Source organism: Lysinibacillus sp. FJAT-14222 (assembly GCF_001278875.1).
GTDB classification, from domain to species: domain Bacteria; phylum Bacillota; class Bacilli; order Bacillales_A; family Planococcaceae; genus Lysinibacillus; species Lysinibacillus agricola.
In genome coordinates this window covers 1-115,343 of the sequence record NZ_LIYL01000018.1, presented here as the reverse complement: position 1 = coordinate 115,343, position 115,343 = coordinate 1, and the positions used below count along the sequence as shown (strand labels likewise).

The window sequence follows — 115,343 nt, the reverse complement described above, 5'->3', positions numbered from 1 at the left end:
TTTACTTCTGCGCAAACGTTTTTTTTGTGATTAGCTTATTATGCTATTACTACATAAAAAACACATCTCACGATGGCAAGATTATCCTAAAATGGTTAGTATGGATTAATGTCCTTGCATTCACACCATTTATATTGCTGCATGCATTACCTTTTATACTAAATTTACCTTACTTGGATGACTATGCTGTTGTAATTTCTTTATTTATCATCCCTATTGGCTATTTCTACTTAGCTGTTTCTAAACAATTAATTGATTTAGATTTCATTTCACATCAAATTCCTTATTACTTTTTACTTTCACTTTTACCTGCAAGTACCCTTGCTATAATTATTGTTTATGGCAACTTAAATCTTAATTCTAATATTTTATATTTTTTCTTATTAATTTTTGTAACTGCAAGTATTATTGTTATTTTACTTTTTATCAAAGAGAAAGTGGACTTCATCCTTCGACACCGACTTTGGATGCGGAATGATAGTTTGTCTCAGCAACTTGAATTTTTTATTGAAAAATTATCATCAAGTATGAAAGAAAATGATTTAAAAAATTTGTTTATCAGCCAACTTCAAGAATCATTAGGGCCAAGCATTATTGCTTTTATAACATTTGACTATCTTAAAGACGATTTTCAGTTAGAAGAAATTTCAAGAAACAAACAAGCCATTCACCTTTCTGAAAAATTTAAAGATCTGATGCGTAATCATAAAAATATAGATTTGCTTGAATATCAGGGTTTGTTAGGTATGAGAATTTATACTATCGAATCTACCCATACATATATATGGATTGGCTATAAAAAGAATCAAACCATTTTTAACCTTCATGAAAAAGTATGGTTTATTAATATTGTCAAATATTTAAGGCTCGTATATGAAAACATTTTTGCCGTTGAAAATCTAATTCATTCTATTGAACAAACCAAGCTTCAACAGACACAATCTTCTTCTACGCTATCTCGTTTTTTGTTTCAGCTATCCGAGCAAGAAAGAAAACGTTTAGCAGCTGATCTTCATGATTCTGCTTTACAAGATCAAATTATTTGTTATCGTACACTTGAAAACTTAATAGTTACGAATTTCAATCTTCCGATAGAAACATTGAAGCAATTGAATCAAATAAAGAACGGAATGCAAGATGTCATTCAACAAATTCGAACTACTTGCAATGAGTTACGACCAAATCTAATAGCGGAGGTTGGATTAGCTCTAGCATTAGAAGAATTATGTGCTAAGATGCAGGCGAAAGTTAACTATGAAATAAAATATGATCTTCCTACTAAAATTGAACATTACGATTACAATCTAGAGATTTGCATTTACCGCGTTATTCAAGAGCTTCTCAACAACGCCAATAAACATGCTAAAGCGTCTATCATCTCCCTAAGTTTATGGGAAGATGAAAAAAATATTTATCTTGACTATCGAGACAACGGTAAGGGGTTTACCCCAACTACTACAGCAGCCAATACTACACATACGGGACTAAATGGTATAAAAGAAAGAGTTCATAGTTTTAAAGGAACTATCGTCTTTCTTACAGAAATTGACCATGGTGTAGAAATTCATATAACAATTCCGAGGTGAAAAAATTGATTCACATCCTTTTGGTAGACGATCACCAAATGGTCGGTCTAGGTACTAAAGCTATATTAGAAAATGAACAGGATTTTAAAGTTACCTATCTACACGAATTAGAAGAAGTTTATAACGAATTTGAAACTCGAAATTACGATGTTTACTTATTCGATATTCAAATGCCTAAGTGCTCTGGTATGGATTTAACTAAAAAACTATTAGAAATACAACCTCAAGCTAAAGTCATTTTATATACAGGATTTGATTACTATTCACAATTTAACTCTCTTATGAATTTGAATATTTGTGGGATAGTCAGTAAGACCGTCCCCTATCAAGATTTAATAATGACAATACGTGCAACTTTAAGAGGGTATGTGTTATTACCTTTAGACTTAGTAAAACAATATAAACTATCTTCTCACTCGAACGAGGATTTAAATGCATTACTCACTCAGAAAGAATTATTAATTCTTCAAGATTTGGTAAAGGGATATAGTAATCAAGAAATTGCTGATCAATTGTATATGAGTACACGTGCAATTGAATATAACTTAACTAAAATTTATAAAAAATTAGACGTCACTTCACGTACAGAAGCTGTATCAGAGGTACTACGTTTAAAAATTTTGAAACAGTAAATTTCCAAAATATTTTCTAACCTGATTCATAAAGGTTTACATCCTAATGGGTTGGCTCTGTTTTAAAATCGCTTTTTTTACAGTAATAGACTGTAAAATAGTAAAAAATGATATTAAAAGAAAAGCAATAAAAGCTAAAAAAGGAATTGTTACAAAGCCCAGCCAATTTATATATGTTCCAGTACATTCAGATTCTAAAGAACAAAACGATGTAATAGAAGTTTTTTGTATTAAATAATGATAGAAGGAAAGGCAAGCTCCTGGGATGGAAAACATTAAAATATATTTTTTTGAAATTCTATCTCGCTCATTTAAACTTAAACCTAAAATAATGACTAATGGATACATTAATATTCTTTGATACCAACATAATTCACAGGGGATGAAATTTTTCACTTCACTAAAATACAGACTTGACAGTGTAGCGGTAAGCGATACTAACCAAGTAATTAAAATTAGGCTCTTTTCTTTCATAGGATTCTATACCTCAATATTTAATATTTAGTGGATAATATTTCAATTGTTTTATCTAACTTCTGTAAACCAATATATTTATCAATCTCTTTCCCGTTTTCTGTTATTAAAAGAGTCGGCGTTTCTTTTACATTAAATTTTTTAGCAATATCCCTTATCGTCATTTGATCACAATCTAAATAATAAACTTGAGCATTAGTTTTACCTATTGCTTCGTTTAATATTGGATTAAACTCTCTACAAGCTTGACAGGTAGCTCTTCCAAAGAAAAACGTAGCTGTACCTTGCTTTTGGATTATTTCTTCAAACTGTTCGGCATTCAGTTCTTCGTATAAAACGGTAGCTTTAGTAGTATTAAAGTTTTTAAAAAAGAATACGCATGAGCCAACTAAAATTAACAAAGTAATTATCAATGTTAGTCTACTTTTCAATATTCTATACCTCCATCTTTTTCATTTTATTCAATCCTATAAATTGAATAATTACACTGCAGCATATTAATAAGATAAAAGGATATAATAACTCACTAAGTGAAAGCATTAACAAGTTCTTAGGCTCTAAATATAAAAATGGAAGTTTCTTATATAAATTATTCTCATTAAAGAATGAATTAAAAATCGGAACTAGGATAAATAAAGATACTATACATGTCATTAATGTTTCCACGGTTTTTTTAAAGAAAACACTTAAGCACTGAGAGAAAGAACTGTAAAAAATCAGGATTACTAAATATATGATAAATCTCTCAACTATCCAATTAACATCTATTAACTTTGGAAATGCTATGAAAAATGATACCATTCCAAAAAAAAAGGATACGAAAAATATTCCAATATATTTTACGAATTGAAATACATAGAAACTCTCTCGTGAAATATTGCTTAAAAGAATGGAACGTATAATACCTGATTCAATTAATCTAGGCATTTCTGTAGCTGCTAATACTACAGTCGTCAAAGTAATTATGACTAATAAAATAGCCTCATCAATAATTTCAGCATTTATAGTCCTTGTCACAAATGGAGCAGTAATAACTGCTAAAAAAAAGAGATAGAAAAAAAAACTAACTTTATATCTCCCCCATTCACTGCCAATTAATCTGGATCCGTTCATGCTATTTCCCCTTTTTTAATGAAGAATTGTTTCAATTGTCTTGAAACATTGTTAACCTCATAAAATTCTATTTTTCTGTCTACTAATATTTTTAGAAATTCTGGTAATGCTGATCGTTCGATATCAACTATTATTTTGTCAGGCTCTAACGTAATGTTATATCTCGTTATATCTCCTAACTTATTCTCAATAAATATCTTTTGATTCTCTTTGATTGAAATTTCAAAGGTTGATATACTTTGCACGTTCCAATTAATATCCTTAATAATAGAACCATTTTCTAAAACAATAATTCTATCTGACAGTTCTTCTAACTCTTCCAACAGATGGCTTGATACAAGCAATGTCTTGCCCTGTGAAGAAAGATCTTGAAGAAGTTCTTTTATTTCTTCTTTTGCTACAGGGTCTAATCCATTAAAAGGTTCATCTAAGATTAATAATGAAGCATCTGTTATTAACACACGAGCAATAGCCAGTTTCTGTTTCATCCCTAAAGAGTAATTACGAAACTTTTTCCCCCTGGCATCAAACAATTGAACAAATTTTAAAGCCTCATGAATTTTTTCCTTATTATTAATACCATCTAATTTTGCAAAATAACTTAAATTTCCCTCCCCAGATAAATGCGGAAAAAAGCTCGGAGTTTCAATAATGGCTTTTGTTTCATTTAAAAGTTCAATTCTATTTTTGTTTGTCATTAGTTGTCCTCGCCAAAAAACCTCCCCTTCATAATTAGGTATTAATCCTAAAATAACTTTCATGAAGGTGCTTTTTCCTGCACCATTTGATCCTATTAACCCAATAAATTCTGAAGAATGTAACGTAATATTAATATTCGACAGAGCTGCTTTATTCGAATAGTTTTTGGACACGTTTTTAAGTTCTAACATTAAGACCCCTCCCTATCTTTTAATTAGTTTAATTTTAAAAAGGTCGTCTCCCTGAACTCTTATACTTTTTACTGATTTCTCTATATTTACTTTTGTACCTTCTTCATAAATAATATGATTTTCCATATGCTTCGGTGCTCGTTTTTGAATATCTTTATATAGTTCATCATTGAATGTTTCTTTTGACAATTCTTTACTTTCTCCAGTAAGCTGAGAAACATCTCCATTGCCTGCAATAGCTACTACAGCATATGTCCCATTTAACTTTAGTTCTTCAACAGAATAGGTTCCATTTTGAAGTACTACCTCTTCATCAGTCTCGAATCCAACCCTTACGTTATCTTTATTTATTAAAAACACCCCAACCGTTACAAAAGCAATAATAATAAATACAACTAAAAAAATTTTAGAGAAATTGTTCTTCACTAATTCCAACCCTTTCTAATTTTTGTTCATCCAAATCGATGATCTCATCACAAATATCTAGCAACAGTGGATCATGGGTTGCAATAAGTACTATTTTGTTATTCTTCTTCGCTAACTGTTTAATGCTTTCTATTAAAGAAATAGTAGATTTAATATCTAAACCAGTAGAAGGTTCATCTAATAAATATATATCTCTCTCCACTTTCATAGAGCGTAGTAATAATATCTTATTTTTTTGGCCAAAAGATATATTTTTTCCATCTAACTCAACAACAAAATTATCTGGATAATCCAGCTTAAAATCTACTGTTTCTTCTGAAACAATACTTTGAGATTTTTCACTGAATACATTAAAATCATAATTATTTTTGACTGTATTGTTGTAAATGTAATATTCAGGCGTATATAGCATGACTCTATTAATCATCCAATTACTTTCTACCGTTTCAAACTCATCATGATTATTGATTATTATTTTTCCAGAAGTAGGTTCAACAATTCCCGTAATTATTTTCATCAGAGACGTCTTACCACTTCCGTTATTACCCTTTAATCCAACAATATTGCCAGCTTTTAGATTGACACTAATTCTTTCTAAAACTACCTTTTCTTCATACTTTAAAGAAATGTCTTTTAACTGAAGATCCCTAATTGGTTCATCCAGTAGGTAATTTGCTAATTCAGATTTTTCTTTAGAAACCTCATTTGAATTTACTCTATACTGTAAATATTCAATAGCCACTTTACTTTTTTGATATTCCCAAAACGCATTGAAAATATTTTTTGATTCATTAGCTAGAATAAACACCAAAAATAATCCAAATAAAAATAACGGTGCTGTTACATTTAGATTTAACATAAAGGATAAAATATAAAATGAGAAACCGCCGATTATTATCAAATATACAAATATATCTTGCCAAAGCATTAATTTTGATTCAGCAACTTTTAAGTCATTTTTCACATTAGAATATCTATTTATTCCACTCCCTAAATAATCAATAGCATCTGGTTGCTTTTGGAATATTTTTATATCTAACAAGGAGTTTAGTAATTGTGTCACTGTGTTACTAAATTGATTTACTTCCATTACAAAATGTTTTTGGAACAAGTAATTTTTTTTATAAGCTATTAAAATGGCAATACTAAAACATGTAAATGCTATTAAAGAAAATACTGCCATATATAAATTAATGAATGTTAATGAGACAAAAAAACAGACTAACACAATGAATTGAATTTTAAAGTAAAATTTTTGTATGATTCCTGGAACTGACATTATAATATTCCAAAAGTAACCTAGTAAGTAACTGTTGCTTTTTACTGAGAAATCATTATCTTTTAGTATTCCTTGGAAATAATCTGTTACCATTTTTTCCTGCATACTATGTTCTATTTTATTTCTTATTTTCAGATTTCCGATATTAATGATGAAATATAGTATTAACAATGAGATGGAAATAATCAACATTAGCCCTAAATCAAGATTTGATATTTTCTCTATTTGAAATACCATTATGTATTGGAAACCTAAAATGATTAAGATAGGTATAAATAGCTTTAAAACAGTAAATACAATAACTTTAAGTTTATCAACGATTGGTATTTCCTTGATAATTTCATCAGAAAATTGTTTTAAGTTAGATTTATTTTCTTGAATATTTGGTACTTCTAAGTTTCTTATCTTTTCAATCAGTACAACGTAACCGCTAAAAGTCTCTTTAAATTGCTCTATTTTTATATTTTCTATTCCTGATTTAGCAGGATTAGAAATAATAATATTTTCATTAGATATTTGGTGTACCACTATATAATGTGGTAAGCCGTTGTTTGAAATTGTAGCTATAAAGGGAGTAGAAATTGTCAAGATCTCATCTAGATCGAGTACTTCATAAGCTTCAGTTATGACTGAAAATTTTTCAAATACATTAATTAGATCTAATAATGATAACCCTTGATTAATTTCTTCTGTTATACAGCTCCGAATGTTAGTAGTTGTAACTTTTTTTAGCCCGAGCTGCTGTAATATAGTTCTCATTACCGCTATTCCACAATCATTTTGTTGATTTTGCATAGTATGGTAATACATTTTCACATCACATCCTTTATAATCAATCTCTAAAGAAAAGCTATTGGCCATATTGCAAGAATATAACCAATAGCTTTTGCTCATATTAACCCCAACAAATTAATCCCCAACCTACACATACCCATCCAGCTTTTACTTTTTTAGCTTCTGTTTTTGAAAGTTTGTTCATTTGACACGCCTCCTTTCTACTAGAAAAAATTAATCACTAGCTACTAAATATGTACTATTCATTTGTAGTTAATGACTATATACAAAATATACCATCATCTATCTAACCTGACACCGAAGATTCCTCACAAATAAACCGCATACTAATTTAGTAATTCCCGCAATCCCCACAATATTTACTAGACTAGAAAATACAGAGACATCGTAAACCTCCATAAAATATATCAATTTTCACCTTGGAGTAATTGCTTCCGATCTTCAATTACAATTTTTGAATCATGTATCCCCTCCCTCCCTGCATACAATGAACAAGACCACTATTTGCAAAGGAGATGTCAAATTGTCAAAGATCACTTCTATCAGTACATACCAACCACCGTACACATTACAACAGACAAATGCGGAGGAGCTAACGAAGGAGCTTTTTCATGCAAAAATCCCTAAATTAGAGCGCTACTTAAAAGTTTTTGAGAATGGTGGTATTGAAACACGCCATTTTTGTGTGCCACCAGAATGGCACCGTACGAATCATTCCTTTGAAGAGCGCAACGATTTATATATTGAGCTAGCTACACAATACAGTGTTGAGGTCATCCAAGCCTGTTTACAAAATGAAGCATTTTTACACTCACCGATTTCTCCTAAAGATATTGATGCCATTATTTTTGTGAGTAGCACAGGCATTTCCACACCAAGTATTGATGCACGGGTTATGAATCAACTTCCTTTTTCAGACAGACTTAAGCGGATTCCACTTTGGGGACTTGGCTGCGCTGGTGGTGCAGCTGGTGTTAGTAGAGCCTATGATTTTTGTCGTGCTCATCCGGAAGCAAAAGTTCTTGTTGTTTGTGTCGAGCTTTGTAGTCTAACCTTTCAGCCAAATGACTTTTCAAAAAGTAATTTAATTGGTGCCTCTCTTTTTGCGGATGGCGCAGCATGTATACTCGTCTGTGGAGATGAGGTGAATATCGCAGTCAAAAAATCAACACCTACTATTATAGGAACTGGCTCTAAGTGGATGCCAGATTCTGAAAATGTTATGGGCTGGAATATTAAAAATAATGGCCTACATGTCGTTTTTCAGAAAAGTATTCCTGCCATCATCACCAATTGGCTCGGCCCATTCATTGAACAATTTTTATTGGAACATGAACTGTACAGTGAACAGCTTAACCATTTTATTGCACATCCTGGCGGTAAAAAAGTATTAACAGCCTATGAAGATACGCTTTATTTAGCTTCCCAAAAAACCGACATTTCTCGGGAAATATTAAAATATCATGGAAATATGTCGTCTCCTACGGTGCTATATGTATTGGAGCAATTTATGTTAAACGAAGGACAAGTAGAGGATACTGGTTTGCTCGTCGCTCTCGGCCCTGGCTTCTGTGCTGAAGCTGTATTACTTAAATGGAGGGAGTAGCATGATGATTTACATTATTTTGATCCTCGTCATTCTACAAAGATTGACAGAAGTTTTCATTGCAAAACGCAATGAAAAATGGATGCTCTCACAAGGGGCATATGAAGTTGGTTCTTCTCATTATCCATATATGGTTACTTTGCACGCCGCTTTTTTCTTGTTTTTAATCATTGAAGTAGTCACTAACCATAAAAGTGTATCGCCTTTATTTCCGTTATTATTCTTATTATTTATTGCCGTTCAAGCATTACGCATTTGGTGTATTCGTTCATTAGGGTCTTTTTGGAATACGAAAATACTCATATTGCCTGATGCAGAAGTTGTACGGAAAGGCCCTTATACATTTATGCGTCACCCAAATTACGCAGTTGTTTGCTTAGAAATTATTCTTCTGCCTATAATGTTTCAAGCATATTTTACAGCATTCTGCTTTACACTTTTAAATGTAACAATGCTATCTGTACGCATTCCAATTGAAGAAAAAGCTTTACGAGATGCGACAAATTATAATCATGTATTTCACAAGAAGATTTCGGAATCCTAGCCGAAATCTTCTTTGTTATATTAATGCCATTCCCAATTGAACGGATCTTGTAAACCTTCCCATGAGTTATTAAACTCATCTTCCGTTAATAAACATTTATCCAATTCTTTTATAATCGTCTCTCTATCTAAATCAACACCAATAATAACGAGCTGTGTCATGCGATCTCCAAATTCCTCATCCCAATCCTCTACTACCTCAGGGCTTTGCAAGAAAACATCTTGCTGCTGTTCTTTTAGCAAAGCGGCTACCCAATAAGAAACCGGTTCTATTTTTGCCGATGAACCTGCCTGTGATAGTAATAATGCAACATCCTGATGTTTCGCACTCCAAATAATACCCTTTGCTCGGACAATCGATTCGGGCATATGATCACACCATTCTACAAATCGCATTGGATGGAATGGTCTTCTACGCTTATATACGAAAGAAGAAATGCCGTACTCCTCCGTTTCAGGTGTATGATTTTCATGACCAAGCTCTAATTCCTTTAACCAGCCAGCAGATTCTGATACCCGTTCAAAATCAAAGCGTCCAGTATTTAAAATCTCAGCCGGCTCTATTACACCGTCAACTGTACGAATTAGCTTGGCTTCAGGCTGTAAGGCACGTAAAATGCGCTCTAATCTTTCAAGCTCTTCATCTGATACTAAATCACATTTGTTTAATACAAGGACATCACAAAACTCGATTTGGTCAATGAGTAAGTCAGCAACATCCCGTTCATCTAATTCGCCAACTGCCTCCTTACGCTCTAAAAGGCTTTCACCTGACTGAAAATCATGCCAAAAACGATTCGCATCTACAACAGTCACCATCGTATCAAGCTGACAAAACTTTGTTAAATCAATACCAAGCTCCTCGTCTAAATAGCTAAATGTTTGGGCAACAGGTATTGGCTCGCTAATCCCTGTCGACTCAATTAAAATATAATCAATAGTACCTAGCCTCGCGAGACGCTCCACCTCCTGCAATAAATCCTCGCGTAACGTGCAGCAAATGCAACCATTCGATAACTCCACAAATTTTTCCTCTGTTCGTGAAATGCCGCTTCCATTTGCAATTAGTTCTGCATCGATATTAATTTCACTCATATCATTGACGATTACAGCAACACGCATATCTTTTTCATTTTGTAAAACGTGATTCATCATTGTTGTCTTACCAGAACCTAAATAACCACTTAACACTGTAACGGGAATTTTCTTTGTCATTTTTACAACTCCTTAAATCGTAATAATTACTATTTACAGTTTGTAATTAAAACATAGTATCCTGCAAAATGCAACGTTGAACATTTTGTAGAAATACGATATTGACATATTTCATTAAAAATAATAACATTTAAAGCGTAATTATTACGATTTAAAAGGAGGGCATTTTATGCGTGTACAAGTGACTTTAGCCTGTACAGAAACAGGTGATAAAAACTATATTACGACGAAAAATAAACGAAATAATCCTGAGAGGTTGGAGCTAAAAAAATATTCCCCACGTTTGAAAAGAGTTACATTGCACAGAGAAACGAAGTAACAAATTACATCTAGTTACGGTCTTATATAGAACCCCTAATAACATAAAAATGACTGTTTCAAAAGTGACTTTACTGACTTTTGAAACAGCCTATTTAACACGGGATAAAAAATTGTTATATCTCCTTTCAACAACCTACTTTAGACAGTTTTATTAGTATTTATTTCTATAGTCAGCTCGTTCAATTTGTGCTCCATGTCATCAAGCACACGTAATTTATGATTTAACTGCTCTTCAAAATCCATTGATTGAGTCAAAACCTTATTTACTTGAACATCTAAGTGTGAAAGAACCTCTGGATTCATCATCGTTTTTTCACTTAAAGAAGAGCTTTGTTTTTTTACATCCGCTAATTCTTGCAATAACTTTTCTATCGTACTGCTTTTTTCCTCTATTTCTTTAGCTAAACGCTTATTAAGATTGTCTGAGTTTGCTTGTTCTAAACGAGATCTTTCAAGTGCTTCAATTATAGTCTCCATTTGTTGGTTTATGTCCCTTGTGAAATCACTCAGCTTATTTTCAAGAACATCAATCGTAGTCTTATAATTAGTGTCTGAATTAACGGAAAGTAATTCATCTTTAGTAACTATTAATGTTTCCTTTAATAGCTTATTTTCTGCACGCAGTTCTTCTAATTCTTTTAATAATGCCTCTATCGACGAAATTTGTTTTTTCTTTTGAATTTCCCTTGCTTTTATATCATCATAGTAAATTTGTGTTTTTTTTTCGAAGTCTCTCTTCAGTTTTAAAAGCTCCATCGAAAGCTCTTTTTTTTGATTTGTTAGTTGGACGTTTTCTCGTTCTAGTCTTAGTACTAGTGAATAATAATCACTCTCTCTGAGCCTGTTAACTTCATTTTTATATTTAGCTAATTCGGCTCTTAAAAAAATGATCATCTGCTGAAGCTGAATAGGATCATTGTTTTTAACAATATCATTATCCACACTTGCACCTCCTATCACGAAAATTTTTTAAGTAAACTAATCACTTCTTCAAATTGCTCCTTACTCTCCTCTAGCATCTCATCTAGCTGCTTAATAATATTCAATTCTAATTCTTCATCGCCAATTTCTTCAGCTTTTCTCTTTTCCCCTGATATTAAATAGGCAATAAGTAGATTCAATGTACTTTTTTCGAGATAGGCAAAGCTATTATTTTCCTCAGTACTATAGTCAGGTAGATTCGTGAGCTGTTCCTTCATAAGTTTATGGATAACACTATCTATTTTTTGATTCATTTTTTCATATTCACTCATTTTCATCCTCCTGTGTTTGACTAATTCCATTAAGATCAATAGGGTTTAAGACAACGACGCCCTCTTCTAGCTGATCACAATATGTAAAACCTATGATACTTCCTGAATAAGATAAATTATGTGACCATTTAATCTGAAAGTTAGAAAATGATAGTGTTTCATTAGGCTCTAACGTTGTTATTCCTATAGGCCTAAGCCAAAATTCTTCCTTGCTTGATTGATCATTGATTCGCTCCCAGCTACTGTTTCCTTTTAAATTTGGTGCAAAATGTTCATAGACATACCTTCCAGAGAAGGAGAATGGAGAGTCTTCAGGTAGTTTTATGCACAGATACGGATTTGTTATAGGTTGATTACCTATATTGCGAATATGATAAGAGCCCAAACATAAGCTCTCCTGATCAGGATCATAAGAGATACTGAACGAGGATGTGAAATAACTAATGACGTTAACACTGTCAGGAATAGTGAGTCCCTCAACCACTTTTTTAATTTCATGAACATAAAAATCAGTTTGCTTTTTTAGTTCATTTATCTTTTCTTCCACACGATCGACGTGAGTCATAATTAGTACCCCCTTGCCAATAGTATTTAATTAAAGCGAATTTACACTAGTTTATATTCATAAAAAAAAAGAGAGGATTACCCTCTCTTTACAATATGATTCTCTTCTATGTGTTAGTACCATTAACCGACAGCTGGGAAAATAGCTGGGCACTGCTGTGGCCGTACTACACCCGGACATGCGAACGGTAATTCTGCTCTTGGCTCGCAGAAAGTTGCTAAGAATTCGACAGTAACTGGGAATGTAGATTGAATACTTTGGCAAACAGATACAGTAATTGTTAATGCAGAAAACGTAATTGTACCTGCTCCAGCTGTTAATGTTCCTGTTGTACACACGAAACAATCTAAATCTGTGAATAAAATTTCTACATCTGTCCCTTTCGGTGCACATAATGTAACTTGTTCACAACGGGAAACTGGAATATTACTGCTTGTGAACATAGTACCATTTGGTAAACAAACAACTATCGTAAGAATAAAATTCTTTTGAATAGTTAGATTTTGAAGACATACAGTTGAACCATCAATGGAGAATTGGCGATTCTCACGGTTCAAGATAACAATAGGATTCGTTGTTGCTGGAACTACTTTACATGTAACTACTGCACCCGTTAAATCAGTAGTTGCTGTTACGCCGGGGAAAGCAATTGGTCCAGTAGGAGAAATATCAAATGACATTTCTTTTACAATCCAGTCAAATACCTTATCGACATTTATACAAATCAATTCCTGCGCCTGGGATGGCATATTCTCTTGCATCCTTTTGACACCTCCATAAATATTTTATCTTTCGTTTGTATCATATGTTTTCCAGCTTTAAGTGCATGGGCTAAAAATTAATTCGTCATGATATTTATTAAAATCAATATGTATGATTTTTGCTTACCTTTAGAAAGAAGTAAAATGTTTATAAGGATCGGTATATTTGTAACAGAAAGTAATTATTTTTAATAAAATATTAATGGACTGAAAGGGGTGAAATCCAATGGAAGATTCAAAATTGTACTCTAATCAAGACATTGAAAAATTAAAGCAAAAAATCGAAGCCTATAGGTCAACGTTGACTTCATTAAAAATGGGGACTTCAATGGGAGATTACCTATTTATGAAAAAGGATTTTGATGGGATTAAAACGCAAATCGCACATTTAGAAGGGCTAACCGAAACAATAGATGATAAGCAAAGCTCACAAATTAAAGGCTACGAGGAGCAGATAAAGTTTCTATCGATGCAAATTGAATCTTTGAATCAAACGATTGAGGAAACGAATCAAGAAATATTAATGGTTTTAAATAAATTACTTACGATTGAAGATGCTGAAGCTCCAACTACTACACCTAATACTGAAAACACTTCTAATTTTATGGGTAACAGTGCACAAAGACATCCGAGAATCGAACCGACAACGAACAAATCGGTGACTACATCAAAACAGCCATCTTATAAAATGCTACAAAATCTAGCAGGTAAAGCAACAAATATGCAATTAGATATACACAATGGCATACCTTCTGATCGCAATGAAAATCAGAGAAATAAGCCCGAAGAACGCCACTTTAATCAACAATACTTTCAATCTGTAAATACACATCCAAGCCAAATATATAATGGTTTATACAGAAATACAACCACAGAATCCACCTTCCATTTTAAAAACGCTACGAACGCACAAGAAATTCCAATTAGTGTTTATGAACCTCATACATTACCGCCTGCCGAAATCCATAATTCCACTGTTATCGACCTTAATGCAGAAAATCCAGCTAATTACGGAGAACCCAATAACACTGTCACTATAGATGAAATGAACTCTGTATTAACAAATGAGCCTGCCTATTTTGAAGCATCTGAAACGGTTAATGAGCCCGTCATTCCTGAAGCATCTGAAGTAGTTAATGAACCTGTCATTCCTGAAGCATCTGAAGTAGTTAATGAACCTGTCATTCCTGAAACACCTGAAGTAGTTAATGAACCTGTTTTTCTTGAAGCACCTGAAATGGTTAATGAGCCTGTTATTCCTGAAGCACCTGAAGTGGTTAATGAACCCGTTTTTCTTGAAGCATCTAAAGTAGTTAATGCACAAGTCGACATGAATAAATCCTCAAGTGACGAAATTGAAATCTTTGAAGCTAGGGCCGAGGAAGAACATGAAACCCAAGTACAAATTGAAGAAGTAAACAAGCAACCCGAGCTAAAAGAAGAATCACCTGAAGAAAGCCAGAAAAAAGATAAGGGTTCTTTGTTTTTCAATTTCTTTCGAAAATGGAGTTAGTTTAAAGTTGTGGTGTACAGAGTACAGTTACAATAGAGATTTATACGATAAATCCGTCCAATAAGTATGAAAATACATATTGGACTTTTTTGTGTTCAATTAACAATTTACCTGAAAGTCAAATTCATTAGCGAATACTTGCCATTGACAAAAACTCCTCTAAAGAAACCTCAATATTTTCACATATAGATAATTGCCCTTACCCTATAATCTTAGCCGAATAGAATAATGAAGAAAGGGGGTGTCAAAATGTGTATGAATAATTCAATGTGCGGGAGCGGCTGTGGCTGCGGTAATAAAAATGAGTGTGCTGCACTTGGTCCTTTTGAAGCTATAGACGCTGCATGTATTACTACACCAGCAGCAACAGGCTCTATCATCCCATTCGCATCAGGAACAGTTCCTGTTGTTTTAGTAGCTCTTGGTACTGGTTTAATTGGTACAACAAGTATTGTGGGATTCGGTACATCCATTCCAGGGATAACTCTTACTGGTACTAATATAGACTTAACAGCTGCTGCTGGAACTGAAGCCTTTTCTGTTCCACGTGCAGGTACTATTACATCTATTTCTGCATCCTTGTCTGCAACAGTTGCTGTAACCATTGTAGGATCCGCAACAGTCAGAGCACAAATCTATCGCGCAGTTGCGGGAAGTAATGTTTTCAGCCCTACAACAGCATTTGTTGATTTAGCACCAGCTCTCTCAACAATAGCAGTAGGTACTATTACATTTGGTACTGCAAACGTTACACCAGTGCCAGTAGCTGCTGGTGATCGTTTATTAATGGTGTTCTCCGTTACTACCTCAGGGGTTGCTGCTACTGTTACTGGTAACGCAAGTGCAGGAATCAATATTGTATAAAAAATTTATGTTCGTAAGTTAGATTAAAGCTACCATACAGTATCATTATCCGTGTAACATACGATATTTACTTGAAAACAATTTCAAAAGTAGGCGATTTTCCAAAATCAGAAAATCGCCTACTTTTCACTCTAAAAAAATATTATTTCGCCAAAGCCATTTGAATATGAGCAAGATGATGCTCTCCATGCCAAGCATATAAGGCTACAGCTTTTTCAAGTGTCATCGAACCTGAATCAGGATGATGAAATGCTCGCTGTAATTGGTTTTCTGTTAAGCTTTCCAGCAAATAAACCCAGCGTTCATGCAAGCCTTCAATTATGTTACAGGAGGTTGCGACAGGCATTTCTGAATCCGGAAGCTTTGCCCATTCTACCTCATTGTAAGGTTTAATCGTCGGACTATCCTCTGTCAAAGCTAGCTTAAAACGGATGTAGCTATTCATATGACTATCTGCCATATGGTGGACAAGCTGCATAACCGTCCAGCCATTTTCTCGATAGGATTTTGTTAATGACTGTTCACTCGCACCATTAAGTGCCTCTGCTAGTTGTGTCGGTAATAGACGAATATCTTCTATCCATTCCTTTACTTGCTGCGCTGTCACTACTTCCGGAAATTGAAATTGTCCAATTGGATATCGTAAATCGGTCATGTAGCTATCCTCCATTTCTATTTTCTTACTTTTCATATTACCAATTTTATATTTTTCACGCTATTTGCCTTAATTTTTTTAAGTAAAACCCTCATTTTGTAAGAATTTATTCTTACACAACGAGGGTCATATTATGTGGAATATTAACTTTTTATTTAGTAATATCATAAATTAACGTATCAAAATAGCTTCCATTCGTATAAAGTAATATTGCCCATTCTCCAGGCTTCGGGATTGTCACATTTGAAGGTGCATGAGCATCTGCACCATTAGCAGGTCCACCAAGCCCTATAGTCCAACCACCTACTAAAATAGGATGCACTGTTTTAGAATCTTTATGATACCCGACAATTGTTAACTTGGTATCTTGACCTTCTTCAATTCCCCAAATATGCCACATCCATTTTTGAGTGTTTAAACTCGGCATATCGGCACCGATAACACCCGATTTATTTGCATTACCGATAATACCTCTCTCTCCAAATTTAGCTGCCTTTTGGTCCCAATCAATTGATTTAAAGTCACTTTCTTGCACAAAGTCAGGTAAATCATTTGGCAGAGCAATCGCTTTCTCGCTCATTGTACAGCCTACCAACAATAACAACACTGTTACCATAAGTACCCATCGCCTCATTACTACACTCCCTACAAGTCATAGTTATTTCCTATAAAACGAATGTATCGCACAAATTGTTACAGAGGATCCGAATATTATATTCATTCTATTATTCTATAGATCTCATCACAAATTTAACTAATGACTTTAACGGATGAATAATCGTTACATCTGACTCTATTTCGAATTGCCGTGCAGCCTCAACCATTGAAAGCTGTGCAACTGAAATATGCTGCTGCTCCCCTGCTACATCATGAAGAGTTTGTATAATAGCGTTATTATATGCATCCTTTTTTCCTTGCATAATCAGTTCAAACGTATTGTCGATAACTTTTACTTCAGCATTAATGGATTTTTCATGTGACAAAGCGTATTGCTGAAGTCTGTTCATCGTACCTTCTACGGTTTCAGGATTTGTAAAAAGAATCGTTTGAGGCTTATTTTCTTCACAGATGGTTTCAAAGTAAGGCTCATCTATTTTAATAATGGGAATAGAGAGTTCCAGCTGTTCTTCCTCTAACAATGCAATATAATTAGTGCACGTTATTAAAATGGCATCTATATTACAGCTCTCCATCCATTCAAGTTGCTCTTTCACCTTAAAAGCTAACTCTTCAGCCCCTTTTGAAACTTGTTGTATAAGACCTGGATCCACAAAATGGACTAGCTCTATCTTCTCCATGTTTTGAAATGCCTGTTCTATATACTCAATATTTGAATGATGTGCATGTAAACAACCAAGCTTCTTCCTCAAGACTAGCCCCCCTAATTAGTAAGCTGTTTTTCCATTGTCGCTACAGAAAGAGAGAAGCCGTTACGATTTTCTGCCTTGCCCTCTTTTGTGACAACATAACCCAATGAGCGATACAACTCAATATTTCTTGGTACACTCATACGTACTTTACATCGACTAGTACTCTTTCCATTAGCAAACGCATATTGTTCAAGCTCTTCAATTAATGCTTTAGCCAATCCTTGTCCTTGCTTTTCCGGAATAACAGATAATCTAAAAAAATAAATTCCTTGAGAACTAAGTGTAAACCTTACCATCGCAACTGGTTGCTCATCGATATATCCAATAAAGGCTTGCTCTCCATTTTTCATCGCCTGTTCAATCGATTCAATCGTTTCATTTAGTGCACTTGATGGTGGTGTTGCATGTTCATACTCTATCAATTATGCCTCGGCATAATTGCGTCCGGAATCGGCTTTGTGCTTGCACAAAGAACTCCTTTCCGATTCCGTGACATCCGCCGGAGGCTTTAACTTCTTTCAGCGGGTGTTTGGACACGCACTGAAAGAAGTTAAAGGCCTGTAACATAACGTTATGAATTACTGAAGCATCCTCTGCTTGTGCTAAAATAATGTTCATTTGTCAACACTCCTTTTTGATTAAAAATACGTTATAATGCATTTTTAATCAAAAATAAACCGCATTATCACAAAATAATGCGGTTAGTACTATTAATTTTTATACACAAAGCGAATTGCTTTACTCATTACTGTTGGAACGATTGAAGCATGATTTTCCTCCAACGCTTCATAGAAGGAAATATCCATGATTTTCTGTAATTTACTCGCAATTTGTTGTGCATCATCAACCATAAAGGTTTCCAGTTCCCCCACACCGATGAATAATTTTTCATAAGCAAATGGGCGCTCTTTTATAAATGTTGACGCATAACTGAATAGTTCATGCTCATTCCACCAAATAGAAGGGCTAATCGCTATATAACGTTGGAAGCTTGCTTGATGATGGAATAATTGCCAAAGCGCAAAGTAGCCCGCTAATGAATGCCCGAACAGTGCTTGCTGCTGCATATTTACAGGGAACTGAGCCTGAATACTTGGCTTTAATTCCTGTTCTAAAAATCTACTAAAGTTCTCGGCTCCTCCATGTTTCTCATGACCCTTACCTTTAAATCTTGCAGGATAAATATACGTTTCGGATTGTCCTGTAAAGTCATAAAATCGGCGTTCATGCATATCCGCACCATGCCCAATACCTACAACAATAGTTGGCAATATACCCGTTTTAGGTGCATTGCGACTTTGTAGGCGTACCGCTTCCTTTACAAGATGGAAATATGACGATCCATCTAATACGAATAAGACCGGAAAACCTCCTTCCGGTACTTCTCCATTCGGTACATAGATATTTACCATATAAGTATAATCCGTAAACTTCGATACAATTTGCTGCGTCACATAATCAGGTGCTTTCGCGATCTTCGCTTCTATCATTTGTCGGTCTCCTTCATAACATCATAGCCATAACATACTGGTGTTTTCGTAACCGGATCTTCCATAATACGTGCATTAATATTGAAGACGTTACGCATAACATCTTCACATAAAATTTCCTCAGGCGTGCCAGTTTTCATTACAGCCCCCTGTCGCATGGCGATTAAGTGATCGGAATATCGTGCTGCGTGATTAATATCGTGCAATACCATAACAATCGTACAACGATGCTGCTCGTTTAAATTTTTCACAATTTCTAGTACCTCTAACTGATGTGCCATATCTAGATAAGTCGTCGGTTCGTCTAATAATAAAATATTTGTTTCTTGGGCTAAGGCCATTGCAAGCCATACACGTTGGCGTTGACCTCCAGAAAGCTGAGCAAGCTCCCGGTTACGATACTCATTGGTATTTGTAACCGTTAAGGCCCATTCAATCATTTCCTCATCTTTATTTGTTAAGCGATTAACACTATTTCGATGCGGATAACGACCATAGGCAATAAGTTCCTCAACCTTTAACTGACCTGGTGCAATAGGCGTCTGTGACAAGATAGCTAGCTTTTTCGCGATTTCCTTCGTCGATAAATTTTGCATGTTTTGGTCCTGTAAATAAACCGTTCCCTGCTGCTTCTTTAATATACGGCCAATTGTTTTTAATAATGTTGATTTTCCACATCCATTGGGCCCTATAATGGTCGTAATCTTTCCCTCTTCTATCGTTAAATTCAAGCCTTCAAACACACGAACCTGCTCATAGCCAGAAGATAAATTTTCCATTCTAAATGCAGTTTGCACACTATTTCCTCCTATGCTTTTGATTTCACTAATAAATATAAGAAATAAGGAATCCCAATAATCGAGACAACAATACCAACCGCCAGCTCAGACGGTGCAAATACTGTTTTCCCTATAAAATCAGCTAAAATAAGCAATCCCGCGCCTATCAACGCACTTACTGGCATGACATAACGATGTTGTATGCCGACAAGCTGTTTAGCAATATGTGGCGCCATTAATCCAATAAAACCGATACTACCTGATACTGATACACAGGCACTGACTAAGCCGACACTTGCCAATAGCAGTTTCATTTTCTCTTTTTCTACCGCTATCCCTAAACTAGTAATACTATCCTCTTCCAATTGAAAATAATCGAGCAAATACGATTTCCGATACACATAAAAGCCTAATAATATAAGCCATGGCAACATAGTCACGACAAAAATCCAGTTTGCATTATAAATAGAGCCTGCCATCCAAACTGCGGCAGCTTCATAATCCTGAGCGTTCATTCTCAATGATAAAAACAGTGACAATGCCCCAAAGCCACTATTAATTGCAATCCCTGTTAAAATTAATCGTTGCATATCTAAATGACCATTTTTCAGGGCAAACGAGAAAATCAACACAGCGGCCATCGCACCACCGACAAACCCGAAAATCGGCATCATCAAAATGGATAACCAGCTACTCATATCTGCAGATGTGAGACGTAATTGAAAGAAAAACATAAATATGACAACTGCTGCACCAGCACCAGCATTGATTCCTAAAATACCGGGGTCTGCTAAGCCATTACGTGTAATACCTTGTAGCACAACCCCTGCCATTCCTAGGCCAACACCAACTAATGCTGCAATGACAATACGTGGTAAACGGAATTCAAAAATGACAAGATCAAATTTTGAATTTGGTTCAATGCGTAACAATGTTTTTAAGACATCCATCACCGACATATCAAAGACACCATTTGTAATATGGAGATAACCGGCACCTAAAATAAATAACATGAGTATTGAAACAGTCATAACGAATACACTTGAGGTTTTTTTACGCACGTTTTTCACCTCCGTGTTTACGAACTAAATATAAGAAGAATGGAACACCAACCAAGGCTGTTAATACGCCGATTGGAGTTTCGAATGGGTAATTAACAAAGCGACTGAGTACATCACAAAGTGCTAAGAAAAACGCACCTACTACAGCTGCACATGGAATGATAAAGCGGTAATCGACTCCAACAAGAAAACGCGTAATATGAGGAATGACTAATCCTACAAAGGCAATCTTCCCTACAAGTGCAACTGCTGTACCTGTTAAACATACAACAGCAAGCATACTAATAATTTTCACTGTTTTTGTTTTTTGCCCAAGTCCAATAGCGATATCTTCGCCTAGTGAAGTTATCGTAATAGCCTTAGCCGATATTAAGGCAAGAACTAAACCAATTAATCCAAATGGAATAGCTAGCATGAGCATATCCATATCCACCATATGAACCTTTGTGTTATACCAAACGCTTACCGTTTGTGATACTTGGAAATACATCGCAATGGCTGTAGCAATACTGCTTAAAAACGTACCAATGACCGTTCCAATAATGGCAAGCCTTACTGGTGATAAACCATTTCGAATTAAAGAGCCAAAACCAAATACAATCCCTGCCCCTAATGCTGAACCGAGCATAGAAAGTAGAATCATTTGATAATTAGGAAGCCCTGGGAAGAATACTATCGCTAACGTAATCACAAATGCAGAACCATCATTAACGCCCATTAATGATGGGGACGCTAAATAATTTCGTGTAATACCTTGCATCACTGCCCCAGCTACTGCTAAAAATGCTCCCACCAGTAATACCGCGGCAATTCTAGGAATACGCCCCGTTCGAACAATTTGGTGGTCAACATTTGAAGGATCGAATGCAGTAATTGCCTGCCACACCGTTATTGCGCTAATGTCCTTTGTACCGTACATAACGGAGACTAATGCCACAATCGCAATTAGGAATGGAGAAGCTGCTAATATTGAAAATGCCACAATGTTTGTTTTTTTCAACTTCCGCACCCTTTTTCTATATCAATTTCACCTTGGCGTAATTGTTGCTGTCGCTTCGCTTTCGCACAGATAAACAATGTTGCTGTCGCTTTGCTTTCGCACAGACAAACAATGTTGCTGTCGCTTCGCTTTCGCACAGAAAACAATGTTGCTGTCGCTTCGCTTTCGCGTAGATCAACAATGCGTCCGAAGGCTTTATCTTATAAAAGGCTGGCAATAGCCTGGTGATGCCACCAAATCTACTACCAGCCTATCTAAACTATTTAAGTAATTTTTCAGCTGCAATATCTAAAAACTTCACCTTAGACCATGCTGTACCACCTTGCGCTAAAGGTTCAATTGCATTCACGAAAACCTGATTATTTTGTGATGCCTTTAAGCTTGAGAAAATTGGATTCTTTTGTATCTCTTCTAACGCTTTCGGTGCATCAGCATTTTCTGATTCCTCGAACTGAATGAAAATAGTATCAGGATTAACCTCTGCTAATGTTTCAAGCGATAGTTCAGCCTGTGCCTTTGTAGTTTTTAAAATTTCTGGTATTGGAGCCCCTAAATCTTCATATAGCACAGGATTTAAGTAAACTCCTGCAGGATAGATATACATTATGCCGCCACGTACTCGAATAACTAGAACTTCCTTGTCCGCTAATTGCTCTTTAGATTTCGCTTGAGAATCAACAACCTTTGCATCATAATCTGCAATAATTTTTTTTGCATCGTCTTCTTTACCTGAAAGCTGTGCAAGTAATGTTAAGTTCTCTTTCCAATTTGTAGAGACATGTGAATACGGAATCATCGTTTGAATTTTATTGAGCTTTTCAGCAGTTTCTTCAGGGAATTTTGATGTACCTAAAATGACATCTGGGTCAAGTTTAAGAATGGCTTCTGCATTCGGCTCCATTTTATTTCCTACAAGCTCAGCACCTTCTAGTTCAGAGGTAAGATATGATGGAATTTTCCCACCGATATCAAGCACGCCAACAGGCTTAATGCCAAGCATCGCCGCATCTTCCATAGATTCTAAGCTTGCCGCTACAATATTTTTCACTTCTGCAGGAAGTTCATATTTTTCTCCTAAATATGTAATCGTCTGTGTTTTCGCTTGATCTGTTTGCGATTCTGTTGCACTTGTTTCCGCCGCATTATTTGTGGATGTAGCAGACTCTTCTGCTTTATCCGTTCCACATGCAGCCAAGGATAAAGCTAATAGAGCAGGCGCACACATTTTAAAATATTTATTCATAATTATTCTCTCCCAACAAACCTAATTATACTGATAATGATAATCGTTTTCATTTATAAGTCAATAGAGTTTAGTGATTTAATTGATACTCATTATCATTTACGGATTCTATCCTAACAAAGAGAAAACCAGATGTGAATGGACAATTTCATGAATCACATGGATTTTTGCCGATTTTTAACTTCTTTCATCAGTGTTCAAACACCTGATGAAATAGAGGAACTCAGTCTAAGAGCGCCACGTCCTGTGGCAACGACTGAGTGACCAACATCGTGTTGGCCCAAAGCCTCCGGCGGATGTCACAAAAAAAAGCTGCTTCTTTTTTCAAGAAACAACTTTTTATACGTATTTAGCTTCCTCAAGCATTGTTTTTCGATATGTTGTCGGGGACATTCCAGTACATTTTTTAAATACTCGACTGAAATAAAAGCAATCTACATAACCTACACATTCTGCTATTTCTGCTACTGGAGAATCGTCATATTTCAGTAACTCCTTTGCCCGTCGTATGCGATACTCTGTTAAGTAGGCGCTAGGGTTCATCCCAGTATGCTGTTCAAACAGATAGGCAAACCTACGACGCTCCACGCCAAGTTCTTCAGCAATTTTCGAAACAGAAAGTTGTTTAGCATAATTCTCATGTATATACTGTAAAGCTTGCTCCATCTGGTCACTTGCCGTATCGAGAACCTTCACTTTTGCCGATATAAGAATAGCTTCCAGGAGATTCATAAATAGTGTCTTTGCCTTGAATTTTGACATATTACCTGGCATTGATTGGCTTTCTATTAACTGCTGTACATAGTCAATAATTTTTGTATGATAGCCTGTATTAATTAAAAAGTGCTGAGCTGATAACGGATATAAAGTTGATTCTTCTGGAGAAAGTTGATAATGTACAACCGCATACTCCCATTCCTTATCATCAGAAACTTTAATTTCGATTGGCATTTGTGGCCCTGCATGTACGATCATACCCGGCTCCATTGCATAAGGGATACCATTAAAGCTAAATATAGCACTACCAGCGAGCGGTACAACCAAACCACACTTCCCTGGGGCTGTTGTTCGCCCTTTATCTACTTGACCAGTCTCCATTTTATTTGTAAAAACATCTGTAAATTTTACAGACGCATGTGCATAGTAATCAATTAAATACTTGATATCCACTTTATTGCCTCTTCATTCTTTAAAACTTCTTGGACTTGTGAAAAATGATGCAGATCAAGATCTACTAAACTAGCAAAGTAACTGTGAAGTGTTAATTCAGTAGCACCTATTATAAAAGGCTGTTGCCATTGCTTCTCCACTATTTGATAAAGTGCGTCAATTAGCTGATGTCTCTGATTGATAAAATTGGCTATCGTTTCTTCTTTACTTTGTGCACGACCATTCCTTGCTGCACGAGCATTCATCTCTACTACATCTGGCCCTTTTGGAAAGCTTTCATTTGTAAAAAGAAACGGCAGACGTTGTTTTAACACGAATTCATCCCACGGTGTATGATGTCCAATTACCTCTGCACCGTCCATTTTCCAGGCCCTATAGGCGTACGCCAGTGTTCTTCGTTTATGTTTGCTAAACTTTCCACAAATACAATAGATTTTTCATAATGCGAGATTACTTGATGTTTATCGTGATACAAATTCATTCCTTCGCTTCGTCTTAGTAGAAAATCTGTAATTTCGGCCAAATTGATTCCCATTGTTTGTTTTGAACCCTGCTCTTATAAATTTCATGCATCGGAGAGCCTTTTTGAAAATATGGTGTAGGAGCGACAATTCCAGAAACTAAGTGCTTAATACCATGAGGTGCAGCTATCTCAAGTATTCCATTAGTAAGCCTCACACCAATAGCTGTCGGGATTTCTGGAAAATGTGCCATACCATCAATAGATGATTGATAAGGCTCACTATTATTTACTACATGCATTCTTGCTTGATTTTTCACAGACCAAGGCTCATTTGGTAAATACTTCGTCAATTCTTGTTCATACTGCTTCTCATATTTTTCTGAGGGATTTACTTTATCAAAATATATCACATCAATATCAGCTAATGATGTTCTGTATTCTTTTTTATGTAGAAAATCCCACACCTTCGAGCGAATAAATCCAGCACATACCCATGAATCAGGTAATTGTAGCTTCTCTACAGTTGTTAAAATACCCATCATCCATTCATCTGCAGCAATTAAGCTTTTTAGCTCTTCTTCTGTTTTTATCAGTTTCATTCACCTCTGAATTTGTCATACCAATGCTTGCACTGCTTCCTAATTAATGATCCACAAGCCATGTTCTTATCTTTTTAGCAACATCCTTAGGTGCTTCACGAAAAATATCATGGCCTGCATCAGCGATCGGTTCAATATCCAAGTTTTTAATGCTAGTTTGCAAAATTTGAATACTCTTCTTTCTAGTAGATTCTAATTCGCTTGGTTTTGTTGCCCGTATCAATAGAGTCGGGCAAAGCACCCGTTCTACTATATCTGTGACTGGTTCCGCATAAATACCTTTTATTATGGATTGTCCTGTAAAAGTAGAAATCGTTAGTCTAATTTCTCCATCCTGCTCCTTAACTTGAGCCCTTGATGCTTCTTCAAGCTCTTCCGACCATCGTGAAAGCTCTTCTTTTTCCGATTCAAAAAATACGTCCCAAGATGAGAATCTTACTTCATCGCAAAATTGCTCTATACTTTGTAATTCGTTTTCTAATGTCATCCCTAAATCTTGCGGTGACAAATAACCGCCATCTAACAAAATAATTCCCTTAATTCGTTTAGGGTATTTAGCGGCATAATGCAATGCCAAATCAGCCCCAAAAGAATGACCAATTAAATAATGAGATGTATACCCTAACTGCTGATTTATTGTTTCTTCTATGTCTTCAATCAAATTGGACGGAAAATAAGCCTTTTCTTCTTCCAAGGCTTTTGCATAGCCGTGTCCAGGTAAATCAAAGGATACGGTATGATACTCTGGTAAATGTTTTGCTAGTTCTCCAAATGCTAAGCCCGTACTCCCTAGCCCATGTAAAAAGATGAAAGTTGGATTTTGTGAGTCTCCCCATTGATATATATTTTGTTTCATTGCTACTATCCCCTTTTGTAAATGATCACTTCCATTACTTACAATAATAACTATTTACAGTTCAATTTCAAAGGGGCTAGGCAGATGAAAATAAGCATTTGGCAAATCAGGAGAGGTTGGAGCTTTATGGAGACTTTATTTCAAGTATTTATAGTGGAAGAGAAAAAATCAGCTGATCTTTGTACCGATTATATTTATAAATTTCATTTATACAAAACGAAAAATAATATATTAGATTTATAAATTATTTACCAATACCCTTTAACTAACAACGTTAAAGGAGACGCTTATGAAAAAATCTTTTATTTTGATTATGACTTTTGCCATTATAATGGGACTTTTTTATACAAAGCTTTCACTGACTCTAGTCGGTATCGGAATTATTGCTGCTTTTATCGGTACCCTTGCTGGAGGTGCTGGGCTAATTACGATCCCTGCTATGATGCTTGTGGGCATACCTATTCAAACAAGCATTGCTACGAATAAATTTTCATCGGGTATCGCAGCGTTGTCGAGCATCTTTTATCTTTTTTATCATAAAGAGCTTCGTCTAGCATCTATTATGAAATATGTTGCTGTAGCCATTGCCGGAGGTGTTTGTGGAGCACTTCTAACAGTATCGATTTCAGAGAAAACCATGAATATTATTGCATGTATTCTACTTATTTTCGCTTTGTTTATAACATTTAAAAATAAAGAATGGACTGTTAGCTCTGAAGAAAATGACACTAAACACAACAATAATTTTTGGCAGCCATTTTTATGCAGCTTACGATGGTGGCTTTGGACCTGGCTCTTCAACCTTCAGCATACTACATTTTTTACGCTATCATTACACCTACATAAAGGCTGTACAGCTCACACGCGTACTTATATTCGGGAGCTGTACAGGGGCATTTATAGTATTTTACCAAACTGGCTTTATTCAATGGCAATATGCAATTGCGATGGCAGTAGGCTCTATTATTGGCTCTCAGCTCGGACTTTTAATTCTACCGAAAATTCCGATAAAAGCAGCTAAAATACTACTAACAATTATCATTTCATTACTACTTATTCAAGTAGCAATAAAAATAATCTAACTATTTAAGTGTTCTGAATTAACTTCCATTCATTGTTTAGGACAGTAAAAATATTCGTTGCTCTCCCGCGATGCCACAAGAAATCTTAGTTCATTAGCCAAAAATACCGGAAAACTTTGAACGACGAGCTTACCAGCCACAACCGAGCTACCGACTATAATCATAGCTAAAAGTATTTTTACGATTGGAAGTAATTGATTGTTCAATAATCTTCACTTCTAATTAACATAGATGGATTAATAATGTCTGCTACAGCCAAAAATAGATTCTCAGGATACTCAGCAAGACGATGACATAAATATAGATACCACTCGCTACCATACGGAAGATATACCTTACAACGATATCCCTTCGCTTTTAATTGATGAATCAAATCTGGTCGTATGCCATATAGCATCTCTATCTCAACATTGGGTTGATTAAAATATTGTCTTTGTTCCATTTCTTGAATTAATGCTTCATCATGCGTAGCTATCGAGATTGGATGATTGGCATTAATCAACTGCTCTGCATAATGAAGATAACGTTCATTCAGTTCCGCCGATCTTTTCAGCGCAACGTCGATTGGCTCCTGGAAAGCACCTTTAACAAGCCTTATTTTCCCTGGATATTGAATAAGCTGCTGTATATCCTCCTCTGTACGATAGAGATGAACTTGTAGTGTGATCCCGACATTGGAATATTGGCTAGCTATTTTTTTATAAATGTCGAGAATATCGCTCGTTTTTGATGACTCCTCCATACTAATCATTAAAGTAATTTCATATTGATTTGCTTTTTGAGCAAGCTCTACCAAGTGTTTATACGCAAGTTCTGCGTTGACAGAAAGACCAATATGAGACAAATCAAATGATACAGTCTGTTTCATCGCCAAAGTACCCATGTCCTCTATAAGCTGTAGAAATTCATCTTTAGCCCTTTGACATTCCAACAAATCCGTTGTATTTTCTCCAATAAATTCAATGGATATTTGATAATCCTTGGCGATGAATTCTCGAGCAATTGGAATGGCATCCTGTCTCTTTTCACCTGTAACATACCGTTTCGCTGCCTTCAATAATAACGGATAGAGCTCTGTTGACTGTTGAACGGAGTGCTTCATTCGTTCATTTCTCGCTGCCGATTTTAATGCTTGAATCACTAATTCTTCTGTCTTTTTCATTTTTATTCCTCCTCTTACCTATTTGTCTGTACTTTAACATGGTAAAATTGGTAGCTGTAGAACCACTTTAGAGAATTTTTCAAGGTACCACTTTTAAAAAGGAGGCGAGAAAATTGTTATGGATACCGATCGATCGTTCTTCAGATATTCCTTTAAATCGGCAAGTATATCAGCAAATTCGGGAAAAAATTTTAAACGGACATCTTCAAGCAGGTGAAAAGCTAGCATCAACCCGTGAGCTTTCCGCCGAGCTAAAGGTTTCGAGAAACGTTATATTGGACGCTTACGATCAATTGTTAGCAGAGGGATTTTTATTAGCAAGAAGAGGATCAGGTACATTTGTTTCAGAGGGAGCCTTTTTAACGCAGCATGATGTTCCATTTTCATTACATGAGGTCGATGAAAAAAAGGTTAAAAATCATATTATTAGTTTTCGCTCGGGCATTCCCGCATTGGACTTATTTCCCCGTAAAACATGGGCAAAGCTATCATATCAGCTATGGAATGATATTGAATCAACTAATTTTGGATATGACTTCCCAGAAGGTCGTCTAGAATTAAGACAAGCCTTGGCACACTATTTGTTAAGAACAAGAGGTGTTAACTGTCATCCAAAACAAATTGTCATTACATCAGGCGCTACACAAGCAATGACACTTGTTTCTAGGTTGCTTTTATCACCGAAAGATATAGCCATCATGGAAGACCCTATTACGAATGATATTCAAACAATTTTTAAATCTTCAGGTGCCTCTATTTATCCAATACCTGTTGATGAATATGGGATAAAGACAGCCCTAATACCAGAAAATTTGCATCCTAAGTTTGTCTTCCTGACCCCATCACATCAATTCCCATTAGGTGGCATACTACCAATACAACGCAGAATTCAATTAATCAATTACGCAAGAAGAAAAAATTGTTTTTTAGTTGAGGATGATTATGATAGTGAGTTTCGCTATGAAGGTCCACCCGTCAGCTCTTTACAAGGCTTAGATCCAGAACGTGTACTCTATATAGGCTCTTTTAGCAAGATCCTCTCTCCAGCATTACGTATAGGGTACATCGTTCTTCCCACTCATTTAATCGAGAAATATCGGCAGCTGAAATGGTTTACAGATTTACACACTCCCTCTTTAGATCAGATTATTCTGGCACGTTTTATTAAAGATGGCTACTTGGAACGACATATTGCAAAAATGAAGAAATATTATAAAAGAAATCGAGACTTCCTTATCCAATGTTTGCAAACGACCTTTTCAAATAAGGTGAAGATTTTAGGCTACTCTACCGGCATGCATTTAATTGCTGAGCTGGAGGATATTCATTTTTCGAAAGAGCTATTGTTAAAAATCGAACAATTTGGTGTAAAGGTATACCCTGTAGAGGAGCATTCGATAGAGAAAGGGAAATATAATAATCGCATTATTTTAGGGTATGGGCATTTAAAAAAGAATGAAATAGAAGAAGGCGTGACAAGACTATTTCAAGCAGTTTATGATGAGATAAAGTAAACAAGGAGGGTATCCATGCTCGCTACTATTCAAAAACAACAAAATAGCTATGTCGTAAAATTCAACCGTCCTCTGTCACATTCAGTTGATGCTGTTTGGGCCGTATTAACGGAGAATGAAAAGCTTCAAAAATGGATGAATAATTTAGAAATCATTGATCTTCGAAGGAACGGCAAAATCCATTTTAATATGAATGATGGAACAGATACTTATAAGGAAATAGCAATAACAGACTATGCTGAGAAGGAAGTACTCGAATTTGATTGGGGCACAGATACAGTAAGATTTGAACTCTCCTCTACTAGCAGCGGTTCAATATTAGTATTACTTGAGTCAATTGGTGCGCTAACTGAGCATACGCCTAAAGATTTAGCCGGCTGGCATATATGCTTAGACCTGCTTTCGGATTTATTAAATGGAACTATACATGAAGAATTTCCAATGGAAGAATGGCAAAAATGGTTTGTAGAGTATAAGCAACTTGTGGATAACTTAGAAAAGATTTAGGCATATCACGAATAAACTCCTAGAGCAGAGATACATGCTCTAGGAGTTTTCATAGTCTTTGCGTCAGCAACAAAGCGCCCAGTCGGAACGGAAATCACCCCCTCGTTTTGCTGCATAGCTATACTTTATTTATAATGACACCTTTATTTCATAGACATAATAGTTTATAACTCTTAATTACCATCTCGAGCATTCATACGAGCGAATATTCCTTCTTGCAATGGTACGGAAGCGCCATCCATTTCTGCTACTCCATCGGAATCCTGCAATAAACTCTCTTCCTACAGCAGTTGGGAAGAACCAAAAGCCTGTTCCATTATTCATCCATATATACGTATTTCTAAATAAGCATGATTGAATACCACTTGTACCTAATCCCCATGGTGGAAGTGGTGGCGCAAAGCTAGGTGGTGGACCAAAAGGCATTTGACCTGCTGGTGGTGGGCCAAAATTAGGTGGGCCAAATGATGGTTCGAAACCAGGTTCTGGAAGTATAATAATTTCTTCATATGGATTGTACATGAAAACCCCTCCTTTTACATAATTCAATATATGTAAAAGGGCGAATAACCGTTGAGCAGTTGCCCATTAGCTTAGTGTTAGGCCGGCCTAATGCATTCGTATTTCCACGGCAGTTATTATATAATAAAAGGTATGTTTTCCAAGAAAAGGGGCGCTTATGCGAAAAATATTTTTACTAATTACTACAATCCTATTGTCCTTTGGGATCTGGCTATTTTTTAAATCTACAAATTCTTCTGCAGAATCAACAAGTATTCAAGACAGGTTAGCTGCTGTTAAAGAGTACAAATATTATTTAGATACAGGAAACGATAAGATTGGTAAGGAAATGGCTAAAATGGATTTGGTCATTGTGGAGCCTATCGAAATGCAACAGAAGTATATTGAACACGCTCAAAAAAATGGAACATTAATTTATGGCTATATTAACGCTATGGAAGCAGACAAATGGAATTCAGAGCTCTATAGCCAATTAAATGAAGAGGATTTCTATAAAGATGAGCATGGAGAAAAGATGTATTTCTCTGAGTGGGATTCGTATTTAATGGATATGACATCTAAACACTATCAAGAGCTTTTACTAAAAGAAATTCAAAAGCAAATTGTACAAAAAGGATTAGATGGTGTGTTTTTAGATACTGTTGGCAATATTAATTCTTATTTACCTGAAAATGAGCAGGCAACACAAAATGAAGCGATGCTCTCCTTCATCAAAAAAATAAAACAGCAATATAACGGCTTGTCTGTTGCTCAAAATTGGGGCTTTCAAACATTAGCTGATTATACAGCGCCATATATCGATTTTATTATGTGGGAAAATTTCTCGTATGATGTAGTCGGAGAAGATGAATGGTCGTTGGATAGGATGCAGCAACTAGTTAAGATACGAGAAAAATTCGGTACACAGGTGATGACAATCGGATTTAACGATAAAAAGAAAAGTCGTGCCTTAGCTGAAAAATATCGTTTTAAATTCTTTTATAGCCCTGCAGGATCTTACTACAACACATGGCAGTAATGTCCACTTTCATCTATTAGAAATTGCTTATAATCCTCTCCGTCAAGTAACACTAATCGGAGGGGTTTTTTTTAGTAGTGTAATTATTTGGGTAAATAAGAGTGCATCACTCGCCAATCCTGAAGCTTTTCCTCAAAGGATTTAATATTTTTACCTGGTATTGGGCTAGTCGAAGGCATTTTTTGATAGGCTCGACCATCTAAAACATCTAAGCCAATATGCTTTTTAAAAACCTCGAATGCCTTTGTGCCATTAAAAAGCACTAGCTCAATATTTGGATAGTTTTTAAAAAGGGCTTTAAAATCATTCGGTTTTTCATTACGAATGGTTGCATCTAAGCTTCCTTTACGCTCGCACGATTCAATTGTATCCCAGAGACCTATATGATTGCTCTTTAACAATGTTAATCTTTGCTCATAATCCTGCGGTATTTCTACCTCTAATATTTCCCCAATAATCGGCCAAAAGTGATTGCGTGGGTTACCATAATATTGCTGCTTCTCTAATGATTGCTTTCCTGGCATTGAGCCGACAATTAGCACCTTCGATGACAAACTAATAACTGGTGGTAATACATTTTTCAGTTCATTTGACATAACAATCACTCCTTCCTCATATTGTAGCGGAAAATTTGTGTCAATGTTATTGAAGAGCATTTATCTATTATTCCATGGGGGTGATTTCCGTTCCGACTGCGTGCTTTCCTGGTGGCGCCCAATGAGCCCTCGACTACTATCCACTTAACCAACTTATATACACGGCATACGTTTTAACAAATGTCATCTACATCTTTCGGTGATGGTTCCCGCTATCCTAAAAATAGATCAAGCTTGAAGGCCCTTCTCTATTTGTTGAATATTTATGATAGACTAATCATCAGACAAATGCGCTATTTTCGAGATATTTTTATTTTTCGCAAAGTTAGCAGTCTGTCACCACAATAGAAAAATTGATTACGAGTATCAAACTACATAGAGGTGAAATATGAAAAGTTGGTTCCAATCTCTTACAGCTAGAATGATTTTTTTAATAAGTATCCTGATCCTTTTAATATGTGGAATGTTTATGTATCTTTTACAAGAACATATTCGAGATACGACAGAAAAACAGATGGGAATGGAGGCATTAAATATTGCAAAAACCCTCGCATCTATGGAAGAGATCATTACGGCATTCGATAAAGAAAATCCAAGTGAAATCATCCAACCAATCGTTGAACCTTTAAGAAAAGAAATTGACGCAACATATATTGTCGTTGGAAATTCTGAAGGCATTCGTTATTCACATCCTTTAAAAGATAAAATCGGAGAAAAAATGGTTGGTGGAGATAACGATGCCGCATTGCTAGATAGACAAGCTTATATTTCTAAAACTATGGGGTCATTAGGCGAATCTATTCGAGGTAAAGCTCCCATCATATTAGACAATAAAATTATTGGTGTTGTATCAGTCGGTTTTTTAACAGAAAATATCGACACTACCATCGAAAGTTATATTCACAATTGGATAAAATACTCGATAATTATTCTTTTAATAGGAGTATTAGGGGCAATAGTTATTTCCATCTATATAAAAAGATTATTGTTTAATATGGAACCCATTCAAATTGCTAAATTATATCAACAAAACAAGGTCATTTTAGAAACAACAGAAGAAGGAATACTGGCTGTCAATCACTTTAATCAAATTACTACCATTAACAAAAGTGCTTATGAAATGCTAGATTCTACTCACAATAAACCTCTATCAGAATGGATGGGTACAAAAATTGAACATATTTTTACGCCTAAGATTGTTACAGAGGAAAACATTCATAATTTAGAACTACCACTCGATGAGCATATTATAATTTTAAATAAAGCACCTTTAGTTGAAAAGAAAAGGAAAATTGGTTCATTATATACCTTTAGAAAGAAAGTAGATATTCAAAAAATTATTGATGAATTAAAGCAGATGAAGCAGTATGCAAATGTTCAACGGGCGTATACTCATGAGTTTGCGAATAAACTTCATATCATTTTAGGCTTGCTTGTTCATAAACATTACAACGAAGCAATTGAGTTTATTAAGGAAGAACGAAACATACAACTTAAAAATCAAGCTTTTTTAAATAGTAATTTAACAACCCCTCTTCTACTTGCATTAATTCAGGGGAAAATTGCAGAAGCTGCTGAACTGGGCATCAAACTTGAGTTAAACGAAATTTCTTCATCTATTGAATTATCTAAACAGCAAGAGGATGCTATCCTAACAGCACTTGGTAATGTACTTCAAAACGCTATTGAGACTTTAAAAAGCTGGGAATCCTCAGATAAAGTGATTCAGCTATCGATTAACAATTACAAAAATCATTATTTATTTGAGATTCAAGACAATGGGCCAGGCATTGATAACAATATTTACGATAAAATTTTTACAAAGGGTGTTTCTACTAAAGAAGGTTTAGATCGCGGACATGGACTGGCTATAAGCAAGAAAGCCCTTCAGGAAATAAATGGGGAAATTTTATTAGATTCAGGTGATTTACCAGGAGCATGTTTTTTAATTATAGTTCCTAAAGGAGACATTGAGAATGACAACATTAAAAAGTGTATGGATTATTGAAGATGACTTTAGAGTAGCAAAAATTCATGCAGATTATGTTCATGATATTGATGGATTTATCGTCACTGAAAATTTACGTTCAGGAAAAGAAACGATTGAAAAGTTGAAGATGACTTCTAGCTTACCAGAAATTATATTAACAGATTTGTATATTCCAGATGTTGAAGGTAGCTCATTAGCAAGCCATATACGTCACCTCTATCCTTCTATTAAAATTATCGTAATCTCAGCAGCAACTGAAATAAGTTTAATAAGGGATGTATTGGATTTAGGGATTTTAGATTACTTAATTAAACCCTTTGAACAACAACGACTTCAACGAGCATTTCAGAAATATTTGCAGGAATTTCGTTTATTTAACAACAGCACAAACGTCACTCAAAATGACCTTGATTCCATATTTTATAGTGAATCAAACAATAAATTAGTATATGAGGATACGTTTGTAAAAGGGATTGATTTGCATACATTACAAATTGTTAAAAGCATTTTTGAAGATCTCAAAACCCAGGAGCTTACAGCCTCACAATTAAGCGAACTCATCGGTTCTAGTCGTTCAACAGCTCGCCGTTATTTAGAATACTTAGTTGGTGAGCAGTTTTTACAGACGAAATTAATTTACGGCACCGTTGGAAGACCTGAACGGAAATATGTATATCATGGAACTTATGAACAAAACTAATAGTATGTTCTTTATTTAACATATGACTATATTATTTTCCTCCCTTTAGCACTATGGTATTTTTTAAATAATCTGAATGATTTGTCACAAAGGGAGGAAATATTTTTGAGTCTAAGTATAATCGGATTTTTCACAATTATTATTATTGTTGCCCTACTTATTAGTGGTCGTGTATCACCACTTGTAGCAATGGTTATACCACCTATCGTAGCAGCATTAATAGCTGGTTTTAATTTCGATGAAGTAGGGGAATTCTTTAGTTCTGGATTAAGCTCTGTGATGAACGTAGCTGTTATGTTTATCTTTGCTATTATTTTCTTTGGCATTATGCAGGATGTAGGATTATTCGAACCATTGATCAATAAAATGATTACGCTTTCAAAGGGGAATATTATTGTCGTAGCAGTTATAACAGTCCTTATTGCTGTAGTAGCGCAACTAGATGGTTCTGGAGCTTCAACATTTTTAATTACAATTCCAGCTTTATTGCCTTTATATTTACGGTTACGTATGAATCCATATCTGTTGCTTTTATTAATTGCGGGATCAGCCGCAGTTGTTAATATGGTGCCTTGGGGAGGTCCATTAGGTCGTGTGGCTTCAGTTTTAGAGGTCGATGTAACTGAACTTTGGTATCCTTTAATCACTATTCAAATCATTGGTGTCGTTTTAATGTTAGCTTTAGCAGTGTTCCTTGGTTTTAGAGAAAAGAAGCGTATTCTGAAACAATACGGTACCCTTGACTTCACAAATGATGATCATGCTATTACACAAGGTGTCGTTTCATCAGAAGTAGACACAAGCTTACAACGACCAAAATTATTGTGGATTAATGCAATTATTACTGTTTTGGTTATCGGAATTTTAGTTGCAGGTATTTTACCAGCAGGATTAGCCTTTTTAATTGGAGTGGCCATCGCCTTGCCAATCAACTATCGTACTCCTAAAGATCAAATGGCACGTGTACAAGCACATGCTCCGAATGCCTTAACGATGGCATCCATAATAATTGCTGCTGGATTATTTTTAGGTATACTCAATGGTACAGGAATGTTAACTGCTATTGCCAACAATGCTGTAAATATTTTGCCATCATTCCTATTATCTTATTTACATATCATTATCGGGGTATTGGGAGTACCATTTGATTTGTTACTAAGTACGGATGCATATTACTTCGCTTTATTCCCTGTAGTTGAACAGATTGGCTTATCTTTCGATATTGACTCTCTTTCAACTGGTTATGCGATGATTATTGGTAATATTGTAGGTACATTTGTATCACCACTTGCCCCTGCTGTTTGGTTAGCTTTAGGCTTATCAGGCTTAGAAATGGGGAAACACTTAAGATACTCTTTCTTTTGGATGTGGGGATTAAGCATCACTTTATTATTCATTGCTGTAGCATTAGGGATTATTGCTATCTAACTCATCACCGAATGTTGGAGATGATATTGGTTAAAACGAATGCCATGTGTATAAGTTGATTGGAGTGGAGGCTGGGCGACTCCTTGGGGATTAGCAATAGAGGAACGAAGGCTAAGAGCATCACGTCCTGTGATAACGCCTTCGTGACCAACGTCGTGTTGGCCCAAGCGGCTCATCGGACGCCCCCAGGAAGCTTTGCTCTGTGCGAAAGCGTAGCGTCAGCAACAACAACAAATGTTTTCTGTAGCGAAAGCAAAGCGGCAGCTACAATTGTTTTATCTGTGCGAAAGCGTAGCGTCAGCAACAAATGTTTTTTGTAGCGAAAGCAAAGCGGCAGCTACAATTGTTTTATCTGTGCGAAAGCGTAGCGTCAGCAACAAAGCGCCCAGTCGGAACGGAAATCAACCCCACGTTATGGTGATGAACCATATAAATGAAAATATAGTACCAGTTGTCGAGTAGTGAATCGGCAACTGGTTATTTTTATATAGGTATCGCCTTATAGTGGAAAATCAGAGCCAGCAAGTATTTCCTTCGAGCTTTTTTCATGAAGTTTATTGGATGAATGATTTTTTATATAGGTCCTTACTATTTCATAACCAATGCAATACCCTATCCATTGAGGAAGCTTTCCACCATATAAAAATTCAACATGATTGGTTAATCCTTGAATATTGATTTGAGGCAAAAAATGCTCCTTCCATATTTCTAGCATCTTATCCAATGAGTAATGCCTCAACCATGGCGCCAACCATTTATCTCCGTAAATTTCCTCTACTGCACATTCTGCTAAACCTTCTAAAATTAAAGAATCTAACAGGGTCACTTCGTTTAGAGATTTATTTAAATATTGCAGACGACAAACATGATTGTACTCATGTGCAAATAACGCTTTAAGTTCCTGCTTTTTAAGCTCTCCTATATATAAAAACATAGCATTTGGATAGGCAACACCGTTTTTATTGGTTATTGTCTGCTCCTGCGTTATCGGGAAGATATAGATTGGAATATTTGGACCGCTCCATCTCTCCTCTAAATAAATAAATTCCTTTTGTACTATTTCCCAAACATTTTTTTCTTTTAACCTCTTAATATCTATTTTTTCATGTGACTTAAATAGCCCCTGTTGCTGTAGTTCAAATAGTATTTCGTCTGGATATCCACCATCAAAAATCTCTACTAAATGACTGCAAAGAATAAAGCGTTGTAAGTCTTCAAGATCTTTTCTGTGAGTATGCTTATGATTAGCCATTAATTCATTGAGCCACTCATCTGTTGGCATCACTGACATACATTTCCCCCCTTACTATAGCTTATGTCTAAAGTAGACAATCGGCTAGTGATAATATATAAAACCGCATATATTAGCTTGTAAGGAAGTCGAAAGGAGGGATATTTTGTGAATCCAGCTGATACTTATAATCTTTGCTGTAATTATCATGGTAAACGTGTAAGAATTATGGAAACATGCGGCAGAGTACATTATGGAGAAATAACTAGGGTGGATAGAAGACAGGTATGGATTCTACCTGATAGACGATTTGGCGGTTATGGATTAGGTTATTGGGGTTGGGGAGGATCCGGTTTTGGCGTCGGAATCGCACTTGGAGCAGTTGCCGGAATTGCACTAGCACCACTATTCTTTTGGTAATAATAAAACATCCGCTGCGCTACGACAGATCTACTGTCATGGGAAAAAAAATAAGCCATTTCAATCCATTGCTGAGATGGCTTATTTTCCCTTATTGCACTTGCTCTTGTTGCTGTTTGCTTTTAATCAACTCGGATATTGTGACAAATGTATAGCCTTGTTTTTTAAGTTCTGGTAATATTTCTTCCAGTGCCTTAATGGTCTGCGTGCGATTGCCGCCTCCATCATGGAACAGAATAACATCTCCAGGCTTTGATCCCTTCAGCACCTTTTGTACAATTTTGTTTACACCCGGCTGTTTCCAATCTTGAGTATCCTGATGCCAAGACCACATAACTACTTTGTATCCATCCTTAACAGCGGAATTGATCATTTGATCATTATAGTTACCACCTACAGGACGGAACAAAACTGGAGAAAATCCAGTAATGCCATAAATTATTTCCTTTGTCTTATGCAATTGTGCCTGCAATTCAGCAATGGAAGCTTTAAACGGATGTGAATACGTATGATTGGCCAGCTCATGCCCTTCAGAATAAGATCGTAAAACAAGGTCTGGATACTTTTCTGCATTTTTTCCAATAATAAAAAAGGTAGCCTTTGCATCATACTTTGCCAATAAATCTAAAATAGCTGCCGTATATCTGGGATGAGGGCCGTCGTCAAAGGTTAGAGCAATTATTTTATCTTCTGTGTTAATGTCCCACACAACTTCCCCTGTCTCCTCATAATAAGGTCGACCTTTATCTGCATAGGTTGGCAGCTCTGTAAAAAATACCGATATGATTAAAAAACAAAGGAATAAAACCAATACATATTTACGTGTCATAGCATCACCTCCCAAGTTCAAATTCACATAACTCCGTCAACTTACTATTTACGAATTACAATGAATTATACTTGTGAAGGATTGGCTGTTTTCTCCTCTTAATTATTTCAAAAAACCTTTTAATGTGTTTTATCACCACATTAATTGATTTTGCTTTTATGTATATATTTTCAAACAAATTGCCTGTTAAATTTTGAACAAAATGTGAAATCACTCACATAGTACTTTATTTTTTCATCGATTGATGTAAAATAAAAGCAATAACTGATATATAACAACTAGAAGAAAAATGAATTTTATCGCAATTGTTATAGTACAAAACAACAAAGGGGATTTCATTATGTGGATTATTACAGTTTTTGAACAAAATACTTATCGTATGTTCGAGTACAAAACGAAAAACGAGGCAACGGTTGCATTAAAGAATTTCAAGCAAACTGCTATGCTTTCTTATACAAAATAATTAAAAAGAAGAATCAGCTCATAAACGAGTTGATTCTTTTAGCTTTTTACGTATGTATCAATTTTAACTTTACAATAATTTTTATTGGAAAAGTCGAACACCTTTTTATCTATCGCCATATGTATAGAGAGAAAAGGAGTGATTTTGATGGTGACAATTGAGCCTATTATGATTCAAGGGCATTTTTTCACTGCTGTAATTGTCCAATTACCAAAAACAACGCTACTGACCGTTTCAAATGATACGGGCTATATCATGTGTGGGGCTTTAGATGTTGGTTTATTAAATGATCGCTTAGCAGACCGGAAAATTATTGCTGGGCGAGCAGTCGGCGTGAAAACTATTGATGAGCTTTTGACGGCTCCATTAGAATCTGTTACTTATGAAGCGCAGCTGCTAGGTATTACTGAAGGAATGTCTGGTGTAGAGGCATTATTAAAAATGATCTAACAACTATTTTTTTGCATAAATAAAGCGTCAAGGCATTGAACTAGACGCTTTTTCATTTGATTGTTATTTCATGATATTGAACATTTTCATCTTATCACAAGCATAGTATGAGCCTTTCGAAAGGTGGTATTCTATGTATTATACAAATGTCAGTCAGCAAACTTCTCATGTACCGCGTGTCATAGTTGTAACCGGAAATGGGAAAGTAATAGCTAAAGCAAGCTATGTCCAGCTTCAAATAGAGGTAAGAACACAAGGGAAAAATGTACAAGATGCACAGCAGGAAAATGCGATGATTATGAATCGTGTCATTCAATCCATTTTAGCTCTTCATATCCCAAAAGAACATATTCAAACGTCAGGCTACAATATTTCACCTCTTTATGAATTTCAGAACGGTAAACAAATTTTTAATGGCTATGAAGTGACAAATACCATTACAGTTAAAGTAGCTGATACAAATCAGGTTGGTGCTGTTATTGATACAACTGTTCAAAACGGTGCAAATCGCATTTCCTCCATCCAATTTAACATTGAAAATGCGGATGCATATTACCAACAGGCACTTAGTTTAGCTCTTCATAATGCCCAAATGAAAGCTAAAACAATTGCGGAGACGATGCATTTGTCCATCCAGCCTCAGCCAATCGAAATCATTGAGGAACATGAAAGTGGACCTGCCCTGTATAAATCAATGGCGATGGCCGATTCCACCATTTCTACACCTATTGAACAGGGGCAAATGACCGTAAATGCGACTGTTCGAGTGAAGTTTCAATATTAAACGAGCCTTCTGCCTCATACCATGAAGGCTCTTAAAGTTATTGAAGCTTGTAGAGATTATCTGTAGTTAAATTCAAGTGTATTTTTTCTAGACATATTACTTCATCAGAGGTTTTAAAAATGATAAATATGGAGAACTGATATCATTATTATTAACTACAATGTCTGCATTTTGTTGTGGTTCATGTTCTTTTAAATATAGACTTGATGCAACACGATACCTGTTAATATTATCCGCTAATTTCGAAACAAGTTCTCGTCTTAACATTATTCATTAACCTCACAGATTGTAAGTTTTTATTTTACAGTTATCACACCTCTTTTGCTAATTAATTCCAATTTGTTTGCCGCATCACCAATCTTACCGTTCTTTAATTGATCCGTATGTTTTTCTTTCTGATATCCTTCTAGATTAACGCTTATGTCGGATGATTCACTGTTCGCTATAAGCTCTAATGATTTTGGTGCCTCTTTGTATGCTACTGTAATATCTCCCGAAGCAGTCTCTACAAACAATGCTTTTCCTTCGATGCTTCCTTTTATAAAAACTTCACCGCTAGTCGAAGTAATTTTCGTTTTTGAACTGTTTATTCCAGTTATATAGCTATCGCCTTTTGTAGCACCTATTGTTAATTCATTTAAAGAACTGTCTGCGATACTCAACTCATCATCTTTTGATGTGATTATACCTTTATTAGCCGATAGTCCTTTAATGATTTTAGCCCCAGAATCCGTTGAAATAGACAGTTCATCTGTTTCAATGTTGTTAATTTTGATATCACCATAGCCGTTTTTTAATGCAATCTTATTCACTGCATTTTTAGGGATAGAAATGTGAATAGTATCTTTTTTTCCAAAGCTAAAGTTTTTCATAACTCCTTCTTCAGTGCCTTGTTGATGTACTTTAATTTTATTTCCATCTTTCTTAACTTCAACAGGATTGTTTTGTGGCTTACCTTCAATTTCAATTGTTAATTTTTCAGATTCTGTACTCTCTAATGTTATATCCCAAGATTCAATGTTTATTTCTAGTTCTTCAATTTTCTGAGCATCAAAGGACTGTTGTTCATTAATACCCTTTTCTCCATTTATTTTAAGAGTGAATACAATTCCACCTATTGCAATAACAAATAGAAAAGCAATGATTGCTTTTTTCACTTTACATCCTCATTTCTCGTATCAATCATGTCCCAGTATAATTCAGCGAATATTTGGAGATCCGCTGAAAAATAATTTAAATTCAATTCACCTCACCGCCTATAGAGGGGGAGACTCTGACGCTTCGCTTTCGCTACCAGAACATTTGCTGAAAGTAGTTAAATTAAATCTACTTTGTCGACTTTATAATAAGACAGATAGCCAATAATAAGCCCTAATAGACACATAATTATAGGGACACCGATAAATTGAAATAAACTGGCAGATGTACCCCCATTTGAAACCGTTGTATTAATAACAAATCCAATTAAAACAGCTGATGTAATTGTCGAAGCTGTTGATTTTTTGCGCATACCAAAGTATAGAGGAATTAAGCTTACCCCAGCAATCATAAATGCATGGATAAAAGTAGACGGTATTGTAGCTACCATTTCCTGTATTTCAACAGACGTTTCAAACAAGTTCATCATTGGATTTAAGAAATAAACAGCGATATTGATCATAATGGTTGCAATCATAATGCTAAAGAAACAAAATCCAAAAACTAGAGACAGCTTAGCAAGAATAATTTTTTTCCTTTTTAATGGATACGTAAATAATAATTGGACTGTCTTATTTTTATATTCGTCAATGACTAAACGAGATAAAATCACACTCGCAAAAATGATAAACACAATGCGAATTAAAATATTTGTTAAAGACATAAAATCTGTATAATCCTGAAACATCTTTTCATCTCCGGAACCCACGGCCATAAGTGCAACTGCCGCAAAAATCCCAACAATACAAATAATTAAGCTTTTAAAATAGCTAGCTATTCGATTCTTTTTCCATTCAAGTCTTAATAGTTTAAGCAATTTGATTACCCCCATTAATAAGATTTAAGAAATACTCTTCTAAATGTTGTTGCTGTTTTTCAATTCCATTGACAACAATGTCATTTAAAATAAGTTCTTTATTAATTTGAGATTGAGAAATGTCATGTTCAAAAATTCGAATACAATGCTGATTCACAATTTCATATTTTCGAATACCTAATTTGTTCTCTAGCACATGTGCTGTTTTTTTCAAATCATCTATTTTAATCTCCAAGTACTCCATGTTTTCTTTTCGAATATCCTCCATTCTTACTTCCTTTAATAATTTTCCATGATGGAGGATGCCAATTGTATCTGCTATTGATTCAATTTCTGCCACGATATGACTTGATATTAAAATAGTGATTCCATGCTCTTCTTTTAAAAGCATTAAAAGCTCGCGTATATCTTTAATGCCTATAGGATCAAGACCATTAATCGGCTCATCAAGAATCAGAATCTCTGGTTTCGTGACAATTGCCCGTGCGATGCCTAACCTTTGCTTCATCCCTAGCGAAAACTCATGGATTTTTTTATTTTCCACTCCATTTAACCCCACAATATCTAGTGCCTCTTTTACAGCTCCTTTTTCATAAACACCAATATACTCGCAGTGAAGCTCTAAATTTTCCTTTGCTGTCAATCTTCCATAAAACTCTGGATACTCAATAATGCTACCTATTTTACTCAAGTATTGATAGGAAGTAGTCGAAATGGATTGATTAAATATTTTAATCTCACCTGAGGTTGGTTTTACTAAATTTAAAATCATTTTCATAATCGTCGTTTTTCCAGCCCCATTCGGACCTAAAAACCCATAAATCTCCCCTTTCTTAACGTTCATATTGACATCCGAGACGGTCTCGATTCCTTTAAAGCTCTTACTTAATTGATGTATTTGAATAACGGTTTCCAAGTTATGTGCTCCTTACCAATTTGAATTTGTTACATTAAGCTTAATAAGTGAAAGTAAAATCAAAGTAAACTCGATGGAAAATGACAGTAATTTTTTTCAAGAGAGTAAGGATATAAGGATCAGAAGCTGTTATGATGAGATTGAAATGAGGGATAAAATTGGAAGCTGCAGAAAAAATCCTAATCGTAGATGATGAAATTGGCATCTTAAAGTTATTAGAAATTACGTTGAGGAAAGAAAACTTTATCAATATTGATACTGCATCGACAGGCAAAGGTACACTACAGCTTGTAAAAGAAAATCAGTACGATATTATTTTGCTCGATATCATGCTACCAGATATAAGTGGCTTTGAACTTTGTACAGAAATACGTAAGCAGACAAATACACCTATTATTTTTGTCAGTGCTCGCTCTACAGATTTTGATAAACTAACAGGATTGGGTATTGGTGGAGATGATTATATTACAAAGCCTTTTAATCCTTTAGAGGTCATCGCTCGAATAAAGGTCATCCTTCGACGTCAAAAAATGTATGAGAGTTCTCAGCAACAACAGAGCACAAAATTCGACTTTGGTTATTTTGCTCTTAACCCTGAATCTGCAACATTAATCGTTAACGATCAACTTGTCGAATGTACAGCTAAGGAGCTAGAGCTACTACATTTCTTTTGTAAAAATCCTAATCGCATTTTCACAACTTCACAGCTCTATGAATTCGTGTGGGGAAATGATGTATATGGCGAGGAGAAAACCGTCACGATTCATATTTCAAAGCTAAGGAAAAAGCTTGGGGATGATACGCGTAAACCTAAAATAATTGTGAATTTAAGGGGCATTGGGTATAAATTCATTCCACCAAAAGAGGATTCATTATGCGAATAAAAACTCGATTTACGTTACATCTTGCACTGGGGATTATTCTGTGGATGCTTTTGAGTGGTATTTGTATTGTTATCGGACTCGAAGGTATTCTCCCACTCTTTAAAAAATCTGTTAGTGAAGCTTATCAGAGTCTACTAGTCGCATGGATTTTCGGGTTTAGTACTATTGTTTGCATCGCTGTATTTGGTTGGTATTTCGGGGGTCCTCTTGGTTTTATAATGTCTTGGATCCATCAGCTATCACAGGAAAACTATACACAACCTGTTGGACTAACTAAAATCTACACCCGTAAAGGGAAGCTCCGTATGCGTTACATGTTATATCAAGAAGTACTTCAACACCTACAATCCTTATCAGGAAAATTAAAAGCTGCTGAAACAGAACGTGAAAAGGTTGAACAAGCAAAACAAGAATGGATTGCCGGTATATCACATGATTTAAAAACGCCATTAACGTATATTACAGGCTACTCCACTCTATTATTAAACGATCAATACGATTGGTCTAAGGAGGAAGCTCGTTCCTTTATTCAAGAAATCGCAGATAAAGGCAAGCATATGGAGGAACTTATTCAAGATTTAAGTCTCGTCATTCAGTTTAATAATACAGACGGAAAGTTACCGTTGCATAAAACCAACCAGGATATTGTGGATTTTACAAAAAGAATTGTTGCTAATATAAGCAATAATCCACAGGCAAATGACTATATATTGCATTTTAAAGCGGAAACTTCTGTAATCAACATTGACTTTGATACGAAATTCATGCAACGGATATTGCAAAACATTCTTATGAATTCCATTATCCACAATCCACCTAACACAGATATTTATACACAGATTGTTGATAGTAATAAGCATGTAGAAATCCACATTGTGGATAACGGCGTAGGGATGTCCACACACATGCTAGAAAATATTTTTCAGCAATATTATCGCGGAACAACAACAGATGCCTCCTCTGAGGGTACTGGGCTCGGCATGGCGATTGTTTATAAACTCGTTCAAGCTCATAACGGCACTATCTCTGTACAGAGCGAACCTTCTAATGGAACAACGTTTATTATTACAGTACCTAAAAAATAGAAACCCCACCTCTTAGAAGCTAACATCTAAGAGGTGGGGTTTTTGCCTAGTCACTTTTGAATGCCTTTTTATTTGATAACAAAAGCGCACAAAGAATAATAAATATTCCTATTATATGCTGCAATGCCAATGATTCGTTTAAAATAAAATACCCCATCAGTACACCAACTACAGGAACCATGTAATTACTAAAGGAAGCAAATAATGCTCCCTCTTTTTTAATTAATAGGTTATATAGCATGTAAACAATCCCCGCGTGGAAAATACCTAAAATAACAATCGAGGCCATTTGTAGCCTATCTATATCCAAATGTAATGGTCGTTCAAAGATAAAGGCTCCTGGTAACAATATGATTGTAGCAATCCATAATACATTTCGCATATGAATAACTGACGAACGATTATCTAATTTTTCCATCAAAATTAATGACAGTGCAAAACTAATTGCCGCCAATAAGAGGAGCGCATTTCCAAATACTGTTTCTGAGCCGCTCATTGCTTGTGTCGGCCATGATAGAATAACCATTCCTAAAAATCCTAAAAAAATACTGGAAAATTGAAACTTACTTACTTTCTTTTTAAAGAAAAGTACGAAAAGAATTAAAGTGATAATTGGTACTGTCGCTATAAGCATAGATGCAATGCTGCTCGAAACATACTTTTGTCCTTGGGCAATAAGGATAAAGGGTAACACTACTTCAAAAAAAGCAATGCCAACATACAATTTGAAATCGGTCGAGCCTTTTTCTCTTTTAAAAAATAAGCTAATGAAGGATAAACATAGAGCACCAATGATTGCTTTTAGCAAGGATAGGGTAACTGCTCCAATATCATTCGTTACTAGCGCTACGAAGAAAAATTGAGAACCCCAAATACAGCTTATTAATAGTAAAAGGATATATTTACTCATTGTGCTCCCCTCCTATGCCCAAAATAATTGGTTCCTATTACGCCAATAATAATGACTAGCCCACCAATCAAATGATAGAAATGAAATGTTTCCTGTAAAAAGATCACACCCGATAGTATTGTAATAAGCGTAGCAAAATTACTAAAAACACTCATTTTGGAAGCTTCCAATATCGATAAAGTATAATTTGACAAGTAGGAAGTAACGAGGGAGGATAGAATACCTAAATATAAAATAGCTATAACAAAATCCACATGAACAAATGGTTTGAAAAATTGAAGAAGCGTACCATTTATTAAGTGATTTCCAATTGCTACTCCATTAAAAATTACAAACCCACATAATGTCATCACATATGTTAATGTCAGTAATGAATATTGTTTTGTAAGCTTTCTTGCTAAAACGTTATATAGCGAAGCCGCGCAAGCTGACAGTAATATAAATCCACTACCGATTAAATTTCCTGAGCTAGCACTTCCATTGTTCATAAAGAGCATATAGATAACTCCAAATACTGATAAACTAATGAAAATAAGTTGTTCTCGTGTAGCTTTTTCCTTTAAAAGTAGACTTGCAAGCACTAATGTAAAAATAGGAATTGTCGCTTGAATAATTCCAGCCTCTGTCGAGGAAATTCTTGCGAGTCCAAGCACCTGAAAAGTAAAAAATGCTATCGGATATAATAGTGCCAAAGGTAGAATTTTGGCTATATCTTGTTTATTAATTTTCAACTTATTCTGGGTAATGACTATACAAAAGACAATACCAATAAGTGCGATAGTAAATCGATGTGCAAGTGTATCAATAGGGCTTGCCACTGTCAATGTAACTTTAACAAACATAAATGATAGCCCAATGACAAAAGCATAAATAATTGCTGCCAAATACGCCTTTCTTTTTACTGTCATATAATGTACTCCTTCTTTTCATTCCGGCCGGTAAAGCTATAGTAATAAAAAGTAAAGACTCACACGATATAAAAAATACACATCTGTACCGATACAGATGTGTAGGAGGATGTATATGCTTAAATATGAATTAATCTATTCCAAGCTATTGAACCAAATACAAACAGGTGCCCTACAGTCTGGCGCAAAGCTTCCCTCTATTCGTAATTTATCTCAAGAATTTTCTTGTAGTAAAAGCACCATATTAACCGCCTTAAGGAAACTGGAAAATCAGCATCTTATCTATGCCCTAGCCAAAAGTGGTTACTATGTCGTTGACAATCAACTTCCAGATAAGCCACAAGAATACAACTGTATTGATTTTGCGACATCATCACCTAGTTGGCATGCATTCCCCTACAAGGATTTTCAGCATTGTATTAATAAAGCTATTGAGACATATCAAGCAGACTTATTTCGATATGGCACAGCAAAAGGATTACCTTCGCTAATTATAGAAGCAAAAAAATTGTTAGAATCGTATCAAATATTTACAAAGGAAGATAATATCTTTATCACTTCTGGTGTACAGCAGTCTCTCTTCTTGTTAAGTGTTATGCCATTTCCTAATAATCGGACAACAATTTTAGTAGAACAGCCTAGCTACCATCTATACATGGATTATTTAAAAACATATCAAATACCAGTAATGGGCATTAAAAGAACATTAGAAGGTATAGATTTAGAAGAGTTAGAAATTATTTTTAAGAAGCATGATATTAAGTTTTTTTATACAATGCCACGCCTGCACAATCCTCTAGGTACTTCCTTTAGCAAAAAAGAGAAGGATGATATTCGAAAGCTTGCCTATAAATATAATGTTTATATCGTTGAAGATGACTATTTAGCGGATTTCGATCAAAATACAAAAAATGATCCAATATTTACAGATGATACTGAGGAGCATGTTATATATTTAAAAAGCTTCTCTAAAATTATGTTTCCAGGCTTACGTATTGGACTTGCTATTTTACCAAATGCCTTCATTGATATTTTTCAGAAACAAAAAAACACTACTGATATTGATAGTTCCATGATTTCACAAGCTGCGCTAGAGCTATATTTAAAAAGTGGTATGTTTGAACGCTACCAAAAGAAAGTGAGCGAAGCCTATACAATACGCGCCAATATACTTCAGCAATCCATCAAAACTTATTTGCCAAAATATCAAGCATCTACAGAAATTTGCATGCATAGTCATATCGTATTGCCAAGGGAGGTCAATACAAATATGCTCATACAGCATTTAACACAGCAGGACATTTATTTAGATACAATTGATCGAAATTATTTAAATGAATTTTACCGAGAACGAATTTTAAAACTAAATGTTTCGAATGTAGCTGACCAAAAAATTGAGGTCGGTATAAAGGGAATTGCTCAGGCCCTCAGCAATCCTAATAACTACTTTTAAATGGGAATGGATTCATTCATGAAAATTTGTAGCTAGACATATAGTTAGACATCATCATTTGGTTCAATAAGGAGGATTATATGCATTCGGAAAAAATGAGACTAAGAAAGATTCAACATCTAGCTCATGAAATTACTGATGAAATGAATAAAGGTGAAGAACTTGCCCACTTAGAAACATTAATTCCTGTTATTGATAATTTGTCTCGTGCCATTGGCGATTTAACAGATTCCTATGGACAGTATTCATTAGATTATGTAGAGGAAAAAGTAAAACATGCTCATGCGCTCTTATTTAACAAGGAAAAAGTGGATGTCTATTTATAAAGACATGGGAAAAGGGTAGCCATATATTTGGTTACCCTTAAAAAATTTAATGCGTTTCAGGATTGAATGTTTTGCAATCTGTTTCTTCACTATTAGATGCCTGCTGTCCCTTTTGACTTACAACATAAATTTTTTCTGCAGTACATTTGTTTCCAGAATCCCAAAATGTACAGTTATTGACTTCACAAAGAATTTCTTGTGCCATTGTTTCCACACCTCCTCTTTTTTATCATTAACAAAATCGAGGTATTCAATACTTATTTATAGAAGGTGTAATGATACTGAAATATACATCATCTTATATGGATGTTTACTCGCTATTTGCTTTCTGATTAAGAAACTTCGGTTTCATAATTATGAAAAGAGGCTAGGACAAAATTATCTTTGCAGGGATGAGCGATTTATCGAGACAGTTTTGAGATTTATCGAAACAGTTTTGAGATTTATCGAAACAGTTTTGAGATTTATCGAGAACTTTTCATTGTTTATCGACCAACTTTATCGATTTATCACCCAACTTTCGGAAAATATCGATATCTACCTTCATGCGACACTACCTGACTGCACTGATAATTCGCGTCGCATATTTTTAATGTAAAATTAAACATCAAAAAAGCGAGAAATCAACGTTTCTAAATTGATTTCTCGCAACTTTTTAAGGTTTTGACCAGATTTATCCCAGCCTCATTTTTTTCTGCACATTATTCTATAACTTTTGTCGGTGTTGCCTCTTGAACAATTATCATGCCATTATATGCCTCAGCAGGTGTCATATTAATTGTATAAAGCATCTTCATAAACTTATACCAAACACTAAAGTCATCTCCGATATTACCCATTCTTTGTTTTTTTGCTAAGATGTCAGCTAAATCAGGCGATTCATTAGCCTTTTTAAAGTCTACATAGAATATATTTTCCTTCACTTCGCTGAAAGCATCTATTAATGCATTATGGTGCTTAATTGTATACTCTTTTCTTTCGCCTGACCCATTTTGTGCCTGAAACGTATTATTAACAAAGTCAGTCCCAATAGCAAAGTACGCATCTTTATACACTTCATCTAAGTATTGGCCCATAGATTTGTATCCTGCCATATTCGCTGAAGTTTTCTCTATATGCCCATTATGAGCAGACATCAGTACTTTATCATGTCCTTGAGCCGCCTCAAAATCAACGATCCATTGTAAGTTGTTCGCTAAATACTCATCACGAAGATTCATATAATTACTGTCATTTAAAAATAATTGCGTGCGTTGCTTCATGATTTGTACATATTGAGCAGCAAATAAATAAGCTTCTTTTGATGATTGCTTTACATAAGCATCTTTATTTGTTTCCAAATCCTTTATGATGGCATCAATATTTTCGTCTAGTTCTTTTAGTTGGTCATTCTTTAAATCGCGCATTGTCTTATTTGAAACGTGTTGTAACAGGGCTGCATATTCCTTTGCTTTGTCCTGATCAACCACTTCATAATAATCCAATAACCCTTTTTTACTAAAATCATAACGTTGCATATCGTTACCGTAAAAATAAACTTTATCTTTCTCATCGGCTGTCATGTTATAATCATGCATCCATTGAACAAACTCAATCATTTGCTCCGTTTTATAGATACCATAATCCAGAGTTTTTACCGCTTCCTCAGCTGTGCCAGTACCATTTAAAATAAACTGATTGATTTGCTGAGCGCCACCAAAATCACCTTCTAACACAAAAACACGAACATTTTCATTTTTTATTAGAGCTTGAAATACATCCTTCTTTAAAGTTTGGAATTCAACGTTACCATGTGTTGCTTCTCCAAAACCAATTACTTTCACATCATTCGGAATATCGATATCCTCAACCGCAGATGTATATTTTGAAGCATCTTTAATGGGTTCTCCCTTTCCACATCCAGCTAGAGATAACAAAAGAAATAATGCTGAAATTAATAGAAAGCCCCTTTTAACAAATACCATTTATAAAAATCTCCTTTAATCTATAGAAAAAGTTATCCCGCGTTAACGGGCAGTAATTTATCTGTACTGAAAGCGAAGCATCAGGTACAAGTCTCACACCTCACATTTTAGAGAAAGCAAAGAAGTTAAGTGAGAGATTAACTGCCCGTAATCGCCCGATTGGTGAAGACTAATAATCAGAGGGGATGAAGTAAATCCCCACTGATTAAAGTTTCACTTTATACAGCTTTTCGTTGGAAATATAAATACCCTCCAAGGAAAAACAGTAAGAACCCTCCTCCTACAACTGTTAATAATTGATCCCAAGGCACAAAGAATACATCATCCGTATTGCCGACTATATACATCATTGAGAATGGCTGAGCCCATGGATAGTAAGGTCCAAAACGCTCGGAATTGATGATTAATATGGAAGGTAAAGTAAAAATAACGTTTACTGCAAATGGGGCAGCAAAGCTTTTAAACATAATGGACATCCACAGCTGCAAAGCGACTAATGGCAATGTCGCTACCCATCCTCCGATAATGCTCTTCCAAACAATCTCCATTGGGAAAGGGTCTGTATAGCCCTTTATCATGCCTACAGCAAATATAGAACATAAATACAATAACTGCATCGCCAACACAAGAAGCATAATTAATGCATACTTAGCTACAAATACTCTTCCTCTTGTCACCGGCAATGCTAAAAGCTGTTTCCAGCCTCCAGATTGATGCTCATATCTACAAATAAGACTCGCAAATACCCCTGCAATTAAAGGTAGAAATAATAATGCATACGTTAAATTCATTGAAAATAACGGAGTGTACCAATTATTCACTTCAAAACCTTGCATTTTAGATTCAAAATTTGATGTTAATCCGATAAAAAGTCCGATAATAGGCCCTGCTAAGATTATTGGCACCATTTTTGATTTTCTCAGTTTAAACCATTCAGCGCTCAGTATAGACCACATTTATTTTACATCCCTTCTAGCAAAATCTATCATTCCGATAATATACAGTAAAATACCAATGCCTATCCCAAGCATGACATTAATAACGGGCTCATCCCATTGATTCATTAACGATGGCCATTTCCAAATCATCCAGTCAGGCAATACATATGAGGAATAGGTAAAAATCACGCCGAAAATACCTACTGTAATTGGGATCCCCTGATTATGACAAACACTCGCAATCCAAAGCTGAAGTGCTAATATTGGCAATGCAGCAAAATATGGATAATAAGCAAATTTAGCAAGTTCCGCATATGGTATGCTATCACCTAAATCTAAAAACACTCCATAAGCCATTGACATTAGCATTAAAATCGTAGAAGACATAAATAGTAAAATTGCCAAGACAGTGAATTTTGATAAGTACACTGTTAATTTAGACACCGGTAGTGCAATTAATTGCTTCCAAGCGTTCGTTTCATTTTCAATACTCGCCATAAATGAAGTTAAAATAGCAATCCCTAAAACTATAGCTAGTGGTGTAAATGAATGAACGTTTAATAAATAGAAGCCCCAATCGTCCTCGCTTTGCTCTAACAAATAGTCCTTCCTTAAACCGTAATTCACCATTTGCAGAGCAACAACACCAATTGGTCCTAAAGCTGTTAAAAACCATAATCCTTTGCGTTTAATTTTCAAAAAGTCAGAAGTTAACAGTTTTCCTATCATAGCGCTTGCTCTCCTGTTGTCATTTGAAGGAAAATCTCCTCTAATGATCGCTTCTCTTCCTCTACTCGGTAAACCGAAATGCCTTCTTGTACGAGGATTTGTACAATATGTGCCACTTTTTCATCTGAGCATTCATCTAATAAAATGAGGTCATCCCTATGTTCTGCCTTAATGCCATTTGCTACTAGTGAACGCCAACCCTTGTCACCATTGCTCACCTTAATTAATACCTTTGGCTGAGCAAATCTACGCATTGCTTCAATCGAATCTTGGAAAATCATTTTTCCCTTCGTAACGATGCCCACTTGTGTAGCCATTTGATCAATTTCTGATAGTAGATGACTTGAAATAATAATCGTCATCCCATATTCCGAAGGCAGTCGTTTAATTAAATTACGGATTTCGATAATACCAGATGGATCAAGACCATTTGTTGGTTCATCTAAAATCAGTAATTCAGGATTATGTAACAAAGATGCAGCAATACCTAAACGTTGCTTCATCCCAAGAGAAAAGCCTTTTACTTTTTTATTTGCAGCATCCTTTAAACGAACAATTTCTAGCACTTCATCAATACGTGATTTTGGTACACCTAAAATTTTTCTTAGCGCTTCTAAATTTTCATAAGCCGTTAAATGTGGATAATAGGAAGGGTTCTCTACTAATGAACCGATTTTTTCCAAAATATTAATTCGTTCCTTCGTTATATCTTTTTGGAAAATTTTAATTGTCCCAGAAGATGGCTTCATCAGCCCGAGAAGCATACGAATCGTCGTAGTCTTTCCCGCTCCATTCGGTCCTAAGAATCCGTATATTTCACCTTTTCGTATTTTTAAATTTATATTTGATACAGCTTGCTCTTTACCAAAGCTTTTTGATAAATTTTCTGTTTGTACGATATATTCCATTGTCCTCACCTCTGTAATTATCATAAGTAATGAAGGTTAAAAGCAGGTAAGGTCTAAGTTTAAATTTTGTTTAAAAAAGGCACTTTATCATAACGTGGGTTGATTTTCGTTCCGGCTGAGCGCTTTCCTAGGGGCGTCAGCTGAGCCACTGATCCCAAGGAATTTGCATGGATTATGAATCAAAAAATAGCATGCCATAAACTTTGATGGCATACTATTTGGACAATCACTCTATGTACGAAAAATTGAAGCATGCCTTAACATGCTTCATGGAATATTCTATTTGTAGTGTTTAATTGTAATCTTGGTGCCGGATTCACTTGACTCAATATCCCATTCTAAATCCATGCTCTTCACCATAATATCAACGATAGATAAGCCGATACCAGCACCTTTAGCATTGGATTCATTTTTCATTCCGTTTCCATGATCCTTTATGATAAATGCATCATAGTGCTCCGTCGATTCGGTCTCCACGCCAATATATTTCCCACTATTCGCATGGCGTAATATATTTTGGAATAAATTATCGAGTATACGTCCAAGCCAAATCGGATCAACTTGCCATTCATTTTTCTCAAATGGGTGTATCTCAATATCGATTTCAAAGCCTTCCTTTTCAAACACTGAATACCATGTAGTCATTTGCTCACGTACAAAACGTATAACGTTGATTTCTTTCGCCTCAAATTTATATTTACTAGCCATCAGTAATGTATAGGACATTAAATTTTCTATTAAAGCGTCAACACTAACAATCGATGTTTCCATTGCCTTAATCGCTTGTTTTCCATCCTCTGATAATGCCTCTTTACTAATTGAATATGATTGCGCTCGTATTTTCGTTAATGGTGTTCGTAAATCATGTGATAAATTAGCAATCAATTCACGTCTTAGCTGTTCTTCCTTTTGCTCACGATCCTTACTCTCCCTAAGCTCGCACACCATACGATTAAAGCTTTGTTCAAGCTGACCGATTTCATCCTTTTTCTTGACCTTCGTTTCAATAGGCAAGCCATCTACATCACGAATTTCCATTGCTTCCTGAAGGTGCAATAGCCGTTTTCGAATCCCTCTGAAAAATAAAAAGGAGACTATAATGAAAAATAATATAATCGCAATAACGCCGACAATTAAAAGGTGCCCATATTGTTCATAAACATTTTTAAGAGGTGGATTAAACACTTCCCTAGGAATTTCAAAAACGATAAATCCATTCGATTCGTTCTCACCTAAAAAGGCAATGACGGTAAATGGATCTCCACCATAGCGCTCTTTTATAAATTTTGCAGTATATGCTGGCGTCCATTCTGATGGAAGTTGCTTCGTCACATTCAACGTTGTAAGTAATGTACCATCCTTACCTACCCAAAACATAGACGCTTTAGGGTATTGTTTCTCCCAACTTTCAAAATGCCCGGAAATTGTTCCCTCTTTAACGTCTTTTATACTTTTAGCTTCAGCATGCCACTTTTCCTCTACTTCGCTTTCCATAAGAACTTCACTTGAAAAATCAGTTTTTCCTATTCCAAACATAAAAGCGGCAATTGCAAAGTATGATAATTGAACAATTGATATGGCTAAAAAAATAATCAGCATATACTTTACTAATAATGATCGAAAAAATTTCATTGTTTCACCCTATATCCAATACCACGAATGGTTTCAATAATTGTCGGCTTGGCTGGATTTATTTCTATCTTTTCTCTTAAGTATCGAATATGCACCATTAATGTTTTATCGCCTTCTATATAGCTTTCACCCCAGACACCTTCATACAGCTGTTCCTTCGTTAAAATTTGATTTAAATGGCGAATAAAATACTGCAATAGATAGAACTGCTTACCTGTTAATTGAATTTCTTCATTAGTTTCCTTGCTGATAACCCGCATATCTTTCGTATAAATTTTTAAATGCTGAAGATCTAGTACATCATCATTCTTTTGATATCTTCTTAGTAAAACCTCAACACGAGCTATCAGTTCATCTGGGTGGAATGGCTTCGTTAAATAATCATCTGCGAAGTTAAGGCCCTCTATTTTATCCTCTACAGCAGTTCGTGCTGACAGCATTAAAATTGGGATCTCTTTATTTTCTCGCTTAATTCTTTTGCCAATTGAAAAGCCATCTAAGCCTGGTAACATTACATCTAATATAGCAATATCCTTAAAAGCTATGTGCTGATCGACTTCTTCCCCAGATTCGAGCCATGTAACCTCGTATCCTCTTTCCGTTAAATCCTTTGTCACCCATTGGCCAATCTCTTTTTCGTCTTCTATGTACAATATCCGATACAATGGTAATCCTCCCAATCTGCTCTAGATTTTAGAAATAAATGTTATTCTGTATTATACGATTTCATAGATTTGTACTCAATCATTGTCTGTAAAGTGAGAGAGTCCTTGAATAAATCACATCTAAGGCTAGGGGTATGTCGATAAAATCAAATTATTTCTCGTTAAAACAAGCTAACCATCAAAGAAAACGTATTTGGATTCCCCAAATACGTCTATCTTTTCAGTTATTTGTAATGATCAACATATCATTATCATCGAACTGCCACATATCGCCATAAGCAACTTCCCAATAGTAGCCGTTTGGATCTTGGAAATAGCCACTATAGCCACCCCAGAATACAGTTTCTGGCTCCTTGACGATTTTCGCCCCCGCCTTTTTAGCCAAATCAAACACTTGATCAACTTCCTCTTTCGACTTTCCGTTATAAGCAAGTGTAATCCCGTTAAAGCCATTGTCGATAGCAGGTGGATTTGCTTCGTTAATATCTTTTACTAGACGGTCAATCGGAAACAGTGAGATTTTTGTTCCTCCATTATTAAAGAAAATAACATCTGGATTTGTTTCCTCACCATAAACAATTACTTCAAATCCCAGACCCTCTCGATAAAATCTAAGAGACTCGACCATATCTTTTACACCCAACGTAATTAAATTTAAACGATTCATCTCTCCATCTCCTTTATAAAAGTTTCAATATACTTATTCTATTTCGAGCATTGAATCCCCTTCTATCCACTCATTTTGCTTCAGACCAAATACTTTTTGTATAAGCCATTTTTCAATCCGCAACGTTCCATATTATTTTGACTAATGGATGCGAATTTTGCATGACCTATCATTAAACTACAATTTTGTTTGAGGCCGATCCTCGTAAACTAATAAAAATTTCTTACAGCGAACCATTGATATCTCACAAAAGTAACCTCCACGTTTCTATGAAACCAAAAAGTGCGTACTTTTTTTTGCACTGGCATGAAAGCATAATAAGAAAGCAACAGAGCACTAACAAAAATCGGAGGACAGAAAAATGATCAATCATTTACAAGATACAATCACATTAAATAATGGCTTACAAATGCCAGGAATGGGCTTAGGCGTATTCCAAATCGAAAATGATACTACTGCAGAAATCGTTAAAAATGCGATTGAGGTCGGTTACCGTAGTATCGATACTGCCGCTATTTACGGCAATGAAGCAGGTGTTGGTGATGGCATTAGACAAGCATTAGCATCTACAGGTTTAAAACGTGAGGAATTATTTATTACCTCCAAAGTATGGAACGATAGCTTGAGCTTTGAGGAGACAATCGCAGCATACGAGGAAAGCTTAGAAAAATTAGGGTTAGATTATTTAGATCTCTATCTTATCCATTGGCCAGGTAAAAATAAGTATGAAGAGGCTTGGAAGGCTCTCGAGGATTTATACGAGGAAGGAAAAATCAAAGCGATTGGAGTATGTAACTTCCACGTAGAACACTTACAGAATTTATTAACATTTGCTCGCATTACACCAGTTATTAACCAAGTGGAATTCCATCCACGATTACAACAAGCAGAGCTTCGTTCATTCTGCGAAGAGCACAATATACAACTGGAGGCTTGGGCGCCATTAATGCAAGGTGGGCTTCTTGAAGATGAAACTATTTCAAAAATAGCTAAAAAATACGGGAAATCAAATCCTCAAGTTATATTACGCTGGGATATTCAAAATGGTATCGTCACAATTCCAAAATCTGTGCGTAAAGAACGTATGATTCAAAACGCTGAGATTTTTGATTTCACTCTAACTGATGAAGAGGTGGCGATCATTAACGCTATGAATCTAGAACAACGTGTTGGACCAAACCCAGATGAATTTGATTTTGTCATGTAAACGATAGCTATGTAAACGTGAAAGAGACTGTCCTATTTTTTTCTCTTAGACAGTCTCTTTCCAATCTATTTAAGACGTATGCTTTATCGCGATATCTTCATCACGTTGCATTAACAGTACATCTTCACCTTTATCTTGTAGCATTTCGATATGTTTTTCACCCCAAGTGCAGAGGATGTTCAGCACTGGGTCCATTTCTTGACCATAGGGCGTTAACGAATATTCAACTTTTGGCGGTACTTGATTGAAAACCTTGCGATTAATTAATCCAGACTGCTCTAATTCACGCAATTGGTTTGTTAGCATTTTTTGCGAAATGCCTGGAATCAATCGGCGAAATTCATTCGTACGAATCTTACCATGGTGGGTCAGATGACAAAGAATGACTGGTTTCCATTTACCCCCAATTACTTCAAGAGTGGCTTCAACACCAATATTATAAACTTTTTTCATTGTAAACCCCCTGTAATATTCAAAAGTAACTAAAAGTACTCTACATAACTTTTTAGTATGTATGAATATTACTATACACTATACGAAAAATCAAAGGAGATATTAAGAATGAACGAAACAAAAGTGCCGAATGCTAAACTAACATTACTCGCACTAGCGATCAGTGCTTTTGGTATTGGCTCTACAGAATTTATAAGCGTCGGACTTCTTCCATTAATTACAGAAGATTTTAACATAACGTTAAGTACTGCGGGTTTAACCGTATCCATATATGCACTAGGTGTAACGATTGGTGCACCGCTTTTAACAGCGTTAACATCGCGCCTTAGTCGTAAAAATGTGTTATTGCTCGTTATGGTGCTTTTTATTATCGGTAATTTACTTGCAGCTCTAGCACCCTTATTTTCAATTCTACTAATCGGCCGTGTTATTTCAGCATTAGCACATGGCGTCTTTATGTCTATCGCCTCTGTTATAGCTGCAGATGTTGTGGCACCTAATAGACGAGCAAGTGCAATAGCTATTATGTTCACAGGGTTAACAGTAGCAACTGTGACAGGTGTCCCATTAGGAACTTTTATTGGACAAGTTACTGACTGGCGAATGTCGTTCATTTTCATTGTCGTTATTGGTATTATCGGATTAATTAGTAATGCTCTGCTTGTACCTAGTCAATTATCAAAAGGCAATCCAATATCTATTCGCGATATCTGGAAAGTATTGGGGAACATACGAATGCTATTAATTCTCTTTATTACAGCAATCGGATACGGTGGCGTGTTTGTTGTATACACATACATTTCCCCTATATTAGAACAATATATGGGCTACTCACCTCGGGCAATTGTATTCATCTTAGTTGTATTTGGTATTTGTGTCGCTATCGGCAATACATTAGGTGGTCATTTTGCTAATAGTAATCCTTTACGTTCAATCTTTATTATCTTTATTGGCTTAGCATTAGCATTACTGGGTATCAACTTCTTTTTAGAATCATCGATCATTGGATTAATGATGGTCCTTATGATGGGGCTATTTATGTTTATGAATGTTCCAGGATTACAGCTTTATGCCGTTCAACTTTCAGAAAAATATATACCATCAGCTATCTCAATGGCTTCAGCATTAAATATTTCGGCCTTTAACATTGGCATTTTTCTAGGATCATACATTGGAGGATTCATTATTCGCCACCAATCATTAGCCCACACACCTATATACGGATTCATCTTGGTTATGCTTGCGGCAATGACTACACTTCTATGGTTAATCTTTGATAGAAACAAACAAGGATAAAAGAAAGGAAGCCTTAACCATAACTGAGGCTTCCTTTTTGCTATTTATCATATTTTAAGGAAAGTATCGTCAAAATATGCCTTGAAATTTGGATAAAGATAATCCAATGACGCTTTAATATCAGCACTATCATCAAATAAAATTTCATGTTCAATTTCATATATTGCACAATTTTCTTCATTCGCATTATTTAAATTGATGCAAATAATTTTTCCATACTCTTCATCCCATGAAAAAGGGAGATATCCTAAACTACATAACGATGGATTATACATATCTCTAACGTTATTTAAAGGTTCATCAATACTTTGATTGGGTATTACATCAAAATAATGGTTATAAGTTGAAATAAAAGCTTTATACCACTCAGGAAATTTAAGTCCAAACTCTTTTTCTAAAGCTTGTATATCATCTTCAGTTACTTTAGAAGGGATCAGCTTCCATCTTGACCATTCCCCATCAATATCCGCTAATTTCATCTGGTCTGGAACATCTGGACACATCCATCTGCAAAACCCCTCCTTCGAAACTTGATTATAACGCTCATAGTAAATTTCAAAACCATTCTTAATGTATTCACGAATATTCATCTAAAGAACTCCTTTTTTAAATTGGACAGACTAGCTTTATTGTTTAGAAGCCTAGTCCATGAAGGTACTTATATATAGTCATATTACTTGGGTAACACTTAGTCTGCTTAAGCCATTAACACCGAAAAACATTGTTGTACATAAGATAGGATATCAGCTATAGGATAGGAGGAATTTAGTTGTATTACAATCCTTATCCGTATTTTGTCTATCCAAACTATTATCCAACATGGGCAATGGCACATCAACAAGGCACTAGTCAATTTTCAAGACATCTAGCAATGCCGGCGAACCCGACAAATAGCAATCCATTTCCATCCGTCAATACAAGTAAATTGAAAACTTCTGCAAAACGGATTAAGGTTATTATGCGGCAAGCACAATTACTTACGGATAAAATTGAAGAATCTGAGCAATTTGCACATGATCTTATGGACGCTGCACAGCTGTCAAATAAAACGGAAGTTGAAAAATTAATATCGTCAACGGGTGTCACCATGAAGTTCGAAACTAACTATACACCGGATCGTATTCGTATAATATTTACTGATAGCGACTGTTGTAAACTAACATTAATTTTAAGTTGGTGAAATTCCAACTCTTTTGAATAGGCTCCGAAAGTGTTGAAAATTATTTTTAACCTTGTATCCCTATTGAACTTGTAAACTATAAAAAAATATGCTAAAGTATTTGTAATCATTATTTCTGAAAATTCTTATATTGCTTTTTCTTATCAAGAGAGACGGAGGGATTGGCCCTATGAAGTCTCAGCAACCAGCCTATATAGGTATGGTGCTAATTCCAATTGGCGAAATTTAGCCTTGAAGATGAGAAGACTTACTTTAGTTGCTTTGCACAAGAGTCCTCTTTCTACAAGGAGGGCTCTTTTTTATTGTTGCATCCAAAAATAATTAAAAGAAAGCAGGAAGATATTATGACAAACGAACTTTTACAAGCAATTCAACTATTGAAATCGAAAGAATGGGTAGATTTAACACATACATTTGGTCCTAATTCTCCCCACTTCTTTATGTTTGATGATGCAAAATTTGAAACAGTATTCTCCCATGATGATGGCTTCCTTGCGCAGCAATTTACTTTCCCTGGGCAATATGGAACACATATTGACCCACCTATCCATTTTGTGCGAGATACACGCTATTTAGAGGATTTGGAGCTAAAAGAACTAGTTCTACCACTAATCGTTATCGATAAATCTAAGGAAGCCGAAATTAATAACGACCTCACATTAAGTGTTCAAGATATTCTTGATTTTGAGGCTGAATATGGGGAAATCGAAGCAGGTACCTTCGTTGCGCTGCGTACGGATTGGAGTAAACGTTGGCCAGATAAAGAGGCTTTCAGTAACAAAGATGCGGATGGTAGTAATCATATTCCTGGCTGGGGATTAGAAGCGTTACAATTTTTATTCAACGCACGAAAAGTAAGTGCTATAGGCCACGAAACCTTTGATACGGATTCAGCAGCTGATTTTCGTAAAAATGGTAAGCTAGATGGCGAATATTTTGTGCTTGAGCAAGATACTTACCAAATTGAGCTGATGACAAATTTGGATAAGCTACCTCCAAAAGGCGCTGCTATATTCAATATTGTACCAAAGCCTGAAAAAGCGTCTGGATTCCCTGTTCGTTCATTTGCAATATTGCCTTAAACGATAAAAAGGTCTGGTTCACAACCTGAGTAGGTATTGAATCAGACCTTTTTTTACTTTGGCGAATTCCTTTTTTTGAAAATAAAATAAACGATTAGCATTAGTATTAGGAACAATACTATAAGATAAATACTGTAGCGGGATAAATAGACCCCAACATAACGCCAGTTCTCCCCAAGTACCTTTCCTAAGGTAATAAAAGTAAATGTCCAAATAACTGCTCCCGTATAGGCAAAGAAAGCAAATTTTTTATAAGGATAATTATTGATAGCCGCAATATATGCTGTAAGATGACGCACACCAGGAATAAAATATCCTATTAATAATAATCCCGGCCCTATTTTTGCAAATAATTTTCTAGTAAAGTCAATTTTCTGTTCAGTAATGTGGATTTTTGGACCGTATTTTTGCAATAACGGTAGCCCAAATCTATAGCCTATATAGTAGCTCAGAGTAATTCCCCCTACCGCACCTACCATAGCGCTGATTAAAGCTGGAATATGTGCGAGAGTTTCTTTATATACGCTATATCCTACATATGTTAAAAATATCTCATCGGGAAGTGGCAGCCCAACAATCCCGCCAACTAGGATAAGAATGATGCCAAAATACCCGTAATGTTCTATTAGAGATTGCACGTGATGCGCCATAAATCCTTCCCACCTAAAGCATAATGAATTTCTTTTTACAGATAGCTTTATATTAACTCAAAGTAAACAATATTATGAGTATTATGACTTCAACACAATTTTCTCAGGATTTATTATCACTGCCTTGTAGATTGTATAGATGGAAAAATTATTTCTTTATAAAAACTTTCTCCAATGTTGTATAGTGGTCGATTCATGCTATAAATCTCATTTCTCGGCTACTACTCTATTAAATTATTTGCAGCTCACGTAGAGCATAATCAATCCCGTCCTCAGTTGATTTCTTCGTTACATAATTAGCGACATTTTTTAATGCTTCACTACCGTTACCCATTGCAATACCAAAGCCGACCTGCTCCAGCATATCGATATCATTATCTCCATCGCCAAAAGCAAGTGCTTCTTCAGGACTCAAGTCGAAATAATCTAGTACCGCCTGGACAGCAATAGATTTGGAAACATCCTGTTGCAAAACATTTGTAATATAAGGGTGCCACCTTTTAAATAATAAATGAGGGAATTTTGAAGTATACTTTTTCTCAATATCCTCATCGCCATATAAACACATTAAGTAAACCTCTTGCGTTAAAATATCTTCATTAATATCAGGAAACTCTAGCAAAGATAATGTTTCTTGCATAGCTTTTAATGTCTTTTCTTCTTGGACGTTATTCATCGATAATTGTTCTGTAAAAAATGATAGACTTTGTTTATTGTCTTCAGCAAAAGCCTTAACTGCGTGGACAATTTCCTTTGCAATAGGCATTTTATGTATTACTCGATCTTGATACTTAACATGGGCACCATTAGCTGTAATAAACGTTTCTATGCCTATGTTTCTTAAATCTTGGCACATTGACAAGGGTCTTCCTGTAGCAGCAACAATATGAATTCCTTTGTTTTTTAATTGCTTAATAGCGGTTCTTGTACTTTCTTCAATACGACCATCTTCATAATTAACAAGCGTTCCATCTACGTCAAAAAATACAATTTTATAATCCATCTTTCGCTCCTTATCGTTTTACACAATTTTATTAGGTATATCGATTAGAGGAACCTCACCATAACATGGCCCACTTCGGGTAACACCTGTGACGATGATCTCCAAGAAGTCGCTCAGCCCTACTCCGATCACCCTAATATAAATGTCATTTTCCACTACAGGCGAGTGTTGAGTGACTCCCCTTTGTTTCTTAATAATAATCCTATATTTCCCTAATCAATATACTTGTAATTTTACATTAAGAAACATCTTTATACCAAAATCACGAAATAGGCATTATCGCCTACACATTCAACTTTATAATAAAAACATCAATAATTATTTAAATTTGTACGTTATTTGACAAACTAAAACGAATGTATAACTTGCTTTAACTACACCGATAAATACTATTACGGGTACATATCGAAATTCCAAATAACTAAGAAAATAATGAACATTTTTATTTTAATAATTCTAAAGGAGTATACCAAAGAACATAGAATTGTTAATATAAAGGTAACTAAATTAAACACATTGAACGATACTGTCCATCGTATAAATAGAACAAAAGAAATAATAATCGTTTTTTATGTAAAGGAGTTGATTCTTATGGCATTTAACATTTACTACTATGAAAGTAGTGTGGATTGCAAGTTTTGCAAGAAGCATTTTACCACATATAAAGTACGCCCTAATCGATATAAAATTATCGAAGAACAAACAGACTTCATGCCAGTTTATGAAGGTTTAAACCCGTTATTGTATGAAGTTGCCGTTTGTCCACATTGTGGCTATGCTTACCACAAATCTATGACAAGAACATATGGACCTTTCATGCTTCTTATTGATGAGCTATACATAAAAGAGCTTCAAAAACCAATGGATATGTGCAAGGAACGTACAATCGATGATGCCATTGTAAGCATTAAATTAGCTTATCTTGTATCAAGAGCATCCATGGAAGAGTCACTTCTTATGGCCAATTTCGCTTTAAAAATAGCCTGGCTATATCGCTTAAAAAATGATGAGGAATCGGAAATGCGCTACCTTTTTGCTGCTAGAGATTTTTACAGTAAATCTTTTGCATCCAATCAAGAGGGCGGAGAGAGAATTCAATATTTACATGCAGAATTAAGCCTCCGACTTGGAGATATTGCTGAGGCGAAAAAAGGATTCTCTCGATTAATAGCAGATCGAAATGTTTCCAATAAATATAGAAAACTGGCACGAAATCGATGGGAAAACTATAAATATGATGAGCAACCGAACAACGCAAATAAAACTATAGAAGAAGTCATTAATTGAAGTAAAACGAGGAGAGTAATAATCATGCAACTATTTACCAAAAGGATTGATGTGAGAGAAGAAGATATTTTTTCAGAACTACATCATTTTTTATTGAGAAAAAATAATCGCTACTTAACGAATGATGAGGTAGTTTCATTAACTGGGGTTTCATCTGAGCTACTCTATAAATGGGTAAAAACAGGAAAATTAAAAAAATCGATTTTCCCTAATTTAGGCGCACCCTGTGAGCGTTGCGGACAAGTTACTCAGGCAAAAATCTGTGTTAGTTGCTCATCAACCATCGTTAACACTTTAAAACAAGAGGAAAAGGATCGTGCATGGTTCAATCAAATACAGCAGAATAATCCGAGAGCTAGCACGTATCACTATAAATAAAATAGTTAACATCTCTACAGTGTACATACGCTATAGAGATGTTTTTTTATCTGCCTCCGCTCAAATAATCCAAAATAATGACATCCAACCAAATTTAAACAAAATTTAAACAAACTCCCCTTTTACTTTAAACTTCACTATCTATAATTGACATTAACATATAGCGAAGGACTGATAGAAAGTGACAAAAGGTAAGAATCGTAAGGTTTTATTATCATTAAGTATTGCGTTAGCAACCTTTACAGCGTTCAGCGGAGTATCAAATGCATCGGCAGCAGTTCCAGCGATAGAAGAACGTGTAGCTTTGGAGAACTATTTAGAAGTAAAGCAAGCCCGCACATCCAATGAAACACTTCAAGATTGGAAAAAGTGGACAAACGATCATGCTTACAGCTTAACATCTATTCAACCTGAAGCAATTAGTCAACAAAACATTCCATCTACTAAATTTGAAGATTTAGAGATGCTAAAGCCTTTATTGCATGATAAGCGCATCGTTTTTTTAGGGGAAAGTTCACATGGCGCAGCAGAATTTAGCCTAGCGAAAACACGTTTAATTCAATTTTTACACCAAGAAATGGGCTACAATGTCCTAGCCTTCGAAAGCGGTATGGGAAATGCCATGAATGCGCAAGGACAAATTGATAAACAAACAGCGCAACAAACGATGAAGGATGCTATTTTTGGTGTATGGTGGTCAAAAGAAACACTGCCGTTATTTGAGTATGCTAAAAAAACACAGAAAACTGATAAACCATTAAAATTGGCAGGCTTTGATATTCAACAGCAAGGTGCGTTCACGAATGGTGAGTGGCTGCAAAATAGTCAGCTTGCTAAACAGTTCAGTGAAGTAGAAGAGCAACTTGTAGACTGGAGCTTCGGTACGGATCTAAAAGGCTACCAAAAGGCGAAACCAAGCATTATCGAAGTGTATAAACAAGTAAAATCTCAAGTTCAGCTAAAAGAAAAAGAGTTAAAAGCAGCTTATCCGAGCGAGCCTCATATTGTAAAGCTTATGGAACGTACTTTAGCTGACCGTATCCGTTTAGCAGACGAATATGTAGAACTATCAATTCAATCAAATATAGAACCATATAACCCTGAGCTTTTTTTTAAGACAATGGAATGGCGTGACCAAGCAATGATGGAAAACCTACTATGGTTAGCAGAGGAGATTTATCCAACTGAAAAATTTATCGTCTGGGCACATAATGACCATATTCGCAAAGCACAATCCGAAGTAATGGTTTCTTATCCGGTAAAATTGATGGGTGAACTTCTACCGGATATTTACAAGAAATATAGCTATGTGCTTGGTCTTTATATGGCTAGTGGCGAAACTGCAAACAATTCTAAAGAACCTATAGCCGTTTTACCGCCAGTAAAAGGATCAATCGAGGATATTCTTTCATCAACAAATAAACCATACACATTTATTGACTTACGAAACCGTCAAAATGAACGAGGAAACTCATGGATGTTTGAGCCACGTTTATCGTATAGTTGGGGAGTCAGACAGGAAAGTCTTGTTCCACGAGATCAATATGATGGCCTTCTGCTGATTGATAAAGTAAGTAAACCACATTATATAAAATAAGAATATAAAAATGCAAACTAGTTTTTCTTCTAGTTTGCTATTTTTCTTTTATGTTCAAGTATCCATCGAAATTGTATCCCATTCTTCATTGCGATGCCCTATCATCCAGAACAAGCCCCTCCGTCTTTCCATAATGATACTTTCATTCATCCCCGCAGGAGCTGGTGGTTCTTGTATACGACTATCTACACAAGCCCAATGGTATCTGTAAATCTTGTCGGCTTCATCCAATATCTCTTCTTGACTACGCAGAGTAGTTTGAAGATAAAATTGTTCAAACGTTTCGCAGTTAGAAACAACTTGAATGGCATACTCGCAATCGCATACTTCATCAGGAAAATCGAGCTTCTCAACAAAGCCGAGTGCCCAAATAAGCGTCCAATAAGCCTCGTATTGCCAAGAAATATTAATGGCTTCTTGCCCATTTGGTTCTGACGTATGTAAAAAGTCTCTTTCATTGCTAGTTAGATAGTCTTCCACTTTATATGTGCGTAACATATTGATGAAAAAGTCTCGCGATTCTTCTACATTGCCACCTTGCGCCACATCACAGGCAAATTGAATGACAATTAACAGGGCTACAGCTCTTCTAGCAATGTCTTCTTTGGTTTTAAACTGACAAACCTCTATTGTTGGGAGTTGAGGAAGGGAAGCTGTATAAGGAATAGCTTTCTCTTTTAAATATGCTATCGTTTTATTTTTTCTTTGTTCACCTTCTTCTGATGACACCTCTTGTCCCCTTACCTTTCGTGTACAAGCTTGGGGTCTAAAGTCAGATGGTCCTGATTGCCCGTCAGGATAAACAATTACTATCCCTTCATCGTCTAATAAAGTACCCTCCGGTAAAAAACCAATGCCACCTATACTTGATAACAACCTCGTAAATAACTGTATCTGTTCTTCATTTATCTCTTTTTCCGCTTCGATTGCAATCACTGTATTTAATACAGATATTTGAGTCAAAACTAATTCTTTTAAATTGTCATCTTCAAAAGGAATATTGTCGTAATATCCCATCATCCCAGGAATATTATTAGCGAAGTAATCTGGGTTTGTATCTTCAGACATGACTCTAATTATTAAATTGTATTTTTTAAACAGCGCCTTGGATTTTATGACATACTCATTATCATTTTTATCGATAGCAAAGCCTTTTGCAAAAACATCTGAAATTTTCACTTCAATATCATCAATGTTGTTCTTAGATGCAAATATAGTGAAATAGTTCATTCTTCTCTCCCCCTTTTATTCACCAACTATCTAAGCCTGCAAGAGCTTGGCTAAACAGCTGTTTATTTTTCCGTAGTATTTCGTTTTCCTTCCAAAAAGCAAGCAATTGTCTCCAATTGTCTTTATCTACACATGTTGTTGGCGCAATTTCTTGCTGCATCATTTGCCATACCGCCCGTATCGCTGTAAGCCTTTCCACTTCACTGCCACTCAACCATTCAAACAACATCTCTGCACTTGGCTGTGATTCTGCGAAAAGTGTAGACCATCCATCTATCGGAAATGAAACATAAGACTTCATCCAAGCTATAGTTTTCGGATTATGGAAATGACGTAGTCGGTGTAAAGCTGTATAGGAATCAACTGTCTTTTTGTCGATATCTTGAAGAACAAGCGATAAACCTTCTTCTGCAGGTAGACAATTTGCTGTTAAATAATCTCGAATTCGGCTAGGAATATTATTTTTGTCACTCCAGAGCGTCCTTACCCAATCACTTGCCTCTACCGCACAAACCTTTACTAGCACTTCACTCCATGCTTCTTTATTTGCTGGTGGCAGTGATTGTTCAATTTTATTTCGAAGTGCATAATACACCGTACTAGGATCAAACTGTGCAAATGCTTCCGGAACGCTATCTTCCACTCCATGCATCGATACATATATTAATAAGGATTCTAAGTTAGACATTGCTTGCCTCAGAGTTAGTGTGAAATATTGTTCGAGCCACTCCAGCCATATTTCAGAGCTAGTCAGGCTCAAATCCAGACCATCCTCACTACAAAACTGTCGATGCTGGCCACAATCTGCACCTATACAACCTAAAGCTGTGGCTCGTTCAGTATAGATTTTAAAACTCCCAGCAAGTAGGTCGAACTCATCTTCCTCATGACTCCAATACCAAACGGAACCATCCTCAATTCTAATAAGAAGTGCATCACCGTTGCCAGCCGTGTGAAACTGTAAATATAGTTGTTCATCTAGATTTTCACCTTCACCGCCGAAATCAGGGAATTCAAGCTCTTCCAAGCTCCAACCAAAATCACCTGATGGCGTCTCCTCTAGTTCAATAGGGAGTAAGGCCTCATCTGGCAAAGACCAATACATCCCCACTTGTCGCGAACAATGTAGTAATAAATTACGGAACTCAGAAGGAATACGAATACTAAGTCGCTCCTCTACTATTGATAGCTCTTGTTCTGTAGCTACAGGTGCTATCTTAAGCGGATGCACCCAAGCCCCTTGCTGCTCAAGCTGTTTTAATAATTGCGTCCATCGTTCAACCCATATTTGCATGACTATGCCTCCATGTTAAGAAAAGTACTCTAATAAATATACCGTCTGCTCTTTCGGTTTTAGCAGTATAAATACTGTTCCACCACCAATTATTGACATAAAGCGGTAACGCTCAGTTGCCCCACGAATCAGGCTCTCATCAATACCATAGTCATGCGTGACATTCCATTTTAGATTCATGAAAAATTCCTCGCTCATCTCTTGCGCTTCTTCTCTACCAATTAGCACCTCAGTATCATCGTGGCCCCAGCCTTCTGTTAACTCTGTAATATGCCTAAATTCTCCGGTACATTTATAATGATATTTAGTAAATTCATAGCTATAAAATGCATCAGCATAATAATCCACATCGAAATTTTTAGCTAATTGATTCAAACCATCTTGGATCCCCATTTTGTATGTATTGACAGTTATTTTATTTTCCATGTAGTAATTTTTATTTTTTGCAAAATCAGCTTGCAGAAAAGCATATATGTCCTGCACATTCCCGTCCCCAAACGTACGAAGATCTCCAAGAAAATCGTATTTTCCGTCTATGTAACGAAATCCCCAAAAGTTATTCTCTGCATTTAAATACTCTTCCTCGCAAAATAATCCATCAGTTCCTAAAACGTGAAGGATATATTCAGTTCCTTCAACTACATCAGTAAAAGATAGCAATGGTCTAAAATAACAAGCCAAACGTACATCTACAAATACATCACTTGCTTTCGGATAAAGCGTTATCTTTTTTGGATTCATTTTTTCACCTCTCCATTTTACTGAAACGATTGATTCCTTCATTTTTTCTTCACTATTGTATCGTCAGGAAATCATTTACTTATTAGAACTAGACTTTAATTCGCTTTAAAACACTAGAATTTTACTTCCATTAAAGCTCAACATACATGCAAAATTACTCACCTTTACTAGTTCTTTTCTAATTGCTTTGAATTAAATAGTATGTTGTTGACAATTAAGATGGCTAACTCTATCATTATAAATACATTCGAATGTATCTATAAGGAGATATTTTATGGCCAGAAATAAATATCCAGAAGTTACGAGAAAAAAAATTATTGAATCAGCTGTTAAATTATTCACTGTAAATGGTTGGGACAATGTAACGATTCAAGAGATTGTAGATGATGTGGGAGATATTACTCGAGGAGCTTTCTATCATCATTTTAAAACACGTGCTGATGTTATTGATGCCATTACAAAAGAAATGCTGATGGCAAATAATTATTTTAATGAAATATCCGATTTAGAAAACTTAAATGCTTTAGAACGTTTAAGAAAAGGTATTTCTTTTTCAATTTCTCAAAGTGTCAAAGAAGAAGACCTATCCACAATCCCTTTGAGTATGAATTCTGCTGAATTTGTTTATAGTCGCATCACTGAAGGAATACAGGTTGTTGCGCCGGGCATTCAAAAAATTATTGAAGATGGCAATCAAGACGGCTCGCTACAAATTACTTTTCCAAAGCAAGCAGCTGAAACCTTTACAATGCTTTTTGATATTTGGATGAATCCAGAGATATTTCGCGTAAGCCGAGTTGAATTTACTCAAAAAATAGAGCATATACGTTTAATGTTCGAAGGGATTGGAATGCCACTTGTAAATGATGAATTGAAGGACGTATTTTTAGCTTTATTTGACAAAGTTCAGGAATAGTAGACTACTTTATGTAGTTTATTATTTTAATCCTTTACATACATTTGTATGTATGTATTAATTACTTATAATTCCGCATCACCGAACAATTACATACATTCGTATGTATGTTAAAGGAGATATACTATGAAAACCTTAGAAGTTATATTTACAATTGTTTTAATACTATCGAGCATTTCACTGACATTTAGACAACGTGGGATAACTAAAATTAATATATTTATGTTAGTCGTCAATTATATATTATTATTAGCTACAATTATTTCAATTGGCGCTAACTGGCGTATGATCCCCGCTTATATTGTTTCACTACTATTGACCCTGCAGGTTTTTGTAAAGCCTAAAAGCACAATTGTTTCAAAAAAATTAAGTATAAAAATTTTAAAACTTGTAGGGATTGCTGTAGCAGCATTTGGAATGTTCACCTTGCCAAAGCTTTTTCCAATCATATCTTTTCCAGCACCTACAGGAGAATATTCAGTAGGAACCCAGGCATTTCACCTCCTCGATAAGAGTCGTAAAGAATTTGTCGTACCTAATCACCAGGTGAATCGTGAATTAATGATACAGGTTTATTACCCTGCTGAAAAAGGGACTGGGCAGCCCTCTCCTTACTTTGAACAGATAGAGGCATTAACACAACAATTAGCAGCGACACAGGGTTTCCCGTATATCGCTACAACACATTTAGGATTGACAGAAAACCATTCTTATCAAGATGCGAAGCCGATAAAGTCAAACGAAAAATTCCCACTTCTATTATTTGCCCATGGGATGAGTTTATATAGTCGCCAAAATACCTTTCAACTAGAGGAGTTAGCGAGCCACGGCTATGTAGTTGTCGCTCTTAACTTTACTGGTGATGCAGCAACAACTGTATTCCCAGATGGAGATCGTGTGGATTTCACACCGATTGAAAATACAATTACCTTCCTGAATGATCGTATCAAGCTTTGGGAACAGGATGCATCATTTGTTTTAGATGAGGTCATTAAAGGAGATTTTGATAAGAATTTTAAAACAATTGCCGCATTAATTGATTATGACAGTATTGGTATGCTAGGTCACTCTTTTGGTGGTGCGACTTCTACACAAATGCTTGTAAAGGATGGACGTATTAAAGCGGCAATTGATATGGATGGTGGGTTGTATGGTGATCCAATGCCTGCAAATGGTCCTGAAAAGCCATTTATGCTGTTGAATGCGGAGGCATCCATTAACTTTATGAAGGAAGCATATAGCCAACAGCCAGGTAATCGAGATGAATTGTTTGCAGAATCCTATTTAAGAAACAAAACGATTGAAAAACCCGGTGTTTACACAGCTATTATTCCGAAAACAAATCATGGTAGTTATACAGATTTAGCAGCAGTTTCACCAATTATTAATGAATCTGGCGCAGATGTGAATGCTATTTTTAAGCTGATTAATGAATTGTCATTAGGCTTTTTTAATAAAAATTTAAAAGGAATCAATGACAATAAGTTAGAAGAAATTCAAAAGGAGCATCCTGAAATAAACTTAACTTTGCACTAAAGCATAGTGGGAAGCTCATCAATATTTAGGTTGTTGATAAGCAAACTTATCAACAACCTTTTTTAATTTCTATCATAATTTTCGTCACATAATCCTCTTCACGATTTTTAATTACTGCGTCATAAATATATTCCTCATATACGTACTGTCCTAGTTCGTAGCCCTTTTCCCGCATGACTTTAAATAATCGCTCGTATGTTTCGCCAAGTGCAGTGGACGGTCCTACATGATACCCAACAATAAAATCTCCTTCAATCGCCTTGAAATAAGGATGACCTTCTCGTGGATGTGGCTGCTCTATATATAAGTAACTATAATTATCATAATTTCCTGCTAATACTTGCTCTCTTCTTGTAATCCCTCCAATGGGATAACCCGTGTCTAATTGAGAACGGTCTAATTCATCTATAAAATCAGAGACAGCTTTCACAAACTGTTCTTCCGTCGAATCCTCGATGTTTTTACTTAAATACAATGTTTCCTCTGGCAGGTGCTCCATCGTCATGCTATCAAAATCAAGGTGTAAGGCTTCCTCTGTTAGATCGATTTTTACATCGATAATACTTTCAATCATCTCAAGCTCTCGACGTTTTTTCGCTACAATTTCCTTTTGCTGATGCATCAAGTCTAAGAAATTTTCAGGTGATTTTTCTGCCATATATTTTTGAATATCCTTTAAAGACATGCCCACCGCCTTTAATAGCTCAATCACACTAAAAAATTCATATTGCACGATGGAATAATAACGGTAGTCCTTATTATCCTTCATGATTGGTGATAATAAACCGATTTGATCGTAGTAAATTAGCGTTTGTTTATTAACCTTACAAATTTTAGCGAATTCACCAGTTGTAAAATATTTTACATTTTTATTAAACATTTTTAAGTTTCCCTCCTTGACTATATAGTTACTATATACATTAAATTGTAGCTATTCACAATCAATTATGCCACTCATAATTGCGTCCGGAATCGGCTTTGTGCTTAGGCCTGCATGAGGGCGACACGATGTCGGTCATTTCGGTAATGCCACAGGACGTGGCGTTTTTACCGATGCAGGTCAGTTAGCCGTTATCGCATGGATGCGATGATTTTAGGCTAACATCCTATATTAGCCCCTTTCCGACTTCCGTGACATCCGCTGAAAGAAATTAAAAATAGAAAGGTTTTGACATTATGTTCACGGAAATTCGTGACATTACAGCTTTAAACAAAGAGGAAGTTTTAGCATTACGCATTGCAGATAGTCAGCAAGACTTTATCGAGAGTACCATGCAATGCTTAGCGGAGGCAGAAGATGATGAACGCTTTATACCTGTTGGATTGTATAGAGAGGACATTGCAGTCGGCTTCGCTATGTATGGTGTGTTCCTACATGAGGACAATACACAACGTGTTTGGTTAGATCGCTACTTCATTGATGAGCGTTATCAGCACAAAGGATTAGGAAAATATTATTTACAGCAGCTTATAAATTATTTAGTAGCTAAATACAGCTGTCAAAATATATACTTGAGCGTTTATGACAACAATATAGTAGCCATTCAGCTCTATAAGAAATTTGGGTTCGTCTTTAACGGTGAACTAGATGACAAAGGTGAAAAGGTGATGGTAAAGGAGGTACATGCTCATGACAACCATTAATCCAATTGAAACAAGGCCACTAAAGCCATTGTTTTTCTCATACTTATTCCCGGCAATGATCGGTATGTTGCTGATGTCGGTCAATATTTTAGTAGATGGTATTTTCGTTAGTCACGGAGTTGGACCGACCGCTCTAGCAGGAGTAAATATCGCCGTACCAATTTTCTCTATTTTACTATCCATTTCCCTTTGGATTGGTATGGGTGGAGCTACACTATTTTCGATTTCTCTCGGTGAGGGCAATAAAAAACGAGCGCATCAGCTCTTTACATTAGCATTTACAACAATGATCGTTGTCGTTCTGACACTGGTTCTAATACTTTTATTAAATTTAAAGGAAGTCTCCTATATATTTGGGGCAAGTGATGCTACTTATCCTTATGTCCAAGAGTACCTACATGTTATTTTGATTTTCGGTGTGTTTTATACAATTGAAAATTTACTAAGTATTTTTATTCGAAATGATGGTAATCCAAAGCTTGCGATGATGGGCTTAATCACTACATCTGTTTTAAATATCATCTTAAACTACATCTTTATTTTCGTGCTCGATTACGGCGTAACTGGCTGTGCCTTAGCTACAGCACTCTCCACAATTATCGGTATGTCGGTGCTATGCCTACATTTCTTCCGAAAGCAATCCGAATTAAAATTTGTGCGTAAATTTTTCAGCATAGCTGATTTAAAGAAAATATTTGCTATTGGGTTACCAAGCTTTATTGTTGAAGCCTCAGTGGCTGTAATGGTCATTTTATATAATGTAACATTTTTACACTATTTAGGCTCAAACGGGGTTACCGCCTACGCGATGGTTAACTATATTCATACCGTACTATTAACAGTGTTCCTTGGGATTGGCATGGCTCTACAGCCACTAGTTAGTTATCACCACGGTGCAAGATTAATAGAGAGATTAACAGCGTTATTGAAAATCGGTATTGCCACCGCACTTATTATGGGTTTATCTACTGCAATAATTGCTACGTTATTCCCTTCACAGCTAATAGCGTTGTTCGGTGACAGTACGTTTGAAATTCGTAACATAGCTACACAAGGCTTTGTACACTTTGCAATTGGCTATGTATTCCTTGGCATAAACATGGTATTTGCGGAATTCTTCCAATCGATTGAAAAAATACGCCTTGCAACAACCATTATGTTACTACGTAGTATTATATTATTTATTCCTGCCCTCGTAGTATTACCTAAATTACTTGGCCCACAAGCTATTTGGTGGACATTTCCTGTCGCAGAAGGCATTACCGCATTGCTAATTCTTATATTTATGAAGAGAAAACCACATACAATTTTCTCAGAAGCAAGTTCTTTAAAGGCGCTATAAATAAAACTAACCCCCTTTCAATACTAATCGAAAGGGGGTTAGCTGTTTAATTTCTATCTTTCATAAGCCAACCAAAAGGGAGATTGAATTGGACCCTTTTGGATATTATTCATTTAAATATTTGATGACAGCCATCTCTTTACCAAAGCGATTACCATGATCTTCAAATCCCATACTTCTGTATAAATTATGAGCACCTTTATTTTCTGGATGGTAACCTACTATAATTTTTTGCGCATTTGGCAATTTAGCTATTTCTGAAATCATTAGCTTAGTAGCTGCTTTTCCTATCCCTTTACCTTGAAAATGCTTATCTATCATAATTCGATAAATCCAATAGCCATCAAGCTCTTCTTTGACAGAATTAAACATTAAAAAACCTACTACTTTCTCTTCAAAATAAATAACGTATGGTCTTAATGTTGGCTCGAACTTTGATTGTGCGGACGCCCCAGGAAAGCGCCCAGTCGGAACGGAAATCAACCCCAAGTTATGGTGATGAGCAAAACAAAAAGGAATCATACACACTTGATTCCTTTTTGAACGAAAACTTTATTCAATTTATTGATCCTCTTGCATTTCCATCGCCTGTTGCAGTTCATCCTCTTTGGACGTAACTCCCAGAATATCGAGTAGGAACATGAATAATGGAATACCAATAATTAATCCCCATACACCAAGGAAATGCTCTGAGAAGAGGATGACGATGAATGTATAGAAAATTGGCAGATCTGTCTTAGCAGACATCAGCTTTGGATTTAAGAAGTACGCCTCCATAGCATGTAGTACCATAACAATAATCAAGATATAGACAATATACATTAGGCCACCGATACTGTATGCAATTATACTTAGAGGAATCAAAGAGATGATGACCCCAGCGACTGGCACCAATCCCAGGATAAAGAGCATAATCCCTAGTGCAATTAAATGCGGGAAGCCCATAATGTATAAAGCAATAACAGATACAATACAGTTGACAGCGGCAATAATAAACTGTGCCTCAATAACTTTACCGAAAGAACGAATAAATATCTTTGAGAAATATTGTAGTTCATCGTAAAGATGGCTCATTTTACTATCTTTGAATTTTGCTGTAAATTCGGTAATACGTTTTTTCTCAAGCAAAATAAACAAGCTCAAAATTAGTGAGATAAATATATGCAAGATGATTTTACCAATATTCGTAATATTTTTAAGAGTTATGTCCACACCCTGCTCTAAATATTTACCAAGTTCAATTTTCTCAAAGGTTGGCGCTAAATACCTTGTAATCTCGTTATCATCTGGATCGAGATTAAAGCTAGCAATAAGATCAAAAAGCTGTGTAATCTGTTGGGTTACGATAGGCAAATACTTGTAGATAACAGCAATAATACCCGCAACAAGTAAAAGATAGAGGGTAACTGTCACAGCTTTCTCGTTCATCGGTACGTACTTTCTAACCCCTTTTGTTGTCCTTGTGGTAAGTTGATTCATCAAGTAAGTAATAATAAACGTGAGAAGAATAAGATTAATCATACTACGCATCAAATATAGTGCAATAGCGATCCCGACTAGGATTATAAAACGTTTAAATCCATTACTTCGAAAGAAATTACTCATGCATTCACTCCTTCTACAAAACGGCTTTCCTGCCTTTACTGTCTGGACTTCGCTATCAGAACATAAGCAAGTAATAAATTGATGTAAAACATTACGTATCATTCTTATGTAATTTCCTCCTTCATTGGATTATTATTTCCATCAACACTTAAAATAAGACTTAAATGCATGCGCTTTATGAGTCTCATAAGAAATAAATTAATCCAAGGAGCGAAAAGAATTGTATGCCTTATCAAATTAGACATTTATGATACTACTTTTGTACTTTAATGAAAGCTGTGTCAGCGTTATAAGCCTTAATTCTATTATTCTATTATAACCTTTTAAACATCATCATATCCAATGTAAGTACTCTTATGATGGTATTAAAATTTGAATTTTCATCTTTAGTATCAATATGATATTCTTATTAAAATTTTAAACTAAAAATAATATATAGGATTAGTATGTGAAAATTGCAAGAAACCCGAAGGTCATTCATCTGCCAGTGGCTCCTGTGTACACCAAATTGAAGTGACAGGACCACCGAGATGGTTAACATTATCTAGACATATAGGAATCGAGAAAGACGAGATTGTACCTGAAGAGCCATTAGCTCGAATGAAGTTAGCACAAGGAAATATCCGGAAGAATCTTGAAGGTGCAAAGGTTGTCATTCAAGATTTAACGAAGATGTCTTTTATTTGGTTGAGGAAAGTAAATAATAACGACTTTCTTGACGATCACCTTCCATATGCGGCATTAAATTACGTAGCCCCTGCTCTAAAGGTCAGGATTTATGCCTGGCATGTAAGGAGATATCAATTATGCCTCTGCATAATTGCGTCCGGAGGCTTTAACTTCTTTCAGCAGATGTCTTTTGTGCCGAAAGCGTAGCGACAGGTACAGGTGTTTGGACACCCGCTGAAAGTAGTTAAATTTATAATATGTTGATATTAATAAGAATGTGCATCTAGATTTGTATTTATTTAGTTATAAAAACCCCACTTAGGGCTATCTAAAGGGGGGTTAGCCAAACAACTATATCACATTTATCTTCATTCAGCAGATGTTTTTGGTAGCGAAAGCAAAGCGTCAGCTACAGATGTTTTTGGTAGCGAAAGCAAAGCGTCAGCTACAGATGTTTTTGGTAGCGAAAGCAAAGCGTCAGCTACAGATGTTTTTGGTAGCGAAAGCAAAGCGTCAGCTACAGATGTTTTTGGTAGCGAAAGCAAAGCGTCAGCTACAGATGTTTTTGGTAGCGAAAGCAAAGCGTCAGCTACAGATGTTTTTGGTAGCGAAAGCAAAGCGTCAGCTACAGATGTTTTTGGTAGCGAAAGCAAAGCGTCAGCTACAGATGTTTTTGGTAGCGAAAGCAAAGCGTCAGCTACAGATGTTTTTGGTAGCGAAAGCAAAGCGTCAGCTACAGATGTTTTTGGTAGCGAAAGCAAAGCGTCAGCTACAGATGTTTTTGGTAGCGAAAGCAAAGCGTCAGCTACAGATGTTTTTGGTAGCGAAAGCAAAGCGTCAGCTACAGATGTTTTTGGTAGCGAAAGCAAAGCGTCAGCTACAGATGTTTTTGGTAGCGAAAGCAAAGCGTCAGCTACAGATGTTTTTGGTAGCGAAAGCAAAGCGTCAGCTACAGATGTTTTTGGTAGCGAAAGCAAAGCGTCAGCTACAGATGTTTTTGGTAGCGAAAGCAAAGCGTCAGCTACAGATGTTTTTGGTAGCGAAAGCAAAGCGTCAGCTACAGATGTTTTTGGTAGCGAAAGCGAAGCGTCAGCTACAGATGTTTTTTGTAACATATGTACAGAAAACTCCCGCCTCTGAAGATGGTGAGATGAATGCGGATGCAATTACACCAAACTGAAATTGATAGATTTTCAAAGAAAGAAACAATGATACTAGGATCTGCATGTAGAACAGCAGCAGTTCCTTTCAACCAAGGATTCTCATAGATTTTTTCTAAAAGATATAAAAAATAGATTAAACTCACTTTACTGGAATCGTGACAATAGCAGATGATTCAACTTCCATATCTGGCATTTTCAAAGTATGAATAATTGGTTTTCCTGCATTTGTCTGATATGATACTTGATATTTATTTGGTCCGATTGCATGAACAAAATCTGTGATTAGGCTTTCGCCTGATTCTGACTTAACATCAAAAGGTATTAGATTTTCATTATAAGGGAAATGACTATCGACATAGAAAGACAGAGTAGCTTCGTGTCCCTTATTTGTCACATCAGTGATGACAATATCACCCATCTCACCTTGTGATATTCGTTGCGGTAATGTATCAGCAAGTGGGACAATTAAATCTTTACGTTCATGAACTAATGGGAAGAAATAGTAAGCTATCTTTATTTCAGTAATATCTTTATTTAAGGGCTCTATTAAGTACAGATATGTTGTACTTTTGTCATCGCCACTTCCTGATTGATCCAATACTGTCAGTGGAGTTCCGTTTTGGTCCATTATTGTAGCATTTAAAACCCCAGCCTCTTCGGAGAACAATTTCTCCATAGTAGCAGCAAATTCCACATTTATCTTTGTCGATGTTGTTGAAGCCTCCACACTTTCTACACCAAACGAGATGCCAGTAACTTTCCCTGATTGACCAGCTACTAATTTATGACTGTCATTTTTTACTTTTTTGATAGGTGTAGAGAATACCCATTCTCCTTCTGTTGATCCTACTTGTAAAAATTTTAATGTTACATCAAATTCATCGGGTAATTCTTCATTGATAGGAAATTCCCATAAACCACGAAATCCATCTTGATCTTCTAAGACCCGTAAACTTTCACCCGTATTGAGTTCTCTCCCATTAACATACAAAAAGCCTGGTGCGATATCCATATATTCTGGCATTGAAAAAATGACATTCAAACGTGCGCCATCATATACAACCTCTTCTACTGTAATAGCTATGCCGTTACTAGTTACCGTTTTATTTAATTTCACCTTATTGTCATCAGAAAGCGCCGTTTGTAGTCCTTTATCATGTTCTACGATATTATACATAAAGCCAATAAGTGGCACATCCGCAAGTACACTTGCCATTTTAGGAGAGATAAAACCAGAACCCAATATCAAAGCTACACTTGCGACACTAGAAACAATTGCAGTCTTCCATACTTTTTTGCTTTTTTTCTTTTCTGAGTGCATTCCTTTTTCAATTGCTTGATCAAGCTTTTCTAATGGTACGTCGATGTTATTTATTACTTCTTTAATATCGTTCTCCATAAAGCTCACCCTCCTTATTAAGACATTTTTTTAGCTGCTGGATACCTCTATGCACATTCGTTTTGACTGTCCCCTCTGGACATCCTAATAAATCTGCAATTTCTTTAATTTGCAAATCTCGATAATACTTCAATAAAATAACGGTTTTATATTTTTCATCTAACTGTTCAATGGCTTGCAATAAATCTAGCTTTTCATCGTTAGTTGAAATTTGCCCTTGCTCTGGCTGTTGTTCAAGAGGAACAATCTTTTGATTTTTACGTAGCATTTCTAATGCCGTATTAATCAAAATTCTCATCAGCCAAGTGGCAAAATACTGCTCCTCTTTCACTGTATGGATATTGGCATACGCCCTTGCTATCGTCTCCTGTACAACATCTAATGCATCATTTTCATTTTTCGTATAAATATAGGCCATCTTATATAGCTTTACTTTTTCATCCTGTAAGAGCTCTATAAAGGCTTGGTTATTCCCTTTTTTCGCCTTTGACAATAATGACTTCGCTTGCAATTTTTTCACCATCCTTTCTTGTTCCTATATGTTAGATGTTGTAGATATGTAAATCGTTTCAATAAAATGAAAAAACATAGACATAAAAAAACCCTCCATTAGAAAGCTTATCTAAAGGAGGATAATTTGTGCCATAATCAGCATTACTTTCCCTGATAAATCCTTTCTCCCGACCTCTCCTAATGCAATAGTTGTTATTGATCCCTGCAATTTATGTCATTCAACCTTTTAAGGATTAATCTAATTTCACGTTTATCGTAAAATAAGAGAAGTAAATTCTTTCAATACTAGCATAATGACTTTTGTTTATTTATCATTGTTAGATATAAGTGATCCAAACAGGAGGTGTAACCATTTGGAAGAAAAAAAATATTCAATAGGTGAAACAGCTAAAATGATAGGATCCACGATAAAGACAGTCCGTTACTATGACGAAATCGGATTGCTGAAACCTACAAGTTATACTGAAGGTGGCCATCGATTGTACACGGTTGAAGATATATGGCGCCTTGAAATGATTACAAACCTGCGTTATCTGGATTTCGGAATTGATGAAATAGGCAAAATAATATCTGAAGAAATATCAGTTGATAAAGCACTTGACTGGCAAATTGAATCTATGGAAACACAGGTTAATACGCTTATGGATATGATTTCGATTCTGCGTCAAGCAAAGGAACATGACGGGGATTCATTGCAGTATATTCATGACTTAGTAAGCGCACGAACAATAAATGCCGCACAGAAAAAACAATTTATCGATAAAAAATTGAAGGAATCCCAATTATTAATTGGCATTCCTAAAGAGTGGAGAGATTCGTTTTTTTATTATTTCGACAAATATATTATTAACCAAGTGAAAGGCTCCGCCAAACAAACAGCTGCTTGGCATGAATTACAGGAGCTCATAAATGATCCTCAGTTTATAAAAGACTTGAAAAATACTGAATTTCTGTACTTTAATATTGTTCATCAGTCAAAATATAATGCTACAACATTGGTCAGAAAGCTGGAGAACATCCAGGATCGATTGAATAAGGCGTTGAAGCAAAAATTGCCTGCCAACAGTCCGATTGTACAGACCATTATCGATGACACTGCTAGGCTGTATGCGAATTCACAGCAATTGGACAATAAAGAAGATCACTTCCGCTACTTTGCAGAATATATTCAAAAAACCAAAACTAAACGACTCGAACGATGCGAAACGTTATGTGCTATTCTAAGCCCACAATACTACCAACTCTCAAAAGCCAATCAATTACTATTTCAAGGAATAGAATGGCGGCTTGAACATATGGAAGAATCATAAAACGAATAATCGAGGGCTAAACACCCTCAACTATTCGTTTTGGTAGTCAACCTTTCAGTAATGTAAACTCTGGATGTTCGCCTATATTTTGCTCCAATAGTTTGAATGGCTGTTGCTTCAAATAATGATCGAAGAAATCCAATGAATAATCGTTAATTAGTCGGTATGCCTTTTGGATGTCGACCCCTTCCATCCGTTCATAAAGCGGTGAAAACAGGTATAAATCGGAGAAGCCCATATGCTTCATATCTTTAATTTTCATCCAATAGTTCCCTCCCACAGATACATACTCGTACCGTGGCAAAGTTTCCTTTACAAACTCGATGAGCTCCTTACCATCCGTTTCCTTCGCCTCTCTGATTGTGTCATCGGCACTCATCATCATAAACGGCTTCTTCAGCCCCTCCACAGGAACTCGGAGTTTTCCATATAAAACACCGTCCATATTAAGAGCTGCTTTTATTCTTGAATCTGTCATTAGCATTTGGGTACTTGTTGCTCCACCAAAGGAATGACCAAACATACCTACATTCTCCATATCCATTCGACCTGTAAAACGGTTTTCAGGATCATTCTGGGCCAACTGCTCTACTTGATCCAGCACAAATTTAGCATCTTCTACCCAACCTTCATTTGCTTTATCCAAATATGCAATTGATTCAGTTTTTTGCGGCACATAATTTGCTACACGACCATCAGCAAAGACTGAAGTCGTGCTACTGTAAGTGTGATCTATACCTACCACGATATAGCCTTGACTGACTAATTGCTCAATTTGAAAAGTGTTCTGATTTTTATGTCCACTAAAACCATGAGAGAACAGGAGCACCGGATAGGTTGTTTCCTGATTAGAAATCTCAGCGTTCTCAATAGCATGTGTTTTGACATAACCAAAATTTGTGAATAAAAACTTCGGTAAATTCAGGATTTTACTATATCCCTCTGCAAAAACATCAGAATCGGAAATATAAGGAGCCGTATTACCTTTAGTAGTCGTATCAGCAGGATACCAGATTTGTACCATTATTTCGCGTTTGTCACCAGGCTCCGGTGTGAAAGTCTCTTCCCTTTGTGTATCCACCCAATCGTAGGTGACTGTTCCAATTTTGTACGGACCCACTGGCTTTTCAAAAGTAAGTACCGGAAGCACGATAGGCAGACTAACTGCTACAGCAGAATAAAGTACAGCTAATGTTGAATTTAGAACAACGCGTGATCGGCGCATATGTGATTGTTGTTTTTTTTGATCATTTGGGTTAAAAAAGTACCTTATCACAACAACGACGATAAAAAATAATGTCATCAAATAGGTCGGTATCATTTGCCACCGCATACCTTCTATGACCCCATGGACAAGCAGAAATAGAATAGACATACCACCACCTATCAGCACCCCCTGCTGCGACTTGTTTCTACCGAAAACTAACCAACCTAGTAAAACAATATTGAAGATGATATAAAACAATTCAATAGACCTCATAATAAAAACCTCCTTGTTTTTTTGTTCTTGCCGATTCAAGTCAAAGTGTATTACCTCCTGTAAGAGGAGAATCAACACTTAATACAAAAAAACACTGACATTTTTTATAATTGTCCCCTACTTTACAAATTTGAGATCGTTTATGTTTAATGATTGAGAAGTTATAAAGGATTACCGTTATAATAGTAAGAATGGTTACTATGTATTTCACGGCTTTGTATAGGCTATAATAAGTTATTTTAGAAGTTAGGAGAGGGCAACATGGATTCCTATGAAGTATCGACATTAAAAAAGGGCCTTTTGATTTTAGATGTATTACGTCAAAAGCATTCTCTTACATTAACTGAGATTATGGAAGAATTATCTATGAATAAGACATCCGTTTTCCGCATGCTTTATACACTAGAAAAAATGAATTATGTTATTAAATATAATAAGTATTATCAATTAAATCCGCATATTTTTAGGGATGAGCACTTATATTGGCATAAAGATATCCAATGGACGTCTCTCGTAGCGCCCTATCAATTAGCCCGGCAAGAAGAAATAACTACTTATATTGGTATTTTGGAAGATTGTGAGATGGTGATAAAAAATGTGATTAGGGAGCCTTTTGAACAACCTGATTTTCACGCCATCGATACCCGAACACCCATGCATTCAAGCGCACTTGGAAAAGTAGTATTAGCTCATCTGTCACCTAAAAAACAACGTGAAATATTAAATAGTATTGAACTTAATACATTTACAACAAAAACCTTCTATGACTATGGTCTATTGATTCCGCACTTACAGGTCATTAAAGCACAAGGATATGCTGTTGATAATGAAGAAACGAATCTAGGCAAATGGTGTATTGCCGTCCCGATTTATGTGAATGAAGAAGTCATTGGTGCAATTGCTTTGCATGGTTCTACGGAAAAAATTAAGAAAACTGCCATTCGCTCGTTCGTAAAAAAATTAGTAAATGCAAGCCAGCAATTGACGGAAGAAATTCATTATCTTTTAGCATAATGTTAATTTCGCAATTAAAGTGCTTTTGTTTCTATATATGAAACTACAACTATGCATGTTGGTAAAATAATTTTTTTACTCTATGCTGATTACAGAAAAGCGAGGAGGTAGAAATATGAAATTTCATACATTAAAAAAAACGAATATCACTATTTCAGAAATTGGTCTTGGGACGAATGCTGTAGGTGGACATAACTTATTTGAAAACTTAAATGAACAAGATGGGAAAGAGCTAGTCTCAGCTGCACTTGACTTAGGGATAACTTTTATTGATACAGCAGACATTTATGGAAAAGGGCGTTCAGAAGAACTTGTTGGCGAAGTATTAAAAAAATACTCAAGGGAAGATTTCGTTTTAGCAACAAAGGGCGGTAGACATTGGTTTGAGGATGGTTCAGTAAAAACAGATAATCATCCGCACTATCTACGTGGTGCATTCGAAAATAGCTTGAAACGACTACAAATGGATTATGTAGATCTTTACTATCTACACTTCCCGGATAACGAAACTCCTCTTGCGGAGTCGATTGGTGAATTATCACGCTTAAAAGAAGAAGGAAAGATCCGAGCAATAGGCATTTCAAACGTAACCTTAGATCAACTTATAGAGGCTAATGTGCATAATGATATTTCTGTCTTACAATCTCCTTACAATATGTTAAATCGTTCAGCAGAACAAGATTTATTGCCTTATTGTATAAAAAATGATATTTCATTTATTCCATATGGTCCACTTGCATATGGCCTACTTGGTGGTAAGTATACAAAAGACTTTAAATTAGGTACAGGAGACTGGCGAATTTCAGATCCTTTATTCCAAGACGAATTATTTGAACAAACATTAGTAAAAGTAGATGCACTAAAGGAAATTGCGAAAGAAAAGCAAACAACATTACCAAATCTAGCGCTTGCATGGTTATTAGCTCAAGATGGCGTCGATGCAGTAATTCCAGGTGGGAAACATAAAAAACAAGTGGCTGCCAATGTCGAAGCAACCGATGTGCTATTAACAAAAGAAGATTTAGTAAATATAGAAGGAATTTTATTATAGTTTTAGAATCAAGTAAAAATGCGAAAATGCTGTTAAATCAACATTTTCGCATTTTATATTTTATTCAGGACGTTCTAATGCAAAAATATCTCCAATTTTTGCGTAATTTGAGCCAGCTAGTCTGCTAACTGCTTTTAGTTTTCTTGGATCAATGCGCCCTTCATTATAAATGGTCTCATCTATATGATATTGTACGACTTCACCAATAAACAAATCACCTGTCTGTTCGTCACCATTCATTAAAGGAATCGTCTGTACTAAACGGCATTCCATTCGAACCTTTGCCTCTTGAATACCTGGTACAGATATCAGTTGGCTATCGATTAATGTAAATTGTGCTCGATCAATTTCACTTTCAGTTACAGGTAAGGAAGCTGCCGTTTCATTCACCTGCTTAACATTATCCTCATCTACAATATGCACAACAAATTGTTGCTGATGATGAATATGGCGAGCGGTATCTTTAAAGCGTCCATTTGGTCTTTGAACGGCTAGAGAAATCATCGGTGGATTAGAAGACACGATATTAAAAAAACTAAAAGGTGCACCATTGATGATCCCTTGCTCTGACTTCGTCGTAACAAAGGCAATAGGTCTCGGAATAATACTGCCAATCAATAACTTATAATTTTCGCGCTCTGTATTTTTCTTAGGATCAATTGAAATCAAACGTCCCATCTCCTTTAATCTAGTGCACGCACTTCGATTGGAATTAATGTTCTTTCCAATTGTTCACGATGCTGTTCGTATTGAGATGGTAACATTAATTGGCTACCCATTGTCTCAGGTGTCTCATCATGAGCGAATCCAGGTGGATCTGTCGCAATTTCAAATAAAATCTCACCGGGTTCGCGGAAATAAATCGCATTAAAATAATTACGATCTTTCACTTCGGTTACATGTTGTCCATGATTCATTACATACTCTTGCCATTCTAGGTGATCCACATTATCCTGTGCTCTCCAGGCAATATGATGAACTGTTCCAACGCCCATTTGACCGCGCATACCAGGAACAACTTTTAAATCTACCGTATTGCCAATATCTGCGCTGGATTTGTAACGAGTATACTCGCCTTCTGTTGCTACTTTTTCAAGACCCATAACTTCAGTTAATACCTTTGCTGTCTCTTCTGGGTGACTTGAATACAGTGTTGCACCGCCAAACCCTTTAATGGCAACCTCAGGAGTTACTTCACCAAATGTCCATTCATTCAATTCGCCTTCTGCACGTGCAACTAATTCAATATGAAGTCCGTGTGGATCATCAAATTGTAATACTTGTTCACCAAAGCGTTCAGCTTTTTGGAATGGAATAGTGAATTTTGCAAGACGATTAATCCAAAATGGTAGTGTTCCTTCTGGTACAACATAAGTAGTTACGCCAACTTGGCCATCACCAATACGTCCTTGATAAGCATTTGCCCATGGAAAGAATGTAATAATTGTACCAGGTTTACCACCTTTGTTACCGAAGTAAAGATGATATGTGCCAGGATCATCGAAGTTTACTGTTTGTTTAACTAAACGCAAGCCTAATACACCAGCATAAAAATCAATATTTTCTTGTGGATGCCCTACAATGGCTGTGATATGGTGAATACCCGCAGTATGTTTTTTCATGTTAACAAGCCCCTTCATGACTAAATGTATTTTCTCACCTATACTTTACCCAATACCGTTCTAGCTAAATCTTTGAATACGATTACCGAATTGTATATAAAGCTTTTGACCAAGGAATTACTTGATCTAACATTTGGTTAACAGAATCTGTTTGCACTGCTTTTGGTTTAAAATCAGTACCATTTTCAAAGTCTGTGAATAGTGACAATGCTGGATGTACACGGACATCTGCAATTAAAAGCTCACCCATAATACCACGTAAATGCTCAGCTGCACGTGCACCACCTACAGACCCATAAGAAACAATCCCCGCAGCTTTGTTATTCCATTCTTCACGTAAATAATCTAGTGCATTTTTTAGAGCACCTGTAATAGAATGATTGTACTCTTGTACGATAAATACAAACCCATCTTGTTTTGCAATAATTTCTGACCAAGCTTGAGCGCCTGAAGCATCTTGCCCTGGTTCACCTAGTAAAGGTAATTTGTAATCTGCGATATCAATAATTGTATAATTAGCATCGCCTCGTTGATCTGCGATTTCTTTTACCCATTGTGCTACTTGTGGACTTACTCGACCTTCACGTGTTGATCCGATAATAATTCCGATATTTAATTCTGCCATTGTTTTTTCCTCCTCTTTTTTTGAAGCAAATAATTTATTTAAAAAACCCATTATGATTACCTCCCTGTGATGTAAAAAAACTTTCTACATGGATTAAAAGGTTCGAATTCATTTATCTTGAATTTAGTTATCTTGAATTCGAGATAATAATAACACGATGGTTTAATTAACGTCAACATGTTTGTTTAATGTTTTTTAAAAAAGTAGAGATGTTATAGTATCAACATCTCTGCTTCAGCTTGTAGATAAAAAAATAACTATAAAATAATGCGTATCAATAAACAAAGGTTGATTTTCACTCCGAGTTGGCGCTTTCCGCGGGCTTGGCTTCAATCTCCTCGTCACTACGTTCCTGCGGGGCTTTCTGCGCAAGCTCATCCCGCAGGAGTCGCCACTCTCCGTGAAAAATCAACAGCTCCTCATGAATAGACAAACTGACCTAAAATAGTAATATAGCTATAATTAACATGATAAGAATATCCATCCTAAATAGGTTTGTTTATTTTTCATCCAAGGTAAGTCTCTTCTTGAAGAGAAAAACTAGACGTTTCGATACTTCACATAAAATGCTGGATGTCAGGGTCTTGCTTACCATATAGCTATTTGCAATCCGGGTAGCGTTTGTCTAAAGACTTAGCAGAAATTGTTTTGATATCAACATTTCATAGCTTTTTCTTAAATTCTCATAAACCTGTGATTTTAGATACCTGTATTGACTATCATTCGTATCTTGAAAAGCTTCTTCCCTGTTTGAACGAACATCCTGATATTCAGGGTTGTATGTAAATTGTTCTTGTGTAAGATCCTTTCTTTCCCCATCTAGGATATTGTAGAAATGCCAGCCTTCATCAAGCCACGTTTTATAAATTTCGCCTCCAAGAATATCATTTACAACTAATGTAGTGACTCCGCATTGTCCTTTTCTACCTTTCCTTTATTTTAAAAAGGTACATCATCCATCTTAATAGGAGTTATTCTGCCTAAAGTCCAATCGTCTTTAATTGCACTATATAGGATGCTATCAGTTATAGTACCATCTGCATTTTCCCAGGCATTTCTTAAATAGCCCTCTTTCACAAAGCCAGCTTTCGTAAAGCATTTTCTCATACCAATATTATCAACTCTTGTATAGCCTTCGATACGAATCTTACCTTTTTCTCCAAACAAGTAATCTTGTAACCAAAGGAGTGTCTTTACTCCGTATCCTTTTCCTCTATAACGTGCATCTAAACGCATATCAAATAATGGGATTGTATCGCTTATGTCATGAATGATGATAATCCCTACCTTTTCATCATTATCAATTATCCAATATGTTTCGCGATCGCTGTGATAGTATCCTTCTGCATACCCTTTTCGAACGGACTCCTCTTTCACATTTTGATCAGTATGATAAATCCACTTGTTTTGAGTTAATAATTCCACTAAATCTTCAATTTCATCTACTAAAAGTTTATATTCCATACATACCATCCTCCAATGAATAATATCGGGCTCATCTCCATAACGTAGAGTTGATTTCCGTTCCGGCTGGGCGCTTTGTTGCTGCCGCTACGCTTTCGCACAGATAAAACATTTGTTGCTGCCGCTACGCTTTCGCACAGATAAAACATTTGCCGCTGACGCTTCGCTTTCGCGCAGAGCAAAGCTTCCTGGAGGCGTCGGGGCAACAAATGTTTTCTGTGCGAAAGCGCAGTGCAACGTAGCGGCAGCAACAGGATGTTGGTCACGAAGGCGTTATCACAGGAGGTGATGGTTTTAGCCTTCGTTCCTCTATTGCTGATCCCCAAGGAGTCGCCAGCCGGAACGAAAATCAACTTATATACAGGACATACGTTTTAATAAATGCTATCCCAAAGCAAAAGGGACTAGAAAGAGTAAAAGGGGCTATAAACTGAATAGCCCCTTTCCATATACTTAAAATTACTTCGGAACAGAACTACAATGGCCTGACACGATAATTAGACGCTCACCATTCTGTTTCCAAACACGTGAATAACACATTTCATCTTCAATTGGTTCTGTGCCGAATGTTCCTTTTAGGGTAGCCCTTGTCACTGTCACGGCCGAATTCTCTAATAGAATTATTTTTTGATCTAAAAAATTGATTGTTGTAAAACTCAGTATCCCAGAACGATACGCTTCAATATCCGCTTCCTTCGTTAAGATTTGTCCGAAGTGATTTACAAAAATAAGGTTATCATCAATAAGTTCTTCCAGAGCTTTGACATCTCCATTTAGCATCGCTTGTCGCAGGCGTTCTTCATATTCGATAATGAATTCTCTTTTCATGTTAAAACCACCCTTTCACACTATTAGTTATATTTCCATTATTATAGCCCTTTATTTCATAACTCCCTATACAAAACCATTTAAGAGAATTTATTTTATATTTAAATCATCCTATTAAGAGCCGCATCTTCCATCCTATGATTAAGGATATCCAATTTAATTCGTTAGGCTATGTTGATTGCCGACCGCTTTGGATTAAGTAGTGAAAGAGTAAATCATTATGTGTTAAGTATTGTATGTTACTTTTAAAGTCTATGTTCTCTCGAATAGTTTTCACAACAAATATCATATTCTTTATAGAAGTGTATATTTTTGTTAAATTCACTTCATGGATTAACAGTTATGGCTATGAAATTATGGAGGAAAATTTTTTTGGAGGAAATAGGTGAAAACAACAATGAAAACAACTCCAATATATAAAACTATATTAGTATGTTTATTATTAATTCCGTTCTATCTATTTCAACCAGTCTCACAAATCTCCGTAGAATCCGCAGAACAAGACGTTAAGAGTACTATAGATAAGTATGTTGAAAACTTTTTAAAAGAGCAGCGAATTCCTGGGGCATCTATTGCTATTGTTCATAAAAATGTTATCTTTTATTCCAAATCATGGGGCGTAACGGGAGAATCTGAAGAAAAGGTAACTGCTGAAACTCCATTTGTACTCGGCTCTATTAGTAAATCACTAACGGGCTTAGCCATCATGCGATTGGTTGATGCAGGTATTATTCAATTAGATGATCCAGTTCAAAAGCATATGCCGTGGTTTACCCTGAAAGATAAACAAGCCGCTTCTCAAATAACGATTAAACATTTACTTACCCAAACAAGTGGGATAAGTACTTATTCTGGCTTACCTATATCGGACAAGGAATCTAATGATTTGAGTGCTATAAAGGAAAATGTAGAAAGTTTATCGAACGTTAAGTTGACGGCTGCACCTGGAGAAAAGCATCAGTATAGTAATGCTAACTTTTCTATTCTTGGCGCTCTCATCGAAGAGGTGACCAATCAAACATTTTCTGAATATATGGAGGAACAGGTTTTTTCTTCATTAGGAATGAAAAATGCAGCCGCTAATAGTAGCATGGCCTATGAAAAAGGATACTTATCTGGCTATCAATCATGGCTTGGTCATCCTGTAAAAAGCGCAGTCACCTATGATAATGGAGGGGCACCATATGGATATATAACGGCAAGTGCAACAGATATAGTGCAGTACATTAAACTTCTTAGTCAACATGAGCATAATAATTTTTTAAGTAAAAATGCGATGAACCTTTATATATCGCCTTTTGTTCAAACTAGTAAATATCGATATTACGGCCTTGGTGTACGCATCTCATATACAGATTCTAAAGAAGAAATGATTTGGCATTCTGGTTCAAATCCTGACGCACGCTCAGAAGTATTTTATATACCAGAAACCGATTGGGGCGGTGTGATTCTCACTAACAAAAGTCATATATTTGAGGAAAAGTCACTTCTTTACTTGAAACAAGGGATTATAGATATTTTAAATGGAAAAGAGCCCGTTGACGCACCTAAATATAAGCCAACATTTCAAATCACAATAATTGCTATAATATGTTTACTCTTCGTGATGATTATTTATATTTTAATAAAGGTTAAAGTTAAAAAAGTGAATAAAAGAGGCGTGTCGCGTATATTCGGTTTTATACTTTTAGTTTTGGCCATTATCTCAATTCCATTATTAAGCTATAGTATAGAAACACCTTGGCGCACCATTAGATATTTTGCTCCTGATATTGCATTTTTGACTATAATAGTAGTTACCCTTTTAACATTGAATGGCTTATTATCTATATATATTTCATTTAAACGGCGACAAAAAAGACAACTTCTCTAAGTAAGAGTTGTCTTTTTTTATTATGCTTGTATTATCGGGAAAAAAGCTAAATTGATTATTCCTTGCCCTGTCCGTATCCTGCTTCCGAGGCCTCAGCGTCTGCTTTAGTAGCATGTACAGTACCAAATGGATGATTAGGAGGAGCGTAGATCGAATACAGTTTTAGTGGCATATTCCCTGTATTTGTGACGTTATGCCATGTTCCAGCAGGCACCATTATAGCAAAGTTATCATAGACCTTTCTTTCAAAATTTAAATTGTCTTTACTAGGACCCATTTGAGCAAGTCCCTCGCCCTGTTCAATATATAGAAATTGATCAACATCTGGGTGTATCTCCAAACCAATATCTTCGCCAACATTAATACTCATTAAAGTGACCTGCAATTTCTTTCCTGTCCACAGAGCAGTGCGATACGTATCGTTTTGCTTAGCTGCATTTTCAAGGTTGATGACAAGTGGCTGGGCTCCATAATCTTTTAATACATTGCTTCCTCCATTGGAAGAACGAGAAGGGTCAGCTCTATTCGCATACCCTATCTGGTTAGGATGAGTCCAATAAACAGGCTGATCTCCATAGTTATACATCGGCATATTTCCATAATAAGGAACGTAGTACATTTTCTCAATCCTCTCACAGATGATAAGATTATCCTATGCAACTTGTTGAGGGAATGTACTTAAATTCAATCTAATTAGCAGTAAGAAATCTAAACTAGATCAAGCGCTAGCTCCTCTATTTCTTTTATCGATTTCATAAAATGCACCCTTTAATGAATTAATGAAGCTCTTAAGTTGGTTACTCCGTTTTCTAAATAACCCTTTAAGCAGGTTAATGTATACACCCAACCTTCTTTTTGCCCCATCATTTTTGCTACTACTTCTGGATCATCTTCCTTTAGTCCTGATTCAACTACTTCAATAATTGTATTTGAATCATCCTCTATAAATGTAATTGTAACCACCGTTCCCTCTCCATGTTCTTCTCCCCAAGTGAACACAATAGTCCTATTAACCTCGATATCAAGCACAGTAATAACACCCTTTGCATTGTACTCATCATATCTTAAAGCAATCTTTTTTCCTTTTTCCCATTTATCTGAACTACTTGAGAACCAAAAATTCCCGATTTTTTCTGGAGATACTATAGCTTCAAATACCTCATTGGCAGGCTTATGAATTTTTAATTTGGTCCTTACATGAGTATCCATCATTTATCATCCTCCTTTTTTAATTAAACTTCCTCTAAATTTCCCCATTCAACACTTTTTAATTCGTTATTAGTAAGGTTACATTTTGAATATGTAGTGTAAAATAAGGTACGATTCTCCAAAAACTAAAAGAGCTCTAGCAGCTTTAAGTTCTTAGATCGTACTTCCACATAGCTGTTTAATAGCAGCTTCATCAACAATTTCTTCCATTCGGCCTTTTCCGTGATAAAAGGGCATACTAACAATTATAGATTTATCACAAACGAACATTAACAAAAAGTATATAAAATGAATGGAACTTGATATAGTATGTACTTAGGGAAAATTCAAATTGTTATGGTGGTGTGTATATGAAGAAGTACATTATAGATATTTTAATGATTATGATTGGGGCGCTGCTTTTTGCGCTTGCTGTAAACTTATTTGTTATTCCTAATGATTTAGGTGAAGGTGGCGTAACAGGTATAACAATTATCGCGTATTATCTGTTTGGATGGTCGCCAAGTATTGTGAGCTTTGGTCTAAACGCAGCTTTATTAGTAGTTGGCTATAAATTTTTAAGTAGGCAAACGACTATTTATACGATTATTGCAGTAACCCTCCATTCACTCTTTTTACATTTAACAGAATCGTGGTCGATTTCTTCAAATGAAATTATTGTGAATGCTATTTTTGGCGGGGTGTTTGCTGGAGTTGGTATAGGCTTAATTATAAGAGTTGGTGGAACAACAGCAGGTTCAACAATCTTAGCTAGAATGACGAACAAATATTTAGGCTGGAGTATTAGTTACGGTTTATTGTTTTTTGATTTAATTGTTGCTTTTTCATCTTACTTTATTATCGGAGCAGAAGCATTAATGCTTACTGTCATTATGCTTTATGTCGGAACGAAGGTGATGGAGTTTGTTATTGAAGGTGTAAATCCCAAAAAGGCAGTTACGATTATTTCGAAAAAACCAGAAGAGATTGCCAGTCATGTGAATGGTTTTATGAATCGAGGCGTGACGGTCCTATCAGGCCATGGCTATTATACGAAGGAACAAAAAGAAATTCTGTATATTGTCATTAGTAAACAGGAAGTTGTAAAACTAAAGAAAATCGTCAAAGAAATAGACGCGGATGCCTTTATTGCTATTCACGATGTAAGAGATGTATTCGGCCATGGATTTATTGAATTATCTAAGGCTTAATTAAACAATTGAGAAAACACCTTTTGTTGGAAATGGGTTTAATCCCATATCAACATTAAAGGTGTTTTTTTATTGAACTTTTAGCTACTCATACTTCAATGATCCCCATTTCACCTAACCTATAAGGAAGTTTCAATAATCTTATCTAAAAGTTGTGTATAAGACATTCCTGCCGAGGATGCGCTTTTTGGGAGTAAGCTGTTTTTTGTCATCCCTGGCAACGTGTTAACCTCCATGACATATGGGATTCCATCCTTGAGCATCATATCGATTCGGGCATAAACACTACACTTTAATGCTTTATAGCAACCTTTTGCTGCTTCGGCAACTCGTTCATGTACAGCAGGTGGAAGTTCTATAATCTCCTCTATCGTAGCAGCATCCTCATATTTTGCCTTATAGTCAAAGAACTGCGCTGTATGGCGAATCGAAATAATCGGTAATAGCTCCCCGTTCAAAATGGAGCATGTTATTTCTTCACCTTTTATATATTTCTCAATAATGATTTCAGAATCCCATTTGAATACTTCCGCAACCGATGTTAGTAAGGCATCTTTATCATAAACTATTTTTACTCCAACACTTGAGCCACCCGAATTTGGTTTTACTACTAACGGGTATCCCATTTTGTCTAAATCCTCTAATTGAAGCTCCTCGCCATTCGAAAAATGTAGCCAATCTGGTGTTTCGATGTCCTCATAACGTAGAATTTTTTTCGAAACATTTTTATCCATACAAATACTGCTTGAAAGTATACCACTACCTGTATATGGAACACCCATAGTCTCTAGTACACCTTGAATCGTGCCATCCTCTCCAAACTTGCCATGTAGTGCTAATAACGCAATATCGATATCTTTTACCTTTTCAAAAAGCTCTGCCGTATTATTTTCATTTAGTTTAATAGCTACCGCTTCGTATTTACCCTTATCTAAATGAGCAATCATTTCTTCCCCTGTCATAATAGAGACCTGCTTTTCCGAAGAAACGCCCCCCATAATAACGCCAACTTTCATAATTTCAACTCCCCATTTCATTTTTCAAGGTATCACCAATAATCTTAATACCGCGCACAATATCCTCTTCTTTTAGTCGAGAAAATCCTAATCGAAATGTGTTACTGCCTTCGCCATTGCTGTAAAAAACATCCCCAGGATAAAAAACAACTCCTCTTTGATAACACTTTTCCAAAAGCGTACGAGCATTAATTCCTTCTTCTAGCTCAATAAAGAGATGGAGTCCCCCATCACCGGTCATTCTTTTAAAAGGAATGTATTGCTTGCAAGCTTGACGAGCTAGTTCATATTTTTTCTTATAGACGGATCTAGCCTTTTTCAAATATTTTTCAAAATACCCGTCCTGCAAATATTGATAAAGCACAGCCTGATCTAGTGTTGATGTATGAATAGTACGTGCTCTTTTCAAACTTTCCAAACAGTCGATGAGCTCCTTATCTGCTAATATCCACCCAACGCGTAAGCCAGGAAAAAGAATTTTTGAAAAGCTACTAATATAAATAACATTGTTACCCGCACCGATAAAAGTCATTAACGGCGCTAAATGGGAGCCTGAATAACGTAATTCCTCATTAAAGCCATCTTCCACAATCGGAATTTGATATTTTGAAAAAAGCTTAATAATGTCAGCTCTTTTTTCAGAGGATGTAACAATGCCAGTTGGATTATGATAAGACGGGATTAAATAGGCAAAATCAAATTCCTTTTCCGATAAACTTTTCTCAACTTGTTCAATATCGATACCGTCATCTTTCATGTCGATTCCGTGGATATCAAATCCATGTAAGCGAAAAAGCTTTAATGCAGCATGATGAGTAGGATTTTCGCAAATAACACGTCCGGATTTTTTAGCTAAGGAAGATAATAAAATATCCAATCCTTCGGTAAAGCCATTCGTGATCAAAATATCCTTATTGGAAATATCTATACCTTTCCTTTCCATATAGTGAAGAAGGTAATCGATTAAAGGTTTATAGCCCTTTGCGTATCCGTAATTCAAAACGATATCTCCTTCAAGGGACATACGGGTCAGAAAGGCTCTTTTAAAATTTTCCACATCAAAAAGCTTTTCTTCGGGGGCTACACTATTGAAGGAAATCATGCCTTTTTCCCAGTGAATGTCTTGCTTCATTAAATCTAATTCATCAGCTAACAAGGTAACGTTATTAAGCCTTTCCTTCCAATTAAATTCGATGGATGCAGCTTTCAACGTTTCGACTTTCCCGACAAAATTCCCCTTTCCTTTCACTGCATAGATGATGCCCTCTTGCTCTAAATCTGCATATGCATTCAGTATCGTATTTCTACTGACCGATAATAATTTACTAAGTTCACGGGTAGATGGAAGCTTCTGATGCTCCAGCAAGTGTCCCTTCATAATCATTTCTTGCAAATAATCTTTTATTTGAATATAAACTGGACGATTATTTAAAAGCTTAAAATCATTAAACACTTCCTTGACCCCCTTACTTTATTTTTGCATAACTTCACTAACCTCAAAAGGTCCACAGTATATGTATTTTCCCTTCATAGTGGTATGGTTTCTAGCTACCCAAAAATGCAACCCTTCAAAATGAAGAATTGCACCTATTATATGCTAATGACTATTTTAATTCTTGATCATGAATCGTTGTATATTTAATAAATTCTGATTGAATTCTTTCTAAATATTCATCATCTTCATATAGTCCTATGAGTTGAAAGGCTTTCTCCAAGAAAATTGTTGAGTCATTGTAACCAAGATGGAAATGACAAATAGCTTTTCTTGAAAAATGTAGAGCTAGTATATGGTAATTCATTTTTCTTTTATACTGACTTAATGAATCATTAATAATAGAAAGGGCTGTAGAATAGTCTTCGCTCATTATTACTAACAGTGACAAATTAATATTAAACGCAGATTTTAATAAATCTGTATCTCTAAAACTATTATATTTGTTTAATCTTTTTAAGACATTTTGTGTAAATTCTATTGCTATATCTGTTGGAAATAGAAATAAAACCGTGTTGATCAAACGAATATCACTTAAATACCACTGATCATATTTTGAAATACGCTCCCAAATGGGCTTAATAATCTCTTTTGCTTCATTAAAATTTTCCTGATTTAATTGTATGAGCGCTTCACAAATAAGTCGAATCTCTTTAATCTCTAAATCATTTTCAATTTGTAAATATTCAGCTGTTTTAACTTTTAAAAGGGTTAGTTTTTCTATATCATTATGATTTAGAAAAAAAAATTGTTGTACAATATCTTTTTTCTTTCGGTAAATACGCTCATTATGAATATATTCAAATTCTTCTAGGGAAATATTTAATTTATTTAATAATTTTATATATTTTTCAACGTCTATATCAATTCTACCTGCCTCATATTTTGAATATGTACTTTGAGATATAATCCCTTTTGACAGGATTAGTTGACTAAACCCTTTATTTTTTCGAATCTCTTTTAAAGTTCTTCCTCTATTCATAATATTCACCTCGCATAATATTGTATATGTAGAATACTTCGGAGCATTTTAGTATTTATCCTTTATATCTAACGAAAAAACATTAATTTATTATCATTTATCTGGATTATTGTAGCAATATGATGACTTAAGAAAATCAATATTAGCCTCCCATTCATACAACGTAAAGTTATTCAATCTTCAACTCAATTTCAAGTTTGAAATCGAGTTTTTTCTTATATGGTTTTGAAATATAAATGCTTAGCGATTGTTTAGATTTTGTACTTGTTAGTGAGCTTGTATTATATTTTTATTCAGAATTTGAAAATATACTTTGAGATACAATTTTAAATAGTTTTCTCGCTACCCAATCCATTCACCCCCTAAATATTCTTTTCAGAATATTTCGTTAAATTATAACATTTTTCGTTTATATTTAAGAAAAAGGGAGGTGAAACAAATATGAATTTATTATCAATTCTATCTTTCATCTGGATAATTGTAGGGGTGTGATTACATGAGAAAAACAATATTAACTCTCACTATCGCAGTAGTATTTTTAATATCCCTTGTAATTTATTATTCAAAATCAGATGCTGATGGAAGTTCAAATAATGATTCCATCGATGAAGAATTTGATTTTTCTAGTTTTAATAAAATCAATGAGAAAATTACTGATGAATTTACTTTTCCAGGTTATGAGGAAATATTAGGTGAAAAAGGGGATATTGTCGTTGTACCAGTTAGTATTACAGGTAAAGATGAAAGCTTAGGTAAACAAGGCCTCTATCAAAGAAATAAAAAGTATGTTTATAAAAATCCAGAAAAAGGTGTAGTTATAATTTTAAGTATTAGCGCGGCTGCAAGTAAATCCAACAATACATGGGAACACAGTATTTATTATACAGAGGATTTATTTAATCCTCAAAGTGGTGATTTATCTAAAACTTATCATGATAATTATCCTTCATCAGAGGTAGCACAGTACAGTTTTTTGGGTAATGGTTATGCAATATCCGTACTTGGTATCTCTAATAACTTAACAAATCAAGAAGTTTTTACATTGAGTGAAACAGCTAAATTTGTAGATGCCTTAAGTCCTATTACGGATACACCATATTCTAAATAATTTACTGTAAATTATTAATTTGGAAGGAGAGAGATTTATGAAACTTAATAAGGTATTATCTTTAATGATTGTAGGAGCAATATTAGGTATTGGTGGAGTTAGTGTTTATGCAAATGCTGATACTGATGCTGTACAGGGCGATGCTATTGAATCAAATGCAGATGCTATTGAACCAGATGCTGTACAGAGCGATGCTATTGAAAACATTCAAGTAAGATCACAAAATTTGGTTATTTCTGACGTGAATATCAGTCAAAGTAATGGTACTTATGAAAGAACTTGGTCACAACCAAAAGGTTGGAAGTATTATAGATTTTATGTTAAAAATGCTACAGGGACAAAGGTGAAAGTTCAAATTCAACAGAATGGTTACACTCAAGATTATAATTTATCTGCTAATGCATCTAACGTATGGACTCAATCAGCAGCTGTTGCTGGTGATCATAAAATAATAGTATCAACATCTGATGGTAGAAAATTTAAAGGTGATGTTTCTGTCAGATTAGCTGATGCTCCTTTTTAGCTTCACAACCTTTAACAGTATGATATAAAAACTGCGTCATAACTCATATTCTTAAGTTACGAGCAGTTTTTAATTTTCAATACAAACTATTTCACTTGTGTTACCATCCCTTCTTTTTACCCGGTGAGTACTAGAGGAATGGTGATACATGTACCTAACCTCAAAGCCTTTTATTCACAACATCTTAGCTTTTTGAATAATCATTTGGATAAAAGGCTCTTTTTCCTTTGTATATGTCGATCGATCGAATCGATATTTAGACGCTAATTGATTTTTTAATACCGCATATTCATTTGCTGCTTGGGGATATGATCTAAGGTAATCACGGAAAAGTAATTTTTCAGTCCATTCATTACTGTTGTATTCACAAATATGTAAATGGATTGTTCCCTGCCCCCACAATCCCTTTCTAAAAAATTTTCTATCCTTAAACTTTATTTTCGGAACATATTCATAGTCAATTTCCCTTAAAGCATCTATGAAGCTCGGCACTTCATCTAAACTCTGTACACCAACAAGAATATCAATAATTGGTTTCGCTTTTAGTCTCTTTATCGATGTACTTCCGATATGCTCAATACGAATAGCACTATCACCTAAAGCTTTTTCAATTCCTTTTTGTTCAACTTCATATTGTTGTTCCCAATTTGGATTATATTCGGAAAGTTGAACCTTAATCTTCCTCATTAGCTTCTCTCCTCATAAATTCTTTTTAAATAAACCTACTAAAAATCCTTCTAAACCGAAAAACTGCTCTTCATCAGACATGGCTATCATTTTCCGTATTTCAATTTCTTCAAATGATTGAAACACTTCTTTTAGTTGATTTTTTGTATACCCTAGTCCGCCTTCTAAGCTACGTTTTATATAAACTTCTTCATCTGAAATGGCAGAACCACCATATACACCATGTTCCTCAAATGTGCATAAAGCGAAGTAACCATTAGGCTTTAATAATTTATGAATCATTTCAATATACGTCACAAGACGATGAGGGGCTATGTAGTGAAAACAGCCTGAATCATATACAAAATCAAAGCTCTCTTCTTGTAAATTCAACTCAAAAATATTGGCACAAATTAATTCTACACTTACGTTTGCTTCATCAACCCTTTTTTGCGCCCATTGCAATGCTTTATCCGATAAATCGACACCAACAACTGAACAACCTTGTTTTGCTAAGTAAATGGCATTTCGCCCTGCACCACAACCTAGCTCCAAAACCTTATTTGGACGGATCGTCTTTTTTTCAAAATAGCTTACTAAATTTCCATCAGGCTTATTAACAAAAAAGGTACCTTTTTGAATGTTTGATCATAAAATTCATTCCAAAATTTCTGTGGTTCACATAATAAATTATCTAATACAACTAGCAATTGTTCATTTGAATTGACTAACATTTTACGCCCCCCCATTTACACTTATCGCATTTTCAAGAGACGAAATATTCTTTCTCTTTATTATAAAGCAAAGATGCGCGGTACTGGGAATGAATCGACTCCATTTCTAAAAAGGGATATTTCTGCATTTTTAAATGAAATATTATAATTATGGATATTTTCTCTAATTCAATTACACTAAACATAAGATAAAGTGAAACTTTAATCGACGGGGGGCTTCTTCACCCTCCACCAATTGTTACTGCCTGTTACTACAGGAAAACAGAAAGGAGTTGCAAAATGGAAGAAATCTTGACGATTACGAATTTGACGAAGAGTTATGGTAGCAAAGAAATATTAAAAGGAATCGACTTGCACGTATCAAGAGGAGAAATAATTGGCTATATCGGTCCGAACGGCGCGGGTAAAAGTACAACTGTTAAAATTATTTTAGGGCTTGAGGGCGATTACGGTGGAGAAATTAAGCTTTTCGGAGAGAATATCGGACAGGATCAAATTGAATATAAACGAAAAATTGGCTATGTACCTGAAATAGCAGATGTTTATGATAATTTAACTGGTTATGAGTATTTAACCTTTATCGGCCAGCTGTATGGACTTGAATTAGAAGTCGCTGCTGATAAATCAAAATCCTTAATGGAATTATTCGGTGTTGGAGAAGCGTATCATGCAAGAATATCTTCTTATTCAAAAGGAATGCGGCAAAAACTGCTGATTATCGCCAGCCTTATACATAATCCAGATCTTCTGTTCTTGGATGAACCAATTAATGGGCTGGATGCGAATAGTGTAATGATCTTCAAGGAGATTTTGACTCAATTGGCTGCCCAAGGAAAAACGATATTTTATTCCTCTCATATCATGGATGTTGTCGAAAAAATCAGTAGTCGCATCATCCTGTTGAATGATGGAAAAATCGCTGCCGACGGGACATTTGCTCAACTACAGGCAGACAATACTGAAGGAACTCTGGAAAGAATTTTCAACCAATTGACAGGCTTCCATGATCATCAGGAAATTGGTGAGAAATTCGTTTCTATTGTACAAGAGGTATGATCATGAAAGATTTCAAAATCCTACAAGTGCTTGATAAAATTCAATTTATCTTTGTGAAAATGGGTGTCGATTACGAAATCATGCGAAAGATCCTCCATATTAAACTAACAATGGATGAACGCAAAGTACCAACAATATTTAACCAAGCATCCAATAAAAACAAGGAAGAGCAAAAATACGGCTACATCAAATCTTTATGGATTTATGTTTTATTTGGGCTTATGTTAATTCCTTTTATGGGATTTGGTCAAAACTATCTTTTCCAGATGAGTATTGCTTATGCCATGATTATTTTTATCATCATGACAACATTGATTTCTGATTTTTCTTCCGTACTTTTGGATGTACGGGACAGAAGCATTCTCTCGACCAAGCCTATCTCTGCTAGAACGATCAATGCGGCCAAGTTTATGCATATTTTCATCTACTTAACGTATTTAACGATTGCTTTTACAGCCATCTCCCTAGTCGTTGGCCTATTCAGACAAGGAATTGTATTCTTTATTTTAACGTTGCTCTTACTAGTTTTAATTAATATTTTTATTGTTGTTTTAACGGCTGTTTTATATATTGCTATTTTAAGATTCTTTGATGGAGAAAAGCTGAAAGATATCATCAATTATGTACAAATTGGCTTATCCTTAATGCTGATGATTGGCTATCAAGTTCTTATTAGATCCTTTGAATTCGTCAATTTTGATATGGTTGTAACATTTCATTGGTGGAGTGTTTTTCTCATTCCTATGTGGTTTGCCGCTCCTTATGAGTTACTGCTAAACGGTGACGTCTCTTTATTTACAGTGATATTCAGTATTTTGGCTGTCGTCATGCCAATCATCTCGATATGGCTTTACCTAAAGCTAATTCCAACCTTTGAACGTAATCTGCAAAAACTATTAAACACAAGCAAATCGAAAAAAGAAAAGAACAATCGACTTAAAACGCTTTTGTTAAAAACCATTTGTAGAACGAATGAAGAAAGAGCTTTCTACCGCTTCGCCTCCCTTATGATGAAACAGGAGCGAGAGTTTAAACTAAAAGTATATCCATCTTTAGGATTTTCTTTTGTCATTCCATTTATTTTTATGTTTTCTTTTTCAAGGTCCGAAGCTATTGATTATACCGTTAGCATGAGTTATTTAAATATTTATTTCAGCATGCTAATTATTCCGTCAGCTGTGCTTTTGCTCGGATATTCGGGAAAATATAAAGCCGCTTGGATCTATAAAGTCTTTCCAATCAAAGATTATACAGACTTGAAAAAAGGTAGCTTAAAAGCATTTTTGATTAAGTTGTATAGTCCGTTATATATTGTTCTAAGTATCATTTTCTGCTTCATTTATGGTACGAGAATTATCCCAGATTTACTGAGTGTTTTAGTGGCAAGCTGCATGTACACCGTCATTTGTTACATCGGCATGGGAAGCAAGATTCCTTTCACAAAGCCCTATAATGAAGTTGGCGATGCCCAGAGCTGGAAAACTGTTATATTGCTTATCCCATTAGGTGTTCTGGCTGGACTGCATTACTTCCTGACAGCTCATGTTTCTTATGGGGCAATCATTTACTTACTCGTGCTTGTCATCACGAATTTCGTTCTATGGAAGCTTGCGTTTAAGCGTACAAAAACGGTTTGAGCCTGAGCTCAAGCCGTTTTATTTTAAAAAGCTTTTCTCTCATATATAAAAATAGACAATAACCACGACCCAATATATAAAATAATAACCGTAATGCTAGCTATAAAATACATTTGCGTTTCTTGTAAAGTCAAGAATCTCTGCATTAATTCTCCTAATTTACTATTGAAATTAGGAATAAAAAATTTAATTGTTAACAAATAGATACCAAATAAAGCACCTGAAGCAATCAGTAAATATTGCGTTTTAAATTTATAGGAAAATGGAAACATGAATGACATAGCGATCATAACAAGACCAATAATAAGCAGCATTTCTTTCCATATAAACAAGGTCTCTTTTCCATTTAAGAAGAAATTGCCAATATAAATGATGAATATAAATATTGTTGTAAATATCAGTGCACCTATATATTTTGAGCTAACAATTTCCTTTCGCGTATACGGTAGCGAAAGGAGCAGAATATTAACGTTGTCTTTTTCATCGTAAGCGAAAGCATTTAGTATAAATATTACACTATACAGAAATCCCAAAAATATTTGGGGGGATGTACCTGCCAATAAGTAGATTATTATAGTAGCAATGTAAAATAAAATTAATTTCTTCTGTATTAAAACATCCTTAAGTATTAGGTTAATCATACAATTACCACCCTTTTTTCGTATAATGCATCTATCTTCGAGCGTAGGCTTTTTTACCAACCGTATCTCAAAAATATGTTTGCTGCTCGATTTCAGTAGCTGTCTTTATCACTCATCCTCTGAATATAATAGTGTGAGCATTTCCTTGAGTTCTGCTAAGCTAATATTCATTTCTTTCGCGTTTTGGATAGCGATCAACAAATTTTCTTCGACTACCTTTATTTTTCTTTCTCTCATCATTTCCTTATTTTGTTCTGAGATGAACGAACCTTTTCCCACAATAGAATAAATAAACCCGTTTTTCTCTAGCTCTTCATAAGCACGTTTTGTTGTAATAACGCTAATTTCTAAATCCTCTGCAAGTTGGCGCATAGACGGCAATGACTGCCCCTCTTGTAAGTCACCTGTTAGAATAAGCTTTTTGATTTGAGCATGAATCTGCTCATAAATCGGCTCCTTTGAACTGTTTGAAATAATAATTTGCATGCAAATACCTCTTCTTTATTTTTATGTGATCAGCACAGATGACGTTGATTATTCCGTTAGCATTTAGATGTATATTTCACCATGCTAATTATTCGTCAGCTGTACTTACGCTTGGACATTCAGGGAAATATAAAGCAATTCAGATTTATAATGTCTTTCCACATAAAGATTACATTGTCTATTGTTTTGAGTATAATTTTCTGCCTCACGAAAATTATCTTAGGTTTATTGAATAAGTTAAAAGCTTGTATACTGTTATTTGTTACATCACCGATACTCAGATTTTATTATATGGGACCTTGTATTTAAGCGCACTTTAACAGCTTGAGCCTACATCACTGGGCTCAAGCTGTTTTATTTTAAAAAACCTTTCTCGTATATATACGAATAGATACTAGCCACGATCCAACATATAAAATAATGATCGTAAGGATAGCTACAAAATACATTTGCGTTTCTTGTAAAGTCATGAACTTTTGTATCGGTTTTTTTAATGTCTCCTTAAGACTAGGGGGTAAAAATTTAATGGCTACCATATATATACCAAATAAAGTACCTACACCAATCATTAAAGATTGTGTTTTAAATTTATAACAGATTGGCAGTATAAATGACAAAGCGACCGTAACAAGACCGATAATTAGCAATATATCTTTCCATAAAAACAATACCTCTTTTCCGTTTAAGAAGAAATTACCTATATAAGTAATGGATATAATTAGTAATGTATGCACCAACGAGCCTATATATTTCGAACTAACAATTTCCTTTCTCGTATATGGCAATGAATTAAGCAAAATATTAGCGTTATCTTTTTCATCGTAAGAAAAGGACATAGTAATAAACGCCATACTATATAAGAATCCTATCATTACTAGAGACACATCTATAAATAAATAAAGTATAATGGTAGCAATGTAAAATAAAATTAATTTCTTTTGTATTAAAACATCCTTAAGTATTAGATTAACCATCCCATTACCACCCCTTTTTCGTATAGAACATAATATCTTCAAGCGTTGGCTTTTCCACAATGACAGAATCCCCAAATATGTTTACCACACGATTTTTATCAGCCGTTAATGCCTCAAAGCCTGTATTCGTTTTTCGGATTGCAACAAACTCTCGTTCCGTTTCCTGATCCAATAGATTCAATGTCCCTTTAACAATGGCATACTCCTCTTCAATCTTATAAAATTCCTTCGTGAATATATGCTCGCCATTATGAACAAAGGTAATATAATCCGCAATTCGATCTAAATCTGTTGTTATGTGTGTCGAGAAGAAAATCGTTTTATCTTCATCTTGCATTAATTCATGTAGAATATTTAGTAGCTCTCTACGAAATATCGGATCGAGCCCCGCAGTTGGCTCATCCATAATAATTAATTCTGCATGATGAGCTAGAGCTATGGCTAACGAAGCTTTCATCTTCATTCCCTTCGAAAAGGTCTTCATATTTTTGTTTAGTGGTAGTTCGAACTGATCGACATAACGTTGAAAAGCGTCATCATCCCAGTTTTTATAGGCTGGTTTAATAATCCTTTTCATATCCTTTAACGTTACATATTCATAAAAGACATTTTCATCATAGACAAAACCAATACGTTCCTTTATTTCTTTTTCATGCTTCTTATAATCCATCCCAAACACTGAAACAGTACCACTATCCTGCCTTAGTAAGTTCATAATCAATTTTATTGTTGTAGATTTCCCTGCACCATTTCCCCCGATAAATCCAGTTACAAAGCCCTTTTTTACGTTAATAGAAAAATCCTTTATTTGAAATCCTTTAAAAGATTTATGAACATGCTGTAATTCAATAACATTTTCCATCATCCATCCTCCTATACAATAATGTAAGCATTTCCTTGAGCTCTTTAAGGCAAATGCTCCTTTTTGAAATAATGTATATATACTTTATATACAATATATACACAATGGACATATTTTGCAAGTCATAAATTATTATTTGAAAACAAAAAAGCGAAAACATGAGATTGCTAAATTCCAATCCCATGTTTTCTGTTTTAAAATATTTAGTTGATTGGAGCTTTATTAATTGTTGATAATGCCTCATTCACTTCGAATATCTTCCCACGAATATCGGTAATACCGAAACTTGTTAATCGTTCTGAATGCATAGTTAAATATTTCTCAGCATCTGTTTTGGTTTCAAATAAATATATCCCACCAGCTTCTTTAGTCGCCGCATTCTCGGTCCAAATCTTCCAAATCATACCTGACTCTTCGTTAATACTTTTCGCTAAATCAACGAATGCCTCGGACATTTCTTCACCGAATGGCCCGTCCATTGTAAAATCAACTTGCAATAAATATTTCATGATTAAAACTCCCTTTTTGATTAATTACAATTAGTTTTATACAAAAGTGACTCTTTTATTTATTTACAAAATAAGTTTCACCAAGTATTTCTTTCGCATCATAAGCTGTTGATGAAAGCTCTTTATCAACAAATTTGTTGATATCTTTTTGTTCAATATCATACATCACTTCAACTTCTTTCGAAAAAAGAAGCTTTTCTTTCTCTAGCAAACTCAAAAGTGCCGGTTGTTGTTTTGGCTGTAGTTCATCTAAACTAAGAACCTGCTTTAGTCCAGCAATATAAGAATCTAACGTTCGGCTACCAACAATTTTCACACCTTTATTTTCTTCGTTCAACATGATAATGGTTGGAAATCCTCTAACGCCTAGTTGTGAAGCTAGCGCAAAATCTTCAGTTAATAATTGCTGTCCAATCGGTAGTTCAGCCTTTTTTAAAACCTTTTCTCCATCAAGTCCAAGATGATTAACGATTTCAAATAAAACAGACTTCTCTGCAATATTTTGATTAAATACGAAAACGGCTTCTCTTGTACGACGCAAAAATATATTTGCTAAATCCTCATTTTGCTGTTGAATCACTTTAAAGACTCTAGAGGGAGGATAAGATGATTGAATAGGATTTTCAAACCAAAGCGTTCCATCAATCGGCATACGACTATGCTCGCCAACCTCTCTCCAATGTCCAGCAACATCTGATGGACTTGATATACCATTAGATACATCAGCAAAACCAGTCCATTTTTCTAGCAAACCTCCCATTGTAGTATGGAAATTGACATAATGGCCGTACTGCTCTACAAAGCGCCGCAGAACTGGCTCTAATGCCCAACAGTGCGAGCAGATTGGATCTGTCACATAATATAAATCAATCGATTTACTTTTCTGATTGAAATCAATTACCTGCATTTCATCATCTTCTGAAACACCACACATTCCTGTTTCTAGATCACAGATTAAATTATTATTGTTCGTCATCATATTCACCACTTTCATTTTCATGTCTTTATTAATATCAATACTTTGCTGTATCATTTTTTTAAAAAGCATATTTGCTTTATACTCGTATTTTAGTAAATAATGAAGATCATCAGTACCAATAATTCTTTCAATTTGTCGTATATACAACACATCGAAGAAATTGTTTAAAAAGTAGGAGTGATACAACAAAATGACTCAATCAAAGACTGACCTTCGTGTTCTTCGTACTCGCAAATTAATTATGGATTCTTTCATTGAACTTTCAAGTAAAAAAGAATTTAAGGATATTACTGTTAAAGATATTACGACAGAGGCTATGATTAATCGCGCAACGTTCTATTATCACTTTCAAGATATATATGACTTATTGGAAAAGGTATTATCAGAAGTATTATTAGTTAATTTAAATTGGAGTATCTTCGAAAAAAGTGAACTCAATGAAGAATCGATTATTCAAATTTTCACAGCCATAACGGACTTTCAAAAATCTTTATCTTATCGTTGTCATAGAGGATACGAAGATACCATTTCCCGTATTATTAGGGAACATCTCGAAATCGTTTTTTACAAGTTGTTATTAAAACAAAATAATGTGAACGAGGATGCGGCCCTAAAAACTACCGCTGTCATACTAAGCTGGGGAATTTACGGTGCTTCTGTAGAATGGAGAAAAAATAGTATGGATATATCCCCAGAGGAATATATTAAATTGTCAATTCCTTACATTATATCTGGGATCACTTTGAGTTTTAAAAAATAGTGTGATTGGAGTTTTATTTAACTGCAAGTATGTACAAAATTTTTGTTCCCATAAAAGCAGAGCATGTTCTTTTCAAAACACGCTCTGCAGATTCTACATAAATTAACGATTTAAACTCTCTATATATTTTTCTGACTCATCGGCTATTCGCTTAAATTCAATATCATGAATATAGTGTGAGCAATCTAATTTTATTAATGTGCCTTCTTTATGCTTACTCATGAACTCCTTTTGAAATCCATTCCACTCATCTTCATTCCAACCTGTCCCTTGACCATTTGAAGAGAACAAGAGCATTGGAACATTTGGGATTCCAACCGCTCCTACCTTTTCAGCATTTGCCTTAATATGATTAATTTCATTCACCATATTTTTAGTTACCGTTCTACGATAAAAAATCACTTTATACAATTCTTTTTCCTCGTCTGTCAAAGTCCCATATTTTATAGCATCACTTTCAGAAAGGCTTGGAATCCATCTAGTAAAACCAATATTAGCAGCAAAGGCACTTAAATGAACTAGAGGCATATTTATATCATAATCTTTATATGCAGCAGGAACAGCCATATCCAATCCTATAATTGCCTTAACTTCATTCGGATAGACTTGAGCCCAATACAATGCCTCAATTCCAGACATCGAATGAGGAAATAGAATATATGGTCCTTCAACACCTGATTTTAAAAGAGATTCTCTTGTTTCTTGTAAAATAGCATCAATATCACGGTTAGAATCTGTAATGTCACTAAAGCCATAGCCTGCCTTTTCAACGACAACGATTCTATATTTATCGCTTAACAAGGAATATAATGATTTAAAATCTAAAGCAGGTGAACTCGTGCCTCCCCCAGACATAAAGACAAGCGTTTCTTTTCCGTTTCCTTCTATGTACACATGCATTTGATGACCATTCACTTCTACCATCTTCCCTGTTGGCTTAAATAATTTATCTTCCTTTGATAATTGTATTTGATGAATAATATAGCTTGCCGTAATGATCAACAAAAGTATCGCTGCAATAATTGAAAAAAGTATCATGATTCGTTCAAACACTGTCTTTCAACCACCCCTCTTAGGATTTTTATTATCCATCAAGACCAACAGAAGACACCATGGCTTTTAGAGTTTCAAAAGGTACTCGATAAACTGTAGCTTTTGGCCATTCATTTCGAACTCATCATCATCTATACACACTTGTTTAAAACCATTCTTTTCAAGAACCCTTTGAGAGGCAATATTATTTGTTGTTGTTTTTGCTTTAATTTTTTTCACACTAATTTCTGTTTCTAAAAGTAGTTTTAAGGCTTTTGCCCCTATCCCTTTTCCACCATATTCTTTACCTACTCTATAACCAACTTCTGCTATATCATTCGGTGTATCTATATCTACTAAATTTATTCTTCCAATAATATTGCCTGAGTTATCTCTTATTAAGTAGAATTTTGATTTATTTTCTTGTTGTTCTGCTAAAAGCTCTTTATGTCTTATTTTAAACGTTTCAAAATTATAATAATCTTCTCCACGACTAGGTACCATTTGTTCAAAGAATAGTCTATTATTCATTTCAAACTGAAATAATTCTTCTGCGTCACTTTCTCGTAAGCTATTAATTGATATTCCCAAGCTAACTCATCCCCTCATAAGCTTATTTAATACTTTCCCATTCATCTTTGTAGAGAATATAATGATAATGCTGCTCTCCTTCCATCTCCTAGTTCTTGTTGATATTTAACTGAAATAAGGATCAAATCCCTTCATTCTTTTTTGAAAACTCGGTATGCAACAAACTATAGATCAACATATCTTTACATTCACCCGTAACACTATGGCATTCAAACTGTCTTAAGCAGCCTTCTTCCTTAAAGTTGAATTTCGACAATAACTTCTTTGAAGCTATGTTTTCTTCCGTGACAATTGCCTGTATTCTTACTAGACCTAACTGATTAAATCCTATTGATAATACTTCTTTAACAGCTTCCGACATAATACCACGATGCCAATACTCTTCAGATAATTCATAGCCAATTTCAGCTCGTTTGCCTGCAAATTCACTCAAGAAAATGGTACCAATAACTTCATCCGTTTCTTTGTTAGCAATAGCAAAACGAATAATCCAACCTTTATCATAGCCTTTGTTCCAAAAATGAATTACTTCATAACTTTTTTCTAAAGTTTCAGGTCCATCCCAATCAAGATAACGATATACATTTTCATTTGAATAATAATTGAATAACGCAGGAGCATCCTCCAACTTCAACTTTCTTAATATAATGCGTTCAGTTTGTACTGTTGGAAAAGAGGTTCCTAATAATTCGGTAAAGTTCATTTTTCTCTCTCCTTTTTTGAATGAATATCAAAATAATCTAAAGATGAAAATTCAAAAGAAGCTGATTAAATTATACCTAGCCTAGATTGCCTGAAAAAACCTCATACATATTTCATAAAAGAAAATAAGCCAATGCGGTAAAACCACACTGGCCTATTTTCTTCTTTTCTCTTTTAGAACAATTCTTTGGATACTCTTTGATGACAAATAATATTTTTCAACCAAAGTAGCCGTATTCATTCCCGATAGATAATCGTTATAAATATTAGCGTTTCTTACATCCATTTCTTTTCTTGTCGCAGTACTGGATCCCCAGCTTTTTTTATATTCTGCTTTTCGCGGTATATAAATATACTCACCATCAACATATTCTTGTATTAACTCTAGCAACTCATCTGGTAGAATATGCTTTGCTTTTTTATAGCTCATTTCGCACTCCTAAATGTTAATATTTTTTAGGAAGAGCAAAGGCTATTTTTGCTTTATCTTATATTGCAGTAGCCTTTGCTATGCAAAAACCGTATACCTTTTCATCAAACAATCCCCCTTATAACCCTGTAATTTTAATCCATATTATACCATATAATTAGAAATATAAAGGAGATATTATAAATTCCTGCACGCTTTATTACCGATAAATACAAGAAAAAGCACATTTGCGATATATTTTTCATAGCCCTTACTATTTAAACTTAATTGTTTTTCTTATTCCAAACACTATATTGATATACTAAATTAACAACGGTTTTCCTCTATCGGATTTATATTGGTTCCTCTTGCATAAAAAGTTTCTCTATTATCATAAATTATCAGCTTACTATTTAATCTCCCAAAACAGGTATTTACAATCTGTTTAAAGCTTCATAATTCAAAAAAAAGAAGGGACTATTATACCTCATTTTGTCAAGAATTGAGTAACAAGTTTCGCAATTTATTATTGACATTTCGTTATTTTTGCATAATACTTTAAGAAATTAAAGAGTTTTTATGGGTATAAAGAGCCATAAAACTCAAAAGGGGAAACTATATGAAAAACAAAAGTATTAAGCGACGATTATTGTTTTTTACATTAGGTTTGCTGTTATTGTCGTCTGTACTCAATTCCGTATTAGGTGTGTGGATTGTTGGGAAAAATAGTAAAGAAGTTTTAATTGAGAAAGCCAATGAACAGGTCTATGAAGTTGCAAAACAAGCAGAAGCCATATTAAATTCTGAGAGTGACCCCATTCCATCATTACAAGATTTTGTGGAGTCAAAAGCACAGCAAGAAAATGTGACTTATGCTATTGTCATTGATAAAAATGCTCAAGCGGTGGCGCATAGTGATAAAGGAAAATTAGGAAAAGTGTATGAGGATGAATACACAATCGATGGTGCTAAAAACGGAAAAAAGCAATTCACAAGATGGTATGCTGAAGTTCAAGATATATGGACATATGACATAATGGAGCCTGTCTATAAAGATGGCGAACTTTATGGAGTTATTGACATCGGGGTACCCGAAACCGGTATTCAATCTATTACAAACTCTGTGCTAGGCTATCAGATTATTACAGGGATAGTAAGTTTTTTAATTATAGGAGCGTTAATGTGGTGGATTATTGGTCGTATTGTTTCTGCCATTAAGAATCTTGAAAATGTCATTCATCAAACTGCAAGCTTAGACTTTACTGAAAATCCAGAATTAGAGAAGCTATTAAATCATCAAGACGAGATTGGTCTCATGGCAAAAGGTGTCTCTAGCATGCGATCGGCATTAAAGAATGTTACCGTCAACATACATAATACTAGCTCTGAGTTATCAGATTCCTCCAAGATTCTCATGCAAATAGCAGATGATACGGTACGTACGACTGACGAAATTAGCTTAGCCATTAATGAAATAGCAAAAGCTACAGAAGAACAAGCTCACGATACAGAAAAAAGCGCTGAACAATTAGATCAACTTTCTGGAAACATTGATCGTGTTATTGAGCGCACTGAGATGATCGCTTCCATGACAGAGGATATTGATCATTTAAGTAATCAAGGTGTAGAAACCGTCAACCAACTCTCTATTTGGTCAGAGAAGAATCGTGAGTCTTCACAACAGGTAAGTGACATCGTTCAAGAAGTAGATAAAACTTCATCTGATATATCAAGTATTGTCAATACAATTACAGATATCGCAACTCAAACGAATTTATTGGCTTTAAATGCATCCATTGAGTCAGCTCGCGTGGGCGAAGCAGGGAAAGGTTTCGCAGTTGTTGCTGATGAAATTCGAAAATTATCGGAACAAACATCTATAGCTACTGAAGATATAAAAAACAAAATCTCCGCAATTCAAGATATTTCTAAAAGTGCTGTACAGGAAATTGGTACGAGCCTTAGCATTGTTGAACAAAATGCAAAAGCTACAGAGGATACTAGTGAGATCTTTAATACAATAAAGGCAGCTCTTGATCAAACGAGTGAAGTGGCACAAGAGGTGAAACATTTATCTCATGAGATGGATGAACGCAAGGAGCAAATCATTAGTGCCGTACAAAACATATCTGCTTCTGCAGTAGAAACCTCTGCTGGTACAGAGCAAGTTTCCGCTTCCGCAAATGAACAGTTTAAAAGCATCGAGACTGTCTCCGAGAAAGCTAAAGACCTAAATGCTGTTGCTGATGCACTAAGAGCAGAGATGGATAAATTCACCATTTAATAGCAGCACAAAAGCATACTAGAATAAGTTAATTATATAGAGTTTATAGTAAAAGCTGATTCATAACTTTAAAGTGTACCCTTTGTAAAGGACATTTTGAAAAAAAGCTAGGCAACCTTCTGAAGCTGCTGTCTGTATTTTGCAGGCGGCAGCTTTTTCAAGTTCCATTGCCCTCGATAATGGTTGTAATACATCATATAACTTTTCACTTCTCGTTTTACTTCTTCTAATGTTTCGCACTCTTTCAGATTGGTTTCATCTTTAAAATGACCGAAGAAGGATTCTTGAGGGGCGTTATCCCAACAGTTTCCTCGGCGTGACATCGATTGCCCTAGTCCCATTTACAAGTTTCTGGNTTTCTGGAATTTTGGATTCGTATAATGGAATCCTTGATCTGAATGAATAAATGCATCTTTCGTTAAATGGTGGTGATTTCGCTTCAATTTACGAAGTGTATTGAGCGCGATATCCATACTTAATGAAGCAGATACTTCATACGCTAAAATTTCGTTTGTCTCAGCGTCCTTAATCGTTGATAAATAAGCACGTTTGCCGTTTCCGTACGTCAAATACGTGATATCTGTTAATAATACTTTTCCTGCTACACCTTGTTTAAAGTTACGTTGTAATTCATTTGGACATGTACGATGTTCTTTTGTCGCTTTGGCCATTCTACGTGCCGGATTCGCTTTTCGAATTGGGCATACAATCTCGAATTTCTTCATAATGCGGCGAATACGTTTTAAGTTATATGTAATCCCATATTGATTCTCTAACGTCATTTTAATTTGACGTGCACCTTTCTTACGTCCTCGGAAATGATACGCTTTTA

The 115,343-nt window shown here is 35.3% G+C and carries 126 protein-coding genes, 5 pseudogenes and 1 riboswitch (1 of these 132 running past the window's edge); of the genes and pseudogenes, 46 read left to right on the top strand and 85 right to left on the bottom strand.

The annotated features are described in order from the left end of the window. Nucleotides 1-1,586: the 3' portion of an ATP-binding protein gene (locus AN161_RS08365; RefSeq protein ID WP_053593899.1), read on the top strand. The gene continues 694 nt to the left of window position 1, outside the view; the window shows 1,586 of its 2,280 coding nt (coding positions 695-2,280); its start codon lies beyond the left edge, outside the window; its stop codon occupies nucleotides 1,584-1,586. 5 nt (nucleotides 1,587-1,591) lie between these two features. Further along, entirely contained in the window at nucleotides 1,592-2,218 is a 627-nt protein-coding gene (locus AN161_RS08360; RefSeq protein WP_053593898.1) for a response regulator transcription factor, read from the top strand. Between the two features lie 36 nt (nucleotides 2,219-2,254). Here the strand turns inward: AN161_RS08360 and AN161_RS27465 are convergent, their stop codons facing one another. Genes AN161_RS27465 through AN161_RS08330 form a run of 6 tightly spaced genes read right to left on the bottom strand, consistent with a single transcriptional unit; the run spans nucleotide 2,255 to nucleotide 7,294 of the window. Continuing rightward, complete coding sequence (locus tag AN161_RS27465; RefSeq protein WP_075807209.1) at nucleotides 2,255-2,692, bottom strand: disulfide oxidoreductase; 438 nt, start codon at nucleotides 2,690-2,692, stop codon at nucleotides 2,255-2,257. A 20-nt stretch (nucleotides 2,693-2,712) separates the two neighbouring features. Beyond that, nucleotides 2,713-3,123 (bottom strand): thioredoxin family protein, encoded by a 411-nt coding sequence (locus AN161_RS08350; protein ID WP_053593896.1) that lies wholly within the window; start codon nucleotides 3,121-3,123, stop codon nucleotides 2,713-2,715. A gap of 4 nt (nucleotides 3,124-3,127) precedes the next feature. After that, entirely contained in the window at nucleotides 3,128-3,805 is a 678-nt protein-coding gene (locus AN161_RS08345; protein WP_053593895.1) for a hypothetical protein, read from the bottom strand. Next, nucleotides 3,802-4,695, bottom strand: coding sequence for an ABC transporter ATP-binding protein (locus tag AN161_RS08340; RefSeq protein WP_053593894.1), 894 nt, complete (start codon nucleotides 4,693-4,695; stop codon nucleotides 3,802-3,804). Before AN161_RS08340 ends, AN161_RS08345 begins: the two co-directional genes overlap by 4 nt. Nucleotides 4,696-4,707: 12 nt before the next feature. After that, on the bottom strand, nucleotides 4,708-5,121 hold the full coding sequence (locus AN161_RS08335) for a hypothetical protein (RefSeq protein ID WP_053593893.1): 414 nt from the start codon (nucleotides 5,119-5,121) through the stop codon (nucleotides 4,708-4,710). Next, complete coding sequence (locus AN161_RS08330; RefSeq protein WP_053593892.1) at nucleotides 5,102-7,294, bottom strand: cysteine peptidase family C39 domain-containing protein; 2,193 nt, start codon at nucleotides 7,292-7,294, stop codon at nucleotides 5,102-5,104. The genes AN161_RS08335 and AN161_RS08330 overlap by 20 nt, the downstream gene beginning before the upstream one ends. A 424-nt stretch (nucleotides 7,295-7,718) precedes the next feature. Between AN161_RS08330 and AN161_RS08325 the strand changes: the two genes are divergently transcribed. Beyond that, entirely contained in the window at nucleotides 7,719-8,801 is a 1,083-nt protein-coding gene (locus AN161_RS08325; protein WP_053593891.1) for a chalcone synthase, read from the top strand. A 1-nt stretch (nucleotide 8,802) separates the two neighbouring features. Beyond that, nucleotides 8,803-9,345, top strand: a complete 543-nt coding sequence (locus AN161_RS08320) for an isoprenylcysteine carboxyl methyltransferase family protein (RefSeq protein ID WP_053593890.1) — start codon at nucleotides 8,803-8,805, stop codon at nucleotides 9,343-9,345. A gap of 20 nt (nucleotides 9,346-9,365) precedes the next feature. Here AN161_RS08320 and AN161_RS08315 read toward each other — a convergent pair whose 3' ends face one another. Further along, nucleotides 9,366-10,559, bottom strand: coding sequence for a GTP-binding protein (locus AN161_RS08315; RefSeq protein ID WP_053593889.1), 1,194 nt, complete (start codon nucleotides 10,557-10,559; stop codon nucleotides 9,366-9,368). 169 nt (nucleotides 10,560-10,728) lie between these two features. On the opposite strand from AN161_RS08315, the gene rpmG reads away from it, so the two are divergent. Next, entirely contained in the window at nucleotides 10,729-10,878 is a 150-nt protein-coding gene (gene rpmG / locus AN161_RS08310) for a 50S ribosomal protein L33 (protein ID WP_004231780.1), read from the top strand. A 140-nt stretch (nucleotides 10,879-11,018) separates the two neighbouring features. Here rpmG and AN161_RS08305 read toward each other — a convergent pair whose 3' ends face one another. The 4 genes from AN161_RS08305 to AN161_RS08290 form a co-directional block, all read right to left on the bottom strand. After that, nucleotides 11,019-11,822 carry a hypothetical protein gene (locus AN161_RS08305; RefSeq protein WP_053593888.1) on the bottom strand — a complete coding sequence of 268 codons (804 nt, stop codon included), beginning with the start codon at nucleotides 11,820-11,822 and terminating at the stop codon, nucleotides 11,019-11,021. A gap of 14 nt (nucleotides 11,823-11,836) precedes the next feature. Then, nucleotides 11,837-12,133 (bottom strand): hypothetical protein, encoded by a 297-nt coding sequence (locus tag AN161_RS08300; protein ID WP_053593887.1) that lies wholly within the window; start codon nucleotides 12,131-12,133, stop codon nucleotides 11,837-11,839. Next, complete coding sequence (locus AN161_RS08295; RefSeq protein ID WP_053593886.1) at nucleotides 12,126-12,698, bottom strand: hypothetical protein; 573 nt, start codon at nucleotides 12,696-12,698, stop codon at nucleotides 12,126-12,128. Before AN161_RS08295 ends, AN161_RS08300 begins: the two co-directional genes overlap by 8 nt. Nucleotides 12,699-12,820: 122 nt before the next feature. Next, nucleotides 12,821-13,459, bottom strand: coding sequence for a hypothetical protein (locus AN161_RS08290; protein WP_053593885.1), 639 nt, complete (start codon nucleotides 13,457-13,459; stop codon nucleotides 12,821-12,823). 226 nt (nucleotides 13,460-13,685) lie between these two features. Here AN161_RS08290 and AN161_RS08285 point away from each other — a divergent pair, with 226 nt between their 5' ends. Beyond that, nucleotides 13,686-14,972 carry a hypothetical protein gene (locus AN161_RS08285; protein ID WP_053593884.1) on the top strand — a complete coding sequence of 429 codons (1,287 nt, stop codon included), beginning with the start codon at nucleotides 13,686-13,688 and terminating at the stop codon, nucleotides 14,970-14,972. Between the two features lie 249 nt (nucleotides 14,973-15,221). After that, the gene (locus AN161_RS08280) at nucleotides 15,222-15,836 is read left to right on the top strand and encodes an exosporium glycoprotein BclB-related protein (protein ID WP_053593883.1); all 615 of its coding nucleotides are present in this window, start codon (nucleotides 15,222-15,224) and stop codon (nucleotides 15,834-15,836) included. Between the two features lie 142 nt (nucleotides 15,837-15,978). On the opposite strand, the gene AN161_RS08275 is transcribed toward AN161_RS08280, so the two are convergent. From AN161_RS08275 to AN161_RS08215, 15 genes are all read right to left on the bottom strand, one after another. Then, a complete protein-coding gene (locus tag AN161_RS08275) occupies nucleotides 15,979-16,491 on the bottom strand; it encodes a YfiT family bacillithiol transferase (RefSeq protein WP_053593882.1) in 513 nt (170 codons plus the stop codon). Between the two features lie 151 nt (nucleotides 16,492-16,642). After that, nucleotides 16,643-17,125: a hypothetical protein gene (locus tag AN161_RS08270; protein WP_053593881.1), complete on the bottom strand. Its 483-nt coding sequence runs from the start codon at nucleotides 17,123-17,125 to the stop codon at nucleotides 16,643-16,645. Between the two features lie 91 nt (nucleotides 17,126-17,216). Beyond that, nucleotides 17,217-17,861: an aspartate/glutamate racemase family protein gene (locus AN161_RS08265; protein ID WP_053593880.1), complete on the bottom strand. Its 645-nt coding sequence runs from the start codon at nucleotides 17,859-17,861 to the stop codon at nucleotides 17,217-17,219. Between the two features lie 11 nt (nucleotides 17,862-17,872). Then, on the bottom strand, nucleotides 17,873-18,283 hold the full coding sequence (locus tag AN161_RS08260; protein WP_241774528.1) for a GNAT family N-acetyltransferase: 411 nt from the start codon (nucleotides 18,281-18,283) through the stop codon (nucleotides 17,873-17,875). After that, nucleotides 18,270-18,479, bottom strand: a complete 210-nt coding sequence (locus AN161_RS28180; protein WP_082339995.1) for a hypothetical protein — start codon at nucleotides 18,477-18,479, stop codon at nucleotides 18,270-18,272. The genes AN161_RS08260 and AN161_RS28180 overlap by 14 nt, the downstream gene beginning before the upstream one ends. Before the next feature lie 92 nt (nucleotides 18,480-18,571). Beyond that, complete coding sequence (locus AN161_RS08255) at nucleotides 18,572-19,351, bottom strand: alpha/beta hydrolase-fold protein (RefSeq protein ID WP_053593879.1); 780 nt, start codon at nucleotides 19,349-19,351, stop codon at nucleotides 18,572-18,574. Beyond that, nucleotides 19,348-20,130, bottom strand: a complete 783-nt coding sequence (locus AN161_RS08250) for an ABC transporter ATP-binding protein (RefSeq protein WP_053594035.1) — start codon at nucleotides 20,128-20,130, stop codon at nucleotides 19,348-19,350. The genes AN161_RS08255 and AN161_RS08250 overlap by 4 nt, the downstream gene beginning before the upstream one ends. Before the next feature lie 29 nt (nucleotides 20,131-20,159). Beyond that, the gene (locus AN161_RS08245; protein ID WP_277815928.1) at nucleotides 20,160-21,191 is read right to left on the bottom strand and encodes an iron ABC transporter permease; all 1,032 of its coding nucleotides are present in this window, start codon (nucleotides 21,189-21,191) and stop codon (nucleotides 20,160-20,162) included. Continuing rightward, nucleotides 21,184-22,191, bottom strand: coding sequence for an iron ABC transporter permease (locus AN161_RS08240; RefSeq protein ID WP_053593878.1), 1,008 nt, complete (start codon nucleotides 22,189-22,191; stop codon nucleotides 21,184-21,186). Before AN161_RS08240 ends, AN161_RS08245 begins: the two co-directional genes overlap by 8 nt. 16 nt (nucleotides 22,192-22,207) lie before the next feature. Next, the gene (locus AN161_RS29530; protein ID WP_158002993.1) at nucleotides 22,208-22,369 is read right to left on the bottom strand and encodes a hypothetical protein; all 162 of its coding nucleotides are present in this window, start codon (nucleotides 22,367-22,369) and stop codon (nucleotides 22,208-22,210) included. A gap of 81 nt (nucleotides 22,370-22,450) precedes the next feature. After that, entirely contained in the window at nucleotides 22,451-23,434 is a 984-nt protein-coding gene (locus AN161_RS08235) for an ABC transporter substrate-binding protein (RefSeq protein ID WP_053593877.1), read from the bottom strand. 339 nt (nucleotides 23,435-23,773) lie between these two features. Then, complete coding sequence (locus AN161_RS08230) at nucleotides 23,774-24,604, bottom strand: AraC family transcriptional regulator (RefSeq protein ID WP_053593876.1); 831 nt, start codon at nucleotides 24,602-24,604, stop codon at nucleotides 23,774-23,776. Next, nucleotides 24,586-24,966 (bottom strand): DinB family protein, encoded by a 381-nt coding sequence (locus AN161_RS08225; protein ID WP_241774527.1) that lies wholly within the window; start codon nucleotides 24,964-24,966, stop codon nucleotides 24,586-24,588. The genes AN161_RS08230 and AN161_RS08225 overlap by 19 nt, the downstream gene beginning before the upstream one ends. Before the next feature lie 133 nt (nucleotides 24,967-25,099). Then, on the bottom strand, nucleotides 25,100-25,666 hold the full coding sequence (locus tag AN161_RS08220) for a nucleotidyltransferase family protein (RefSeq protein ID WP_053593875.1): 567 nt from the start codon (nucleotides 25,664-25,666) through the stop codon (nucleotides 25,100-25,102). 43 nt (nucleotides 25,667-25,709) lie between these two features. Next, nucleotides 25,710-26,522: an alpha/beta hydrolase gene (locus tag AN161_RS08215; RefSeq protein WP_053593874.1), complete on the bottom strand. Its 813-nt coding sequence runs from the start codon at nucleotides 26,520-26,522 to the stop codon at nucleotides 25,710-25,712. Nucleotides 26,523-26,811: 289 nt separating this feature from the next. On the opposite strand from AN161_RS08215, the pseudogene AN161_RS08210 reads away from it, so the two are divergent. Then, nucleotides 26,812-27,604 (top strand): annotated as a pseudogene (locus tag AN161_RS08210) (sulfite exporter TauE/SafE family protein). Nucleotides 27,605-27,806: 202 nt separating this feature from the next. Here the strand turns inward: AN161_RS08210 and AN161_RS08205 are convergent. Beyond that, complete coding sequence (locus AN161_RS08205; protein ID WP_053593873.1) at nucleotides 27,807-28,766, bottom strand: proline dehydrogenase family protein; 960 nt, start codon at nucleotides 28,764-28,766, stop codon at nucleotides 27,807-27,809. Between the two features lie 113 nt (nucleotides 28,767-28,879). Here AN161_RS08205 and AN161_RS08200 point away from each other — a divergent pair, with 113 nt between their 5' ends. Then, nucleotides 28,880-30,280, top strand: coding sequence for a PLP-dependent aminotransferase family protein (locus tag AN161_RS08200; protein WP_053593872.1), 1,401 nt, complete (start codon nucleotides 28,880-28,882; stop codon nucleotides 30,278-30,280). Between the two features lie 15 nt (nucleotides 30,281-30,295). After that, nucleotides 30,296-30,787, top strand: a complete 492-nt coding sequence (locus AN161_RS08195; protein WP_053593871.1) for an SRPBCC family protein — start codon at nucleotides 30,296-30,298, stop codon at nucleotides 30,785-30,787. A 177-nt stretch (nucleotides 30,788-30,964) separates the two neighbouring features. Here the strand turns inward: AN161_RS08195 and AN161_RS08190 are convergent, their stop codons facing one another. Continuing rightward, the gene (locus AN161_RS08190) at nucleotides 30,965-31,309 is read right to left on the bottom strand and encodes a hypothetical protein (protein ID WP_053593870.1); all 345 of its coding nucleotides are present in this window, start codon (nucleotides 31,307-31,309) and stop codon (nucleotides 30,965-30,967) included. Between the two features lie 157 nt (nucleotides 31,310-31,466). Between AN161_RS08190 and AN161_RS08185 the strand changes: the two genes are divergently transcribed. Next, nucleotides 31,467-32,327 carry an endo alpha-1,4 polygalactosaminidase gene (locus tag AN161_RS08185; RefSeq protein WP_053593869.1) on the top strand — a complete coding sequence of 287 codons (861 nt, stop codon included), beginning with the start codon at nucleotides 31,467-31,469 and terminating at the stop codon, nucleotides 32,325-32,327. Between the two features lie 83 nt (nucleotides 32,328-32,410). Here the strand turns inward: AN161_RS08185 and AN161_RS08180 are convergent, their stop codons facing one another. After that, nucleotides 32,411-32,923, bottom strand: coding sequence for a DNA-deoxyinosine glycosylase (locus AN161_RS08180; RefSeq protein WP_053593868.1), 513 nt, complete (start codon nucleotides 32,921-32,923; stop codon nucleotides 32,411-32,413). Nucleotides 32,924-33,311: 388 nt separating this feature from the next. Between AN161_RS08180 and AN161_RS08175 the strand changes: the two genes are divergently transcribed. From AN161_RS08175 to AN161_RS28680, 4 genes are all read left to right on the top strand, one after another. After that, complete coding sequence (locus tag AN161_RS08175; protein ID WP_075807208.1) at nucleotides 33,312-34,931, top strand: sensor histidine kinase; 1,620 nt, start codon at nucleotides 33,312-33,314, stop codon at nucleotides 34,929-34,931. Further along, nucleotides 34,900-35,613, top strand: a complete 714-nt coding sequence (locus AN161_RS08170) for a response regulator (protein WP_053593866.1) — start codon at nucleotides 34,900-34,902, stop codon at nucleotides 35,611-35,613. The genes AN161_RS08175 and AN161_RS08170 overlap by 32 nt, the downstream gene beginning before the upstream one ends. A 105-nt stretch (nucleotides 35,614-35,718) precedes the next feature. Next, nucleotides 35,719-37,041 (top strand): citrate:proton symporter, encoded by a 1,323-nt coding sequence (locus tag AN161_RS08165; RefSeq protein ID WP_053593865.1) that lies wholly within the window; start codon nucleotides 35,719-35,721, stop codon nucleotides 37,039-37,041. Between the two features lie 83 nt (nucleotides 37,042-37,124). Beyond that, complete coding sequence (locus AN161_RS28680) at nucleotides 37,125-37,361, top strand: hypothetical protein (protein WP_143114671.1); 237 nt, start codon at nucleotides 37,125-37,127, stop codon at nucleotides 37,359-37,361. A 179-nt stretch (nucleotides 37,362-37,540) separates the two neighbouring features. Here the strand turns inward: AN161_RS28680 and AN161_RS08155 are convergent, their stop codons facing one another. Next, nucleotides 37,541-38,332, bottom strand: a complete 792-nt coding sequence (locus tag AN161_RS08155; RefSeq protein WP_053593863.1) for a DUF2268 domain-containing putative Zn-dependent protease — start codon at nucleotides 38,330-38,332, stop codon at nucleotides 37,541-37,543. 108 nt (nucleotides 38,333-38,440) lie between these two features. Between AN161_RS08155 and AN161_RS08150 the strand changes: the two genes are divergently transcribed. Then, nucleotides 38,441-38,692 carry a hypothetical protein gene (locus AN161_RS08150; protein ID WP_053593862.1) on the top strand — a complete coding sequence of 84 codons (252 nt, stop codon included), beginning with the start codon at nucleotides 38,441-38,443 and terminating at the stop codon, nucleotides 38,690-38,692. A gap of 91 nt (nucleotides 38,693-38,783) precedes the next feature. Here AN161_RS08150 and AN161_RS08145 read toward each other — a convergent pair whose 3' ends face one another. Next, complete coding sequence (locus AN161_RS08145) at nucleotides 38,784-39,521, bottom strand: polysaccharide deacetylase family protein (RefSeq protein WP_053593861.1); 738 nt, start codon at nucleotides 39,519-39,521, stop codon at nucleotides 38,784-38,786. Between the two features lie 340 nt (nucleotides 39,522-39,861). On the opposite strand from AN161_RS08145, the gene AN161_RS30970 reads away from it, so the two are divergent. The 3 genes from AN161_RS30970 to AN161_RS08135 all read left to right on the top strand — a co-directional run bounded on the left by AN161_RS30970 (nucleotide 39,862) and on the right by AN161_RS08135 (nucleotide 41,218). Continuing rightward, nucleotides 39,862-39,984 (top strand): hypothetical protein, encoded by a 123-nt coding sequence (locus AN161_RS30970; RefSeq protein WP_256469487.1) that lies wholly within the window; start codon nucleotides 39,862-39,864, stop codon nucleotides 39,982-39,984. Between the two features lie 147 nt (nucleotides 39,985-40,131). Beyond that, nucleotides 40,132-40,434 carry a DUF1805 domain-containing protein gene (locus AN161_RS08140; RefSeq protein WP_053593860.1) on the top strand — a complete coding sequence of 101 codons (303 nt, stop codon included), beginning with the start codon at nucleotides 40,132-40,134 and terminating at the stop codon, nucleotides 40,432-40,434. Between the two features lie 133 nt (nucleotides 40,435-40,567). Then, nucleotides 40,568-41,218, top strand: coding sequence for an SIMPL domain-containing protein (locus AN161_RS08135; protein ID WP_053593859.1), 651 nt, complete (start codon nucleotides 40,568-40,570; stop codon nucleotides 41,216-41,218). Between the two features lie 296 nt (nucleotides 41,219-41,514). On the opposite strand, the gene AN161_RS08130 is transcribed toward AN161_RS08135, so the two are convergent. The 3 genes from AN161_RS08130 to AN161_RS08120 all read right to left on the bottom strand — a co-directional run bounded on the left by AN161_RS08130 (nucleotide 41,515) and on the right by AN161_RS08120 (nucleotide 44,148). Next, nucleotides 41,515-42,375 carry a DUF4097 family beta strand repeat-containing protein gene (locus tag AN161_RS08130; protein ID WP_053593858.1) on the bottom strand — a complete coding sequence of 287 codons (861 nt, stop codon included), beginning with the start codon at nucleotides 42,373-42,375 and terminating at the stop codon, nucleotides 41,515-41,517. A 158-nt stretch (nucleotides 42,376-42,533) separates the two neighbouring features. Then, nucleotides 42,534-43,232 carry an ABC transporter permease gene (locus tag AN161_RS08125; protein ID WP_053593857.1) on the bottom strand — a complete coding sequence of 233 codons (699 nt, stop codon included), beginning with the start codon at nucleotides 43,230-43,232 and terminating at the stop codon, nucleotides 42,534-42,536. After that, the gene (locus AN161_RS08120) at nucleotides 43,225-44,148 is read right to left on the bottom strand and encodes an ABC transporter ATP-binding protein (protein WP_053593856.1); all 924 of its coding nucleotides are present in this window, start codon (nucleotides 44,146-44,148) and stop codon (nucleotides 43,225-43,227) included. Before AN161_RS08120 ends, AN161_RS08125 begins: the two co-directional genes overlap by 8 nt. A 158-nt stretch (nucleotides 44,149-44,306) precedes the next feature. On the opposite strand from AN161_RS08120, the gene AN161_RS08115 reads away from it, so the two are divergent. Together AN161_RS08115 and AN161_RS08110 are read left to right on the top strand one after the other, a co-directional pair. Continuing rightward, on the top strand, nucleotides 44,307-45,032 hold the full coding sequence (locus tag AN161_RS08115) for a response regulator transcription factor (protein ID WP_053593855.1): 726 nt from the start codon (nucleotides 44,307-44,309) through the stop codon (nucleotides 45,030-45,032). Continuing rightward, entirely contained in the window at nucleotides 45,023-46,117 is a 1,095-nt protein-coding gene (locus AN161_RS08110; protein ID WP_053593854.1) for a HAMP domain-containing sensor histidine kinase, read from the top strand. Before AN161_RS08115 ends, AN161_RS08110 begins: the two co-directional genes overlap by 10 nt. 46 nt (nucleotides 46,118-46,163) lie before the next feature. On the opposite strand, the gene AN161_RS08105 is transcribed toward AN161_RS08110, so the two are convergent. Both AN161_RS08105 and AN161_RS08100 read right to left on the bottom strand, forming a co-directional pair. Further along, the gene (locus AN161_RS08105; protein ID WP_053593853.1) at nucleotides 46,164-47,027 is read right to left on the bottom strand and encodes an EamA family transporter; all 864 of its coding nucleotides are present in this window, start codon (nucleotides 47,025-47,027) and stop codon (nucleotides 46,164-46,166) included. Beyond that, on the bottom strand, nucleotides 47,024-47,935 hold the full coding sequence (locus AN161_RS08100) for a DMT family transporter (RefSeq protein ID WP_053593852.1): 912 nt from the start codon (nucleotides 47,933-47,935) through the stop codon (nucleotides 47,024-47,026). Before AN161_RS08100 ends, AN161_RS08105 begins: the two co-directional genes overlap by 4 nt. A 115-nt stretch (nucleotides 47,936-48,050) precedes the next feature. Between AN161_RS08100 and AN161_RS08095 the strand changes: the two genes are divergently transcribed. Further along, complete coding sequence (locus tag AN161_RS08095; RefSeq protein ID WP_053593851.1) at nucleotides 48,051-49,388, top strand: PLP-dependent aminotransferase family protein; 1,338 nt, start codon at nucleotides 48,051-48,053, stop codon at nucleotides 49,386-49,388. 80 nt (nucleotides 49,389-49,468) lie between these two features. Continuing rightward, entirely contained in the window at nucleotides 49,469-49,714 is a 246-nt protein-coding gene (locus tag AN161_RS08090; protein WP_053593850.1) for a hypothetical protein, read from the top strand. Nucleotides 49,715-49,760: 46 nt separating this feature from the next. Here the strand turns inward: AN161_RS08090 and AN161_RS27460 are convergent, their stop codons facing one another. The 9 genes and pseudogenes from AN161_RS27460 to AN161_RS30555 all read right to left on the bottom strand — a co-directional run. Then, entirely contained in the window at nucleotides 49,761-49,919 is a 159-nt protein-coding gene (locus AN161_RS27460) for a DUF1540 domain-containing protein (protein WP_075807207.1), read from the bottom strand. Between the two features lie 496 nt (nucleotides 49,920-50,415). Further along, the gene (locus AN161_RS08085; RefSeq protein ID WP_053593849.1) at nucleotides 50,416-51,678 is read right to left on the bottom strand and encodes an erythromycin esterase family protein; all 1,263 of its coding nucleotides are present in this window, start codon (nucleotides 51,676-51,678) and stop codon (nucleotides 50,416-50,418) included. A gap of 218 nt (nucleotides 51,679-51,896) precedes the next feature. Continuing rightward, nucleotides 51,897-52,634 (bottom strand): ABC transporter permease, encoded by a 738-nt coding sequence (locus tag AN161_RS08080; RefSeq protein WP_053593848.1) that lies wholly within the window; start codon nucleotides 52,632-52,634, stop codon nucleotides 51,897-51,899. Continuing rightward, nucleotides 52,635-53,345, bottom strand: coding sequence for an ABC transporter permease (locus AN161_RS08075; RefSeq protein WP_053593847.1), 711 nt, complete (start codon nucleotides 53,343-53,345; stop codon nucleotides 52,635-52,637). It abuts the gene before it with no gap. After that, the gene (locus tag AN161_RS08070; RefSeq protein WP_053593846.1) at nucleotides 53,342-54,253 is read right to left on the bottom strand and encodes an ABC transporter ATP-binding protein; all 912 of its coding nucleotides are present in this window, start codon (nucleotides 54,251-54,253) and stop codon (nucleotides 53,342-53,344) included. The genes AN161_RS08075 and AN161_RS08070 overlap by 4 nt, the downstream gene beginning before the upstream one ends. A 279-nt stretch (nucleotides 54,254-54,532) precedes the next feature. Continuing rightward, a complete protein-coding gene (locus tag AN161_RS08065; protein ID WP_053593845.1) occupies nucleotides 54,533-55,885 on the bottom strand; it encodes a HAMP domain-containing sensor histidine kinase in 1,353 nt (450 codons plus the stop codon). Continuing rightward, nucleotides 55,882-56,550, bottom strand: coding sequence for a response regulator transcription factor (locus tag AN161_RS08060; protein ID WP_053593844.1), 669 nt, complete (start codon nucleotides 56,548-56,550; stop codon nucleotides 55,882-55,884). The genes AN161_RS08065 and AN161_RS08060 overlap by 4 nt, the downstream gene beginning before the upstream one ends. 220 nt (nucleotides 56,551-56,770) lie before the next feature. Further along, nucleotides 56,771-57,217 carry a VOC family protein gene (locus tag AN161_RS08055; RefSeq protein ID WP_053593843.1) on the bottom strand — a complete coding sequence of 149 codons (447 nt, stop codon included), beginning with the start codon at nucleotides 57,215-57,217 and terminating at the stop codon, nucleotides 56,771-56,773. Nucleotides 57,218-57,287: 70 nt separating this feature from the next. Beyond that, nucleotides 57,288-57,411: pseudogene (locus AN161_RS30555) on the bottom strand (GNAT family N-acetyltransferase); the annotation flags it as partial. A 167-nt stretch (nucleotides 57,412-57,578) separates the two neighbouring features. Here AN161_RS30555 and AN161_RS08050 point away from each other — a divergent pair. Further along, nucleotides 57,579-58,424 carry an aldo/keto reductase gene (locus AN161_RS08050; RefSeq protein ID WP_053593842.1) on the top strand — a complete coding sequence of 282 codons (846 nt, stop codon included), beginning with the start codon at nucleotides 57,579-57,581 and terminating at the stop codon, nucleotides 58,422-58,424. Nucleotides 58,425-58,493: 69 nt separating this feature from the next. Here AN161_RS08050 and AN161_RS08045 read toward each other — a convergent pair whose 3' ends face one another. Beyond that, complete coding sequence (locus tag AN161_RS08045) at nucleotides 58,494-58,877, bottom strand: helix-turn-helix domain-containing protein (RefSeq protein ID WP_053593841.1); 384 nt, start codon at nucleotides 58,875-58,877, stop codon at nucleotides 58,494-58,496. Nucleotides 58,878-58,985: 108 nt separating this feature from the next. Between AN161_RS08045 and AN161_RS08040 the strand changes: the two genes are divergently transcribed. Continuing rightward, a complete protein-coding gene (locus tag AN161_RS08040) occupies nucleotides 58,986-60,173 on the top strand; it encodes an MFS transporter (RefSeq protein WP_053593840.1) in 1,188 nt (395 codons plus the stop codon). Nucleotides 60,174-60,220: 47 nt separating this feature from the next. Here AN161_RS08040 and AN161_RS08035 read toward each other — a convergent pair whose 3' ends face one another. Further along, nucleotides 60,221-60,763, bottom strand: a complete 543-nt coding sequence (locus AN161_RS08035) for an SMI1/KNR4 family protein (RefSeq protein ID WP_053593839.1) — start codon at nucleotides 60,761-60,763, stop codon at nucleotides 60,221-60,223. 179 nt (nucleotides 60,764-60,942) lie between these two features. Between AN161_RS08035 and AN161_RS08030 the strand changes: the two genes are divergently transcribed. Next, a complete protein-coding gene (locus AN161_RS08030; protein WP_053593838.1) occupies nucleotides 60,943-61,353 on the top strand; it encodes a hypothetical protein in 411 nt (136 codons plus the stop codon). 137 nt (nucleotides 61,354-61,490) lie between these two features. Then, a riboswitch (SAM riboswitch) is annotated at nucleotides 61,491-61,597 on the top strand. Between the two features lie 100 nt (nucleotides 61,598-61,697). Next, a complete protein-coding gene (locus AN161_RS08025) occupies nucleotides 61,698-62,435 on the top strand; it encodes a cyclase family protein (protein WP_053594033.1) in 738 nt (245 codons plus the stop codon). A 53-nt stretch (nucleotides 62,436-62,488) separates the two neighbouring features. Here the strand turns inward: AN161_RS08025 and AN161_RS08020 are convergent, their stop codons facing one another. Next, entirely contained in the window at nucleotides 62,489-63,085 is a 597-nt protein-coding gene (locus tag AN161_RS08020) for a DedA family protein (protein ID WP_053593837.1), read from the bottom strand. A gap of 229 nt (nucleotides 63,086-63,314) precedes the next feature. Then, nucleotides 63,315-64,088, bottom strand: coding sequence for a Cof-type HAD-IIB family hydrolase (locus AN161_RS08015; RefSeq protein ID WP_053593836.1), 774 nt, complete (start codon nucleotides 64,086-64,088; stop codon nucleotides 63,315-63,317). A 591-nt stretch (nucleotides 64,089-64,679) separates the two neighbouring features. On the opposite strand from AN161_RS08015, the gene AN161_RS08010 reads away from it, so the two are divergent. The 3 genes from AN161_RS08010 to AN161_RS08000 all read left to right on the top strand — a co-directional run bounded on the left by AN161_RS08010 (nucleotide 64,680) and on the right by AN161_RS08000 (nucleotide 67,350). After that, complete coding sequence (locus AN161_RS08010; RefSeq protein ID WP_053593835.1) at nucleotides 64,680-65,375, top strand: DUF2225 domain-containing protein; 696 nt, start codon at nucleotides 64,680-64,682, stop codon at nucleotides 65,373-65,375. 24 nt (nucleotides 65,376-65,399) lie between these two features. After that, entirely contained in the window at nucleotides 65,400-65,753 is a 354-nt protein-coding gene (locus AN161_RS08005; protein ID WP_053593834.1) for a hypothetical protein, read from the top strand. A gap of 181 nt (nucleotides 65,754-65,934) precedes the next feature. Next, complete coding sequence (locus tag AN161_RS08000; protein WP_053593833.1) at nucleotides 65,935-67,350, top strand: erythromycin esterase family protein; 1,416 nt, start codon at nucleotides 65,935-65,937, stop codon at nucleotides 67,348-67,350. 54 nt (nucleotides 67,351-67,404) lie between these two features. Here the strand turns inward: AN161_RS08000 and AN161_RS07995 are convergent, their stop codons facing one another. From AN161_RS07995 to AN161_RS07985, 3 genes are read right to left on the bottom strand one after another with little or no spacing between them, the layout of a single operon-like run. Continuing rightward, nucleotides 67,405-68,580: a DUF4272 domain-containing protein gene (locus tag AN161_RS07995; protein ID WP_053593832.1), complete on the bottom strand. Its 1,176-nt coding sequence runs from the start codon at nucleotides 68,578-68,580 to the stop codon at nucleotides 67,405-67,407. 19 nt (nucleotides 68,581-68,599) lie between these two features. Beyond that, entirely contained in the window at nucleotides 68,600-69,874 is a 1,275-nt protein-coding gene (locus AN161_RS07990) for an SMI1/KNR4 family protein (RefSeq protein WP_198926859.1), read from the bottom strand. A 15-nt stretch (nucleotides 69,875-69,889) separates the two neighbouring features. Next, on the bottom strand, nucleotides 69,890-70,615 hold the full coding sequence (locus AN161_RS07985) for a hypothetical protein (RefSeq protein ID WP_143114669.1): 726 nt from the start codon (nucleotides 70,613-70,615) through the stop codon (nucleotides 69,890-69,892). A gap of 274 nt (nucleotides 70,616-70,889) precedes the next feature. On the opposite strand from AN161_RS07985, the gene AN161_RS07980 reads away from it, so the two are divergent. Together AN161_RS07980 and AN161_RS07975 are read left to right on the top strand one after the other, a co-directional pair. Beyond that, nucleotides 70,890-71,531 carry a TetR/AcrR family transcriptional regulator gene (locus tag AN161_RS07980; RefSeq protein ID WP_053593830.1) on the top strand — a complete coding sequence of 214 codons (642 nt, stop codon included), beginning with the start codon at nucleotides 70,890-70,892 and terminating at the stop codon, nucleotides 71,529-71,531. 126 nt (nucleotides 71,532-71,657) lie between these two features. After that, the gene (locus AN161_RS07975; RefSeq protein ID WP_053593829.1) at nucleotides 71,658-73,067 is read left to right on the top strand and encodes an alpha/beta fold hydrolase; all 1,410 of its coding nucleotides are present in this window, start codon (nucleotides 71,658-71,660) and stop codon (nucleotides 73,065-73,067) included. 49 nt (nucleotides 73,068-73,116) lie between these two features. Here AN161_RS07975 and AN161_RS07970 read toward each other — a convergent pair whose 3' ends face one another. Next, nucleotides 73,117-73,947 carry a MerR family transcriptional regulator gene (locus AN161_RS07970; RefSeq protein WP_053593828.1) on the bottom strand — a complete coding sequence of 277 codons (831 nt, stop codon included), beginning with the start codon at nucleotides 73,945-73,947 and terminating at the stop codon, nucleotides 73,117-73,119. Nucleotides 73,948-74,243: 296 nt separating this feature from the next. Between AN161_RS07970 and AN161_RS07965 the strand changes: the two genes are divergently transcribed. Together AN161_RS07965 and AN161_RS07960 are read left to right on the top strand one after the other, a co-directional pair. Continuing rightward, entirely contained in the window at nucleotides 74,244-74,711 is a 468-nt protein-coding gene (locus AN161_RS07965; protein ID WP_053593827.1) for a GNAT family N-acetyltransferase, read from the top strand. After that, nucleotides 74,698-76,053, top strand: a complete 1,356-nt coding sequence (locus tag AN161_RS07960) for an MATE family efflux transporter (protein ID WP_053593826.1) — start codon at nucleotides 74,698-74,700, stop codon at nucleotides 76,051-76,053. The genes AN161_RS07965 and AN161_RS07960 overlap by 14 nt, the downstream gene beginning before the upstream one ends. Nucleotides 76,054-76,158: 105 nt before the next feature. On the opposite strand, the pseudogene AN161_RS07955 reads toward AN161_RS07960, so the two are convergent. Together AN161_RS07955 and AN161_RS07950 are read right to left on the bottom strand one after the other, a co-directional pair. Further along, nucleotides 76,159-76,497: pseudogene (locus AN161_RS07955) on the bottom strand (GNAT family N-acetyltransferase); the annotation flags it as partial. 117 nt (nucleotides 76,498-76,614) lie between these two features. Beyond that, nucleotides 76,615-77,658 (bottom strand): AI-2E family transporter, encoded by a 1,044-nt coding sequence (locus tag AN161_RS07950; protein WP_053593825.1) that lies wholly within the window; start codon nucleotides 77,656-77,658, stop codon nucleotides 76,615-76,617. 1,054 nt (nucleotides 77,659-78,712) lie between these two features. On the opposite strand from AN161_RS07950, the gene AN161_RS07940 reads away from it, so the two are divergent. Beyond that, complete coding sequence (locus AN161_RS07940; RefSeq protein WP_053593824.1) at nucleotides 78,713-79,507, top strand: hypothetical protein; 795 nt, start codon at nucleotides 78,713-78,715, stop codon at nucleotides 79,505-79,507. 122 nt (nucleotides 79,508-79,629) lie between these two features. On the opposite strand, the gene AN161_RS07935 is transcribed toward AN161_RS07940, so the two are convergent. Further along, nucleotides 79,630-80,889, bottom strand: a complete 1,260-nt coding sequence (locus AN161_RS07935; RefSeq protein ID WP_053593823.1) for a DUF4179 domain-containing protein — start codon at nucleotides 80,887-80,889, stop codon at nucleotides 79,630-79,632. Further along, nucleotides 80,873-81,412, bottom strand: a complete 540-nt coding sequence (locus AN161_RS07930) for a sigma-70 family RNA polymerase sigma factor (protein ID WP_053593822.1) — start codon at nucleotides 81,410-81,412, stop codon at nucleotides 80,873-80,875. Before AN161_RS07930 ends, AN161_RS07935 begins: the two co-directional genes overlap by 17 nt. Nucleotides 81,413-81,755: 343 nt before the next feature. Here AN161_RS07930 and AN161_RS07925 point away from each other — a divergent pair, with 343 nt between their 5' ends. After that, on the top strand, nucleotides 81,756-82,712 hold the full coding sequence (locus AN161_RS07925) for a MerR family transcriptional regulator (protein WP_241774526.1): 957 nt from the start codon (nucleotides 81,756-81,758) through the stop codon (nucleotides 82,710-82,712). A 46-nt stretch (nucleotides 82,713-82,758) separates the two neighbouring features. Here the strand turns inward: AN161_RS07925 and AN161_RS07920 are convergent, their stop codons facing one another. Then, nucleotides 82,759-84,192, bottom strand: coding sequence for an acetylhydrolase (locus AN161_RS07920; protein WP_053593821.1), 1,434 nt, complete (start codon nucleotides 84,190-84,192; stop codon nucleotides 82,759-82,761). 261 nt (nucleotides 84,193-84,453) lie between these two features. Here AN161_RS07920 and AN161_RS07915 point away from each other — a divergent pair, with 261 nt between their 5' ends. Both AN161_RS07915 and AN161_RS07910 read left to right on the top strand, forming a co-directional pair. Beyond that, the gene (locus AN161_RS07915) at nucleotides 84,454-85,206 is read left to right on the top strand and encodes an IclR family transcriptional regulator (RefSeq protein WP_053593820.1); all 753 of its coding nucleotides are present in this window, start codon (nucleotides 84,454-84,456) and stop codon (nucleotides 85,204-85,206) included. A 115-nt stretch (nucleotides 85,207-85,321) separates the two neighbouring features. Continuing rightward, nucleotides 85,322-86,257, top strand: coding sequence for an aldo/keto reductase (locus AN161_RS07910; RefSeq protein WP_053593819.1), 936 nt, complete (start codon nucleotides 85,322-85,324; stop codon nucleotides 86,255-86,257). A gap of 60 nt (nucleotides 86,258-86,317) precedes the next feature. Here the strand turns inward: AN161_RS07910 and AN161_RS07905 are convergent, their stop codons facing one another. The 7 genes and pseudogenes from AN161_RS07905 to AN161_RS07885 form a co-directional block, all read right to left on the bottom strand. Further along, entirely contained in the window at nucleotides 86,318-86,926 is a 609-nt protein-coding gene (locus AN161_RS07905) for a flavin reductase family protein (protein ID WP_053593818.1), read from the bottom strand. Between the two features lie 14 nt (nucleotides 86,927-86,940). Then, nucleotides 86,941-87,879: a ring-cleaving dioxygenase gene (locus tag AN161_RS07900; protein ID WP_198926856.1), complete on the bottom strand. Its 939-nt coding sequence runs from the start codon at nucleotides 87,877-87,879 to the stop codon at nucleotides 86,941-86,943. Between the two features lie 82 nt (nucleotides 87,880-87,961). Then, nucleotides 87,962-88,555 (bottom strand): NADPH-dependent FMN reductase, encoded by a 594-nt coding sequence (locus AN161_RS07895; protein ID WP_053593816.1) that lies wholly within the window; start codon nucleotides 88,553-88,555, stop codon nucleotides 87,962-87,964. A 574-nt stretch (nucleotides 88,556-89,129) separates the two neighbouring features. After that, nucleotides 89,130-89,426: pseudogene (locus AN161_RS30550) on the bottom strand (hypothetical protein); the annotation flags it as partial. A 17-nt stretch (nucleotides 89,427-89,443) separates the two neighbouring features. Further along, nucleotides 89,444-89,968: a GNAT family protein gene (locus AN161_RS07890; protein WP_053593815.1), complete on the bottom strand. Its 525-nt coding sequence runs from the start codon at nucleotides 89,966-89,968 to the stop codon at nucleotides 89,444-89,446. After that, nucleotides 89,950-90,174, bottom strand: coding sequence for a hypothetical protein (locus tag AN161_RS28670; protein WP_143114667.1), 225 nt, complete (start codon nucleotides 90,172-90,174; stop codon nucleotides 89,950-89,952). Before AN161_RS28670 ends, AN161_RS07890 begins: the two co-directional genes overlap by 19 nt. Before the next feature lie 253 nt (nucleotides 90,175-90,427). After that, a complete protein-coding gene (locus tag AN161_RS07885; protein ID WP_053593814.1) occupies nucleotides 90,428-90,796 on the bottom strand; it encodes a nuclear transport factor 2 family protein in 369 nt (122 codons plus the stop codon). A 397-nt stretch (nucleotides 90,797-91,193) separates the two neighbouring features. On the opposite strand from AN161_RS07885, the gene AN161_RS07880 reads away from it, so the two are divergent. Further along, nucleotides 91,194-92,669 carry a serine hydrolase domain-containing protein gene (locus tag AN161_RS07880; protein WP_053594030.1) on the top strand — a complete coding sequence of 492 codons (1,476 nt, stop codon included), beginning with the start codon at nucleotides 91,194-91,196 and terminating at the stop codon, nucleotides 92,667-92,669. Between the two features lie 55 nt (nucleotides 92,670-92,724). Here AN161_RS07880 and AN161_RS07875 read toward each other — a convergent pair whose 3' ends face one another. Next, nucleotides 92,725-93,288 carry a cupin domain-containing protein gene (locus AN161_RS07875; RefSeq protein WP_053593813.1) on the bottom strand — a complete coding sequence of 188 codons (564 nt, stop codon included), beginning with the start codon at nucleotides 93,286-93,288 and terminating at the stop codon, nucleotides 92,725-92,727. 149 nt (nucleotides 93,289-93,437) lie between these two features. Next, a complete protein-coding gene (locus tag AN161_RS07870; RefSeq protein WP_082339985.1) occupies nucleotides 93,438-93,881 on the bottom strand; it encodes an SRPBCC family protein in 444 nt (147 codons plus the stop codon). A gap of 347 nt (nucleotides 93,882-94,228) precedes the next feature. Here AN161_RS07870 and AN161_RS07865 point away from each other — a divergent pair, with 347 nt between their 5' ends. Next, nucleotides 94,229-95,068 (top strand): YitT family protein, encoded by an 840-nt coding sequence (locus AN161_RS07865; protein ID WP_053593812.1) that lies wholly within the window; start codon nucleotides 94,229-94,231, stop codon nucleotides 95,066-95,068. 119 nt (nucleotides 95,069-95,187) lie between these two features. Here the strand turns inward: AN161_RS07865 and AN161_RS07860 are convergent, their stop codons facing one another. The 3 genes from AN161_RS07860 to AN161_RS07850 all read right to left on the bottom strand — a co-directional run bounded on the left by AN161_RS07860 (nucleotide 95,188) and on the right by AN161_RS07850 (nucleotide 98,558). After that, complete coding sequence (locus tag AN161_RS07860; protein WP_053594028.1) at nucleotides 95,188-96,084, bottom strand: D-alanine--D-alanine ligase; 897 nt, start codon at nucleotides 96,082-96,084, stop codon at nucleotides 95,188-95,190. A gap of 4 nt (nucleotides 96,085-96,088) precedes the next feature. Further along, nucleotides 96,089-97,537 carry a PLP-dependent aminotransferase family protein gene (locus AN161_RS07855; RefSeq protein ID WP_053593811.1) on the bottom strand — a complete coding sequence of 483 codons (1,449 nt, stop codon included), beginning with the start codon at nucleotides 97,535-97,537 and terminating at the stop codon, nucleotides 96,089-96,091. A 151-nt stretch (nucleotides 97,538-97,688) separates the two neighbouring features. After that, nucleotides 97,689-98,558, bottom strand: a complete 870-nt coding sequence (locus tag AN161_RS07850) for a helix-turn-helix transcriptional regulator (RefSeq protein ID WP_053593810.1) — start codon at nucleotides 98,556-98,558, stop codon at nucleotides 97,689-97,691. A gap of 496 nt (nucleotides 98,559-99,054) precedes the next feature. On the opposite strand from AN161_RS07850, the gene AN161_RS07845 reads away from it, so the two are divergent. After that, the gene (locus AN161_RS07845; protein WP_053593809.1) at nucleotides 99,055-99,666 is read left to right on the top strand and encodes a hypothetical protein; all 612 of its coding nucleotides are present in this window, start codon (nucleotides 99,055-99,057) and stop codon (nucleotides 99,664-99,666) included. Between the two features lie 37 nt (nucleotides 99,667-99,703). Further along, the gene (locus AN161_RS07840; RefSeq protein WP_053593808.1) at nucleotides 99,704-100,189 is read left to right on the top strand and encodes a hypothetical protein; all 486 of its coding nucleotides are present in this window, start codon (nucleotides 99,704-99,706) and stop codon (nucleotides 100,187-100,189) included. Between the two features lie 174 nt (nucleotides 100,190-100,363). Here the strand turns inward: AN161_RS07840 and AN161_RS07835 are convergent, their stop codons facing one another. Genes AN161_RS07835 through AN161_RS31245 form a run of 3 tightly spaced genes read right to left on the bottom strand, consistent with a single transcriptional unit; the run spans nucleotide 100,364 to nucleotide 101,589 of the window. Next, nucleotides 100,364-100,876 carry a GrpB family protein gene (locus AN161_RS07835; protein ID WP_053593807.1) on the bottom strand — a complete coding sequence of 171 codons (513 nt, stop codon included), beginning with the start codon at nucleotides 100,874-100,876 and terminating at the stop codon, nucleotides 100,364-100,366. A 12-nt stretch (nucleotides 100,877-100,888) separates the two neighbouring features. Then, nucleotides 100,889-101,410, bottom strand: coding sequence for a class I SAM-dependent methyltransferase (locus AN161_RS07830; RefSeq protein ID WP_343069229.1), 522 nt, complete (start codon nucleotides 101,408-101,410; stop codon nucleotides 100,889-100,891). A gap of 41 nt (nucleotides 101,411-101,451) precedes the next feature. Beyond that, entirely contained in the window at nucleotides 101,452-101,589 is a 138-nt protein-coding gene (locus AN161_RS31245) for a hypothetical protein (protein ID WP_343069230.1), read from the bottom strand. A gap of 279 nt (nucleotides 101,590-101,868) precedes the next feature. On the opposite strand from AN161_RS31245, the gene AN161_RS07825 reads away from it, so the two are divergent. Then, on the top strand, nucleotides 101,869-102,645 hold the full coding sequence (locus AN161_RS07825) for an ABC transporter ATP-binding protein (RefSeq protein WP_053593806.1): 777 nt from the start codon (nucleotides 101,869-101,871) through the stop codon (nucleotides 102,643-102,645). A 2-nt stretch (nucleotides 102,646-102,647) separates the two neighbouring features. Further along, nucleotides 102,648-104,282, top strand: coding sequence for a hypothetical protein (locus AN161_RS07820; protein ID WP_053593805.1), 1,635 nt, complete (start codon nucleotides 102,648-102,650; stop codon nucleotides 104,280-104,282). A 23-nt stretch (nucleotides 104,283-104,305) separates the two neighbouring features. Here AN161_RS07820 and AN161_RS07815 read toward each other — a convergent pair whose 3' ends face one another. The 6 genes from AN161_RS07815 to AN161_RS07790 all read right to left on the bottom strand — a co-directional run bounded on the left by AN161_RS07815 (nucleotide 104,306) and on the right by AN161_RS07790 (nucleotide 108,730). Next, on the bottom strand, nucleotides 104,306-104,923 hold the full coding sequence (locus tag AN161_RS07815; RefSeq protein WP_053593804.1) for an ABC-2 transporter permease: 618 nt from the start codon (nucleotides 104,921-104,923) through the stop codon (nucleotides 104,306-104,308). A gap of 108 nt (nucleotides 104,924-105,031) precedes the next feature. Then, on the bottom strand, nucleotides 105,032-105,409 hold the full coding sequence (locus AN161_RS07810; RefSeq protein WP_053593803.1) for a GntR family transcriptional regulator: 378 nt from the start codon (nucleotides 105,407-105,409) through the stop codon (nucleotides 105,032-105,034). A 359-nt stretch (nucleotides 105,410-105,768) separates the two neighbouring features. Beyond that, nucleotides 105,769-106,383: an ABC-2 transporter permease gene (locus AN161_RS07805; RefSeq protein WP_053593802.1), complete on the bottom strand. Its 615-nt coding sequence runs from the start codon at nucleotides 106,381-106,383 to the stop codon at nucleotides 105,769-105,771. A 4-nt stretch (nucleotides 106,384-106,387) separates the two neighbouring features. Continuing rightward, complete coding sequence (locus tag AN161_RS07800; protein ID WP_053593801.1) at nucleotides 106,388-107,245, bottom strand: ABC transporter ATP-binding protein; 858 nt, start codon at nucleotides 107,243-107,245, stop codon at nucleotides 106,388-106,390. Between the two features lie 203 nt (nucleotides 107,246-107,448). Further along, a complete protein-coding gene (locus tag AN161_RS07795; protein ID WP_053593800.1) occupies nucleotides 107,449-107,754 on the bottom strand; it encodes a monooxygenase in 306 nt (101 codons plus the stop codon). Between the two features lie 55 nt (nucleotides 107,755-107,809). Beyond that, entirely contained in the window at nucleotides 107,810-108,730 is a 921-nt protein-coding gene (locus AN161_RS07790) for a DsbA family protein (protein ID WP_053594027.1), read from the bottom strand. 193 nt (nucleotides 108,731-108,923) lie between these two features. Between AN161_RS07790 and AN161_RS07785 the strand changes: the two genes are divergently transcribed. After that, nucleotides 108,924-109,493 (top strand): TetR/AcrR family transcriptional regulator, encoded by a 570-nt coding sequence (locus tag AN161_RS07785; protein WP_053593799.1) that lies wholly within the window; start codon nucleotides 108,924-108,926, stop codon nucleotides 109,491-109,493. Nucleotides 109,494-109,595: 102 nt separating this feature from the next. Here the strand turns inward: AN161_RS07785 and AN161_RS07780 are convergent, their stop codons facing one another. The 4 genes from AN161_RS07780 to AN161_RS07765 form a co-directional block, all read right to left on the bottom strand. Then, complete coding sequence (locus AN161_RS07780; protein WP_241774525.1) at nucleotides 109,596-110,546, bottom strand: alpha/beta hydrolase; 951 nt, start codon at nucleotides 110,544-110,546, stop codon at nucleotides 109,596-109,598. A gap of 66 nt (nucleotides 110,547-110,612) precedes the next feature. Beyond that, nucleotides 110,613-111,116 carry a GNAT family N-acetyltransferase gene (locus tag AN161_RS07775; protein WP_053593798.1) on the bottom strand — a complete coding sequence of 168 codons (504 nt, stop codon included), beginning with the start codon at nucleotides 111,114-111,116 and terminating at the stop codon, nucleotides 110,613-110,615. 121 nt (nucleotides 111,117-111,237) lie between these two features. After that, nucleotides 111,238-111,819, bottom strand: a complete 582-nt coding sequence (locus AN161_RS07770) for a GNAT family protein (protein ID WP_053593797.1) — start codon at nucleotides 111,817-111,819, stop codon at nucleotides 111,238-111,240. A gap of 153 nt (nucleotides 111,820-111,972) precedes the next feature. Continuing rightward, nucleotides 111,973-112,248, bottom strand: a complete 276-nt coding sequence (locus AN161_RS07765) for a CD3324 family protein (RefSeq protein ID WP_053593796.1) — start codon at nucleotides 112,246-112,248, stop codon at nucleotides 111,973-111,975. Between the two features lie 598 nt (nucleotides 112,249-112,846). Between AN161_RS07765 and AN161_RS07760 the strand changes: the two genes are divergently transcribed. Next, the gene (locus tag AN161_RS07760) at nucleotides 112,847-114,511 is read left to right on the top strand and encodes a methyl-accepting chemotaxis protein (RefSeq protein ID WP_053593795.1); all 1,665 of its coding nucleotides are present in this window, start codon (nucleotides 112,847-112,849) and stop codon (nucleotides 114,509-114,511) included. A 107-nt stretch (nucleotides 114,512-114,618) separates the two neighbouring features. Here AN161_RS07760 and AN161_RS30545 read toward each other — a convergent pair. Together AN161_RS30545 and AN161_RS07755 are read right to left on the bottom strand one after the other, a co-directional pair. Then, nucleotides 114,619-114,866, bottom strand: a pseudogene (locus AN161_RS30545) (IS3 family transposase); the annotation flags it as partial. Between the two features lies 1 nt (nucleotide 114,867). After that, nucleotides 114,868-115,343, bottom strand: a 476-nt coding sequence (locus AN161_RS07755) for an IS3 family transposase (RefSeq protein ID WP_241774524.1), incomplete at both ends; no start/stop codon positions are given.

What these genes read in the sequence shown, in the direction of transcription:
- AN161_RS27460 (WP_075807207.1), bottom strand. Translation starts at nt 49,919, where the DNA reads ATGGCACAAGAAATTCTTTGTGAAGTCAATAACTGTACATTTTGGGAT.
- AN161_RS07810 (WP_053593803.1), bottom strand. Translation starts at nt 105,409, where the DNA reads ATGCAAATTATTATTTCAAACAGTTCAAAGGAGCCGATTTATGAGCAG.
- AN161_RS08100 (WP_053593852.1), bottom strand. Translation starts at nt 47,935, where the DNA reads ATGACAGTAAAAAGAAAGGCGTATTTGGCAGCAATTATTTATGCTTTT.
- AN161_RS07795 (WP_053593800.1), bottom strand. Translation starts at nt 107,754, where the DNA reads ATGAAATATTTATTGCAAGTTGATTTTACAATGGACGGGCCATTCGGT.
- AN161_RS08300 (WP_053593887.1), bottom strand. Translation starts at nt 12,133, where the DNA reads ATGAGTGAATATGAAAAAATGAATCAAAAAATAGATAGTGTTATCCAT.
- AN161_RS08255 (WP_053593879.1), bottom strand. Translation starts at nt 19,351, where the DNA reads ATGATAGAAGCGAAGATCGCGAAAGCACCTGATTATGTGACGCAGCAA.
- AN161_RS07995 (WP_053593832.1), bottom strand. Translation starts at nt 68,580, where the DNA reads ATGAACTATTTCACTATATTTGCATCTAAGAACAACATTGATGATATT.
- AN161_RS08195 (WP_053593871.1), top strand. Translation starts at nt 30,296, where the DNA reads ATGCTCGCTACTATTCAAAAACAACAAAATAGCTATGTCGTAAAATTC.
- AN161_RS07910 (WP_053593819.1), top strand. Translation starts at nt 85,322, where the DNA reads ATGAAATTTCATACATTAAAAAAAACGAATATCACTATTTCAGAAATT.
- AN161_RS08280 (WP_053593883.1), top strand. Translation starts at nt 15,222, where the DNA reads ATGTGTATGAATAATTCAATGTGCGGGAGCGGCTGTGGCTGCGGTAAT.
- AN161_RS07860 (WP_053594028.1), bottom strand. Translation starts at nt 96,084, where the DNA reads ATGAAAGTTGGCGTTATTATGGGGGGCGTTTCTTCGGAAAAGCAGGTC.
- AN161_RS07825 (WP_053593806.1), top strand. Translation starts at nt 101,869, where the DNA reads ATGGAAGAAATCTTGACGATTACGAATTTGACGAAGAGTTATGGTAGC.
- AN161_RS07765 (WP_053593796.1), bottom strand. Translation starts at nt 112,248, where the DNA reads ATGAGCTATAAAAAAGCAAAGCATATTCTACCAGATGAGTTGCTAGAG.
- AN161_RS08225 (WP_241774527.1), bottom strand. Translation starts at nt 24,966, where the DNA reads ATGGACGGTGCAGAGGTAATTGGACATCATACACCGTGGGATGAATTC.
- AN161_RS08085 (WP_053593849.1), bottom strand. Translation starts at nt 51,678, where the DNA reads ATGGTATTTGTTAAAAGGGGCTTTCTATTAATTTCAGCATTATTTCTT.
- AN161_RS08015 (WP_053593836.1), bottom strand. Translation starts at nt 64,088, where the DNA reads ATGGATTATAAAATTGTATTTTTTGACGTAGATGGAACGCTTGTTAAT.
- AN161_RS08215 (WP_053593874.1), bottom strand. Translation starts at nt 26,522, where the DNA reads ATGAAACAAAATATATATCAATGGGGAGACTCACAAAATCCAACTTTC.
- AN161_RS07790 (WP_053594027.1), bottom strand. Translation starts at nt 108,730, where the DNA reads ATGACGAACAATAATAATTTAATCTGTGATCTAGAAACAGGAATGTGT.
- AN161_RS07770 (WP_053593797.1), bottom strand. Translation starts at nt 111,819, where the DNA reads ATGAACTTTACCGAATTATTAGGAACCTCTTTTCCAACAGTACAAACT.
- AN161_RS07870 (WP_082339985.1), bottom strand. Translation starts at nt 93,881, where the DNA reads ATGATGGATACTCATGTAAGGACCAAATTAAAAATTCATAAGCCTGCC.
- AN161_RS07820 (WP_053593805.1), top strand. Translation starts at nt 102,648, where the DNA reads ATGAAAGATTTCAAAATCCTACAAGTGCTTGATAAAATTCAATTTATC.
- AN161_RS07935 (WP_053593823.1), bottom strand. Translation starts at nt 80,889, where the DNA reads ATGGAGAACGATATTAAAGAAGTAATAAATAACATCGACGTACCATTA.
- AN161_RS08270 (WP_053593881.1), bottom strand. Translation starts at nt 17,125, where the DNA reads ATGAGGCGATGGGTACTTATGGTAACAGTGTTGTTATTGTTGGTAGGC.
- AN161_RS08155 (WP_053593863.1), bottom strand. Translation starts at nt 38,332, where the DNA reads ATGTCAGTGATGCCAACAGATGAGTGGCTCAATGAATTAATGGCTAAT.
- AN161_RS08145 (WP_053593861.1), bottom strand. Translation starts at nt 39,521, where the DNA reads ATGACACGTAAATATGTATTGGTTTTATTCCTTTGTTTTTTAATCATA.
- AN161_RS07875 (WP_053593813.1), bottom strand. Translation starts at nt 93,288, where the DNA reads ATGTACTACGTTCCTTATTATGGAAATATGCCGATGTATAACTATGGA.
- AN161_RS07920 (WP_053593821.1), bottom strand. Translation starts at nt 84,192, where the DNA reads ATGAGGTCTATTGAATTGTTTTATATCATCTTCAATATTGTTTTACTA.
- AN161_RS08105 (WP_053593853.1), bottom strand. Translation starts at nt 47,027, where the DNA reads ATGAGTAAATATATCCTTTTACTATTAATAAGCTGTATTTGGGGTTCT.
- AN161_RS08140 (WP_053593860.1), top strand. Translation starts at nt 40,132, where the DNA reads ATGGTGACAATTGAGCCTATTATGATTCAAGGGCATTTTTTCACTGCT.
- AN161_RS08205 (WP_053593873.1), bottom strand. Translation starts at nt 28,766, where the DNA reads ATGAAAAAGACAGAAGAATTAGTGATTCAAGCATTAAAATCGGCAGCG.
- AN161_RS28180 (WP_082339995.1), bottom strand. Translation starts at nt 18,479, where the DNA reads ATGAACATTATTTTAGCACAAGCAGAGGATGCTTCAGTAATTCATAAC.
- AN161_RS08065 (WP_053593845.1), bottom strand. Translation starts at nt 55,885, where the DNA reads ATGAAATTTTTTCGATCATTATTAGTAAAGTATATGCTGATTATTTTT.
- AN161_RS08040 (WP_053593840.1), top strand. Translation starts at nt 58,986, where the DNA reads ATGAACGAAACAAAAGTGCCGAATGCTAAACTAACATTACTCGCACTA.
- AN161_RS07950 (WP_053593825.1), bottom strand. Translation starts at nt 77,658, where the DNA reads ATGAGTAATTTCTTTCGAAGTAATGGATTTAAACGTTTTATAATCCTA.
- AN161_RS08275 (WP_053593882.1), bottom strand. Translation starts at nt 16,491, where the DNA reads ATGACCGATTTACGATATCCAATTGGACAATTTCAATTTCCGGAAGTA.
- AN161_RS08045 (WP_053593841.1), bottom strand. Translation starts at nt 58,877, where the DNA reads ATGAAAAAAGTTTATAATATTGGTGTTGAAGCCACTCTTGAAGTAATT.
- AN161_RS08340 (WP_053593894.1), bottom strand. Translation starts at nt 4,695, where the DNA reads ATGTTAGAACTTAAAAACGTGTCCAAAAACTATTCGAATAAAGCAGCT.
- AN161_RS08315 (WP_053593889.1), bottom strand. Translation starts at nt 10,559, where the DNA reads ATGACAAAGAAAATTCCCGTTACAGTGTTAAGTGGTTATTTAGGTTCT.
- AN161_RS08035 (WP_053593839.1), bottom strand. Translation starts at nt 60,763, where the DNA reads ATGAATATTCGTGAATACATTAAGAATGGTTTTGAAATTTACTATGAG.
- AN161_RS08055 (WP_053593843.1), bottom strand. Translation starts at nt 57,217, where the DNA reads ATGAATCGTTTAAATTTAATTACGTTGGGTGTAAAAGATATGGTCGAG.
- AN161_RS08025 (WP_053594033.1), top strand. Translation starts at nt 61,698, where the DNA reads ATGACAAACGAACTTTTACAAGCAATTCAACTATTGAAATCGAAAGAA.
- AN161_RS31245 (WP_343069230.1), bottom strand. Translation starts at nt 101,589, where the DNA reads ATGTTAGTCAATTCAAATGAACAATTGCTAGTTGTATTAGATAATTTA.
- AN161_RS08180 (WP_053593868.1), bottom strand. Translation starts at nt 32,923, where the DNA reads ATGTCAAATGAACTGAAAAATGTATTACCACCAGTTATTAGTTTGTCA.
- AN161_RS07840 (WP_053593808.1), top strand. Translation starts at nt 99,704, where the DNA reads ATGAAACTTAATAAGGTATTATCTTTAATGATTGTAGGAGCAATATTA.
- AN161_RS08295 (WP_053593886.1), bottom strand. Translation starts at nt 12,698, where the DNA reads ATGACTCACGTCGATCGTGTGGAAGAAAAGATAAATGAACTAAAAAAG.
- AN161_RS07850 (WP_053593810.1), bottom strand. Translation starts at nt 98,558, where the DNA reads ATGAATAGAGGAAGAACTTTAAAAGAGATTCGAAAAAATAAAGGGTTT.
- AN161_RS08285 (WP_053593884.1), top strand. Translation starts at nt 13,686, where the DNA reads ATGGAAGATTCAAAATTGTACTCTAATCAAGACATTGAAAAATTAAAG.
- AN161_RS08050 (WP_053593842.1), top strand. Translation starts at nt 57,579, where the DNA reads ATGATCAATCATTTACAAGATACAATCACATTAAATAATGGCTTACAA.
- AN161_RS07970 (WP_053593828.1), bottom strand. Translation starts at nt 73,947, where the DNA reads ATGTTTAATAAAAATGTAAAATATTTTACAACTGGTGAATTCGCTAAA.
- AN161_RS08005 (WP_053593834.1), top strand. Translation starts at nt 65,400, where the DNA reads ATGCAACTATTTACCAAAAGGATTGATGTGAGAGAAGAAGATATTTTT.
- AN161_RS08250 (WP_053594035.1), bottom strand. Translation starts at nt 20,130, where the DNA reads ATGGAAAATTTATCTTCTGGCTATGAGCAGGTTCGTGTGTTTGAAGGC.
- AN161_RS08190 (WP_053593870.1), bottom strand. Translation starts at nt 31,309, where the DNA reads ATGTACAATCCATATGAAGAAATTATTATACTTCCAGAACCTGGTTTC.
- AN161_RS07960 (WP_053593826.1), top strand. Translation starts at nt 74,698, where the DNA reads ATGACAACCATTAATCCAATTGAAACAAGGCCACTAAAGCCATTGTTT.
- AN161_RS07785 (WP_053593799.1), top strand. Translation starts at nt 108,924, where the DNA reads ATGACTCAATCAAAGACTGACCTTCGTGTTCTTCGTACTCGCAAATTA.
- AN161_RS08330 (WP_053593892.1), bottom strand. Translation starts at nt 7,294, where the DNA reads ATGAGCAAAAGCTATTGGTTATATTCTTGCAATATGGCCAATAGCTTT.
- AN161_RS08075 (WP_053593847.1), bottom strand. Translation starts at nt 53,345, where the DNA reads ATGATAGGAAAACTGTTAACTTCTGACTTTTTGAAAATTAAACGCAAA.
- AN161_RS27465 (WP_075807209.1), bottom strand. Translation starts at nt 2,692, where the DNA reads ATGAAAGAAAAGAGCCTAATTTTAATTACTTGGTTAGTATCGCTTACC.
- AN161_RS08220 (WP_053593875.1), bottom strand. Translation starts at nt 25,666, where the DNA reads ATGAAACTGATAAAAACAGAAGAAGAGCTAAAAAGCTTAATTGCTGCA.
- AN161_RS07990 (WP_198926859.1), bottom strand. Translation starts at nt 69,874, where the DNA reads ATGCAAATATGGGTTGAACGATGGACGCAATTATTAAAACAGCTTGAG.
- AN161_RS08110 (WP_053593854.1), top strand. Translation starts at nt 45,023, where the DNA reads ATGCGAATAAAAACTCGATTTACGTTACATCTTGCACTGGGGATTATT.
- AN161_RS07885 (WP_053593814.1), bottom strand. Translation starts at nt 90,796, where the DNA reads ATGAAAAGAGAATTCATTATCGAATATGAAGAACGCCTGCGACAAGCG.
- AN161_RS07965 (WP_053593827.1), top strand. Translation starts at nt 74,244, where the DNA reads ATGTTCACGGAAATTCGTGACATTACAGCTTTAAACAAAGAGGAAGTT.
- AN161_RS07980 (WP_053593830.1), top strand. Translation starts at nt 70,890, where the DNA reads ATGGCCAGAAATAAATATCCAGAAGTTACGAGAAAAAAAATTATTGAA.
- AN161_RS07985 (WP_143114669.1), bottom strand. Translation starts at nt 70,615, where the DNA reads ATGAATCCAAAAAAGATAACGCTTTATCCGAAAGCAAGTGATGTATTT.
- AN161_RS08070 (WP_053593846.1), bottom strand. Translation starts at nt 54,253, where the DNA reads ATGGAATATATCGTACAAACAGAAAATTTATCAAAAAGCTTTGGTAAA.
- AN161_RS08320 (WP_053593890.1), top strand. Translation starts at nt 8,803, where the DNA reads ATGATGATTTACATTATTTTGATCCTCGTCATTCTACAAAGATTGACA.
- AN161_RS07900 (WP_198926856.1), bottom strand. Translation starts at nt 87,879, where the DNA reads ATGAAAAAACATACTGCGGGTATTCACCATATCACAGCCATTGTAGGG.
- AN161_RS08185 (WP_053593869.1), top strand. Translation starts at nt 31,467, where the DNA reads ATGCGAAAAATATTTTTACTAATTACTACAATCCTATTGTCCTTTGGG.
- AN161_RS07760 (WP_053593795.1), top strand. Translation starts at nt 112,847, where the DNA reads ATGAAAAACAAAAGTATTAAGCGACGATTATTGTTTTTTACATTAGGT.
- AN161_RS08095 (WP_053593851.1), top strand. Translation starts at nt 48,051, where the DNA reads ATGCTTAAATATGAATTAATCTATTCCAAGCTATTGAACCAAATACAA.
- AN161_RS07890 (WP_053593815.1), bottom strand. Translation starts at nt 89,968, where the DNA reads ATGGAATATAAACTTTTAGTAGATGAAATTGAAGATTTAGTGGAATTA.
- AN161_RS07880 (WP_053594030.1), top strand. Translation starts at nt 91,194, where the DNA reads ATGAAAACAACTCCAATATATAAAACTATATTAGTATGTTTATTATTA.
- AN161_RS08010 (WP_053593835.1), top strand. Translation starts at nt 64,680, where the DNA reads ATGGCATTTAACATTTACTACTATGAAAGTAGTGTGGATTGCAAGTTT.
- AN161_RS07895 (WP_053593816.1), bottom strand. Translation starts at nt 88,555, where the DNA reads ATGGGTTTTTTAAATAAATTATTTGCTTCAAAAAAAGAGGAGGAAAAA.
- AN161_RS07845 (WP_053593809.1), top strand. Translation starts at nt 99,055, where the DNA reads ATGAGAAAAACAATATTAACTCTCACTATCGCAGTAGTATTTTTAATA.
- AN161_RS07915 (WP_053593820.1), top strand. Translation starts at nt 84,454, where the DNA reads ATGGATTCCTATGAAGTATCGACATTAAAAAAGGGCCTTTTGATTTTA.
- AN161_RS07975 (WP_053593829.1), top strand. Translation starts at nt 71,658, where the DNA reads ATGAAAACCTTAGAAGTTATATTTACAATTGTTTTAATACTATCGAGC.
- AN161_RS07865 (WP_053593812.1), top strand. Translation starts at nt 94,229, where the DNA reads ATGAAGAAGTACATTATAGATATTTTAATGATTATGATTGGGGCGCTG.
- AN161_RS08170 (WP_053593866.1), top strand. Translation starts at nt 34,900, where the DNA reads ATGACAACATTAAAAAGTGTATGGATTATTGAAGATGACTTTAGAGTA.
- AN161_RS07800 (WP_053593801.1), bottom strand. Translation starts at nt 107,245, where the DNA reads ATGGAAAATGTTATTGAATTACAGCATGTTCATAAATCTTTTAAAGGA.
- AN161_RS07815 (WP_053593804.1), bottom strand. Translation starts at nt 104,923, where the DNA reads ATGATTAACCTAATACTTAAGGATGTTTTAATACAGAAGAAATTAATT.
- AN161_RS08080 (WP_053593848.1), bottom strand. Translation starts at nt 52,634, where the DNA reads ATGTGGTCTATACTGAGCGCTGAATGGTTTAAACTGAGAAAATCAAAA.
- AN161_RS08290 (WP_053593885.1), bottom strand. Translation starts at nt 13,459, where the DNA reads ATGCAAGAGAATATGCCATCCCAGGCGCAGGAATTGATTTGTATAAAT.
- AN161_RS07835 (WP_053593807.1), bottom strand. Translation starts at nt 100,876, where the DNA reads ATGAGGAAGATTAAGGTTCAACTTTCCGAATATAATCCAAATTGGGAA.
- rpmG (WP_004231780.1), top strand. Translation starts at nt 10,729, where the DNA reads ATGCGTGTACAAGTGACTTTAGCCTGTACAGAAACAGGTGATAAAAAC.
- AN161_RS08020 (WP_053593837.1), bottom strand. Translation starts at nt 63,085, where the DNA reads ATGGCGCATCACGTGCAATCTCTAATAGAACATTACGGGTATTTTGGC.
- AN161_RS30970 (WP_256469487.1), top strand. Translation starts at nt 39,862, where the DNA reads ATGTGGATTATTACAGTTTTTGAACAAAATACTTATCGTATGTTCGAG.
- AN161_RS07930 (WP_053593822.1), bottom strand. Translation starts at nt 81,412, where the DNA reads ATGGTGAAAAAATTGCAAGCGAAGTCATTATTGTCAAAGGCGAAAAAA.
- AN161_RS08235 (WP_053593877.1), bottom strand. Translation starts at nt 23,434, where the DNA reads ATGAATAAATATTTTAAAATGTGTGCGCCTGCTCTATTAGCTTTATCC.
- AN161_RS07805 (WP_053593802.1), bottom strand. Translation starts at nt 106,383, where the DNA reads ATGGTTAATCTAATACTTAAGGATGTTTTAATACAAAAGAAATTAATT.
- AN161_RS08135 (WP_053593859.1), top strand. Translation starts at nt 40,568, where the DNA reads ATGTATTATACAAATGTCAGTCAGCAAACTTCTCATGTACCGCGTGTC.
- AN161_RS08175 (WP_075807208.1), top strand. Translation starts at nt 33,312, where the DNA reads ATGAAAAGTTGGTTCCAATCTCTTACAGCTAGAATGATTTTTTTAATA.
- AN161_RS08090 (WP_053593850.1), top strand. Translation starts at nt 49,469, where the DNA reads ATGCATTCGGAAAAAATGAGACTAAGAAAGATTCAACATCTAGCTCAT.
- AN161_RS08345 (WP_053593895.1), bottom strand. Translation starts at nt 3,805, where the DNA reads ATGAACGGATCCAGATTAATTGGCAGTGAATGGGGGAGATATAAAGTT.